Origin of the sequence: Streptomyces sp. SudanB52_2052, assembly GCF_964272415.1 — a bacterium.
Lineage (GTDB): Bacteria > Actinomycetota > Actinomycetes > Streptomycetales > Streptomycetaceae > Streptomyces > Streptomyces olindensis.
Genome location: NZ_OZ186796.1, coordinates 6,537,881 through 6,652,855 on the forward strand (window position 1 = coordinate 6,537,881; position 114,975 = coordinate 6,652,855).

General features: G+C 71.5%; 101 protein-coding genes (2 of these 101 only partly in view). 45 read left to right on the forward strand and 56 right to left on the reverse strand.

From position 1 onward, the window contains the following. On the reverse strand, positions 1-299 hold the beginning of the coding sequence (locus ACSUPV_RS29250; RefSeq protein ID WP_436948871.1) for a globin domain-containing protein. 889 nt of this gene lie to the left of the window's left edge; the window shows 299 of its 1,188 coding nt (coding positions 1-299); its start codon is at positions 297-299; its stop codon lies beyond the left edge, outside the window. Positions 300-594: 295 nt separating this feature from the next. Here ACSUPV_RS29250 and glnA (ACSUPV_RS29255) point away from each other — a divergent pair, with 295 nt between their 5' ends. Together glnA (ACSUPV_RS29255) and ACSUPV_RS29260 are read left to right on the forward strand one after the other, a co-directional pair. Then, on the forward strand, positions 595-1,956 hold the full coding sequence (gene glnA, locus ACSUPV_RS29255; RefSeq protein WP_031113946.1) for a type I glutamate--ammonia ligase: 1,362 nt from the start codon (positions 595-597) through the stop codon (positions 1,954-1,956). A 504-nt stretch (positions 1,957-2,460) separates the two neighbouring features. Further along, positions 2,461-3,621, forward strand: a complete 1,161-nt coding sequence (locus tag ACSUPV_RS29260) for a choice-of-anchor P family protein (protein WP_436948872.1) — start codon at positions 2,461-2,463, stop codon at positions 3,619-3,621. A gap of 406 nt (positions 3,622-4,027) precedes the next feature. On the opposite strand, the gene ACSUPV_RS29265 is transcribed toward ACSUPV_RS29260, so the two are convergent. Further along, the gene (locus ACSUPV_RS29265) at positions 4,028-4,480 is read right to left on the reverse strand and encodes a VOC family protein (protein ID WP_031113950.1); all 453 of its coding nucleotides are present in this window, start codon (positions 4,478-4,480) and stop codon (positions 4,028-4,030) included. Then, a complete protein-coding gene (locus ACSUPV_RS29270) occupies positions 4,459-5,004 on the reverse strand; it encodes a pyridoxamine 5'-phosphate oxidase family protein (RefSeq protein WP_382611312.1) in 546 nt (181 codons plus the stop codon). The genes ACSUPV_RS29265 and ACSUPV_RS29270 overlap by 22 nt, the downstream gene beginning before the upstream one ends. Positions 5,005-5,151: 147 nt before the next feature. Here ACSUPV_RS29270 and ACSUPV_RS29275 point away from each other — a divergent pair, with 147 nt between their 5' ends. Continuing rightward, positions 5,152-8,160 carry a bifunctional [glutamine synthetase] adenylyltransferase/[glutamine synthetase]-adenylyl-L-tyrosine phosphorylase gene (locus tag ACSUPV_RS29275; protein ID WP_436948873.1) on the forward strand — a complete coding sequence of 1,003 codons (3,009 nt, stop codon included), beginning with the start codon at positions 5,152-5,154 and terminating at the stop codon, positions 8,158-8,160. A 10-nt stretch (positions 8,161-8,170) separates the two neighbouring features. Here ACSUPV_RS29275 and ACSUPV_RS29280 read toward each other — a convergent pair whose 3' ends face one another. Next, entirely contained in the window at positions 8,171-8,797 is a 627-nt protein-coding gene (locus ACSUPV_RS29280) for a TetR/AcrR family transcriptional regulator (protein WP_031113955.1), read from the reverse strand. Positions 8,798-8,974: 177 nt separating this feature from the next. Between ACSUPV_RS29280 and ACSUPV_RS29285 the strand changes: the two genes are divergently transcribed. Beyond that, complete coding sequence (locus ACSUPV_RS29285; protein WP_436948874.1) at positions 8,975-10,426, forward strand: APC family permease; 1,452 nt, start codon at positions 8,975-8,977, stop codon at positions 10,424-10,426. A 26-nt stretch (positions 10,427-10,452) separates the two neighbouring features. Next, positions 10,453-12,024 (forward strand): amidohydrolase, encoded by a 1,572-nt coding sequence (locus tag ACSUPV_RS29290; RefSeq protein WP_436948875.1) that lies wholly within the window; start codon positions 10,453-10,455, stop codon positions 12,022-12,024. Between the two features lie 88 nt (positions 12,025-12,112). On the opposite strand, the gene ACSUPV_RS29295 is transcribed toward ACSUPV_RS29290, so the two are convergent. Both ACSUPV_RS29295 and ACSUPV_RS29300 read right to left on the reverse strand, forming a co-directional pair. Continuing rightward, positions 12,113-12,979, reverse strand: a complete 867-nt coding sequence (locus tag ACSUPV_RS29295) for a phosphatase PAP2 family protein (protein WP_037865625.1) — start codon at positions 12,977-12,979, stop codon at positions 12,113-12,115. Positions 12,980-13,148: 169 nt separating this feature from the next. Next, positions 13,149-14,192: a LacI family DNA-binding transcriptional regulator gene (locus tag ACSUPV_RS29300; protein ID WP_031113962.1), complete on the reverse strand. Its 1,044-nt coding sequence runs from the start codon at positions 14,190-14,192 to the stop codon at positions 13,149-13,151. 388 nt (positions 14,193-14,580) lie between these two features. Between ACSUPV_RS29300 and ACSUPV_RS29305 the strand changes: the two genes are divergently transcribed. From ACSUPV_RS29305 to ACSUPV_RS29340, 8 genes are all read left to right on the forward strand, one after another. Beyond that, positions 14,581-15,849, forward strand: a complete 1,269-nt coding sequence (locus ACSUPV_RS29305) for an extracellular solute-binding protein (protein ID WP_037763177.1) — start codon at positions 14,581-14,583, stop codon at positions 15,847-15,849. A gap of 118 nt (positions 15,850-15,967) precedes the next feature. Next, entirely contained in the window at positions 15,968-16,972 is a 1,005-nt protein-coding gene (locus ACSUPV_RS29310) for a carbohydrate ABC transporter permease (RefSeq protein WP_037763180.1), read from the forward strand. 14 nt (positions 16,973-16,986) lie between these two features. After that, positions 16,987-17,895, forward strand: a complete 909-nt coding sequence (locus tag ACSUPV_RS29315; protein ID WP_031113966.1) for a sugar ABC transporter permease — start codon at positions 16,987-16,989, stop codon at positions 17,893-17,895. A 112-nt stretch (positions 17,896-18,007) separates the two neighbouring features. Further along, positions 18,008-19,735 (forward strand): glycoside hydrolase family 13 protein, encoded by a 1,728-nt coding sequence (locus ACSUPV_RS29320; protein ID WP_382611297.1) that lies wholly within the window; start codon positions 18,008-18,010, stop codon positions 19,733-19,735. A gap of 119 nt (positions 19,736-19,854) precedes the next feature. Beyond that, complete coding sequence (locus ACSUPV_RS29325) at positions 19,855-21,228, forward strand: alpha-amylase (RefSeq protein ID WP_436948876.1); 1,374 nt, start codon at positions 19,855-19,857, stop codon at positions 21,226-21,228. Between the two features lie 197 nt (positions 21,229-21,425). Beyond that, positions 21,426-26,822 carry a pullulanase-type alpha-1,6-glucosidase gene (gene pulA / locus ACSUPV_RS29330; RefSeq protein ID WP_436948877.1) on the forward strand — a complete coding sequence of 1,799 codons (5,397 nt, stop codon included), beginning with the start codon at positions 21,426-21,428 and terminating at the stop codon, positions 26,820-26,822. Positions 26,823-26,900: 78 nt separating this feature from the next. After that, a complete protein-coding gene (locus ACSUPV_RS29335) occupies positions 26,901-28,511 on the forward strand; it encodes a SpoIIE family protein phosphatase (protein ID WP_436948878.1) in 1,611 nt (536 codons plus the stop codon). 27 nt (positions 28,512-28,538) lie between these two features. After that, on the forward strand, positions 28,539-28,895 hold the full coding sequence (locus tag ACSUPV_RS29340) for a 5-carboxymethyl-2-hydroxymuconate Delta-isomerase (RefSeq protein ID WP_031113973.1): 357 nt from the start codon (positions 28,539-28,541) through the stop codon (positions 28,893-28,895). 6 nt (positions 28,896-28,901) lie between these two features. On the opposite strand, the gene ACSUPV_RS29345 is transcribed toward ACSUPV_RS29340, so the two are convergent. From ACSUPV_RS29345 to ACSUPV_RS29355, 3 genes are all read right to left on the reverse strand, one after another. Then, positions 28,902-29,591 carry a TetR/AcrR family transcriptional regulator gene (locus tag ACSUPV_RS29345; RefSeq protein WP_359790617.1) on the reverse strand — a complete coding sequence of 230 codons (690 nt, stop codon included), beginning with the start codon at positions 29,589-29,591 and terminating at the stop codon, positions 28,902-28,904. 93 nt (positions 29,592-29,684) lie between these two features. After that, positions 29,685-31,607, reverse strand: coding sequence for a hypothetical protein (locus ACSUPV_RS29350; RefSeq protein ID WP_436948879.1), 1,923 nt, complete (start codon positions 31,605-31,607; stop codon positions 29,685-29,687). A gap of 48 nt (positions 31,608-31,655) precedes the next feature. Continuing rightward, positions 31,656-32,183, reverse strand: coding sequence for a tetratricopeptide repeat protein (locus tag ACSUPV_RS29355; protein ID WP_031113976.1), 528 nt, complete (start codon positions 32,181-32,183; stop codon positions 31,656-31,658). Between the two features lie 147 nt (positions 32,184-32,330). Between ACSUPV_RS29355 and ACSUPV_RS29360 the strand changes: the two genes are divergently transcribed. Continuing rightward, entirely contained in the window at positions 32,331-32,762 is a 432-nt protein-coding gene (locus ACSUPV_RS29360) for a hypothetical protein (RefSeq protein ID WP_031113977.1), read from the forward strand. Positions 32,763-32,831: 69 nt separating this feature from the next. Here ACSUPV_RS29360 and ACSUPV_RS29365 read toward each other — a convergent pair whose 3' ends face one another. The 8 genes from ACSUPV_RS29365 to ACSUPV_RS29400 form a co-directional block, all read right to left on the reverse strand. After that, a complete protein-coding gene (locus ACSUPV_RS29365) occupies positions 32,832-34,367 on the reverse strand; it encodes a DUF1996 domain-containing protein (protein WP_436948880.1) in 1,536 nt (511 codons plus the stop codon). Positions 34,368-34,570: 203 nt separating this feature from the next. Then, entirely contained in the window at positions 34,571-35,224 is a 654-nt protein-coding gene (locus ACSUPV_RS29370; RefSeq protein ID WP_031113980.1) for a response regulator transcription factor, read from the reverse strand. After that, positions 35,215-36,474 (reverse strand): sensor histidine kinase, encoded by a 1,260-nt coding sequence (locus ACSUPV_RS29375; protein ID WP_359790621.1) that lies wholly within the window; start codon positions 36,472-36,474, stop codon positions 35,215-35,217. Before ACSUPV_RS29375 ends, ACSUPV_RS29370 begins: the two co-directional genes overlap by 10 nt. Before the next feature lie 69 nt (positions 36,475-36,543). Next, complete coding sequence (locus ACSUPV_RS29380; protein WP_031113985.1) at positions 36,544-37,560, reverse strand: NAD-dependent epimerase/dehydratase family protein; 1,017 nt, start codon at positions 37,558-37,560, stop codon at positions 36,544-36,546. Positions 37,561-37,629: 69 nt separating this feature from the next. Then, positions 37,630-38,217 (reverse strand): winged helix-turn-helix domain-containing protein, encoded by a 588-nt coding sequence (locus tag ACSUPV_RS29385; RefSeq protein ID WP_037763212.1) that lies wholly within the window; start codon positions 38,215-38,217, stop codon positions 37,630-37,632. A gap of 333 nt (positions 38,218-38,550) precedes the next feature. Further along, positions 38,551-39,582 carry a glutamine synthetase gene (glnII, locus tag ACSUPV_RS29390; protein ID WP_037763218.1) on the reverse strand — a complete coding sequence of 344 codons (1,032 nt, stop codon included), beginning with the start codon at positions 39,580-39,582 and terminating at the stop codon, positions 38,551-38,553. A gap of 356 nt (positions 39,583-39,938) precedes the next feature. Next, positions 39,939-40,622 carry a hypothetical protein gene (locus tag ACSUPV_RS29395; RefSeq protein ID WP_037763221.1) on the reverse strand — a complete coding sequence of 228 codons (684 nt, stop codon included), beginning with the start codon at positions 40,620-40,622 and terminating at the stop codon, positions 39,939-39,941. 121 nt (positions 40,623-40,743) lie between these two features. After that, on the reverse strand, positions 40,744-41,103 hold the full coding sequence (locus tag ACSUPV_RS29400; RefSeq protein WP_031113991.1) for an arsenate reductase family protein: 360 nt from the start codon (positions 41,101-41,103) through the stop codon (positions 40,744-40,746). Between the two features lie 246 nt (positions 41,104-41,349). On the opposite strand from ACSUPV_RS29400, the gene ACSUPV_RS29405 reads away from it, so the two are divergent. Then, complete coding sequence (locus tag ACSUPV_RS29405) at positions 41,350-41,664, forward strand: hypothetical protein (RefSeq protein WP_382611275.1); 315 nt, start codon at positions 41,350-41,352, stop codon at positions 41,662-41,664. Between the two features lie 60 nt (positions 41,665-41,724). On the opposite strand, the gene ACSUPV_RS29410 is transcribed toward ACSUPV_RS29405, so the two are convergent. Next, positions 41,725-42,780 (reverse strand): aldo/keto reductase, encoded by a 1,056-nt coding sequence (locus ACSUPV_RS29410; protein WP_031113994.1) that lies wholly within the window; start codon positions 42,778-42,780, stop codon positions 41,725-41,727. 95 nt (positions 42,781-42,875) lie between these two features. Here ACSUPV_RS29410 and ACSUPV_RS29415 point away from each other — a divergent pair, with 95 nt between their 5' ends. Next, complete coding sequence (locus ACSUPV_RS29415; protein WP_031113995.1) at positions 42,876-43,502, forward strand: TetR/AcrR family transcriptional regulator; 627 nt, start codon at positions 42,876-42,878, stop codon at positions 43,500-43,502. Between the two features lie 168 nt (positions 43,503-43,670). Here the strand turns inward: ACSUPV_RS29415 and ACSUPV_RS29420 are convergent, their stop codons facing one another. The 8 genes from ACSUPV_RS29420 to ACSUPV_RS29455 all read right to left on the reverse strand — a co-directional run bounded on the left by ACSUPV_RS29420 (position 43,671) and on the right by ACSUPV_RS29455 (position 50,511). Next, positions 43,671-44,855, reverse strand: coding sequence for a winged helix DNA-binding domain-containing protein (locus tag ACSUPV_RS29420; RefSeq protein WP_037763320.1), 1,185 nt, complete (start codon positions 44,853-44,855; stop codon positions 43,671-43,673). 88 nt (positions 44,856-44,943) lie between these two features. Next, positions 44,944-46,575 carry an alpha/beta fold hydrolase gene (locus ACSUPV_RS29425; protein ID WP_436948881.1) on the reverse strand — a complete coding sequence of 544 codons (1,632 nt, stop codon included), beginning with the start codon at positions 46,573-46,575 and terminating at the stop codon, positions 44,944-44,946. A gap of 41 nt (positions 46,576-46,616) precedes the next feature. Then, a complete protein-coding gene (gene pspAB / locus ACSUPV_RS29430; RefSeq protein ID WP_031113998.1) occupies positions 46,617-47,201 on the reverse strand; it encodes a PspA-associated protein PspAB in 585 nt (194 codons plus the stop codon). A 7-nt stretch (positions 47,202-47,208) separates the two neighbouring features. Then, positions 47,209-48,126, reverse strand: coding sequence for a zinc metalloprotease HtpX (gene htpX / locus ACSUPV_RS29435; RefSeq protein WP_359795016.1), 918 nt, complete (start codon positions 48,124-48,126; stop codon positions 47,209-47,211). Positions 48,127-48,224: 98 nt separating this feature from the next. Further along, positions 48,225-48,596: a hypothetical protein gene (locus tag ACSUPV_RS29440; RefSeq protein WP_037763240.1), complete on the reverse strand. Its 372-nt coding sequence runs from the start codon at positions 48,594-48,596 to the stop codon at positions 48,225-48,227. Positions 48,597-48,611: 15 nt separating this feature from the next. Then, a complete protein-coding gene (locus ACSUPV_RS29445; RefSeq protein WP_436948882.1) occupies positions 48,612-48,881 on the reverse strand; it encodes a hypothetical protein in 270 nt (89 codons plus the stop codon). A gap of 33 nt (positions 48,882-48,914) precedes the next feature. Then, a complete protein-coding gene (locus tag ACSUPV_RS29450) occupies positions 48,915-49,115 on the reverse strand; it encodes a hypothetical protein (protein ID WP_436948883.1) in 201 nt (66 codons plus the stop codon). 10 nt (positions 49,116-49,125) lie between these two features. Continuing rightward, positions 49,126-50,511 (reverse strand): hypothetical protein, encoded by a 1,386-nt coding sequence (locus tag ACSUPV_RS29455; protein WP_436948884.1) that lies wholly within the window; start codon positions 50,509-50,511, stop codon positions 49,126-49,128. Between the two features lie 177 nt (positions 50,512-50,688). Between ACSUPV_RS29455 and ACSUPV_RS29460 the strand changes: the two genes are divergently transcribed. Then, positions 50,689-51,651 (forward strand): hypothetical protein, encoded by a 963-nt coding sequence (locus tag ACSUPV_RS29460; protein ID WP_436948885.1) that lies wholly within the window; start codon positions 50,689-50,691, stop codon positions 51,649-51,651. 26 nt (positions 51,652-51,677) lie between these two features. Here the strand turns inward: ACSUPV_RS29460 and ACSUPV_RS29465 are convergent, their stop codons facing one another. From ACSUPV_RS29465 to glnA (ACSUPV_RS29480), 4 genes are all read right to left on the reverse strand, one after another. Next, positions 51,678-51,923 (reverse strand): hypothetical protein, encoded by a 246-nt coding sequence (locus tag ACSUPV_RS29465; protein WP_436948886.1) that lies wholly within the window; start codon positions 51,921-51,923, stop codon positions 51,678-51,680. After that, positions 51,923-52,645 (reverse strand): hypothetical protein, encoded by a 723-nt coding sequence (locus ACSUPV_RS29470; RefSeq protein ID WP_436948887.1) that lies wholly within the window; start codon positions 52,643-52,645, stop codon positions 51,923-51,925. The genes ACSUPV_RS29465 and ACSUPV_RS29470 overlap by 1 nt, the downstream gene beginning before the upstream one ends. A gap of 580 nt (positions 52,646-53,225) precedes the next feature. After that, complete coding sequence (locus ACSUPV_RS29475; protein WP_436948888.1) at positions 53,226-54,458, reverse strand: hypothetical protein; 1,233 nt, start codon at positions 54,456-54,458, stop codon at positions 53,226-53,228. Positions 54,459-54,831: 373 nt separating this feature from the next. Continuing rightward, positions 54,832-56,241, reverse strand: a complete 1,410-nt coding sequence (gene glnA, locus ACSUPV_RS29480) for a type I glutamate--ammonia ligase (RefSeq protein ID WP_031114004.1) — start codon at positions 56,239-56,241, stop codon at positions 54,832-54,834. Positions 56,242-56,451: 210 nt separating this feature from the next. Here glnA (ACSUPV_RS29480) and ACSUPV_RS29485 point away from each other — a divergent pair, with 210 nt between their 5' ends. Continuing rightward, positions 56,452-56,919, forward strand: coding sequence for an RDD family protein (locus tag ACSUPV_RS29485; protein ID WP_031114006.1), 468 nt, complete (start codon positions 56,452-56,454; stop codon positions 56,917-56,919). A 92-nt stretch (positions 56,920-57,011) separates the two neighbouring features. On the opposite strand, the gene ACSUPV_RS29490 is transcribed toward ACSUPV_RS29485, so the two are convergent. From ACSUPV_RS29490 to lipB, 4 genes are all read right to left on the reverse strand, one after another. Beyond that, positions 57,012-57,713, reverse strand: coding sequence for a DUF4191 domain-containing protein (locus tag ACSUPV_RS29490; RefSeq protein WP_031114007.1), 702 nt, complete (start codon positions 57,711-57,713; stop codon positions 57,012-57,014). 76 nt (positions 57,714-57,789) lie between these two features. Beyond that, a complete protein-coding gene (locus ACSUPV_RS29495) occupies positions 57,790-58,002 on the reverse strand; it encodes an SCO2195 family GlnR-regulated protein (RefSeq protein ID WP_031114009.1) in 213 nt (70 codons plus the stop codon). 261 nt (positions 58,003-58,263) lie between these two features. After that, on the reverse strand, positions 58,264-59,229 hold the full coding sequence (gene lipA, locus ACSUPV_RS29500) for a lipoyl synthase (protein ID WP_382611260.1): 966 nt from the start codon (positions 59,227-59,229) through the stop codon (positions 58,264-58,266). Positions 59,230-59,324: 95 nt separating this feature from the next. Then, a complete protein-coding gene (gene lipB, locus ACSUPV_RS29505) occupies positions 59,325-60,125 on the reverse strand; it encodes a lipoyl(octanoyl) transferase LipB (RefSeq protein ID WP_031114011.1) in 801 nt (266 codons plus the stop codon). 238 nt (positions 60,126-60,363) lie between these two features. Here lipB and ACSUPV_RS29510 point away from each other — a divergent pair, with 238 nt between their 5' ends. Then, positions 60,364-61,836, forward strand: coding sequence for a regulator (locus tag ACSUPV_RS29510; protein ID WP_382611255.1), 1,473 nt, complete (start codon positions 60,364-60,366; stop codon positions 61,834-61,836). Between the two features lie 17 nt (positions 61,837-61,853). Here ACSUPV_RS29510 and ACSUPV_RS29515 read toward each other — a convergent pair whose 3' ends face one another. Together ACSUPV_RS29515 and ACSUPV_RS29520 are read right to left on the reverse strand one after the other, a co-directional pair. After that, positions 61,854-63,260 carry an NAD(P)/FAD-dependent oxidoreductase gene (locus tag ACSUPV_RS29515; protein WP_359794772.1) on the reverse strand — a complete coding sequence of 469 codons (1,407 nt, stop codon included), beginning with the start codon at positions 63,258-63,260 and terminating at the stop codon, positions 61,854-61,856. Positions 63,261-63,470: 210 nt separating this feature from the next. After that, positions 63,471-64,367, reverse strand: coding sequence for a TIGR01777 family oxidoreductase (locus ACSUPV_RS29520; RefSeq protein WP_031114016.1), 897 nt, complete (start codon positions 64,365-64,367; stop codon positions 63,471-63,473). Positions 64,368-64,439: 72 nt separating this feature from the next. On the opposite strand from ACSUPV_RS29520, the gene ACSUPV_RS29525 reads away from it, so the two are divergent. After that, a complete protein-coding gene (locus ACSUPV_RS29525) occupies positions 64,440-64,928 on the forward strand; it encodes a GNAT family N-acetyltransferase (protein WP_382611250.1) in 489 nt (162 codons plus the stop codon). Positions 64,929-64,944: 16 nt separating this feature from the next. Here ACSUPV_RS29525 and ACSUPV_RS29530 read toward each other — a convergent pair whose 3' ends face one another. After that, positions 64,945-66,129: a MarP family serine protease gene (locus ACSUPV_RS29530; RefSeq protein ID WP_382611247.1), complete on the reverse strand. Its 1,185-nt coding sequence runs from the start codon at positions 66,127-66,129 to the stop codon at positions 64,945-64,947. Between the two features lie 278 nt (positions 66,130-66,407). Between ACSUPV_RS29530 and ACSUPV_RS29535 the strand changes: the two genes are divergently transcribed. Both ACSUPV_RS29535 and ACSUPV_RS29540 read left to right on the forward strand, forming a co-directional pair. After that, positions 66,408-67,241 (forward strand): peptidoglycan recognition protein family protein, encoded by an 834-nt coding sequence (locus ACSUPV_RS29535; RefSeq protein WP_436949956.1) that lies wholly within the window; start codon positions 66,408-66,410, stop codon positions 67,239-67,241. After that, complete coding sequence (locus tag ACSUPV_RS29540) at positions 67,238-67,462, forward strand: hypothetical protein (protein WP_382611244.1); 225 nt, start codon at positions 67,238-67,240, stop codon at positions 67,460-67,462. The genes ACSUPV_RS29535 and ACSUPV_RS29540 overlap by 4 nt, the downstream gene beginning before the upstream one ends. Here the strand turns inward: ACSUPV_RS29540 and ACSUPV_RS29545 are convergent, their stop codons facing one another. The 8 genes from ACSUPV_RS29545 to ACSUPV_RS29580 all read right to left on the reverse strand — a co-directional run bounded on the left by ACSUPV_RS29545 (position 67,463) and on the right by ACSUPV_RS29580 (position 78,338). Beyond that, positions 67,463-67,984: a DUF4240 domain-containing protein gene (locus tag ACSUPV_RS29545; protein ID WP_382611242.1), complete on the reverse strand. Its 522-nt coding sequence runs from the start codon at positions 67,982-67,984 to the stop codon at positions 67,463-67,465. Between the two features lie 53 nt (positions 67,985-68,037). After that, positions 68,038-69,024, reverse strand: coding sequence for a helix-turn-helix transcriptional regulator (locus ACSUPV_RS29550; RefSeq protein ID WP_436948889.1), 987 nt, complete (start codon positions 69,022-69,024; stop codon positions 68,038-68,040). Between the two features lie 59 nt (positions 69,025-69,083). After that, on the reverse strand, positions 69,084-71,786 hold the full coding sequence (gene aceE / locus ACSUPV_RS29555; protein WP_436948890.1) for a pyruvate dehydrogenase (acetyl-transferring), homodimeric type: 2,703 nt from the start codon (positions 71,784-71,786) through the stop codon (positions 69,084-69,086). A gap of 269 nt (positions 71,787-72,055) precedes the next feature. Then, positions 72,056-72,679 carry a GntR family transcriptional regulator gene (locus tag ACSUPV_RS29560; RefSeq protein WP_031114028.1) on the reverse strand — a complete coding sequence of 208 codons (624 nt, stop codon included), beginning with the start codon at positions 72,677-72,679 and terminating at the stop codon, positions 72,056-72,058. Positions 72,680-72,959: 280 nt separating this feature from the next. Continuing rightward, a complete protein-coding gene (gene sucB / locus ACSUPV_RS29565) occupies positions 72,960-74,774 on the reverse strand; it encodes a 2-oxoglutarate dehydrogenase, E2 component, dihydrolipoamide succinyltransferase (protein ID WP_382611230.1) in 1,815 nt (604 codons plus the stop codon). 62 nt (positions 74,775-74,836) lie between these two features. Next, positions 74,837-76,225 (reverse strand): dihydrolipoyl dehydrogenase, encoded by a 1,389-nt coding sequence (gene lpdA, locus ACSUPV_RS29570; RefSeq protein WP_031114029.1) that lies wholly within the window; start codon positions 76,223-76,225, stop codon positions 74,837-74,839. A 272-nt stretch (positions 76,226-76,497) separates the two neighbouring features. Beyond that, positions 76,498-78,024 carry a leucyl aminopeptidase gene (locus ACSUPV_RS29575; protein ID WP_037765888.1) on the reverse strand — a complete coding sequence of 509 codons (1,527 nt, stop codon included), beginning with the start codon at positions 78,022-78,024 and terminating at the stop codon, positions 76,498-76,500. Positions 78,025-78,212: 188 nt separating this feature from the next. Next, positions 78,213-78,338, reverse strand: a complete 126-nt coding sequence (locus ACSUPV_RS29580) for a hypothetical protein (RefSeq protein WP_359794760.1) — start codon at positions 78,336-78,338, stop codon at positions 78,213-78,215. A gap of 54 nt (positions 78,339-78,392) precedes the next feature. On the opposite strand from ACSUPV_RS29580, the gene ACSUPV_RS29585 reads away from it, so the two are divergent. The 5 genes from ACSUPV_RS29585 (at position 78,393) to ACSUPV_RS29605 (ending at position 84,976) form a co-directional block, all read left to right on the forward strand. Continuing rightward, on the forward strand, positions 78,393-80,426 hold the full coding sequence (locus ACSUPV_RS29585) for a hypothetical protein (RefSeq protein WP_359794758.1): 2,034 nt from the start codon (positions 78,393-78,395) through the stop codon (positions 80,424-80,426). A gap of 98 nt (positions 80,427-80,524) precedes the next feature. Further along, positions 80,525-82,048 carry a GT4 family glycosyltransferase PelF gene (gene pelF, locus ACSUPV_RS29590; RefSeq protein WP_436948891.1) on the forward strand — a complete coding sequence of 508 codons (1,524 nt, stop codon included), beginning with the start codon at positions 80,525-80,527 and terminating at the stop codon, positions 82,046-82,048. After that, a complete protein-coding gene (locus tag ACSUPV_RS29595) occupies positions 82,045-83,553 on the forward strand; it encodes a hypothetical protein (RefSeq protein WP_436948892.1) in 1,509 nt (502 codons plus the stop codon). Before pelF ends, ACSUPV_RS29595 begins: the two co-directional genes overlap by 4 nt. Then, on the forward strand, positions 83,550-84,200 hold the full coding sequence (locus ACSUPV_RS29600) for a spherulation-specific family 4 protein (RefSeq protein WP_436948893.1): 651 nt from the start codon (positions 83,550-83,552) through the stop codon (positions 84,198-84,200). The genes ACSUPV_RS29595 and ACSUPV_RS29600 overlap by 4 nt, the downstream gene beginning before the upstream one ends. Further along, the gene (locus tag ACSUPV_RS29605) at positions 84,197-84,976 is read left to right on the forward strand and encodes an endo alpha-1,4 polygalactosaminidase (RefSeq protein ID WP_436948894.1); all 780 of its coding nucleotides are present in this window, start codon (positions 84,197-84,199) and stop codon (positions 84,974-84,976) included. Before ACSUPV_RS29600 ends, ACSUPV_RS29605 begins: the two co-directional genes overlap by 4 nt. Before the next feature lie 52 nt (positions 84,977-85,028). On the opposite strand, the gene ACSUPV_RS29610 is transcribed toward ACSUPV_RS29605, so the two are convergent. Continuing rightward, the gene (locus ACSUPV_RS29610) at positions 85,029-85,811 is read right to left on the reverse strand and encodes an adenosylcobinamide-GDP ribazoletransferase (protein WP_436948895.1); all 783 of its coding nucleotides are present in this window, start codon (positions 85,809-85,811) and stop codon (positions 85,029-85,031) included. A gap of 60 nt (positions 85,812-85,871) precedes the next feature. Between ACSUPV_RS29610 and ACSUPV_RS29615 the strand changes: the two genes are divergently transcribed. Then, complete coding sequence (locus ACSUPV_RS29615; RefSeq protein ID WP_436948896.1) at positions 85,872-86,636, forward strand: hypothetical protein; 765 nt, start codon at positions 85,872-85,874, stop codon at positions 86,634-86,636. Here ACSUPV_RS29615 and ACSUPV_RS29620 read toward each other — a convergent pair. Both ACSUPV_RS29620 and cobT read right to left on the reverse strand, forming a co-directional pair. Further along, positions 86,576-87,274: a hypothetical protein gene (locus ACSUPV_RS29620; RefSeq protein ID WP_436948897.1), complete on the reverse strand. Its 699-nt coding sequence runs from the start codon at positions 87,272-87,274 to the stop codon at positions 86,576-86,578. The two genes, ACSUPV_RS29615 and ACSUPV_RS29620, sit on opposite strands and share 61 nt — an antisense overlap. 143 nt (positions 87,275-87,417) lie before the next feature. Beyond that, on the reverse strand, positions 87,418-88,545 hold the full coding sequence (gene cobT, locus ACSUPV_RS29625; RefSeq protein ID WP_436948898.1) for a nicotinate-nucleotide--dimethylbenzimidazole phosphoribosyltransferase: 1,128 nt from the start codon (positions 88,543-88,545) through the stop codon (positions 87,418-87,420). Between the two features lie 177 nt (positions 88,546-88,722). Between cobT and ACSUPV_RS29630 the strand changes: the two genes are divergently transcribed. Beyond that, a complete protein-coding gene (locus ACSUPV_RS29630; protein WP_436948899.1) occupies positions 88,723-89,769 on the forward strand; it encodes a class I SAM-dependent methyltransferase in 1,047 nt (348 codons plus the stop codon). A gap of 50 nt (positions 89,770-89,819) precedes the next feature. On the opposite strand, the gene ACSUPV_RS29635 is transcribed toward ACSUPV_RS29630, so the two are convergent. Further along, positions 89,820-91,019, reverse strand: a complete 1,200-nt coding sequence (locus ACSUPV_RS29635) for a bifunctional adenosylcobinamide kinase/adenosylcobinamide-phosphate guanylyltransferase (RefSeq protein WP_436948900.1) — start codon at positions 91,017-91,019, stop codon at positions 89,820-89,822. Between the two features lie 192 nt (positions 91,020-91,211). Between ACSUPV_RS29635 and ACSUPV_RS29640 the strand changes: the two genes are divergently transcribed. After that, positions 91,212-91,424: a hypothetical protein gene (locus ACSUPV_RS29640; RefSeq protein ID WP_031115848.1), complete on the forward strand. Its 213-nt coding sequence runs from the start codon at positions 91,212-91,214 to the stop codon at positions 91,422-91,424. Between the two features lie 49 nt (positions 91,425-91,473). Here ACSUPV_RS29640 and ACSUPV_RS29645 read toward each other — a convergent pair whose 3' ends face one another. Then, entirely contained in the window at positions 91,474-92,211 is a 738-nt protein-coding gene (locus ACSUPV_RS29645; protein WP_436948901.1) for a class I SAM-dependent methyltransferase, read from the reverse strand. An 83-nt stretch (positions 92,212-92,294) separates the two neighbouring features. Next, on the reverse strand, positions 92,295-92,894 hold the full coding sequence (locus ACSUPV_RS29650) for a DUF3043 domain-containing protein (protein WP_031115846.1): 600 nt from the start codon (positions 92,892-92,894) through the stop codon (positions 92,295-92,297). A gap of 318 nt (positions 92,895-93,212) precedes the next feature. On the opposite strand from ACSUPV_RS29650, the gene ACSUPV_RS29655 reads away from it, so the two are divergent. The 5 genes from ACSUPV_RS29655 to ACSUPV_RS29675 all read left to right on the forward strand — a co-directional run bounded on the left by ACSUPV_RS29655 (position 93,213) and on the right by ACSUPV_RS29675 (position 99,544). Then, entirely contained in the window at positions 93,213-93,998 is a 786-nt protein-coding gene (locus ACSUPV_RS29655) for a PspA/IM30 family protein (protein ID WP_078650956.1), read from the forward strand. Between the two features lie 23 nt (positions 93,999-94,021). After that, entirely contained in the window at positions 94,022-94,300 is a 279-nt protein-coding gene (pspAA, locus tag ACSUPV_RS29660) for a PspA-associated protein PspAA (RefSeq protein WP_031115844.1), read from the forward strand. A gap of 63 nt (positions 94,301-94,363) precedes the next feature. Then, positions 94,364-95,584, forward strand: coding sequence for a sensor histidine kinase (locus ACSUPV_RS29665; RefSeq protein WP_359790223.1), 1,221 nt, complete (start codon positions 94,364-94,366; stop codon positions 95,582-95,584). Next, the gene (locus tag ACSUPV_RS29670; RefSeq protein ID WP_031115842.1) at positions 95,581-96,264 is read left to right on the forward strand and encodes a response regulator; all 684 of its coding nucleotides are present in this window, start codon (positions 95,581-95,583) and stop codon (positions 96,262-96,264) included. The genes ACSUPV_RS29665 and ACSUPV_RS29670 overlap by 4 nt, the downstream gene beginning before the upstream one ends. A gap of 160 nt (positions 96,265-96,424) precedes the next feature. Beyond that, positions 96,425-99,544, forward strand: a complete 3,120-nt coding sequence (locus tag ACSUPV_RS29675) for an efflux RND transporter permease subunit (RefSeq protein WP_436948902.1) — start codon at positions 96,425-96,427, stop codon at positions 99,542-99,544. A 136-nt stretch (positions 99,545-99,680) separates the two neighbouring features. Here ACSUPV_RS29675 and nadA read toward each other — a convergent pair whose 3' ends face one another. Then, the gene (nadA, locus tag ACSUPV_RS29680) at positions 99,681-100,865 is read right to left on the reverse strand and encodes a quinolinate synthase NadA (RefSeq protein WP_037765896.1); all 1,185 of its coding nucleotides are present in this window, start codon (positions 100,863-100,865) and stop codon (positions 99,681-99,683) included. A gap of 283 nt (positions 100,866-101,148) precedes the next feature. On the opposite strand from nadA, the gene ACSUPV_RS29685 reads away from it, so the two are divergent. Continuing rightward, the gene (locus ACSUPV_RS29685; RefSeq protein WP_010037217.1) at positions 101,149-101,505 is read left to right on the forward strand and encodes a HesB/IscA family protein; all 357 of its coding nucleotides are present in this window, start codon (positions 101,149-101,151) and stop codon (positions 101,503-101,505) included. A 109-nt stretch (positions 101,506-101,614) separates the two neighbouring features. Here ACSUPV_RS29685 and ACSUPV_RS29690 read toward each other — a convergent pair whose 3' ends face one another. After that, complete coding sequence (locus ACSUPV_RS29690; RefSeq protein ID WP_436948903.1) at positions 101,615-103,561, reverse strand: hypothetical protein; 1,947 nt, start codon at positions 103,559-103,561, stop codon at positions 101,615-101,617. A gap of 146 nt (positions 103,562-103,707) precedes the next feature. Further along, positions 103,708-103,917 (reverse strand): hypothetical protein, encoded by a 210-nt coding sequence (locus ACSUPV_RS29695; protein ID WP_031115838.1) that lies wholly within the window; start codon positions 103,915-103,917, stop codon positions 103,708-103,710. A 132-nt stretch (positions 103,918-104,049) separates the two neighbouring features. On the opposite strand from ACSUPV_RS29695, the gene ACSUPV_RS29700 reads away from it, so the two are divergent. Then, positions 104,050-105,024 (forward strand): carbohydrate kinase family protein, encoded by a 975-nt coding sequence (locus ACSUPV_RS29700; RefSeq protein WP_031115837.1) that lies wholly within the window; start codon positions 104,050-104,052, stop codon positions 105,022-105,024. A 64-nt stretch (positions 105,025-105,088) separates the two neighbouring features. Here ACSUPV_RS29700 and ACSUPV_RS29705 read toward each other — a convergent pair whose 3' ends face one another. After that, entirely contained in the window at positions 105,089-106,468 is a 1,380-nt protein-coding gene (locus tag ACSUPV_RS29705) for a cysteine desulfurase/sulfurtransferase TusA family protein (protein ID WP_436948904.1), read from the reverse strand. Positions 106,469-106,732: 264 nt separating this feature from the next. Between ACSUPV_RS29705 and ctaC the strand changes: the two genes are divergently transcribed. From ctaC to ACSUPV_RS29725, 4 genes are all read left to right on the forward strand, one after another. Beyond that, positions 106,733-107,698 carry an aa3-type cytochrome oxidase subunit II gene (gene ctaC, locus ACSUPV_RS29710; protein WP_031115835.1) on the forward strand — a complete coding sequence of 322 codons (966 nt, stop codon included), beginning with the start codon at positions 106,733-106,735 and terminating at the stop codon, positions 107,696-107,698. After that, entirely contained in the window at positions 107,695-109,431 is a 1,737-nt protein-coding gene (ctaD, locus tag ACSUPV_RS29715) for an aa3-type cytochrome oxidase subunit I (protein WP_037765834.1), read from the forward strand. The genes ctaC and ctaD overlap by 4 nt, the downstream gene beginning before the upstream one ends. Next, the gene (locus tag ACSUPV_RS29720; protein ID WP_031115831.1) at positions 109,428-109,826 is read left to right on the forward strand and encodes a cytochrome c oxidase subunit 4; all 399 of its coding nucleotides are present in this window, start codon (positions 109,428-109,430) and stop codon (positions 109,824-109,826) included. The genes ctaD and ACSUPV_RS29720 overlap by 4 nt, the downstream gene beginning before the upstream one ends. Before the next feature lie 131 nt (positions 109,827-109,957). After that, positions 109,958-111,214, forward strand: coding sequence for a L,D-transpeptidase (locus tag ACSUPV_RS29725; protein ID WP_382611181.1), 1,257 nt, complete (start codon positions 109,958-109,960; stop codon positions 111,212-111,214). A 96-nt stretch (positions 111,215-111,310) separates the two neighbouring features. Here the strand turns inward: ACSUPV_RS29725 and ACSUPV_RS29730 are convergent, their stop codons facing one another. Beyond that, positions 111,311-111,712 carry a hypothetical protein gene (locus tag ACSUPV_RS29730; RefSeq protein ID WP_031115829.1) on the reverse strand — a complete coding sequence of 134 codons (402 nt, stop codon included), beginning with the start codon at positions 111,710-111,712 and terminating at the stop codon, positions 111,311-111,313. A 145-nt stretch (positions 111,713-111,857) separates the two neighbouring features. On the opposite strand from ACSUPV_RS29730, the gene ctaE reads away from it, so the two are divergent. The 4 genes from ctaE to qcrB all read left to right on the forward strand — a co-directional run. Beyond that, entirely contained in the window at positions 111,858-112,478 is a 621-nt protein-coding gene (gene ctaE, locus ACSUPV_RS29735; protein ID WP_031115828.1) for an aa3-type cytochrome oxidase subunit III, read from the forward strand. 81 nt (positions 112,479-112,559) lie between these two features. Further along, positions 112,560-113,372, forward strand: coding sequence for a cytochrome bc1 complex diheme cytochrome c subunit (gene qcrC / locus ACSUPV_RS29740; RefSeq protein ID WP_031115827.1), 813 nt, complete (start codon positions 112,560-112,562; stop codon positions 113,370-113,372). Continuing rightward, positions 113,369-114,442, forward strand: coding sequence for a cytochrome bc1 complex Rieske iron-sulfur subunit (gene qcrA, locus ACSUPV_RS29745; RefSeq protein WP_031115826.1), 1,074 nt, complete (start codon positions 113,369-113,371; stop codon positions 114,440-114,442). Before qcrC ends, qcrA begins: the two co-directional genes overlap by 4 nt. Beyond that, positions 114,439-114,975 carry the 5' end (the start) of a cytochrome bc1 complex cytochrome b subunit gene (qcrB, locus tag ACSUPV_RS29750; protein ID WP_037765827.1) on the forward strand. The gene runs 1,086 nt beyond the window's last position, so the window shows 537 of its 1,623 coding nt (coding positions 1-537); its start codon is at positions 114,439-114,441; its stop codon lies off the right edge, out of view. Before qcrA ends, qcrB begins: the two co-directional genes overlap by 4 nt.

Here is a 114,975-nt window from a genome sequence, read left to right on the forward strand (position 1 = left end):
ATGCCGTACTGCTCGGGCGTGACGCCGAGCGAGGCGTGCTTGTGGGCGATGCGGTGCAGCATCGCGTCCGGCCGCTGCTCCGGATGGTCCAGCAGGTGCGTGGCGAAGGCGGCGATGGAACCGGCGAGCGCCTGCCGCTGGGTGCCGGCGGCCTGGTTGCCCCGGTTGAACAGGTCGCGCAGCAGTGCGGGGTGGGCCGCGAACAGCCCGGCGTAGAAGCGCTCGGTGATCGTGCCGAGGGCCGCCCCGACGGCGGGAAGGGTGGCGCGGACGGTGGTGGCGGACTGCTCGGACAGCATCGGGGCTCCTCCATGCTCGACTGCCGCGCACGCTATTTAAAGTTGCATCTGAGATGCAAATTAAGTGGGCGGAGCGACGACGGGGACCGGCCGTTACGGATGTCGGTGCGAGCAGGCACTATGGGCGGAAGAGCAGTTCACCCGCCGTACGTGAGGCGTTCGACCCCGGGCCGGCCGGGCGATCATGGTGCGCAACGCGTACGAAATGGTGGTGTGGTGGGATGCTCAGGTGCCCGACCGCCTCCCGTGGTACGGAAGACAGGCGGCCTGACCAGCAAGGATGGGGAAGCGGAAGATGGACAAGCAGCAGGAGTTCGTGCTCCGGACCTTGGAGGAGCGCGACATCCGGTTCGTACGCCTGTGGTTCACGGACGTGCTGGGCTTCCTCAAGTCCGTCGCCGTGGCCCCGGCCGAACTGGAACAGGCCTTCGACGAGGGCATCGGCTTCGACGGCTCCGCGATCGAGGGCTTCGCCCGGGTCTACGAGTCCGACATGATCGCCAAGCCGGATCCGTCGACCTTCCAGATCCTGCCCTGGCGCGCGGAGGCCCCGGGCACGGCGCGCATGTTCTGCGACATCCTCATGCCGGACGGCTCCCCGTCCTTCGCCGACCCGCGCTACGTGCTCAAGCGCGCCCTGGCCCGCGCGAGCGACCTGGGCTTCACCTTCTACACGCACCCGGAGATCGAGTTCTTCCTGCTGAAGGACCGCCCGCTGGACGGCAGCCGCCCGACGCCCGCCGACAACTCCGGCTACTTCGACCACACCCCGACCAACGTCGGCATGGACTTCCGCCGCCAGGCGATCACGATGCTGGAGTCGATGGGCATCTCGGTCGAGTTCTCCCACCACGAGGGCGCGCCCGGCCAGCAGGAGATCGACCTCCGCTACGCCGACGCGCTCTCCACGGCCGACAACGTCATGACCTTCCGCCTGGTCATGAAGCAGGTGGCGCTGGAGCAGGGCGTGCAGGCGACGTTCATGCCGAAGCCGTTCTCCGAGCACCCGGGCTCCGGCATGCACACGCACCTCTCCCTCTTCGAGGGCGACCGCAACGCCTTCTACGAGTCCGGCTCGGAGTACCAGCTGTCCAAGGTGGGCCGCTCCTTCATCGCGGGCCTGCTGCGGCACGCGGCGGAGATCTCCGCGGTCACCAACCAGTGGGTCAACTCCTACAAGCGCATCTGGGGCGGCGCGGAGCGCACGGCGGGCGCGGGCGGCGAGGCCCCGTCGTACATCTGCTGGGGCCACAACAACCGCTCGGCGCTGGTCCGCGTGCCGATGTACAAGCCCGGCAAGACGGGCTCGGCGCGGGTCGAGGTCCGCTCCCTGGACTCGGGCGCGAACCCGTACCTGGCCTACGCCGTCCTGCTGGCCGCCGGCCTGAAGGGCATCGAGGAGGGCTACGAGCTCCCGCCGGGCGCCGAGGACGACGTCTGGGCGCTCTCCGACGCCGAGCGCCGTGCGATGGGCATCGAGCCGCTCCCGCAGAACCTGGGCGAGGCCCTGACCCTGATGGAGCGCAGCGACCTGGTCGCCGAGACGCTCGGCGAGCACGTCTTCGACTTCTTCCTGCGGAACAAGCGGCAGGAGTGGGAGGAGTACCGGTCCGAGGTGACGGCGTTCGAGCTGCGGAAGAACCTGCCGGCGCTGTAAGCGCAGGTCAGAGCAGGCTTCCTGCTGATTCAGCGGATGGGGCCGACGGTCGCGGACCGTCGGCCCCATGGCGTCTCAATGACCCTGGGCCGCCTCTGGGCCGTCTGGCGCCGGACCGGTGTCCTCGTACCGGCCGTCCACGGCCTTCCGGCCCGTGCGTCGCTGCTCGGCATGGGCCAGTAGGGCACGCGTGCCGGACCGCGCGGCGGACACCGACACGAGCGGCGTGCGGCTCGCTCCTCCATGAGCACGGTCTGACCGGGCAGGTCCCCACTGTCAGGGTGCCGTCGCGGGGAAAGGTGCGTGTAAACGAGTTGCCGGGCCAGAAGTTGCGCGACCGGCAAGCTGCGGGCAACTAAAACCGCTCATTGGAGTGGTTACCCGTCGAATTTCCCCCATCACGGACATTCGTGAGGACATGATCTGCAGGTCGAGGCTGTCGGCAGGCACGCTGTACGAGCACAGCGGCACTGACGGCTCCATTGTCTCTGTAGGGATTCTCAGTTGCACACGAATGTCTTCAGCAGGCCCGTACGCCCTGCCGCTCTCCTGAGCGTCACGGCCCTGGCGATCGGCGTCGCCCTGGCCGCCGGCCCGGCCTCTGCCGTACCTGCGCAAGAAAACTCCGGCTCCACCGGCAAGGCGACCGCCGTCGCGGCGCGCGCGGACCTCAACGTCTCCGTGAAAGGCGTCGGCAACGTTCCGGTGAAGAAGTCGCTCAACAACCTGAGCGCGCCCGGGGACGCGCAGCAGACGCTGCTCACCGCCGAGGTGAACGGCGTGAGCAAGGGACAGCCCACCACCCTGGTCAAGGCCGAGGTCGCGCACTCCAGCGTCAAGGCGGACGCACACCGGTCGGTGGGCAACGTCAAGCTCGTCGGCGTACGGGCGTTCGCAGCCGGCCTGCCCGCCAAGCCGCTGCTGAGCGCCGACCTTCTCACGGCCACGGCCTCCTGCGAGGCGGGCAAGAAACCGACCGCGAAGGCCGCGCTGGCGGACAACGTGACCGTCCTCGGCAAGCCGGTCACCGTCAAGGCTTCCGGCGAGCAGCACGTCGAGGTCGCGGGCGTCGGCACCGTCGACCTCTGGCTGGAGAACGCGACCACGACGGACAGCATGGGCACCGCCACCGCCCTTCGGCTGAAGTACGCGGTGTCGCCCGCCAAGCTGGACGTGGTGAAGACGTCCGGAGAGATCGTGCTCGCCGAGGCCACCTGCACGCTGCCGAACGGCTCTGCCTCCGCAGGGGGTGGCGGCTCCAACGGTGACGGCTCCAACGGTGACGGCTCCAACGGCGGCGGCTCCAACGGTGACGGCTCCAACGGTGACGGCTCCAACGGCGGCGGCTCCAACGGCGGCGGCTCCAACGGTGACGGCTCCAACGGCGGCGGCTCCAACGGTGACGGATCGGGCAGTGGCGTGGGCGAGGGCAGCTCGTCCGACGACCGGTCCTCCGGCGAGTCCGCCGGCTCGAGGGGCGACGAGAACGCCGACTCTGCGGGCAGTCAGGTCAGCACGCAGACCGGCGAGGACGGCGGGAACCTCGCCGAGACCGGCGGCAACTCCGCCACGCCGGTCATCGCCGGTGTGGGCGGGGCTCTCGTTCTCGGCGGCGCCGCGGCCGTGTACATGGTCCGTCGTCGCCGTACCACTCAGAACAACTGACGCGGGATCGGTCCCCGAGCGGCGCTCCCGCTCGGGGACCGGTGCCGGACCTCGTCGAAGCTCATCGCAGCCCGGAACGTGCGGCTGCGATGAGCTTCTTCCTGCGGGAGTGTCCCAGCGCATTCATGGTATGAGCGGCAACGGCGGCTGTTGATGGCCGCAGCGGTGCGTGCTCTGGGGCATGGTGGTGTTCGGGCCGTCGCGCGGGCGGCCGCGGTCAGCGAGACCACGGTCCGCAAAGGTGCAGGTCCTGCCGGCCGACCCACACTGACCGGAATGCCGCCACAGCAACGCAGGGTCCGTTCTCCGTCGCTCACCGACCACTCGCCCTCCAGCCCGATCTCAGGCAAGTTGACGTAGACCATGCCGGCGAGCGTAGGAGGGACCGGCCGGGCCCCCCGGGGGATCAGGCCTCCTGCTGCCGCTTCCCCTTCGCCAGCACCTCGTGCAGCGGCTCCGTCGCCCTTCTCCGGTACTCCTGGATCGACCAGCCGTTGCCGTCCGGGTCCTTGAAGTACATGAAGGTGGCGCCGTCGTCGGGCGCGTACTGGACCGGTTCCGACACCTCCAGACCTCGTTCCAGGAGTTCCGCGCGGGCCGCCTTGATGTCTGCCACGCAGAGTTGCAGGCCCTGGTAGGAGCCGGGTTCGGGTACGGTCTCGCCCTTGGTCATGTCCCAGATGCTGTCACCGAGAGCGATCGAGCAGCCGGAACCCGGAGGCGTCAGCTGGACGATCCGCATCCCGGGCATGACCTCCTGGTCGATGTCGACGTGGAATCCGACCTTGTCCCGGTAGAAGTCGCGGGCCCGGTCGATGTCGCTCACGGGCAGCGGGATCACTTCGAGGGTGAAGTCCATCGCTTGTCCTCCCTGGTGAATCGCCAGCGGGTCTGGCTGAACGGCTCCCCCTTACCGAAGCCGAAAACCGTCACCGGCGCCACCGAGTAGACGACCGCTCGACCCGCGCCGTGGTGGAAATGGCCCTCCCGTACCTCGAAGTGCCAGAAACTGCCGTACTTCACCTCCCACGCGGTGGCCAGTTCCCGTAGCCGCGCCTCGTCCGTCACACGCACCGCCTCGCCCTCGACCACCAGGTCGTAGCCCCGGTTCCAGGTGTTCGTGCCGGTGGTGAGCACGACGTGCGGGTTCTCCGCGAGGTTCCTCGCCTTGCGTTCCTCCGGGCCCGTGCAGAAGTGCAGGGCGCCGTCCGACCAGACCGCGGGCAGGGGAGTGACGTGCGGGCGGCCGTCCGGTCGCACCGTCGAGATCCAGAACAGCTCGGCCGCGGCGAGCCGGGCCCGTGCCTCCTCCCAGTCCGTGGCCGTGGCCGTCTCGTCGCTGTACCGCCGGTCCAGGCGGGTCCGCGGGTGCGTGGTGGTCATGAGTGCCTCCAGGCCTGTGCTCTCCCCAGTGCAGACCCCGTCCGCCCGCCGAACTCATCGGAGCTCCCCCCGGCCGCTGCGGTTAGGCTCAAAGCCGTACGACCTTGATCCGATGCAAACCCGAGAATGAGTGCGAGGGAGGCCCGGATGACGGCGGCCCCGGGGCGCAGGAGCAGTACCTTCACACGGCTGCTGCGGCACGGCTTCACCGACGCCTCCGCCGCCGAGCGGCTCCTGGACAGCGTCGAGCTGGCACCGCTGCGGGACGACCCGGTCCTCCTGGAGGCGCTGGGCGCGACCGCCGACCCCGATCTGGCGCTGCTCGGCCTGGTGCGGCTGCTGGAGGCCCAGCCGCACAACGGCGCCCGCCGGGAACTGCTCGACACCCTGATCGCGGCCAAGCCGCTGCGCGACCGGCTGCTCGGCGTGCTCGGCGCCTCCACCGCCCTCGCCGACCACCTCACCCGCCACCCGGACGACTGGCAGGCCCTCGTGACGTACGAGTCGCGGGACCTGCACCCCGGGGTGGAGGAGTTCGAAGCGGGGCTCGCGGAGGCCACCGACCCGGTCTCCCTGCGCGTCGCCTACCGGCGCTGCCTGCTGTCCATCGCCGCCCGGGACGTGTGCGGCACGACCGGTGTCGCCGAGTCCGCCGCCGAGCTCGCCGACCTCGCCACCGCCACCCTGCGCGCCGCCCTCGCCCTGGCCGAGCACGCCGCGCCGGGGGACGCCGCGCTGTGCCGGCTCGCGGTGATCGCGATGGGCAAGTGCGGCGGCCGCGAGCTGAACTACGTCTCCGACGTGGACGTCATCTTCGTGGGGGAGGCCGTCGAGGGGGCCGACGAGACGAAGGCGATCCGGGCCGCGACCCGGCTGGCCTCGCACATGATGCGGATCTGCTCGGAGACCACCGTCGAGGGCTCCATCTGGCCCGTGGACGCCAACCTGCGGCCCGAGGGCAGGAACGGCCCGCTCGTGCGGACCCTCTCCAGCCACCTCGCCTACTACCAGCGCTGGGCGAAGACCTGGGAGTTCCAGGCGCTGCTCAAGGCCCGCCCGGTGGCCGGCGACCTCGACCTCGGCGAGGAGTACGTCGCCGCCGTCCAGCCCCTGGTGTGGAAGGCCGCCGAGCGGGAGAACTTCGTCCCGGACGTGCAGAAGATGCGCCGCCGGGTCGTGGAGAACATCCCCGCCGCCGAGGTCGACCGCCAGCTGAAGCTGGGCCCGGGCGGCCTGCGGGACGTCGAGTTCGCCGTGCAGCTGCTCCAGCTGGTGCACGGCCGCGCCGACACCTCGCTGCGCAGCGGCACGACGCTCGACGCGCTCAAGGCCCTCGCCGCCGGCGGCTACGTCGGCCGGGCCGACGCCGCGCAGCTCGATGAGGCGTACCGCTTCCTGCGGTCCATGGAGCACCGCATCCAGCTGTTCCGGCTGCGCCGCACCCACCTCGTCCCGGAGGACGAGGCCGAGCTGCGCCGCATCGGCCGCTCCCTCGGCCTGCGCACCGACCCGGTCGCCGACCTGCACCGCGAGTGGCGCCGGCACGCCACCGTCGTACGCCGCCTGCACGAGAAGCTGTTCTACCGGCCGCTGCTCGACGCGGTCGCCCAACTCGCCACCGGCGAGGCCCGGCTGAGCGCCGAGGCGGCCCGGGAGCGGCTGGTCGCCCTCGGCTACGACGACCCGGCCTCCGCGCTGCGCCACCTGGAGGCGCTGGCCTCCGGCGTCACCCGCAAGGCCGCCATCCAGCGCACCCTGCTGCCGGTCATGCTGGGCTGGTTCGCCGACTCGGCCGACCCGGACGCGGGTCTGCTCAACTTCCGCAAGGTGTCGGACGCGCTCGGCAAGACGCCCTGGTATCTGCGGCTGCTGCGGGACGAGGGCGCCGCCGCGCAGAACCTCGCCCGGGTGCTGTCCGCCGGCCGCCTCGCGCCGGACCTGCTGATGCGCGCCCCGGAGGCGGTGGCGCTGCTCGGCGACGGGGACGGCGGCGGGCTGGAACCGAGGTCCCGCGCCCACCTGGAGCAGGAGATACTCGCCGCCGTGAACCGGGCCGACGGAGCCGCCCAGGCGGTCACGGCCGCCCGTGGGGTGCGCCGCCGCGAACTGTTCCGTACGGCCGCCGCCGACATCGTCGGCTCCTACGGCACCGAGGAGCAGCCCGCCGAGGCCGACCAGGGCGCCCTCGTGGACCGGGTCGGGGGAGCGGTGTCGGATTTGACGGCGGCGACCCTGGCCGGCACGCTCCGCGCGGTCGTCCGGGACGGCTGGGGCGACGAGCTGCCCACCCGGTTCGCGATCATCGGCATGGGCCGGTTCGGCGGCCACGAACTGGGCTACGGCTCCGACGCGGACGTGCTGTTCGTGCACGAGCCGCGCGACGGTGTCGACGAGCGGGAGGCCTCCCAGGCGGCCAACAAGGTCGTCTCCGAGATGCGCCGCCTGCTCCAGATCCCCAGTGCCGACCCGCCCCTGCTCATCGACGCCGACCTGCGCCCGGAGGGCAAGTCCGGGCCGCTCGTGCGCACACTCAAGTCGTACGAGGCGTACTACCGCCGGTGGTCCCTGACGTGGGAGTCGCACGCGCTGCTGCGGGCGGAACCCGTCGCCGGGGACGAGGACCTGGGCCGCCGGTTCATCGAGCTGATCGACCCGCTGCGCCACCCGGCGGACGGGCTCGGCGAGGAGGCCGTGCGGGAGATCCGGCGGCTGAAGGCCCGGATGGAGTCCGAGCGGCTGCCGCGCGGGGCCGACCCGAAGCTGCACGCCAAGCTCGGTCCGGGCGGCCTGTCCGACGTGGAGTGGACCGTGCAGTTGCTGCAACTGCGGCACGGCGCCGAGGAACCCGGCCTGCGCACCACCCGCACCCGCGAGGCCCTGGCCGCCGCCCGCGCGGCCGGGCTCATCACGGACGAGGACGCGGCGATCCTGGACGAGGCCTGGGTCCTCGCGACCCGCGTCCGCAACGCGGTGATGCTCGTGCGCGGCCGGGCCGGGGACACGTTCCCCACGGACTCCCGGGAACTGGCCGCCGTGGGACGGTACCTGGGCTACGGCCCGGGTCACGCCGGCGACATGCTCGACGGGTACCGGCGGACGGCCCGCAGGGCGCGGGCCGTGGTGGAGGAGCTGTTCTACGGGGTGGCCGAGCGCTGAGCCGGCGGATCTACGGGGTGGCCGAGCGCTGAGCCCTGGCCCTGAGCTCGCGGGCGTGCGCCAGGAACGCCGTCAGTCCCACCTCGAACGCCCGGTCCGCCCGCCCTTCGCTGGACGCCGACAGGGCCTCGGCCAGCCGCGGGGTCGTCGCGGACGCCGTCAGTTCCCACATGGTCTCGGGCGCCGCGAGGTCGAGGGCCGAGCCGAGGACCAGGTTCTCCAGGGCCGTGAGCAGGGGCATCACCTCGGCCGGCGCGAAGCCCGCGTCGAGCAGCAGGGTCACCGCCCGCTCGTACTGCTCCAGCACCCGCGGCGCCCGCACGGGGGACGTCATCAGCAGTGGGATCGCCTTGGGGTGCGCGGCGAACGCGGCCCGGTAGGAGCGGGCCCAGGCCTCCAGGGCCGCGTCCCAGGGACGCAGATCGAGGGTCGCGGGGTCGATGACCGAGGCCACCCGCTCGCGCAGCAGCTCGACGATGCCGTCCCGGCCGTCCACATGGTGGTACACCGAGCCGGTCTGCGCGCCGAGCCGCTTGGCGACCTGCGGCACGCTGAAGTCGCCACGCTCGTCGACGATGTCCAGTGCCGTCGTGGCGATGCGCTCGCGGTCGAGGAGCGGTGTGCGCGGCCGTCCCATGGTCGGTGGTCCCCCTGAGGTCTTCCCGGATGCCGAGGTAGAGGCTACATTGCCAAAACCGAAAGGCTTTAGATTTACCGGCCCGGCCACCGGCTGCCCGCAGCGGCTCCCCGGTGCTCCGGCGGCGATCCCGCACGCCCGGATTCCCTCTTCATCCGCCGCTCGAAGGGCTTGCCCATGTCCGTCACCACCTCAGGGGAGCGCACCCCGCCCGCCACGGCGACCCTGCGCTCCGGCTCCCTCGGCACGGCCGACATCGCCTTCTTCGTCGTGTCCGCCGCCGCCCCGCTCACCGTCATGGCCGGAGTCGCCCCGCTCGCGATCCTGCTCGGCGGCGTCGGCGCCCCGGTCGGCTACCTGCTGGCCGGCCTCACCCTCGCCGTCTTCGCCGTCGGCTTCACCACCATGAGCCGCCACGTCCGGAGCGGCGGCGCCTTCTACGCGTACATCACCCGCGGCCTCGGCCGCCCCGTCGGCATCGGCGCCGCCCTGCTCGCCCTGGTCGGCTACAACGGCATGGAGACCGGTGTCTACGGCCTCCTCGGCAGCGCCACGCAGGACACCGCACGCGCCCTGTTCGGCGCGGACCTCCCCTGGCTGCCGATCTCGCTGGCGGGCCTGCTGCTCATCGGCTACGGCGGCTACCGCTCGATCGACTTCGGCGCCAAGGTCCTCGGCGTGCTGCTCGTGGCCGAGACCGGCATCCTCGTCCTCCTCGCGGGCGGGGTCCTGCTCAAGGGCGGCGCGCACGGCCTGTCCCTGACCTCCTTCGACCCCGGCAACGTCCTCGTCCCGGGCACCGCGGCCGTCCTCGCCTTCGCCTTCGCCGCGTTCACCGGCTTCGAGTCGACCGTCATCTACCGCCGTGAGGCCCGCGATCCGCAGCGCACGGTGCCCCGCGCGACCTACCTGGCGGTCGGATTCCTCGGCCTGTTCTACGCGTTCATCGTCTGGACCGTCATCCAGGCCTTCGGCGACGCCGGGATCGTCGCGGCCGCCGGGAAGAACCCGGCCGAGCTGTTCTTCGCCGCGATCACCACCTACGTCGGCGGCTGGGCGGCCGACCTGATGCACGTCTTCATCGTCACCAGCGTCCTCGCCTCGCTGCTCGCCTTCCACAACGCGATCAACCGGTACACCCTCGCCCTCGCCGAGGAGGGCGTGCTGCCCAAGGCCCTGGGCCGCATCCACCCGCGGCACGGCTCCCCGTACGTCGCCGGCCTCGCCCAGACGGCCCTCGGCGCGGTCGTCGTCCTCGCCTTCGCCGCGGCCGGCGCCGACCCGTACGGCCAGTTGCTGCTGTGGGTGAACACCCCCGGGATGATCGGTCTGTTCCTGCTCCAGCTGCTCGCCGCGATCGCCGTGCCCTGCTACTTCCGCCGCATACCCCACCGGGAGGGCGTGCTGCGGACGGTGATCGCGCCCGTCACGGCGGCCGTCCTGCTCGCCACGGCCATCGTCCTCGTCGTCGACCACATCGACCTGTTCACCGGGGCGAGCGCGACCGTCAACACCGTCCTGGTCGTCACGGCCCCGGCCGTGTTCGCCGTCGGCCTGGTCCTCGCGTGGTGGCTGCGCGCGCGACGCCCGGACGTCTACGCCGACTTCGCCGCCGAACCCGCCGAATAGCCGCACTTCTCAAGGGAGTTCACCGCATGCCGACCGCCGATCTGGTCCTCACCGGCGCCAAGGTCCGCACCCTCGACCCCGACCGCCCGTACGCCACCTCCGTCGCCGTGCGCGACGGGGTGATCTCGGCGGTCGGCGACGAGACGGACGTGCGCGACTGGCGCGGACCCGGCACCGAGGTCGTCCACCTGGACGGCGCGCACCTGGTGCCCGGCCTCGTGGACGCGCACAGCCACCCCGTGTGGGGCCTGGACATGGCGACCGGCACGGACCTGTCGGCGGTGACGGACCTGGCGGGTCTGCGCGCCGCCCTCGCCGGCGCCGAGCGCACCGACGGCTGGGTCCTCGGCTTCGGCCTCGACCACAACGCCTTCCAGGGCCGCCCCGTCGATCGCGACCTCATCGAGGACGTCCTGCCCGGCACCCCCGCCTTCCTGCGCCTCTACGACGGCCACTCCGCCCTGGCGACCGGCCCGGCCCTCGCGGCGGCGGGGGTGCGGGGCCCCCGGGACTTCGCCCAGCGCTCGGAGGTCGTCTGCGACCCCTCGGGCCGGCCCACCGGGCACCTCGTCGAGCACGCGGCGATGGACCTGGTGGCCGGGGTCGCGCCCCGGCCGTCGTACGCCGCCCGCCGGGCCCGCCTGGTGGAGCTGCTCTCGGCCATGGCCGCGACCGGTCTCACCGGGGCGCACGTCATGGACGCCGGCGACCCGGAGCTGATCGACTCCGTGGCACGCGAGACGGTGCTGCCGCTGCGCCTGCGGTTCGCGCCCTGGTGCATGCCGGGCGCCGACCGGGCCGCCCTGGACGAACTGGTCGCCGCACAGGGCCGGGGCGGACGCCACTGGCGGACCGGCGGGGTCAAGTTCTTCATGGACGGCACCGTCGAGGGCGGCACCGCCTGGCTGGAGCACGCCGACTGCCACGGCCAGGGCACCGAGGCGTTCTGGCCCGACCCGGAGGCGTACGCCGACGCCGTACGGCACCTGCACGCGGCCGGGGTGCGCACGGCCACGCACGCCATCGGGGACGCGGCCGTGCGGCACGTCCTGGACGTGGTGGAAGGGCTCGGGCCCGGCGGGCGCGGGGTTCACCGCATCGAGCACATCGAGACGGTGCCGGACGAGTTGCTGCCGCGCTTCGCGCGGCTGGGCGTGGCGGCGTCCATGCAGCCGCCGCACACCGCGTACACCCGCGCCGACGGCACCGACGAGTGGTCCCGGCGGCTGGGCTCCGGGCGGGCCGGCCGGGCCTGGCGCCTGCGGGACCTGCGGGACGCGGGCGCGGTGGTGGCCCTGGGCTCGGACTGGCCGATCGCGCACTACGACGCCCGCGCCGTGCTCGCCACGGCCCGCGCGCCCCGGGGCGCGGCGGCGGCGCGGGCCGGGCTGACGGGTCTGGAGGCGCTGGAGGGCTGCACCACCCACGCGGCGCTGGCGGCGGGGGAGGCGGACGTGGCCGGGCGGATCACCCCCGGCCACCGGGCCGACCTGACGGCGCTGGGCGTGGATCCGGTGGCCGCCCCGGCGGACGAGGTGACGGAGGCGCCGGTGCGACTGACGGTGACCGGGGGGCACGTCGTGTACCGGGGGGCGTGAGTCACCGGCGTCCGACTCGGCCTCGGGACACGGCAGGCGCCGGGCGGCGGGTCGGCCCCTGGGAGGCGGTCTAGCCCTGGGCCGCGGCTCAGACCCTGGTAGGCAGCAGCGGCCGCCCGGTCCCGCGTGCCCGCGCCGGTACTCGCTGCGGCAGTGCGTACGGCTGCCTGCCGTACCAGAGCGTCGCCACCGCGAACCCGAAGGCCAGGCACAGCATGCCGCCCACCGCGTCGAGCCAGAAGTGGTTGGCCGTGGCGACGATCACCACCAGCGTCAGCGCCGGGTACAGCAGGCCCAGCACCCGCACCCAGGGGATCGTCGCCAGGGCGAAGATCGTCAGGCCGCACCACAAGGACCAGCCGATGTGCATCGACGGCATCGCCGCGTACTGGTTCGACATGTGCTTCAGGTCGCCGGACGCCATCGACCCCCAGGTCTGGTGGACCATGACCGTGTCGATGAAGTCGCCGCCGTTCATCAGCCGCGGCGGCGCCAGCGGATACAGGTAGTAGCCGACCAGGGCGACGGCGGTCGTCGCGAACAGCACCAGCCGCGTGGCCGCGTAGCGGCCGGGATGGCGACGGTACAGCCACACGAGGACACCCAGCGTGACCACGAAGTGGAGCGTCGCGTAGTAGTAGTTCATGCCGACGATGAGCCAAGTCACCGAGTTCACGGCGTGGTTGACCGACACCTCGACGGCGATGCCCAGGTGGTGCTCGGCCTTCCAGATCCAGTCGGCGTTGCGCAGGGCCTCGGCCTTCTGCTCGGGCACGGCGTTGCGGACGAGCGAGTACGTCCAGTAACTCACCGCGATCAGCAGGATCTCGAACCAGAAGCGGGGTCGGCGCGGGGTGCGCAGCCGGCGCAGGGGACCCGGCCCCGTCTCGGCCGCGACGGGGTGCGGAAGGGCCGCTTCCCGGCCTTCCGGCGTCGTCACGGTCGTGTCAGCCATAGGCACAAAGTCTGCCAGAAAAGCCCTGTCCCACCGATCATCCTCCGGTCTGGTCCGAACCGCATGTTCTACGGCGGAACGACCCCGTCCCCTCCTACCGGCGCAGGGCACACGGGCGCGGTTCTCCACCCTGAGGACGAGACGGACGATTCAGGAGTGATCAGATGATTCAGGGACGTCCGCGATCCCCGCGGTCCCCGGGCGCCGAAGCGGTCGAACCGCGCACCACCAGTTCCGGCATGAACACGAACTCGCTGTGCGGCGCGGGCGTCCCGCCGATCTCCTCCAGCAGCGTGCGCACCGCCGCCTGGCCCATCGCCGGGACCGGCTTGCGGATCGTCGTCAGCGGAGGGTCGGTGAAGGCGATCAGCGGGGAGTCGTCGAAGCCGACCACGGAGATGTCCTTCGGGACCTCCAGGCCGCGCTGTCGCGCCGCCCGGATCGCGCCCAGCGCCATCATGTCGCTGGCGCACACCACGGCCGTGCAGTCCCGTTCGATCAGGGCGGTGGCGGCGGCCTGCCCGCCCTCCAGCGTGTAGAGGGAGTGCTGCACCAGCTCCGACTCGACGGCCTCGGCGCCCAGGCCCAACTGGTCCTGCATCGCCCGCACGAACCCCTCGATCTTGCGCTGCACGGGCACGAACCGCTTGGGCCCCAGGGCCAGCCCGATCCGCGTGTGCCCCAGGGACGCCAGGTGCGTGACCGCCAGGGTCATCGCCGCGCGGTCGTCGGGGGAGATGAACGGCGCCTGCACCTTCGGCGAGAAGCCGTCGACCAGTACGTAGGGCACGCCCTGCGCGCGCAGCCGGTCGTAGCGCTGCATGTCGGCGGTGGTGTCCGCGTGCAGCCCGGAGACGTAGATGATGCCGGCGACCCCGCGGTCCACGAGCATCTCGGTCAGCTCGTCCTCGGTCGAGCCGCCCGGGGTCTGGGTGGCCAGCACCGGCGTGTAGCCCTGCCGCGTCAGCGCCTGGCCGATGACCTGGGCCAGGGCCGGGAAGATCGGGTTCTCCAGCTCCGGGGTGATCAGGCCCACCAGGCCCTCGCTGCGCTGCCGCAGCCGCACCGGGCGTTCGTAGCCCAGCACGTCGAGGGCGGCCAGCACGGACTGGCGGGTGGTGGCGGCGACGCCCGGCTTCCCGTTGAGGACGCGGCTGACGGTCGCTTCGCTCACCCCCGCCTGCAAAGCGATGTCCGCAAGCCGTGTGGTCACAGCACTGGACTGTAGCGGCCGGACTTCTGCTTGCACACCGACGGGACGCCGGGTGCGGGCCGGCGCACGGCCCGCTGCGGGTTGCTTGGTCATCGCGGTCCCTTGAAGTCGTGTCGGCGTCCGCTCCGCAACGGATGATTCCCCCGGCGGCAACGGATGGCAAGTGCTTGCAGAGTCTTGCACAACTGTCCGACTCCCTGCCGAACAGCGGTAAATCAAGGCCTCAGGGCGATCGAGGGGAGGTCACGGCGGGATAACCATCCGCACCGCTTGCATCTTTTTGCTGCAAGGTCTTTCGCAAGTCGTTGAGGCGCGGCTAATCTCACCGACGCCCGGCCGCCAACGGCGCAGTCGGCAGCACAACGGGCTTCACCCTCAAGGAGAACTCATGCGGCGTGGCATAGCGGCCACCGCGCTGGTGGCGTCCCTCGCCCTGGCGGCGACGGCGTGCGGCGGAAGCGACAGCGGCGACGAGGCCGGCGGCCCGGTCACCATCACCTGGTGGGACACCTCCAACGCCACCAACGAGGCGCCGACGTACCAGGCCCTGGTCAAGGAGTTCGAGGCCGCCAACAAGGACATCAAGGTCAAGTACGTCAACGTCCCCTTCGACCAGGCGCAGAACAAGTTCGACACCGCCGCCGGTTCCAAGGGCGCCCCCGACGTGCTGCGCTCCGAGGTCGGCTGGACCCCCGCCTTCGCCAAGAAGGGCTTCTTCGCGCCGCTGGACGGCACCGAGGCCCTCGCCGAGCAGGACAAGTTCCAGCCCAGCCTGATCGAGCAGGCCAAATACGAGGGCAAGACCTACGGCGTCCCCTTCACCACGGACACCCTCGCCCTCGTCTACAACAAGGAACTGTTCGAGAAGGCCGGCGTCGAGGCGCCCAAGACCTGGGACGACCTGAAGAAGGCCGCCGCCACCATCAAGGACAAGACCGGCGTCGACGGCTACTGGGGCTCCACCCAGGCCTACTACGCCCAGTCCTTCCTCTACGGCGAGGGCACCGACACCGTCGACGTCGACGCCAAGAAGATCACCGTCACCTCGCCCGAGGCCAAGAAGGCCTACGGCACCTGGCAGAGCCTCTTCTCCGGCAAGGGCCTGCACAAGGCCGACACCACCGCCGACGCCTACGCCCACATCCAGGAGGCGTTCGTCAGCGGCAAGGTCGCCTCGATCATCCAGGGCCCGTGGGAGATCACGAACTTCTACAAGGGCTCGGCCTTCAAGGACAAGAACAACCTCGGCATCGCCACCGTCCCGGCCGGCTCCACCGGCAAGGCGGGCGCCCCGACCGGCGGCCACAACCTCTCGGTGTACGCGGGCTCGGACAAGGCCCACCAGGAGGCCTCGCTGAAGTTCGTGAAGTTCATGACCTCGGCCAAGGCCCAGGAGACCATCGCGCTGAAGAACTCCACGCTGCCCACGCGCGAGGACGCCTACACCGCCGAGGTCAAGGCCGACCCGGGCATCGCCGGCTACCAGGGCGTGCTGTCCTCCGCCCAGCCGCGCCCGGCCCTGCCCGAGTACAGCTCCCTGTGGGGCCCGCTGGACGACGAGCTGATCAAGATCGCGGGCGGCAAGGAGTCCCTGGACAAGGGCCTCGGCAACGCCGAGACCGCCATCGCCAAGCTGGTGCCGGACTACAGCAAGTGACCGCCGCGTGGCCGCCGGATCCCCCGGTCATGGGGGAGGGGATCCGGCGGCCACCGGTCTGCGCCCGCGGCCCGGGCAGCCCTCCTGAACTCCTTGAACTTCCAGAAGGTGTCGAACCATGACAGTCGCCATCGACCGAGCGACCGGCAAGCGGCGCGGTGAGCGGGCACCACGGCCCGGACCGGTGCAGCGGCTGAAGAACGGCTTCCACAAGCACTGGTACGCCTACGCGATGATCGCCCCGGTGGTGATCGTCCTCGGCGTCCTCGTGCTGTACCCACTGGGGTACGGCCTGTACCTCACCCTCACCGACGCCACCAGCCTCAACACCGCCCGCACGATCGGCGTCAACGAGATCGAGGCCACCTACAAGTTCATCGGCCTGGACAACTACGCCGACATCCTGTGGGGCCCGACGTCGTACGACCGCTTCTGGTCGCACTTTCTGTGGACGATCTTCTGGACGGCGGCCTGTGTCACCCTGCACTACGGCATCGGGCTCGGCCTCGCCCTGCTGCTCAACCAGAAGCTGCGCGGCCGCACCCTCTACCGCATGATCCTGGTGCTGCCCTGGGCGGTGCCCACCTTCGTCACTGTCTTCGGCTGGCGGTTCATGCTCGCCGACGGCGGCATCATCAACAGCGGCCTGGAGTTCCTGCACCTGCCGACGCCGTCGTGGCTGGAGGACACCTTCTGGCAGCGGTTCTCCGCGATCATGGTCAACACCTGGTGCGGCGTGCCGTTCATGATGGTCTCGCTCCTCGGTGGCCTGCAGTCGATCGACGCGAGCCTGTACGAGGCCTCCGAGATGGACGGCGCCAACGCCTGGCAGCGCTTCCGGTACGTCACCCTGCCCGGCCTCAGGTCCGTCAGCACCACGGTCGTCCTGCTCGGCGTCATCTGGACCTTCAACCAGTTCGCCATCATCTTCCTGTTGTTCGGCAACACCGCCCCCGACGCGCAGATCCTCGTGACCTGGGCCTACCAGCTGGGCTTCGGACAGCAGCCGCGCGACTACGCGCAGTCCGCCGCCTACGGGATCCTGCTGCTGTCGATCCTGATCGTCTTCACCTCCTTCTACCGCCGCTGGCTGAACCGCAACGAGCAGCAGCTCGCGATCTGAGGCAGGAGTCCGAAATGAGTACGACCACCGTCGAGAACTCCGCCCCGGCGACCGAGCGGCGCCCGGCGAACGCCCCCGCCCGGACGCGCCGGCGCGGTGGGCAGAGCCGCGCGGCCACCCTCGCCTCGCACGCCGTGCTGATCGTCGCGAGCCTGACCGCGCTCTTCCCGGTCGCCTGGCTGTTCTTCCTGTCCCTCGGACCGGACAAGGACGACTACCTCCACCCCGGGCGCATCTGGGGCAAGATGACGTTCGACAATTACGCGTTCGTCCTTCAGGACACCAGCTTCTTCGACTGGCTGAAGAGCACGCTGGTCGTGGTGCTGGGCACGACGCTCATCGGCGTCGTCGTCGCCGCGTCCACCGGCTACGCGGTCTCCCGCATGCGGTTCCCGGGCTACCGGAAGCTGATGTGGGTGCTGCTCGTCACCCAGATGTTCCCCATCGCGGTACTGATCGTGCCGATGTACCAGATCCTCTCGGATCTGCAGCTCATCGACAGCTACCTTGGTCTCATCCTTGTCAACTGCACCACGATCGTGCCGTACTGCGCCTGGCTGATGAAGGGCTATTTCGACACCATCCCGTTCGAGATCGACGAGGCCGGGCGCGTCGACGGGCTGACCCCCTTCGGCACGTTCGCGCGGCTCATCCTGCCGCTCGCCAAGCCGGGACTCGCGGTCGCCGCGTTCTACAGCTTCCTCACGGCCTTCGGTGAGGTCGCGTTCGCCTCGACGTTCCTGCTGAGCGACGACAAGTACACGTTCGCCGTCGGTCTGCAGACGTTCGTCAGCGAGCACGACGCGCAGCGGAACCTGATGGCCGCGACGGCCGTGCTGATCGCGATACCGGCCGCCGTCTTCTTCTACCTCGTGCAGAAGAACCTGGTGACCGGGTTGACCGCAGGCGGCACGAAGGGGTGACCGGTGCCCTCCGGGGCGCCGCCGAACGGCACGTCACAAGCCCGAGGCGGCCGCGGTGCCCATCCGACCCCGCTGTGCCGCGGCCGCCTCGTCACCACGACCCACGTCCCACATGACCACACCTCTGTTACGCATCAAGGACGACATGAGCCAGCACTCAGCTGCACCTGCCCCCACTCCCACGTCCGCCGTGGCCGCCGCCAAGCGCCGCGACTGGTGGCGGGACGCGGTGATCTACCAGGTGTACCCGCGCAGCTTCGCCGACAGCAACGGCGACGGCATGGGCGACCTGGAGGGTGTCCGCACCCGTCTGCCCTACCTGCGCGACCTCGGCGTGGACGCCGTGTGGCTCAGCCCCTTCTACGCCTCGCCGCAGGCCGACGCCGGCTACGACGTCGCCGACTACCGGGCCGTCGACCCCATGTTCGGCAACCTCCTGGACGCCGACGCGCTGATCCGTGACGCCCACCAGCTGGGCCTGAGGATCATCGTCGACCTCGTGCCCAACCACTCCTCGGACCAGCACGAGTGGTTCAAGCGGGCCGTCGCCGAGGGCCCGGGCTCGCCGCTGCGGGACCGCTACCACTTCCGCCCCGGCAAGGGGAAGAACGGCGAGCTCCCGCCCAACGACTGGGAGTCGATCTTCGGCGGCCCGGCCTGGACCCGCGTCCCGGACGGGGAGTGGTACCTGCACCTCTTCGCCCCCGAACAGCCGGACTTCAACTGGGAGCACCCGGCCGTCGGCGACGAGTTCCGCTCCATCCTGCGCTTCTGGCTCGACATGGGCGTCGACGGCTTCCGCATCGATGTCGCACACGGGCTGGTGAAGGCGGAGGGGCTGCCCGACCTTGGATCCCACGACCAGGTGAAGCTGCTGGGCAACGATGTCATGCCGTTCTTCGACCAGGACGGTGTGCACGAGATCTACCGGCAATGGCGGCTGATCCTCGACGAGTATGCGGGCGAGCGCATCTTCGTGGCCGAGGCGTGGACGCCGACCATCGAGCGGACCGCCAACTACGTCCGCCCGGACGAGCTGCACCAGGCCTTCAACTTCCAGTACCTCAGCACCCACTGGGACGCCGAGGAGATGCGTGAGGTCATCGACCGCACCCTGGAGGCCATGCGGCCGGTCGGTGCCCCCGCCACCTGGGTGCTGTCCAACCACGACGTGACCCGGCACGCCACCCGGTTCGCCAACCCGCCCGGTCTCGGCACCCAGATCCGGCTGGCCGGCGACCGGGAGCTGGGCCTGCGCAGGGCCCGGGCCGCGAGCCTGCTGATGCTGGCGCTGCCCGGCTCGGCCTACATCTACCAGGGCGAGGAGCTCGGTCTGCCCGACGTCGTGGACCTGCCCGACGAGGTGCGCCAGGACCCGGCGTACTTCCGGGGCGCGGGCCAGGACGGCTTCCGCGACGGCTGCCGGGTGCCGATCCCCTGGACCCGGACCGGGTCGTCGTACGGCTTCGGCGACGGGGGCAGCTGGCTGCCGCAGCCGGAGGGGTGGGGCGAGCTGAGCGTCGAGGCGCAGACCGGCGTGCCCGGCTCGACGCTGGAGCTGTACCGGGCCGCGCTCGCCGTGCGCCGGGAGCAGCCCGACCTCGGCGCCGGCGACTCCGTGGAGTGGCTGCGAGCGCCCGAGGGCGTGCTCGCCTTCCGGCGCGGGGAGTTCGTGTGCGTCGCGAACACCACCGGGGAGTCGGTGGCGATGCCGGCGTACGGCCGGGTGCTGGTCGCGAGCGGCGAGATCGTCCTGGTCGACGACGAGGCGAAGGTGCCCGGGGACACCACGGTGTGGTGGACCACCGCGACCGGCCCGGTCAGCGCCATCACCGCCTGATTTTCCTTTGAATTTCGTACGGCCCGCTGCCCTTTCGGGCGGCGGGCCTTTACTATCTGCGTCACCGCAAGGTTTCTGAACCTTGCAGCAAGAACCTTCAACGAAGAAGGAAACCCCACATGGCACGCAGACACCTCTCCGCCGCCGTCGTGCTCGCCGCGGCTGCGGTTGTCATGAACCCGACTAGTGCACAGGCCTCCCCACCTGGCACCAAGGACGTCACCGCCGTCCTCTTCGAGTGGAGGTTCGCCTCCGTGGCCCGCGAGTGCACCACCACGCTCGGCCCTGCGGGCTACGGCTACGTCCAGGTCTCCCCGCCCGCCGAGCACATACAGGGCCCGCAGTGGTGGACCTCGTACCAGCCGGTCAGCTACAAGATCGCCGGCCGGCTCGGGGACCGCGCGGCCTTCCAGAACATGGTGAACACCTGCCACGCGGCCGGTGTGAAGGTCGTCGTGGACACCGTCATCAACCACATGTCGGCGGGCAGCGGCACCGGCACCGGCGGCTCGTCGTACACCAAGTACGCCTACCCCGGCCTGTACTCGTCGTTCGACTTCGACGACTGCACGAGCCGGATCAGCAACTACCAGGACCGCTGGAACGTCCAGCGCTGCGAACTGGTCGGTCTCGCCGACCTCGACACCGGCGAGAACTACGTGCGCGGCGCCATCGCCGGGTACATGAACGACCTGCTCTCCCTCGGCGTCGACGGCTTCCGCATCGACGCGGCCAAGCACATGGACGCCGCCGACCTCGCCGACATCAAGTCCCGGCTGAGCAATCCGTCGGTGTACTGGAAGCAGGAGGTCATCCACGGCGCCGGCGAGGCCGTCCAGCCCACCGAGTACACCGGCAACGGCGACGTCCAGGAGTTCCGCTACGCCTACGACCTCAAGCGGGTCTTCACCAACGAGAACCTCGCCTACCTGAAGAACTACGGCGCGGGCTGGGGGTACATGAACAGCGGCGTCTCGGGCGTCTTCGTCGACAACCACGACACCGAGCGCAACGGCTCGACCCTCAGCTACAAGGACGGCGCCACCTACACCCTGGCCAACGTCTTCATGCTGGCCTGGCCCTACGGCGCCCCCGACATCAACTCCGGCTACGAGTTCACCGACCACGACGCCGGGCCTCCCAACGGCGGCCAGGTGAACGCCTGCTGGCAGGACGGCTGGAAGTGCCAGCACAACTGGCCGGAGATCAAGTCCATGGTCGCCTTCCGCAACGCCACCCGCGGCCAGGCGGTCACCAACTGGTGGGACAACGGCGGCGACGCCATCGCCTTCGGCCGGGGCGGCAAGGGCTTCGTGGCCATCAACCACGAGCCGGGTTCGCTGAGCCGTACGTATCAGACGTCGCTGCCTGCGGGGACGTACTGCGATGTGCAGAACAACAGGACCGTGACGGTGAACTCCAGCGGGCAGTTCACGGCCACCCTCGGCTCGAACACGGCTCTGGCGATCTACGCGGGCAAGTCCGGCTGCTAGACGCGGACACGCCCGTGCGCGGTGCGCGCGGCCCCGGACGCCACCTCGTGCGGCGGCCGGGGCCGCTGTGCCGGACCAACTCCACTGGTTGAAAGTTCTTTCCAGTCGTTTCAAGACTCTTGCTGTAAGGGTTTCGGCGGCGATACGGTCGCGCGGGGTCGGACCCGAGAGAGCCGCAAATCGCTAGGAGCCCATCTGTGATACCGAGATGGCCGGTGCCGTCCAGGTGCCGAACCGCCCGTGCCGGACGGGTAGCCGCGGTCACCGCCACCGCGCTGGCCGCCACACTCGTCCAGCCGCTCGCCGCCGGGGCGGCCACCCCGCCGGCACCGCCGTCCGATGCCGCGTTGGCCGCCCAGCCGGCCCGCCACGACGCCACCCGTGAGCAGTTCTACTTCGTCCTGCCGGACCGTTTCGCCAACGGCGACCCCCGCAACGACAAGGGCGGTCTGACCGGTTCGCGCCTCGCCACCGGCTACGACCCCACAGACAAGGGCTTCTACCAGGGCGGCGACCTCAAGGGCCTGACCAAGAGGCTCGACTACATCAAGGGCCTCGGCACCACCGCCCTGTGGATGGCCCCCATCTTCAAGAACCGGCCCGTGCAGGGCACCGGCGCGAACGCGTCGGCCGGCTACCACGGCTACTGGATCACCGACTTCACCCAGGTCGACCCGCACTTCGGCACCAACGAGGACCTCGAAACCCTCATCGACAAGGCCCACGCCAAGGGCATGAAGGTCTTCTTCGACGTCATCACCAACCACACGGCCGATGTCGTCGACTACGAGGAGAAGTCCTACGACTACCTCTCCAAGGGCGCCTTCCCGTACCTGACGAAGGACGGCGTGCCCTTCGACGACGCCGACTACGCGGACGGGCGGCGGGACTTCCCCGAGGTCGACCGTGACTCCTTCCCGCGCACGCCGGTGGTGACCAAGAAGAACAAGGTCCCCTCTTGGCTCAACGACCCGACGATGTATCACAACCGCGGCGACTCCACCTTCGCCGGCGAGAGCTCCACCCACGGCGACTTCTCCGGGCTCGACGACCTGTGGACCGAGCGGCCCGAGGTCGTCAGCGGCATGGAGAAGATCTACCAGCGCTGGGTGCGGGACTTCGACATCGACGGCTTCCGGATCGACACCGTGAAGCACGTCAACATGGAGTTCTGGACTCAGTGGGCCACCGCCCTCGACGCGTACGCGGCGAAGCGCGGCCGGGACGACTTCTTCATGTTCGGCGAGGTCTACTCGGCCGACACGGACGTCACCGCCCCGTACGTCACCGAGGGTCGGCTCGACGCCACTCTCGACTTCCCCTTCCAGGAGGCGGCCCGCCAGTACGCCTCCCAGGGCGGCAGCGCCCAGCGGCTCGCGGGTGTCTTCGGCGACGACTACAAGTACACGACCGGCAAGGCCAACGCCTACGAGCAGGTCACCTTCCTCGGCAACCACGACATGGGCCGCATCGGGTACTTCCTGAAGCAGGACAACCCGAAGGCCTCCGACGCCGAGCTGCTGAAGAAGGACCGGCTCGCCAACGAGCTGATGTTCCTCAGCCGCGGCAACCCCGTCGTCTACTACGGCGACGAGCAGGGTTTCGCCGGCGCGGGCGGTGACAAGGACGCCCGGCAGACCATGTTCGCCTCCCGCACCGCCGACTACCTCGACGACGACCGGATCGGCACCGACCGCACCCACGCCGAGGACGCCTACGACACGAGAGCACCGCTCTACCGGCAGATCAGCGCTCTCGCCCAGCTCCGCAAGGCCAACCCGGCCCTCACCGACGGCGTCCAGCAGCAGCGCTACGCGGCCGACGGCCCGGGCGTCTACGCCTTCTCCCGCACGGACGCGAAGACGGGCACCGAGTACGTCGTCGCCTTCAACAACGCCGCCGACGAGAAGACCGCGACCTTCGCGACCGGCTCGGCCGGCATGACCTTCCGCGGCCTCTACGGCACCGACGCCTCCGCGCGGAGCGACGGCGACAGGAAGCTCACCGTGACGGTCCCGGCCGGCTCGGCGATCGTCCTGAAGGCGGCGGGCAGGCTCCCGAAGCCCGCCACCCAACCGTCCCTGACCCTGAAGGCCCCCGAGGCCGGCGCGACCGGCACCGTCGAGGTCACCGCCGACGTCGACGGGGGACAGCTCAACCGGGTCGTGTTCGCCGCGCAGACCGGCAACGGCAAGTGGCGGGTCCTCGGCTCCGCCGACCATGCCCCCTACAAGGTCACCCACACCATCGGCAAGGACGTGCCGCCCGGCACGGCCCTGCGCTACAAGGCGGTCGTGGTCGACTCGGCCGGCCGCACCGCGAGCGCCCTGGCCGACTCCACCACCGGCACCCCGCCCGTCCAGGAGCCGCCCACCGCGTCCTCCCGCGACTACGCGATCGTCCACTACAAGCGGGCGGACGGGAACTACGCCGACTGGGGCCTGTACGCCTGGGGCGACCTCGCCGAGGGCGAGGCCACCGAGTGGCCCGACAGCCACCCCTTCACCGGCCGTGACGCCTACGGCGCCTTCGCCTGGGTCAAGCTCAAGCCCGGCGCCTCGAACGTCGGTTTCCTCGTCATCGACAAGGACGGCACCAAGGACGTCGCCACCGACCGCACGATCGACGTCACCAAGACCGGCGAGATCTGGATCGAGCAGGGCAAGGAGACCGTCACCACCGAGCGGCCCGCGTACCCGGCGCCCGACAAGAGCAAGGCCGTCCTGCACTACCACCGGGCCGACGGGAACTACGACGGCTGGGGCCTGCACGTCTGGACGGGCGCCGCGAACCCCACCGACTGGTCGAACCCCCTGAAGCCGGTCAAGACTGATTCCTATGGCGCAGTCTTCGAGGTGCCGCTCACCGAGGGTGCCACCAGCCTCAGCTACATCGTCCACAAGGGCGACGAGAAGGACCTGCCCACCGACCAGTCGCTCGACCTCAAGGCGAACGGCCACGAGGTGTGGCTGGTGAGCGGCCAGGAGAAGTACCTGCTCCCGCAGCCCGCGGGCAGTGCCGCCGCCCTCGACCTGACCACCTCCAAGGCGGTCTGGATCGACCGGAACACCGTCGCCTGGAACGGCTCCGACGCCGCCGCCTCCACCCAGCTGCTGTACTCCCGCGACGGCTCGATCAAGGTCGAGGACGGTGCCCTGACCGGTGACGCGAAGTGGCTGCGCCTGTCGAGGAGCGAGCTGACCGACGCCCAGAAGGAGAAGTTCCCGCACCTGAAGGAGTACGACGCCTGGACCGTCGACGCCCGTGACCGCGACCGGGTCCGCGAGGCCCTGCGCGGCCAGGTCGTCGCCACCCAGCGGGCCGCCAACGGAGCCGTGCTCGCGGCGACCGGCGTCCAGCTCGCCGGAGTCCTCGACGACCTGTACTCCGGCGCGACGAAGGCCGACCTCGGACCGACGTTCGCCGAGGGCCGCCCCACCCTGTCCGTGTGGGCACCCACCGCGCAGTCCGTGTCCCTGGAGATCGGCGACACCACCGTGCCGATGCGGCGCGACGACGCCACCGGCGTCTGGTCCGTCACCGGCCCCGCGTCCTGGAAGAACAAGCCCTACCGCTACGTCGTGAAGGTCTGGGCGCCCAGCGTCCGCGAGGTCGTCACCAACAAGGTCACCGACCCCTACGCCGTCGCCCTCACCGCCGACTCCGAGCGCGGCCTCGTCGTCGACCTGGACGACAGGGCCCTCAAGCCCGCCGGCTGGTCGACGTACACCAAGCCCAAGGCCGTACCACTCCGGGACGCCCAGATCCAGGAGCTGCACATCCGGGACTTCTCCGTCGAGGACCGCACGGCGAAGCACCCCGGCACCTACCTCGCCTTCACCGACAAGGCGAGCGACGGCAGCAAGCACCTTCGCGAGCTGGCGAAGGCGGGCACCTCGTACGTGCACCTGCTGCCCGCCTTCGACATCGCCACCATCCCCGAGCGCAGGGCCGACCAGGCCGAGGTCGACTGCGACCTCGCGTCCTACCCCGCCGACTCCCACAAGCAGCAGGAGTGCGTCGGGAAGATCGCCGCCAAGGACGCCTACAACTGGGGCTACGACCCGTACCACTACACGGTCCCCGAGGGCTCCTACGCCACCGACCCGGACGGCACGGCCCGCACGGTCGAGTTCCGCAGGATGGTCAAGGCCCTCAACGACGACGGGCTGCGGGTCGTCATGGACGTCGTCTACAACCACACCGCGGCCAGCGGCCAGGAGAGGACGAGCGTCCTCGACCGGATCGTGCCCGGCTACTACCAGCGGCTCCTCGCCGACGGCTCGGTCGCCAACAGCACCTGCTGCGCCAACACCGCCACCGAGAACGCCATGATGGGCAAGCTCGTCGTCGACTCGGTCGTCACCTGGGCCAGGCAGTACAAGGTCGACGGCTTCCGCTTCGACCTCATGGGCCACCATCCGAAGGCCAACATCCTGGCCGTGCGCAAGGCCCTGGACGAGCTGACCCCCGCCAAGGACGGCGTCGACGGCAAGAAGATCATCCTGTACGGCGAGGGCTGGAACTTCGGCGAGGTCGCCGACGACGCCCGGTTCGTGCAGGCCACGCAGAAGAACATGGCCGGCACCGGCATCGCCACCTTCTCCGACCGGGCCCGTGACGCCGTGCGCGGCGGCGGCCCCTTCGACGAGGACCCCGGCGTCCAGGGCTTCGCGTCCGGCCTGTACAACGAGCCCAACTCCTCCGAGAACAACGGCACTCCCGCCGAGCAGAAGGCCCGTCTGCTGCACTACCAGGACCTGATCAAGGTGGGTCTGTCCGGCAACCTGAGTGCCTTCACCTTCACCGACACCAGCGGCAGGGAGGTCAAGGGCTCCGACGTCGACTACAACGGCTCACCCGCCGGATACGCGGACGCCCCCGGCGACGCCCTCGCCTACGCCGACGCGCACGACAACGAGTCCCTGTTCGACGCGCTCGCCTTCAAGCTGCCCGCTGCGGTGAGCGCCTCCGACCGGGCCCGGATGCAGGTCCTCGCCATGGCGACCGCCACCCTCTCCCAGGGCCCGGCCCTCTCGCAGGCGGGCACCGACCTGCTCCGCTCCAAGTCCCTGGACCGCAACTCCTACGACAGCGGCGACTGGTTCAACGCCGTCCACTGGGACTGCCGGGACGGCAACGGCTTCGGCCGCGGGCTGCCCATGGCGGCCGACAACGCCGACAAGTGGCCCTACGCCAAGCCCCTGCTGAGCGGGATCAGGGTGGGCTGCGAGCAGATCGAGGGGGCTTCGGCCGCCTACCGCGACCTGCTGCGGATCCGCAGCACCGAGAAGGACTTCTCCCTCGGCACGGCCGAGCAGGTGCAGTCCCGGCTCTCCTTCCCGCTGTCCGGCAAGGACGAGACACCCGGCGTGATCACCATGCGCCTCGGCGACCTCGTCGTCGTCTTCAACGCCACCCCGCAGCGGCAGGAGCAGCGCGTGCCCGCACTCGCCGGGGCCGGCTACCGGCTGCACCCGGTGCAGGCGGCGGGGGCGGACCCTACCGTCAAGTCCTCCTCCTACGCGGCGGAATCGGGCACGTTCGCCGTTCCGGGGCGCACGGTCGCCGTCTTCACCCGGGCCGCCGGATAGCCGCACTACGTTGGGTGGGACAGGCCGTGTCCGCGGTCTGCCCCACCCCCCTGTCACGCCCCTGAGGGGCTGTTCGAGATGGACGGCAACGGCACGCAGCAGACCACCGTGCTGGTCGTGGACGACGTCGCGGCCAGCCGGTACGCCATGGGCGCGGTGCTGACCCGGGCCGGCCACCGGGTCGTGCCGGTCGCCAGCGGCGGCGAGGCCCTGGTCGAACTCGACGTCCGGCTGCGGGACGGCACCCTGCCCGACGTGGCCCTCGTCGACGTGGGCCTGCCCGACATGAGCGGCTTCGAACTGTGCCGCCGGCTCCGCGCCCGGCCGCCCATGGCCGCGCTGCCCGTCGTGCACTTCTCCGCCGCCGCGACCTCCCCCGGCGACCGGTGCCGGGGGCTGGACGCGGGCGGGGACGCCTATCTGACCGTGCCCGCCGAGCCGCAGGAGATCCAGGCCGTCGTCCGCGCCGCCGTGCGCGGGGCGCGCCGCACCACGGGCACCGAGACCGCCGTCCACCGGCTGACGCTGCTGTCCGAGGCGATCATCACCGTGCAGGCGGCGCGCTGCCCGCGGGAACTCGCCGCCGCGGCCGCCGACGGCACCGCACGCCTGACCGACTCGCCCGCCGTGGTGTTCGTGACCGGCCCGGACGGGGAGCCGTACCGGGCCGCCGCCCGGGGCCGTCTCGCGCCGGCCGACAGCGAGGCGCACCAGGCGGCGGCCCGGCTCGTCACCCGGCTCGCGGACGGCCGTACCGGCGTGCATACCACCGTCGTCCCCGCGCCGCTGTGGCCGGCCGGGACATTCCGACCGGGCGTCGAGGAGGACGCCCGGCTCACCGTGGCGACGGCCCAGGACGGCCGTACGGCGGTGTGCCTGGCCACGCCCGTACGGCGTACGGCGATCACGGATCCCGCGGACGACGGGCTGCTCGCCCGGCTCGCCCAGGCCAGCGCGCTCGCCGCCGAACCACTGCTGCTCTACCAGGTGGAGCGGCACGTGGCCCTCACCCTCCAGCACAGCTTCCTGCCCCAGCCGCGCAAGCTGCCGCACGTGCCCGGCGTCGACATCGTCGTCCGCTATGTGCCCGCCTCCCGCCAGACCGAGATCGGCGGCGACTTCTACGCCGCCCTGCGCACCGGCGACGGGGTCCTCACCGCGGTCGGGGACGTCGTCGGGCACTCGCTGGACGCGGCCACCGTCATGGTCGAGATCCGGCACGCGCTGCGCGCCTACTGCGTGGACGAGAGCGACCCGGTCGTGCTGGCCGAGCGGCTCGACCGGATGCTCCAGCGCTACCACCCCGACATCACGGCCACCGTGTGCCTGGCCCTGGTCGACCCCGGCAGCGGCCGGGTGCGGATCGCCAACGCCGGGCACATCCCCCCGCTGGTCCTGCGCGAAGGGGGCGGCGCCCAGTACGTCGACGCCTGCGGGCCGCTGCTCGGGCTGGGCCTGGAACGGCCCCCGGCGACCGTGCACCACCTGACCCCCACCGACCGTCTGCTCCTGGTCACCGACGGCCTCATCGAAACCCGCGGCACCCCGCTCGCGACCTCCCTGGAGCAACTCCGCGCGGCCGCCGCCGACGCCCCCACCGGCCTGGACGCCCTCTGCGACGTGCTCCTGGGCTGCTTCGGCCACGACCGCGAGGACGACATCGCCCTGCTGGCCCTGCGACTAGGGTGAGCCCCTGGACCTAGAACAGGAGTGCTGATGCCGCAGATCACCGTCGACTATTCCGCCGACCTCGCGGACGACTTCGACCGGCCCGGGTTCGCGAAGGCGCTGCACGAGGCGACGGTCGAGATCGCGGCCGCCCGGCAGCCCGGGTGCAAGACGCGGTTCCGCCCGACCGAGGACATCGTCGTCGGCCCCGAAACCGAGGGGCACGCCCATGTGCACGTCCACATCGCCCTGCTCCCCGGGCGCACCGACGAGACCAAGGCCCGGCTCACCGAGGCCGCCCTGGAACTGCTGCGGACGCACCTGAAGGCCGCCGAGGGGGTCGTGCTGCACGCCTCCGCCGAGGTGCGCGAACTGGACGCCTCCTACCGGAAGTTCGAGAGCTGAGCGGCCTCAGCTCGCCAGGGCCACCAGCCGGCCGGCCAGGTCCGCGAACGGGCCGTCGGCCGGCTCGTCCTCGACCATGCGGCGCAGCAGGGCCGCCAGCTGCTCGTCGTAGGCGGCGCTGACGGCGACCAGCGCGGCGAAGTCGTTGACGAGCTGCGCCTCCAGCTCGGCACGCGGGATGCGCCGGCCGTCCAGCCAGATCAGCGCCGTCGACTCGGCGAGCGAGATCCAGGAACGGACGACCAGTTCGAGGCGCGCGGGCGGATCGGTCACGCCCAGGTGCGAAAGGATCTGGACATACGCGGCCTGCCGTACGGAGTCGACGAGCGCGTTGGTCGTCGACGAGCCCACGGCCGGGCCGCCGCGCATCAGGGCCGAGAAACCGGGCCCGTGCTCGTCCACGAAATCGAAGTAGCGGCGCATCACGCGCAGCAGCCGGGCCCCCAGCGGACCTTCGTGCGGCTCCACGAACCGGGCCGCGAGATCGTCCGAGGCCCGCTGCAACGCCGCCTCGTACAGGCTGAGTTTGCCGGGGAAGTAGTGGTAGACCAACGGGCGTGAGATGCCCGCGGCCGACGCTATCTCGTCGATGGAGACCTCGTCGGGCGAGCGGCGGCTGAACAGTTCGAGGGCGACGCCGATCAACTGCTGCCGCCGCTCCTCGACTCCCATTCTGCGGCGAACCCCGATAGTCATGCGAACACCTTACCGATCGATTCCGGCCTCGAACGGTCCGGAGTGATCGCGGGTGTTCGCCGGGGTTTCCCGGGCGAGCGCGAGAACCGCCGGTCAGCGCAGCCCGCCGACCGAACGCCCGTCCTCCAGGGTGCCCTTCAGCTCCGCCTGGGCGCCCTGCTCGGCCGGCACGGTCAGCAGACTGCTCTGCGCCGTTCCGTCGACCCCGCCCGTCGCCCGGATCGAGGTCGTCTCCCGGCTGCCGGCGGCCAGCAGATACCAGTCGCCCGCCTCCGACTTCCACAGCACCCCGGCCAGCACGTGCGGGTCACGCGCCCCGCACGCCGCGACGTTCTCGGCCTTCGCCGCCACCGCCCCGTACTTCCCGCCCGGCGTGTGGAACTGCGCCAGCACCCGCGCCCCGCCGCCCCGCCAGGTGTCGGCCCGCGTGCACACCCACGCCGCCGAGCCGCTCGCGTCGGGCAGCGGCTGCTCGTTGAACGCCCAGGCGTTGACGGTCCGCACACCGGCGGAGCGCACCGTGCCCAGCGAGCAGGCGAACGGCTGCCAGACGCGCAGCGCCTCGGCGCCGGAGGCCTCGCCCGGGGAGCCGGGCCGGCCGGCCGTGAGCCGGGCCGGGACGAGTTCGCCGAGGTCGGTCAGCAGCCGGGTCCTGCTGCCGTCGGTCACCTGCAGAACGTTCCACGAGGTGCAGGGGCCGGACCGCAGGGCCGGGCTGGCCAGCGGCGCCGTCACCCCGTCGGTCAGGGCGAGGTCCATCGCGCCGGAGCCCGGCTTCATCAGATCCCGCTCGCCCGCCTTCGTCACCCAAGGGGCCGTCAGATAACGGGCGTTGCCGTCGGCCCGGCTCAGGACGACCGCGCCCGCCTCGGCCCGGCCGGCCCCGTCGACCCGGGCGAAGTCCAGGGCTGCGCCCTGCGTGCCGTCCTTCGGCTCGGCGTACCGGGCGATCCGCAGACCGTCGTAGAGGATCACCACGCGTGCGGCGTCGACCGTCCCCGCGTAGAGCAGCTGGGGCGGTCCCGCCGGGCCGCCGGACGGGGTGCCGGGCGTCACCGAGACCTGGACCGTCTCGCCGGGGCGGGCCCAGACGGCGAGGGCGCGGCGCAGCAGGGCCCTGTCGCCGGTGAGGTCGCCGCGGGCCGGCCACACGGAGAAGTCGGTGCGCGCCGAGCCGCGCCACGCCGTAGGGGGGACCCGGGTCAGCTTCGTCGGGTCCAGGGCGGCCTGGGCCGAAGGGTTCCGCGCGTACGGGGGAGCGGCGGCCCCCTCGGGGCCCCAGCCCTCGCCGGGCAGCCCGAGCAGCGCCCCGCACACCAGCAGGGCCGCACCGGCCGCCAGCGCGGCCTTCAGGTGCTGGCGGCGGCGCATCAGGTCGGTGGGGCGGGCCTGCAGCGAGCAGGGGTCGAACTCGGGGGAGTCGAGCAGCCCGTACTGGGCGGGGATCCCGTCGGCCTCCAGCAGCGCACCCTCCGCGTCGGCGACGCCCGCGGCCGTGAGGACCTCGCGCACGTCGTCGTCCGCCAGCCGCTCGATGCCGCGCAGCGCGTACACGGCCCGGGCCGGGCCGGACAGCGTGGACAACCGCTGGTCCAGGGCGAGTTCGTCGGCGCCGCCCGAGCGCGGGAAGAGCTTCAGGCCCCACACCTGCGGCAGCACCGGCGGCAGCTGGGACCTCTTGGGCCACGCCTTGCGCCTCAGCGGCAGCCCGGCCTCCAGCGCCGTGCGCAGCACCTGGAGACGGACCAGGGCGTAGCCCGGGTCGCCGTCCCGGCCGGTGGACTGGGCCGGGATCACCGGGGCCGGGGTGCGGTTGCGGGGGAGGGCGCGCTGGGTCAGGGCGTGTGCGGTCACCACGCGCCTGCTGCGGCCCAGGCCCGGTGGCAGCACCAGGTAGGCCAGCCGGACGAGCCGCGGGTAGTGCTCGACGAGCGCGGCCTCGGCCTGCTCGACGTCGACGACCGGGCCGGCGGGGGCGCGGGGTGCGGGGCGCTGGGCGACATCCTGTGACTGCACGTTCAGCAGAACGAGCGAATCGCTGGATGGTCACCTGACCGCGGAGCGTCAGGCTCCCGGCCGCTCCTCGGGCTCCACCAGCAGCCGGGCGTAGTTCGCCATCGACCGCTGGTAGCGCGGCAGGTGCGGGGCCAGGGCGCCCAGTGCCAGCGCCAGCCCCTCGCGGTCACGGCCCAGGCTGGACAGACAGAGCGCGAGACAGGCGCGCACGGCGTCGTCCAGCTCGTCGGACGGGGCGTCCAGTTCGGCTTCGAGGAGCTTGACGCCCTCCTCCGCCCGGCCGATGTTCCGCAGCGAGCTGGCCAGCTGGACCTTCGTCCGGCGGGCCTTGTACGGGCTGACGTCCGAGAGCCCCCGGGCCAGCGCCTCCCGGTACAGCGGGACCGCCTTGTCCGAGTGGCCCGTGGAGTCCCAGGCACAGGCCTGCTCGAACGGGCCCAGCGGGCTCCCCTCCGGCAGCTCGGCGACGAGGGCGTCGACATCGGCGCGGAAGCGGGCCTCGTCCTCCGCGGTCTCGGCGTAGTCGTCGAACCGGCCCCACAGGGCGGTGACGCGATCTTCCCAGTCCTGGTTCACCGCCCCACCCTCGCACGGGAGTGCCCACGGAGGCAGCGGAATTTTGAGCAGCTCGGGCCCCGTGGCCGTATCGAAGGCGAGAGCCTGTTGCCAGGGCTCCGTGCGGCATGCGTCCGGACCGTGCCGTGACAAGGACCGGAGGAACAGATGAGGGTGACCCGACCGATGCTCGCGCTGAGCGGCGCGGTGGCGATACTGGCGCTGGCCGGCTGCGGATCCGGCGGCAAGGACGAGGCGGCCGTTCCGGAGGCGGTGACCGGCAGCCTGGAACACATCGCGGCCGAGGCCAAGTGCAAGCCGAACATGCAGACCGACGCCGACACCATCCGCCAGGCCATCTGCAAGAAGGGCAAGGAGAAGTACGTCCTCGCCACCTTCGCCACCGACCGCGGCCAGCGCGAGTGGCTGAACAGCGCCAAGGATTACGGCGGCTACTACCTGGTCGGCCGCAAGTGGGTCGCCGTCGGCCAGGAGAAGACGGTCACGGCGCTGCAGGGCACGCTCGGCGGGACCATGGAAGAGGGCTCCGAGCACATGAACCCCGGTGGCAGCCACAACAGCGGCAACCACCACGGCTGACCGCGCGGAGCCCGGCAAGCGAAAGCCGGCGGTGGGAATTCCCACCGCCGGCTTCCTACTGTGTGAGGACTACTGGCAGTCCTCGCCGTTGTTGATGCACTGGACCATCTCGTTCATCACGTTCTCGTCGAAGAAGTTGATGAAGTCGTTGTGGTCGGTGATCGGCTTGTGCAGCTGCTCCGGGAAGGAGTCCACCGCGAAGGCGTTCTGCACCTGCCCGTTGTTGATCTGCGGCGCCGGGACGTCGTAGACCAGGCGGACCTGGAGCTGGGGGATGGCCTGGAAGCCGTTCGAGCAGCTGCCGTCCGCCTCCACGAAGTCCACGTGGGTGCGGTGGTTGGCGCTGTCGATGTTCTGGCCGTCCCAGCAGCTCTGGAAGTTGGACGTCCGCACCACGCTGCTGCCCTCGGGGCAGAGCGGGTACTTGTCCGTCACCTGACGGTCCTCGAAGCCGGTGCAGCTCCAGGAGGTGTTGGCGTTGTTCAGGCCGTTGGTGAAGGACTTGGCGTCACCGGTGATGATGCGCAGGGCCTTCGGCATCGCGACGACGTCGCTGGTGCGGTTGCCGACGAACTTCAGCTGCGCCTCGGCCGGCTCGACGATCTTGCCGACGTTGCCGTCCTGGCCACCGCCCGGCTGACCCTGGTCGATGTCCTGCGAGCCGTCCTGGATGCGCAGGACCGGCCAGAAGTACGAGGACTTGTCGCCCTGGTTCTGGCAGGACGTCTCGGCGTTCGCCAGGTCCTCGTCGCTCGCGAAGGCGTTGTTGCTCTGGTTGCCGACGTAGTCGTGCTGGTGCTGCGCGCCGTTGGACACGCCGGGCGCCACGATCACGTTGTCGGAGTTGCGGTTCTCGTTCTCGTTGGTGCCGCAGTTCGTGGTGAACGAGCCCGTGGAACCACCGTCGCCGTTCGCGGCGAGGCCGTTGGGCAGGTTGCGGGAGTTCGGCTGGACGTCCTCGATGTTGATGAAGTCCGCCGCCGCGGGGCCGTTGCCGGCCTGGCCGCCGTTGCCGCCCTGGCCCTGGTCCTGGCCGTTGTCCTGGCCCTGGTCCTGACCGCCGTCGTTGTTCTGGCCGCCGTCGTTCTGCCCGTCGTTGTTCTGGCCGCCTCCGGCCTGGCCGTCGTTGGTGTTCGCGTCGGCGGCCATGCCCTTGCACTCGGCGAGCTGCTCGAGGTTGGCCGGGGCCTGTCCGCCCACCCGCCGGATGTTGATCCCGATCCGGTCGAGGGCCGCGACCCGCTTCGACTTCAGCGGGCCGAGGATGGCGTTGTTGACGAAGCCCGAGTCACCGGCCTGGGCCTGGCGCGTGGAGGCGAGCCGGGTGTAGGCCTCGCTGATCTGCTTGTCGAGGTTCGCCAGCTCCTTGTCCACCCCCTGGCGAGCACCGTCCGGCACATCGGTCAGTTTCTGTCCGACGTCGGGGCACTGGATCGTGGCGATCTGCGCGCCCGCGGACTTCGTCTGGTTCGCCGAGTTCTCCTCATGCGCCGAGGCATAGAAGTTTGCCCAGATCAGCCCGCCCCCACCGAGCGCTAGGGCCGCCGATGCGGCTATGGCCTTGGTGGCCAGCGGCGTACGGCGTTTTCTTGTGTTGCGTCCCATGGAACTCCTCTGACTTCCTTTTTCGGGGGCATCGAGGCGCCCGACAGGAGTGAAGCGGCTCCCTTCCATACGGAGCGCGTCCCAGGGGTGTTCAGATGTCTCGGAAATTGATGCCAGATTCGTGAGGGCTCTGTGTCCTCAACAGCCCCTTTGGTACCGGGAGTTGTGGATCACCCACGGTGGGTGAAGCAGCCCGTCCGGTTTCAGCGGCCGTGGTCGAGATACGCGAGAACCGCCAGCACGCGCCGGTTGTCGTCGTCCGAGACCTCAAGGCCCAGTTTGGCGAAGATGTTCGCGGTGTGCTTGGCGATCGCCCGTTCCGTCACGACCAGTTTCCCGGCGATCGCCGCGTTGGACCGGCCCTGCGCCATCAGCTCCAGCACCTCCAGCTCCCGGGGCGTCAGCCGCGCCAGCGGCCGGTCGCCGCCCGACTGCCGGGCCAGCAGCTGCTGGATGACCTGCGGATCCATCGCCGTACCGCCGGCGGCGACCCGCCGTACGGCGTCCACGAACTGCTCGGCGTCGAACACCCGGTCCTTCAGCAGGTACCCGACCGCGCCGCTGCCGTCGGCGAGCAGCTCGCGCGCGTACAGCTGCTCCACGTGCTGGGAGAGCACCAGCACCGGCAGTCCGGGCCGCCTGCGGCGGGCGTCGAGCGCGCACTGCAGGCCCTCGTCGGTGTGCGTGGGCGGCAGGCGGACGTCGACGACCGCGACGTCCGGGTCCAGCTCGGCCAGCGCGGCGGCCAGTTCGGGCCCGGACTCGACGGCCGCCGCGATCTCGAAGCCGTGCGCCTGGAGCAGCCGGACGAGTCCGTCGCGCAGCAGGAACAGATCTTCGGCGAGGACTACGCGCAAGGGATCTCCATGGTGACCATGGTGGGACCGCCCGCGGGACTGCTGACGGCCAGGACGCCGTCGAATGTACCGAGTCGCCGCTCGACCCCGGCCAGTCCGGAACCGGCCCCGATCACCGCGCCGCCCTTGCCGTTGTCGGTGACGGTCGCCCGCAGCATGCCGTCCGTCCGGTGCAGGTCGACCCAGATCCGGTCCGCGCCGGAGTGCTTGACGGCGTTGGTGAGCACCTCGCTCACGGCGAAGTACGCGGCCGACTCCACGGGCGCCTCCGCCCGCCCGGGCAGGTCCACACTCACCTCGGTCGGCACCGGCAGCCGCAGCGCCAGCGCCCGTACGGCGTCGCCCAGCCCGCGTTCGGCGAGCACCGGCGGGTGGATGCCGCGCACCAGCTCGCGCAGCTCGGTCAGGGCCTCCACCGAGGACTTGCGGGCCTGTGCGATCAGCTCCTTGGCCTGGGCGGGGTCCTTGTCGAGCAGCGCCTCGATGGTGCCCAGGTCCATGCCGACGGCCACGAGCCGGGCCTGGGCCCCGTCGTGCAGGTCCCGCTCGATGCGCCGCAGCTCGGCGGCGGAGGCGTCGACCGCGTCCCGTCGCGTCTCGGTCAGCACCCGCACCCGCTCGGCCAGTTCCCCCTGACCGCTGCCGAGCACGGCCCGGGTGAGCCGGAAGTGGGAGTCCAGCAGGCGCGGCGTGAAGAAGTGCGCGAGGAACAGCAGGACCAGGCCCAGGGCCGCCGCGCCGAAGGCGGACGCCTGGCCCGTCACCGGCACGAACCCGTACCAGTACCCGTCGGGGAAGACCCGCCACAGCCCGAGGGCGAGCGCGAACCCCTCCAGCGGGTAGAGCAGCAGCACGGCCGGCAGCAGCGCGGTGACGAACCCCGCGGTCATGTCGACCGGCAGCCACCTCAGGTCCCGCCAGGTCGCCGGGTCGCGCAGCAGCGCGAAGGTGCGGGTCCAGGGGTTGGCGCCGCCGGGCAGCGGCCGGTACGCCGGGGGTATCCGCACCCCGCCCCACTCCGCCGCGAGCACCCGCCGCCAGTTCGCGAACGCCCGCACCCCCGTCAGGACGTACGGCGTCGTCACGAGCCCGACCCCGATCGGGATGAGGGCGATCGAGACCAGGGACAGGCAGAAGCACAGCACCGCCCCCGGCAGACAGACGAGGGCGAGTGCCAGCCCCCGCACCGCGGCGAGCCCCACGCCCCGCCCCTTCGTACGCCCGTTGCCGCTCTTCGTGTCGATGGTCATGGCGTCAGTCTGGCCGAGCACGGGTGCGGGGGCACGGGGCCGGGACACCCGGTCAGGGGGTGGTGCTACCTACACCTCCGCGGACCCGCCGGCCGCGAGCACCTTCGCCTCCACCTCCGGGTCGAGGCCCTTGCGCGTCCGGTCGGGGCGCTGGGGCGCCGTGCCGCCGATGGCCCGCAGCCAGCTCCAGGTGTCGGCCACGGTCTCCTCGACGGGGCGGCAGCGCAGCCCCGCCGCGACCGCCCGGGAGACGTCCGCGCCGTGCAGGGCGTCGTGCAGGTCGCTGCCCGGCGGCACCCACACCGGCAGCTCGGTCCACGGCTCGATGCCCGCCCGGAGGATCACCTCCGGCTCGGTCCACCGGAGTTCGGCCGCCCCGCCGGTGACCCGCACGCAGGCGTCCAGCAACTCGCCCATGGTGGTGTGTCCCTGAGGGCTCATCAGGTTGTACGGCCCGCTGAGCTGCCGCTCCGCCGCGTTCAGCATCCACTCGGCGAGGTCGCGGACGTCCACGTACTGCAGGGGCAGCTCCCGCGGGCCCGGGGCCAGCACCGGGCCGCCGCGCGCCGTCCGGCCCAGCCACCAGGGCAGCCGGCCGACGTTCTCGTACGGGCCGAGGAGCAGCCCGGCCCGCACGAGCACCGACCGGTCCTCGCCGAAGGCGTCCAGGACGGCCAGTTCACCGCCCCGCTTGTCCTGCGGGTACGCGGTCTGCTCCGCGTCGGCCGACGCCCCCTCCACCACGGGCGCGTCCTCGCCGTACCCGGCGGGCGGGGCCCACGCGTACACCGAGCAGCTCGACACGTACACGTACCGGTGGGCGCGGCCCCGCAGCAGCCGCGCCGCGTCCCGCACCGCGTACGGCGCAGCCGACCAGGTGTCGACGACGACGTCCCACTCGCCGGGGTCCTCGGCGAGGGCGGCCAGCCCGTCGGGCGCGGTGCGGTCGCCGCGCAGCGACCGCACGCCCGGCGGCGCCGCGTGCCGCCCCCGGTGGAAGACGGTCACCTCCCAGCCCCGCGCCAGCGCCGCCTCCACGACGGGCCGCCCCGCGAACTCCGTACCACCCAGCATCAGAAGCCTCATACCGCCGACTCTGCCGGGTGGGGCGGCGCGGCGGAACGAGGCTCTGCTGTCAGCAGACGGCGCGCCGGGTCAGGGGCCCGTCGGCGGCACGTACTTGTAGCCGACGCGGCGCACCGTCCGGATCGTGTCGCGGTGCTCGGCGCCCAGCTTGCGGCGCAGCCGGGCGATGTGGACGTCGACCGTGCGGCCGTCGCCCACGTGCCCGTAGCCCCACACCGTGCCGACCAGCTGGTCGCGGGTGTGCACCCGGCCCGGGTGCGCCACCAGGTGGGCGAGCAGCTCGAACTCCAGGTACGTGAGGTCGAGCGGCCGTCCGGCCACCTCGGCGGTGCGCTGCACGGTGTCGACGCGGATCAGCGGCTCGCCGCCCGGCTCGGCCCCGGCCTCGGGGCCGGTCGCCGCGGGCCGGTCCGGCACCGCCACCGGGAACGGCGGCTGCTGGTCGGCCGGGACGAGCACCAGGTAGCCGATCATCGGCGGCTGCCCGGGCAGCGTCGGCAGGGTGTGCGGGGGAGCCGGAAGCCAGGTGGCACCGGGCGGCAGCAGATCCGCCACGGTCACCACCTCGTCCCGGTCGACGGCACGCAGCCGGTGCCGGGGGCCGTGCGGGGCGGGGGAGTCGAGGGTGGCGGTGGACAGGGAACGAGTGGTCGCCATGAGAGGTCAGCTCTTTTCGCGCGAGAGGTTCGTCAGGGACGTACGCCGTTGCGCGCTGGCCGAAGACCGGGGGGTACGGCTTTAGAGGGCCGGCGCGTTCACCGCGCGGCAACACACCCGGTCGAAGTCGTGGTGCTGACGGGAAGGCCAGAAGGGCTCGAGGTCATGGCGACCCGTCGCGGGGAGCTTCTGGAGGCTGGCCATGCCCCCATTGAAGCAGAAGAAGGCCCTCGGCAGGACCCTCCTCTCACTGCTTGGACGCTTCCCCGGCACACACGCGAGGGGCGCCCACCGTTCCCGGTGGGCGCCCCCTTCACGGAGCTGTGGGGTGGATCAGACCTGGCCGGCCTTCTCCAGGGCCGAGCAGCACGTGTCGACGAGCAGGCGGGTCACCACGTACGGGTCGACGTTGGCGTTGGGACGGCGGTCCTCGATGTAGCCCTTGCCGTCCTTCTCGACCTGCCACGGGATACGGACCGAGGCACCGCGGTTGGAGACGCCGTAGGAGAACTTGTCCCACGGGGCGGTCTCGTGCAGACCGGTCAGGCGGTCGTCGATGCCGGCGCCGTAGTTCTTGACGTGGTCGAGCGGCTTGGAGCCCTCACCGAGCGACTCGCACGCGGTGATGATCGCGTCGTAGCCCTCGCGCATCGCCTTGGTGGAGAAGTTGGTGTGCGCGCCGGCGCCGTTCCAGTCGCCCTTGACCGGCTTCGGGTCGAGGGTGGCGGCGATGTCGAAGTCCTCGGCGGTGCGGTAGAGCAGCCAGCGGGCCACCCACAGCTGGTCCGAGACCTCCAGCGGGGACAGCGGGCCGACCTGGAACTCCCACTGGCCCGGCATGACCTCGGCGTTGATGCCGGAGATGCCGAGGCCGGCCTTCAGGCAGTTGTCGAGGTGGGCCTCGACGACGTCACGGCCGAAGATCTCGTCGGCGCCGACGCCGCAGTAGTAGCCGCCCTGCGGGGCCGGGAAGCCGCCCTTGGGGAAGCCGAGCGGGTAGCCGTCCTTGAAGAAGGTGTACTCCTGCTCGATGCCGAAGATCGGCTCCTGCGCCGCGAACTTCTCCGCGACCTCGGCCAGCGCGGCACGGGTGTTGCTGGGGTGCGGGGTGAAGTCGATGTTCAGCACCTCGCACAGGACCAGCACGTCGTCGCCGCCGCGGATCGGGTCCGGGCAGGTGAAGACCGGCTTCAGCACGCAGTCCGAGGCGTGGCCCTCGGCCTGGTTGGTGGAGGACCCGTCGAAGCCCCAGATCGGCAGCGCGTCGAGACCGGCGGGGGAACCCGCGATGATCTTGGTCTTGGAACGCAGTTTGGCCGTCGGCTCGGTGCCGTCGATCCAGATGTACTCAGCCTTGAAGGTCACGGGCCACATCCTTCGGGGGTGTGTCTGGGCGCGTATCGCGGGTGCTGCGGCGCTGCGGCACTGGGGCGCCGCTGTAGTTGCCCGGCAGCTTGTCAACAGGCGATTTCCCGGCCATTGCTCGAATGTGAACCCCGTGTTACCTGGTGGCGCTATGCCACAGGTCACGCTGTGAGGGTGTTTGCCCGCGGTGAGCGGCCGGTCACCGGCTTCCCTCCGTCAAGCCGGTGACCGCCGCCGCGTGGCCCCGACGTGCCGGTCCCGCCGCCCCTGGCCGGGGGCAGCAGGACCGGTGACACGTACGGGGCGGCGGCCGAGGGGTGGGCCGCCCCCTCAGTGACTCACTCGATCGTCCGGCCTCACCCCACCTTCTCGATCACGGCCCGGCGGATCAGGAACTTGCCGGGCTCACGGACCTGTTCGAAGGCCGCGTTGTTGAGCAGCACACAGCTGCCGGAGACCGAAGTGACCTCCACCGTCGTGGACTTGTCGTTGTCCAGGTTGGTGACCTTCAGCTTCGTGCCGACCGGGAACTGGTTGCTGGACGCGGCAGGCGCACCGCCCTCACCGGAGAGCGTGACGGTGGAGCCGTTGCACACCTGCTGTCCGGAGCCCGCGGCGCCACCGCCGGGGTTCTCCGCGGGCTGCGAGGGCTGCACCGACTCCGCCGGCTGCTGCGACTGGGGCGGCGCCGACTGTGCGGGCTGCGACGGCTGCGCGGTCTGGGAGTCCTGAGCCGACTCCCCGACCACGCACCCCGACGCCTCCTGCTTCCGCTTGATCTCCGCGACGACCGCCTCGCGGTTGGCGATCCGCGCCTCGGACTGCGCGTCGGGGTTGGCCCGCTGGTCCGCGATGAACTTCTGGTTGTTGCCGAGGGCGGTGGCCAGCCCCAGGCAGACCGTCGACTCAGCCGAGGACTTGGGGGTCTGCGCGGCGTTCGACGTGCTCGCCATGACGAAGGCCCCGCCTCCCGCCACCGTCGCCGCGCTCACCAGCAGCGCGAGTTTCTTCTTCGTACCGAGCGTTCTCCTGCGCGACATGCGCGCCTCCTGAAGAGGTAGGGGAGCGTACGCCGCTATGTACGAGATACCGAACGAAGTTACTCAGTGGTTACAGGAGTCAGCTGAGTGACCTGTGCCACACGGGCAGGGCGACCGGCTGTCAGCGTGACAGGGCGTCCCGTACGGCCTCGTCGGTGCGGGCCACCACCGCCGTGCCGTCGTCCGCGGTGATGATCGGGCGCTGGATCAGCTTGGGGTGCTCGGCGAGCGCCTTGATCCACCGGTCGCGCGAACCGGCGTCCCGCGGCCACTCCTTGAGGCCGAGCTCCTTGGCGGCGGCTTCCTGGGTGCGGGTGATGTCCCAGGGTTCGAGCCCGAGGCGGGTGAGGACGCCCCGGATCTCGTCCTCGCTCGGCACGTCCTCCAGGTAGCGGCGGACGGTGTAGTCGGCACCCTCGGCGTCGAGCAGCTGTACCGCGCTGCGGCACTTCGAGCAGGCGGGATTGATCCAGATCTCCATGGGGCCACGGTACGCGCCGCGGGGCCGGTGAGCGCCGCAGGGTCTGTTCGATTTTCCGCAGCCCCACCGGCACCTCGGGGACCTGCCGTGACGCGACGCCAATTCCCTTTTCTACCTGGGTGTTTGCCGCGCTCTGCGGCCTCCCCGTTGTCAGTGCCCGGCGGTAAACTGTAAGCAGTGTTCGAGGGTGGCCGCCGGGGGCGTGGACGTCTCCGGCGGCCACCCGACCGCGACAGGAGGATGCCTGTGCCCGCTGCCGCTCTGACGTCGAAGCCGCTGCCCACCCAGTCCACCGCGAAGCGCCCCGTCCTGCTCGACCTGCCGTACGCGCCCGTGGAGAAGCGGCCGTTGCCGCCGGGCCGGCCGCGCGAGTGGTACGTCACGCACAACCGCCGCCTCAAGGCCATGCGCCTCGCCATCGCCCTGCTCGACTCGGGCGTCTACATGCCGAACCAGGCCCGCAACGAGACGATCCGCACTACGGCGGAGCTGATCGGCGTCCATCCGCCGTCGGACACGACGTGCCACATGGTGCGGGCGCTCATGCGGTACGCGCGCTGACCCGGCCGATCACGAGCGCCGGCCGCCCTGTTCCCACGGGGCGTCCGGCGCTTTGTCCTGTCATGCCGCCCGGTCCGGCGCGGCGAACAGGGGCGGGTTCAGGCGGGCGAAGCCCTCCTGGCGCTCGTAGGGGAAGTAGGGGTACGGCGCCGGGCGGTGGCTCGCCGCGTCGAGCCTCGCCATCTGCTCGGGGGTCAGGGACCAGCCGACCGCCCCGAGGTTCTGGCGCAGCTGCCGCTCGTCGCGGGCGCCGATGATGACGGAGGACACGGTCGGCCGCCGAAGCAGCCAGTTGAGGGCGATCTGCGGCACGGCCCGGCCCGTCTCCGCCGCGATCTCATCCAGCGCGTCCACCACGCCGTAGAGGTGCTCCTCGGTGACGGGCGGGCCGTAGTCGGCGGTGCGGTGCAGGCGGCTGTCGGGCGGGAGTGGGGCCCCGCGGCGGATTCTGCCGGTGAGGCGCCCCCAGCCGAGCGGGCTCCAGACGATCGCGCCGAGGCCCTGGTCCAGGGCGAGCGGCATGAGCTCCCACTCGTAGTCGCGGCCGAGGAGGGAGTAGTACACTTGGTGGGCCGCGTAGCGCGGGTGTCCGTTCCTCTCCGCCGCCGCGAGGGACTTCATCACCTGCCAGCCGGAGAAGTTGGAGACGCCGACGTAGCGCACCTTGCCCGCGCGCACGAGGGTGTCGAGGGTCGCCAGCACCTCCTCGACCGGCGTCCCGGCGTCGAAGGCGTGGAGCTGGAACAGGTCGATGTGGTCGGTGCCGAGCCGGCGCAGGGCCTCCTCACAGGCGGTGATCAGCCGGGAGCGGGAGGAGCCCGCGTCGCCCGGTCCGTCGCCCGTGGGCAGGCTCGTCTTGGTGGAGACGAGCACCTGGTCCCGGCGCCCCTTGATCGCCTCTCCCAGCACCTCCTCGGAGGCGCCGCCGGAGTAGACGTCGGCGGTGTCGAACATCGTGATCCCGGCGTCCAGGCAGATGTCCACCAGGCGGCGTGCCTCCCGCGCGTCGGTCGTGCCCCACGCCCCGAAGAGCGGACCGCGGCCGCCGAAGGTGCCGGCTCCGAAGCTCAGCGCGGGGACCATGAGTCCGGACGCGCCCAATCGCCTGTATTCCATCGGGACCCCTTCTGGTCTGACTAACGGGTCTGTGGTTCCGTTAGTGATGACTAAGGTAGCAGGGGGGAAGCTGCTAATGAAACAGGAGTGCCGTTATGACTGACGGGGTCGAGCCGGGGACCGTACGTCCCGGCGGGCGCACGGCGCGGGTGCGGGAGGCGGTGCTGCGGGCGGCCGAGGACGCCCTGACCGAGCAGGGCTTCACCGGGCTGGACCTGGCCGACGTCGCGCGCCGCGCCCAGGTGGGCAAGACGACCGTCTACCGCCGCTGGGGAACGGTGACGGGCCTGGTGGCCGACCTCTTGCAGGACATGGCCGAGCAGTCGGCGCCGCGCACCGAGACCGGTTCGCTGCTCGGCGACCTGACGGCCAACGCCCGGCTCGTCCAGCGGACCCTGACGGATCCCCGCCAAGGCGCGCTGTTCAAGGCGCTGATCGCCGCCGCCACCGGTGACGTGAAGACGGCCGCGGCACTGCACCGCTTCTACGACATCCGCGTCAGGGAGTGGGCCCCCTGCGTCCGGCAGGCCGTCGAACGGGGTGAGGTGCCCGAGGGCACGGACCCGCACGACGTGATCCGGGCCGTCTCCGCTCCGCTCTACTACCACCTGCTCATCAGTGGCGGCCGACTCGACGAGCCCACGGCCGACCGGGCCGCCGAGGCGGCGGCGATGGCGGCCCGGGCGGGGGTGTTCGTACGGGTCGGGGGGAAGCAGGCGTAGTCGGCGGGTCTTTGGCGGGCGGCGGCCTTCAGCGCACCCAGCCCCGTCAGCGCACGCAGCCCCGCACTCAGCGCCGTCAGCGCACTCAGCCCCGAACTCAGCGCCGTCAGCGCACGCAGCCCCGCACTCAGCCCCGTCTGTGCCGAGCCCGTAAGTACCCCCGGCCCGTCAACCCGTCGCCAGTTCCTTCTCCAGCGGTGTGCGGAAGCGCGGGGTGATTCTGGTCGTCCCCAGCCATCCGCTCAGCCGCTCCGCCGCTGTCTCGATCGCCGTGCGGGCCTCCCGGCCGACGCCCTCCTCGTCGAGGATCCGCCAGGTGATCTCCCCGTCGGGCCGCTGGGCCCAGCCGCCGATCACCCGGCCGTTCCACCACACCGTCGGCCCGACGTTGCCGCTGCGGTCGAACAGCTGCGGCCGCAGCTCCGGCGCCAGGTACCAGTCGCGCTGCTGCCATCCCATCGCCGTCGGGTCGAGACCGGGCAGCAGGGCGGCCCAGGGCTCGTCCGGCGCGGACACCGGGTCGACGTCCTCCCCGGCCACGAACCCCGGGCCCTCGTCCAGCGTCACCGGCCGCGCCCCGCACGCCGCCAGGGCCCTGCGGACGTCCGTCACACGCCACCCCGTCCACCACTTGAGGTCGGCCTCCGTCGCCGGACCGCACGCGGCGAGCCACCGCCCCAGCAGCTCCGCCTGCGCCTCGGCGGCGTCCAGCTCGGGATGCTCGGGGGCCACGGCCCAGCGGAACTGGCTGGACGTCCAGGAGCCGAGCGGCCGACCGCGGACGACCTTGCCCTCGACGCCGAGCACCTTCAGCAGCCGGGTCGAGACCGTGTGCAGACCCTCGTAGCTCTTGCCGGCCGCGTAGACGAACTGCTCGCGCAGCCGGGGCTCGTCCTGGGCGAGTTCGGCGGCCGTCGCCTGCCCACGCCGGGCGAGTGCCGCCAGCGTCGACTCCTCGACCTCCTTCAGCCAGGCCGCGTCCGGCGCCCCGCCCGCGGCCATGTCCTTGAGGAGCGCGGCCCGCTCCCGGGCGGCGACCGCCAGCCCGGTCGAGGCGTGCACGACGGCGGTGAGGCCGGTGGGGAAGACGAACACGGTGTGCCGCATGCCGTGCATCCGCACCAGGGAACGGTCCTCGTACAGCGCGCGTCCGGTCTCGTCCACCGTCTTCGCCGGGTCGGCGAGCCGCGCGCCCACGGCCAGGTACACCGTCGCCGGGTCCGTGCCGTGCAGGGCGACGAGCGCGTCGGCGACCTCCTCGGGCGTCCCCGCCCTGGCCTGTCGGGCCAGCCGCTGCCGCAGCGCGAGCCGCGCCCGCCGCTCCGGCACGCCGATGTACCGCTCCGCCCCCATGCCCGCCTCCACTCGCCGCGTCCTCCGACCCGATCACATCATCGCGGACACCACTGACAATCGACCGCGACCGGCCCGCCGCGCTCCCTCAGCCGTACCGCTCCATCAGCCCCGTCACGTACGTCTCCAGCCGCCCGCCCAGCACCTCCGGAGTCAGGTCGGTCCGCCCCAGTTCCCGCCACGGGCCCGCGAGCTTCGCCGCGTCCGAGGCGTAGGCCAGGGCGTCGAGCAGCCGCCAGTACAAGTGGTCGGGGCCCTCGGCCAGGCGCCTGCCGCCCCGCGCCGCGTAGCGCTCCCCGAAGCCGAGGCCGTACTCCGCGCCGTACAGCAGCGCGAGCGCCGTCGAGCAGTGGGCGACGTCCAGGTCGGCGGGGCCCCAGGAGGTCTCCACCCAGTCGACGACACCGCTGATCCGCAGCCCGGCCCCGGTGCCCGTGAACAGCACGTTCCCGGGGTGGAAGTCCCGGTGCAGGAAACAGCCGTCGTACGGCGGAGGGTCGCGGCGGATCACCTCCACGGCCCGTTCCCACAGCGCGCCTTGTGGCGCGGCCACCCGCTCCGGGGACGTCCAGGCCTGGTACGGTCGCGGCCGCTCCTCGGGAACGACCCGGTGGATCCGGGCCAGCTGAGCCGCCAGCAGGTCCACCCGCGCGTCGAGTTCCCCCTCGTCGACCCGGACCCGCCCCGGCAGCACCGACATCAGCAGGGACGGGTGGTCGCAGTGCTCGCCGGTCGCGTCCACGCCGATCAACTCGGCGGCCGGCACACCCTCCTGCCCCGCCAGCAGCGTGAGGATCCCCGCCTCGCGGGCCAGCAGCCCGGGCGCGTGCCGCCGGAAGAAGGGCTGCACGAAGCTCCGCAGCGCCAGCTCGGTGCCGTCGTCGAGGGTGAGCCGCCGCAGCTGCGCGCTCCAGCCGCCCGTCAGGAAAGTGGACGTGGCGACCGTACGGCCCTCGGGGAGCTGTTCGGCCACCCACGCGCGCGTGGCCGTCCAGCCCTGCTCGCCGAGCCCGGTCAGGACGGCGGAGGCGAACTCCCGCCGGTCGTGGGGACGGTCGCGGAACCACAGGCCCAACCGGTGCTCCGCCTCGGGGAGTTGCCAGTGGGTGAACTGGGCGCGCCGGGCCAGCGCCGCCGAGACGGCCTCGGTCACGGCGGGCGGGATGACCTCGTCCGTGCCCGGCACCGCGAGCACCGCCCGCCCCTCGTACGCCCGCAGCACCTCCAGCGCGGGCGCCGCACGCCAGCTCCCGGGCCGGCGGATGATCGCGCTGAACCGCCCGTCGCCGTCGCCGAACGGCACGTCCCACGCCTCGGCCGCGTACACCGCCGGAGCGCACAGCCCCAGGGCCGCCACCCGGTCCCCGTAGTGCCGGACGAGATCGGCCACGGTCTGGCCGCTCATGCTGAACCCGACCAGGACCAGCGGCCCGTCCACGCGCGCGCGTGCGTCGATGACGGACACGGCCTGCTCGAAGCGGCGGCGCAGGCTCGACTCCCGCAGCGCTCCCGTGCTCTCCCCGTGCCCCGAGAAGTCGAAGGCGAGGGCGCGGCAGCCGAGTGCGGCGAACTCCTCCAGCCACGGCACCAGCCGCTCCTTGCTGCCGTTGCCCGCGCCGTGCAGCAGTACGACGGTCGCCCTGGCCGGTTCACCGCCGCCGACCAGCCCGCTGAGGCGTTCACCGTCGACGTGGTGCGTGAAGGGGATCGGCTCGCTCATACGGCCATTCATTCACGCGGCGCGGGCCCGTGAGCGGCCGATCACAAACCCGGTGCTCCCCACACGGGGAACCAGCGGCCCAGGTCCTGCTCGATCGTCAGGTCGTCGGCGAGCGCGGCCCGCGCCTGGAGCTCCAGCGCGTTGTCGCGCCGCTGCGCCTCGCCGGGCAGGGGCGCGAACGGGTAGAACGTGCCGCGCTTGTAGAGGTAGACCAGCGCGAGCCGCCGCCCCGACCGGTCCCGGAAACCGGCCAGTGAGCACAGCAGTTGGGGGCCGAACCCGTTGACCTCCATCTGGCTGTTGACGGCGTGCAGGTCGTTCACGAGCGACACGAGTTGGTCGGGGGCGCGGTGCGAGACCAGCCAGGAGTAGCCGTAGTCGTCCTGGGTCAGCCGCACCGGCGGGCCGTCGCGGTCGGTGTCGGCGTCCAGCAGGGCCTGCACCTCGCGGTGGGTCTGCTCGAAGGCCGCGCCCTCGACGGTGGCGAAGCACACCGCGCCCTGCCCGGTCGGGGTGAAGCCCGCGGCGGCCTCCAGGGTCACGGCCGCCGACGGCAGCGCGAAGAGCCGGTCGAGATCCGCCTCGACCGGCTTGCTCCGGCCGAGCAGGATGTCCAGCAGCCCCATGCTCCGCTCACACTCCTCCGGGTGACGCCGCCTCGCCCAGCTCGGCGGAGATCCGGCCCAGCTGGTCGAGCCGCTCCTGAAGGCTCGGGTGGGTCGAGAAGAGCCGTGCGATGCCGGGCTCGCGGCCCAGCGCCGGCGTGAAGTAGAACGCGTTGAAGGCCTGGGCCGTGCGCAGGTCCTTCGTCGGGATCCGGGCGATGTCGCCGGAGACCTTGGTGAGCGCGGACGCCAGCGCCGAGGGCCGACCGGTGAGCTGGGCCGCCGCCCGGTCCGCGGCCAGTTCCCGGTACCGCGACAGGGCCCGGATCAGCAGGAAGCTGATCGCGTACACGGCGGCCGACACGCCCATCACCGCGGCGAAGACGGCGGCCGTGTTCTGGTCCCTGCGGCCCCCGCCGAACACCTGCGAGTAGAACGCGAACCGGACGATCAGCCCCGCGAGCACACCCAGGAACGAGGCGACGGTGATCACGGCGACGTCCTTGTGCGCCACGTGGGACAACTCGTGCGCGAGGACGCCCTCCAGCTCGGCCGGCTCCAGTCGCCTGAGCAGCCCGGTCGTCACGCAGACCACGGCGTGGTCGGGGTTCCGCCCGGTCGCGAACGCGTTCGGCATGTCCATATCGGAGACGGCCACCACCGGCTTGGGCATGTCCGCGAGGGCGCACATCCGGTCGATCACCGCGTGCAGCTCGGGGAACTCCTCACGCTCCACGACCCGGCCGCGCATGGCGTACAGCGCGATCCGGTCCGAGAACCAGTACTGCGCGCCGAGCAGCGCCGCCGCGACCACCACGACCAGCACCCACGACTTCAGCAGCACGACCAACGCGGCGACGAACCCCACGTACACCAGACCGAGCAGGAACAGCGTGATCCCCATACGGGTGGTCAACCGCCGGTCACTCCGAAAGCGGCTGTGCATCTGCATCACCCCGCAGCTCACGCACTCGTCCCACTGCCAGTGTGCACCCGGGCCCGCCCATGAACGGGTCGTGATCGCCCCCAGGACCGGCAAAGACGTCAGACGCCGTCGGCGACCGCGTAGCCGGGCACCGACGGCCACCGCACGGTCAGCACCACCGACTCCTCCTCCGCGCACCACGAGTGGTCGACTCCGCGCCCCCACACCACGTAGTCACCCTGCTGCTCCAGGAGAACACTGCGCCCGGGGAGTTCGACGCGGAAACGCCCGCTGATCAGGACCAGGAGCGCCGTCCGCTCCTCACCCCGCACCCACCGCGAACGCTCGTCGCCCCGCGGGTGCACCCCCCACTTGATCTCCACGGCCTCACTGTGGCGCGGATCCCCGACGCCCTTGAAATGCCCCAGCAGCCATCCCCGGTCGAGCGCCGCGTCCCGCCCCGCGTTGCCCACGTACACGCTGTCGTCCACGCGGCGGGACACTCCCTAGTACGGCGCCCGGAAGTTGATCCACCCGAGCAGCAGGATCACTGCGGCCACGCAGCCGAGCACCACGGCCGTCGACACCCACGACGAGCGGGACCCGCGCCGGCCGCGCGACCTGTGGTCGGGCTCGGGCCGGAAGGGCACAGGCCCGGGAGGATTGTGCTTCCAGCGCGCGGCGAGCATACGGGCCCGCGCCGAGGGCTCCTTGTGCTCGGCGCTGTCGGCCCATCTGAGGTCGAACTCGCGCTGATTCTCGTCCTGCTCGGACATCCCCGTTCCCTCTCTCGAACAACAGTGTCAGCTTCAATGATCCCGCGACTGTGTCTCGTCTGTGAAGCCGGATTCCTCGGTACCACCGGCTTCGCCACCCAGTTCCCGGCGTACCTCACGCCAGGCCCGGATGATCTGCGGCAGCCTCGCCAGCACCTCGCTGACCTGCGCCAACAGCAGCGTCACGCAGCCGAACGCGGCGAGGATGGCCAGGCTGATGTCGTCCCACTCCATGAGGCGCCCCTCAGCCGAACACGGAACGGCCGGCGATCCAGTCCAGCGCGGCCGTGCCCAGCCGGTCGGGCGCTTCGAGCAGCGCGGCCTCGACCGCCTCGAGGTCGGAGAGCGCTTCGGGCGCGTCGGAGCGGTCCAGTGCCCTGAGGTGCTCCATCGCCGAGGCGACGGCCGCGGGCCAGCCCGGCATGCCGAAGTGGCCGGAGTTCTTGAACACGGCCGAAGCGGCTCGGTGGAGCAGCGCCGCCCGCCAGCCCTGTTCGCGCAGGACCTTCGACGTGAACCAGACCCGGTCGTCGACGTGCCGGACGAACTCCTCGGTGGGCTCGCCGGCTGCCCGCAGGGTGAAGCGCGAACCGCCCGCCCACGGCAGGTCCACGTCGGAGGCGACGGCCTGGAAGGCGAGCAGTGCCTCGGGGCCGTCCTCCCGCGCGGCGAGCAACGCCGTCCTGGCCCTGCGGTACAGATCGACGCTCTGCGCAAAGATCTCCCCGTCGCTCGGTCCTCCGGCGGCGAAGTGGATCTCGTCCAGCGGCCCGTCCCGCCAAGCGTCGGCGACCAGACCGACCGCCGCCGCGCTGACGAGTACCTCCGCGTCGTCCGTGTCGATACCGGAGTGCGCCAACACTCCGGCGAGTTCGCTCACGTCGGCGGCCGGTTTCTCCCCCGTGGTGGCCGGACGGTCGTGCGGCGGGCCCGCGCGCTCCACGACGACCCCGTGCTCCGCCAGGTCCTCGAAGACCGCGTCCGGACCGCAGTCGATGTGCTCGGTCTCGTGCCGCCCCGAGCAGTCCTGCGGACACCCCCACTCCGCGCACAGCTCTGGCTCCTCGCGCGCGGCCTGGTCGATCACGTGATAGGCCAGCCGGTCTGCCACCGCCTCCCTCGCCGAGGTCATCTCCAGCAGCAACCGGAACTCGCCGTCGCGCACCCCGGTGTCCTCGGGATCCACGGAGGCCGGCGGCTCGGGCGGGTCGTCTGTAGCCCAGGCGTACGCCGACTCCAGCGACACCAGGAGCCAGGCGATCCGCAACGGCGCGACGTCCGCGTCCCCGGCGAGCCGGGTCACGGCCTCTGCGGCTTCACGCACGCTCTCGACCCCGGCCACGTACCGCTCCCGTGCCCGCTCCCACGCGGCACCCTCCACCCGGGCCCGCTCGGCGTCCTGCACGAGCGCCACGTCCCGCGATCTCCGCGCCCGCGCCACCAGGCGGGTCAGACAGGGACGGCACCCGAACAGTCCGGACGTCGGCGTCGGACCGAGTGGCACCGGCGCCAGTTCCTCGCCGAACGGCTCGGCACACAGACAGCATTCCAGGGCACCGACCTGACGAGAGGTGGGAACGGTGGGCAGCGCCGCGCGGATCGTGGCGCGGGCGTAGGCGGGGATGTGCATGGTCGGCAACTCCTCGGACGAGGCGCTCCATCGGCGCCTTTTCCATGCTCACCTCGCCGGTCGGCCGCGAGTCACGGTTTGGCGGACGGGACGGCGAACTTGACGAAAGCTGGCTCCGCTCTGGCCTGCGCCTTCTACGGTGTTGGCGAAAGTTGACACCGAGTGGAAGGACTTCAGTTGGCCATTCCCACTGCCACGCCGCAGCCGTCAGGCCCGCACGGCGAGTTGGTCGAGTCCCTGCGGGAACTGCGCCGCGCTGCAGGCGAGTTGAGCTTTCGCAAGATCAGCACGCTCATCCGTGACCGTGACGACCGACTGTCGGCGGCCAGCCACGAGAGCGTGCGGTCGGCGCTCAACGGGAGACGTGTGCCGCGCTGGGAAACCGTCCACGACATCGTGATGGTCCTGGCCGGCCTGTGCAGCCCGCCTCGGGACGCGGAGGCCGAGACGGCCAGGTTCCTGCCGTTGTGGCGTGCGATCCACGAAGGGGAATCGGGCGCCCTGAAGTCGTTCCAGGAGCTCCTCCACGGCGGCTGGGGAGGTGAGGACGGCAGATGGACTCCGGAACTGGTCATGGGCGCGTTGATCAATCCCTTCAACGCCATCGAGATCCATCCGTCGCTCGCCGTTCCGCACAAGCCCCTGGTGTCGGAGGACGACTGGGTCCGGCTGATGGTGAAGCACATCGAGGAGCAGGGAGCCGAACACGCGCTGCGCGTCCTGCTGCACATGCTCAAGGGCGACTACGTGGGGGCGGAGGAGGGCGCGCCGTACGGCTACTCCAACCCCGACCGGGAGGCGATGGAGGCCTTCGCAGCGTTCCGGTACGGCTGTCAGGAGATCCTCCGGCGCCTTCGCCACGAACCCAACCTCCTCGCTGAGTCGATCCTTGCCATGCGCGCCGACGAGACGATGGACCGCGACGACCGGGCCGAGCTGCTGGAGTCCGAGTCGGACATGAGCCTCATGCGCGAAGTGATGATCGTGACTCCCGACACCTGGGGCGAGGTCTCGGAGGAGGCGCAGCACATGGTCTTCGGATACCTGATCAAGTCGATCAGCCCAGTGGGTCCGCTGGGCCTTCCCGACGCCGAGAGGTTCCGGATCGTCTGGCGCGTGCCGGAACCATCGACCGAGTGAGCCGGAACCGGCCTGCGCCCACGGGCTCAAGGCTGATGGCGGCCGCAACTGTTCGGATCAATTCCCGCGTCGCCCTGTCGCAGCCTTCCGGAGGTACGGGCTCCGGAAGCGCTCGAACCAGTATCGCGTCCACCGCTCCATTCCTGCCGTACCTGACGCCAGGCCCGGATGATCTGCGGCAGTCTCGACAACACGTCGCTGATCTGAGCCAGCAGGAGCGAGACGGCTCCGAAGAACGCCAGGATCAGGAGGAGGAGATCATCCCAGGACATCAGTGACTCCTCGTTTCCAGACGCTGGACCGACGCACGACGCCCGGTAAAAGCCTGCGCGTCGAGGCTTTTCGCAGGTAGCACCCTGTCGAGCCACTTCAGGGGGGAGCCAATGCTCTTAAGCGTGGTACGGGCATCGGAGCCGTACACGGCATGTCCGTGGCGGAAGCGCAGTTGCAGGCCGCCGAGAGGCAGTTCGCGGTGAGTCAGATGGTAGGTGCACTGGCGGAGGTACAAGCGATCGCCCGGGTCCCTGGGTTCGTCGCAGGAGCAGTGATGGCGATCGATGCGAAGCGCCGGCCCCCAGACAGGGTCCATGAGCCTTCCCAGGAAGTCGTCGTGTCCGGGTGGGACATCGAGGACCGTGTCCAGCTCGAAGATCCACTCGTCACCCGTGATCCATGAGCGGGTGGAGTAGGCGGTGCTCGACGTGTGGAAGAGCGCGATGCGGCGCAGCAGCGCGGATCCGAGCCAGTCGAGGTCCCGCTCGGCCCTCCACCACTCGTTGTTGAGGTCGGCTTCTTCGTAATCCGTCAGCGTGGCGCTTTGCCACAGTGGTGGGAACCCTGCTTCCTCGTAACGCCGCCACCGTTCGTCGAGCAGTTCTTCCCAGCGTGTGCCGGGAACGCCCCTGAGAACGACGCGGGAGGAACTGCCGCTCAGGGTCAGGTGGAGGTCTGCTCCCTCGATGCCAGCCACGCGGAGACCGATGACCCCGGTCACCTGAACACCTGGCTCCGCACTGGGGAGCAGCCTGTCCAGGGCATGGGCACTGCGCGGGTACAGCGTTCCGTTTCTAAACGTAGTGTGACCGTCGAGCTGCACCAGAGCCGAGTCGGATGCTGGGCGCACATGAGCGATGCCGAGGGGGTGGGGCCACCACTGTCCGCCGGTGCCCAGTTTGGCCATGACTTCTGCTTCGAGGTGCGCCTGAGCCCCGCTGGCGCCCGGGACGGGGCGTCGGTTGTCGCCGCCCTGCATCGCATTCCGAGTCACCTGGAATGGCTCACCGGTGTACATCTGTCGCGTACGGGCCAACTTGGTGAGACGTCCACCCCTGGTCATCGCATGATCCGTCCCCGAACGCCGCCGCCCCTCAGCATTCGACAACTGATCTGCGCGCCCACGACGAGGGCGGCGGCGGACAGTGCCATCCAAAGACAGGTGGGGCTATGGCTCCTTCATCCACAACGACCCTGCAACGGGGCGGCGCAGGACCGGGATCGGCCACCTGACGGCCGTCCCTCAGTTTGCCTGACAGAAGGAATTGCTCACAAGGGGGGTGCCCGAGAGGGGAGACGGCTTACCGGCCGGTCTCGGCGCACGCCGAGTCGCTGTGCGACACGACCCTGATGCGGGCGTCCTCCAGACGGATGCTGGTCTTCTGCTTGGCGGCGGGGTCCCAGAACTCGACCCGGTCACCGGATTGCCCGAAGATCAACACTGGACTGCTGCGGGAAGGCGGCGTTCCGTAATACGGCGCTTCACGGGAGGTCGGCTCCACGCACGCGTACTCGGCGCTGACGCCGAAGTACTCCGGGATGTCACGGCCCGTAGCGGCGAGCGCGCGGTTCTCGGCGCCACTGCTCGCCGCCGTCTGGAGGATCAACAGGCTGAACACCATGCCCATGCCGATGCCCAGGGTCGTCGCGGGCGCCCAGGACAGCCACGGTCCCCGGACTCGCAGGGAGGGAGCCAGGAACCGCATCCACCCCAGGTACGCCACTGGCAGCAGAGCGCTGGCGATGAACACACACAGCACCCAGAGCCCCGCCTGAATGCTGCCCAGCCCGTCACCTCCGGGCGTGGGGCGCACCCCGAAGGGCGACAAGTACGCCCGCTGGACGAGTGCCCCGAGCCAGGGCACCAAGGGAACTGCGAGGGGAACGGCCAGTGGGATGAGCCACGGAAGGGCGCGATGCGTGGGGGTACGCCGCACCGCCAGGAGTGTTCCGCCCAGCAGGTAGCTCCCGGTCAGGACTATGAGCGGAGCGCCGATTCGTGGACTGTCCGCGCCGATCGCGGGCCAGAGCCCGGCGCCGAGCAAGCAGATCACTGTCCCGGTGAAGACAAGGGCCAGGAAGGCCACAGCGTGCCAGCCCCGGGACGCCGACGGTCTGCCGACCTCGTGGATCTCTGGGTCCAGCCGCCGCATCGGCAACGAGTGGTGCCCAAACTCTGCCCGGGCAGCGCGTCGGGTACGTGCCAGACGGCGCGGCCGGGGTTCGTCGAGCTCTGTCGGTACGCGGACCAGCCGGACCGTGCCCGCGTGCGGATCGTGATCGCCGGTCCGGGCGGCCATGTGGAGCGCGTGGCGGATGCGCCGACTCACTGTTCTCCGCCTGCCGCGCAAGTGCCATTCGATCTGCGGCCGGTGAATCCGCTCGACGAGGGTGGCATCGCGGCAGTGGAGGGACAGCTCGGTATTCTGGGCCAGCGTGTCCAAGGTGGAGACCGCCTGTTCGACTGCTGTCTCACGAACTCCGCGGATCCGGACCTCGATCACGCGCAGCGTCCAGTTCGCGTCGATGGTCACAGCGGTCTCCTCGGCCAACGGCTCGCGTATGGGCCAGCCCATTGCCTCGCACACCTGCTGTAGCAGGTCCAACTCTTCAGGACGGTCCAGGACTGCTGCGACGACGTGGACACGGCGATTGAAGGGCAGCCCGGCTGGGCCCACAGGCCCGGGGGCCGGCTGCGAGGTCGAATCCTGGCGGTCCGGGCCCGGTGAGGAACTCGGCGTGATCATGAGTCAATACTGCCGCCACAGCCCGTGAGATTTCTGCAGCGCCTGGTCGAATGCCCGAGGGCCGCTGCCCCATGGTCGGGGTAGCGGCCCTCGTCACGTCATTGGCGTCGAATCGGAGTGTGTTCACAGGCTCACGGCCCAGAACCCTCGACACCGCTTCTTAGACGTCGAAGTACAGCTCGAACTCGTGCGGGTGCGGACGCAGCTGCAGCGGCGCGATCTCGTTCGTGCGCTTGTAGTCGATCCACGTCTCGATCAGGTCCGGCGTGAACACGTCGCCCTGGAGGAGGAACTCGTGGTCGGCCTCGAGGGAGTCGAGGACGGCCGGGAGCGAGGTCGGGACCTGCGGGACGCCCGCGTGCTCCTCGGGAGCCAGCTCGTACAGGTCCTTGTCGATCGGCTCGGCCGGCTCGATCTTGTTCTTGATGCCGTCCAGGCCCGCGAGCAGCAGCGCCGAGAAGGCCAGGTACGGGTTGCCGGAGGAGTCGGGCGCGCGGAACTCGACGCGCTTGGCCTTCGGGTTCGAGCCCGTGATCGGGATACGCATCGCGGCGGAGCGGTTGCGCTGCGAGTAGACCAGGTTGACCGGGGCCTCGAAGCCGGGGACCAGGCGGTGGTACGAGTTCACCGTCGGGTTGGTGAAGGCCAGCAGCGACGGGGCGTGCTTGAGGATGCCGCCGATGTAGTAGCGGGCGGTGTCCGACAGGCCCGCGTAACCGGCCTCGTCGTAGAAGAGCGGGGAGCCGCCCGACCACAGCGACTGGTGGACGTGCATGCCCGAGCCGTTGTCACCGAAGATCGGCTTCGGCATGAAGGTCGCGGTCTTGCCGTTCTTCCACGCCACGTTCTTCACGATGTACTTGAAGAGCTGGAGGTCGTCGGCGGCGGCGAGCAGCGTGTTGAACTTGTAGTTGATCTCGGCCTGGCCGGCGGTGCCCACCTCGTGGTGCTGGCGCTCGACCTTCAGGCCGGCCCGCTCCAGCTCCAGGGAGATCTCGGCACGCAGGTCGGCGAAGTGGTCGACCGGCGGGACCGGGAAGTAGCCGCCCTTGTAGCGGACCTTGTAACCACGGTTGTCCTCCAGGGCGCCGGTGTTCCAGGCACCCGCCTCGGAGTCGATGTGGTAGAAGGACTCGTTCGCGCTGGTCGCGAAGCGGACGGAGTCGAAGACGTAGAACTCGGCCTCGGGACCGAAGTACGCCGTGTCGGCGATCCCGGTGGAGGCGAGGTAGGCCTCGGCCTTCTTCGCCACGTTGCGCGGGTCACGGGAGTACTGCTCGCCCGTGATCGGGTCGTGGATGAAGAAGTTGATGTTCAGCGTCTTGTCACGGCGGAACGGGTCGACCCGGGCGGTCGACAGGTCCGCGCGCAGCGCCATGTCGGACTCGTGAATGGCCTGGAAACCCCGGATCGAGGATCCGTCGAAGGCGAGCTCGTCGTCCGGGTCGAACGCGTCGACAGGCACCGTGAAGTGCTGCATCACGCCCGGGAGGTCGCAGAAGCGGACGTCGATGAACTTGACGTCCTCGTCCGCGATGAACTTCTTGGCCTCGTCGGCGTTCTGGAACATCCAGCTCCTCCTACTCCCGACCGTCCCGCCGGGGTGGTAGTTCGTTCGTGCGGCCAGTGCGGGTGGCACACGCTGACCTCGACCCTAGGGACGGGTGATTTCTCTGGCGTGACCCATTTGTTTCGCACAAGTTAACCGGCTCCCCTCCCACGGTAGCCCGGACACACCCCGCCGTGCCCTGGTCATTTACGGGCGCAGTACCGTGGACGGGTGGACAACAGGCAAGCACTCGGATCGTGGCTCTCCGGGCCCCGCGCGGCCGCGGAAGAGGCCGGTGTCGACTTCGGATACCGGGGCGAGCAGCTCGGTCTGCCCGAGGAGGGGCCCGGCTCGATCGCCCGCCCGGGCCGCCGCCTCGCCGCCCTGGCCGTGGACTGGGGCCTGAGTCTCCTGATCGCATACGGTCTCATCACCCAGAGCTACAACGAGGCCGCGCAGATCTGGGCGCCGCTCATCATGTTCGCGCTGATGGTGCTCACGGTCGGTACGGTCGGCTTCACCCCGGGCAAGCGGCTCCTCGGCCTGCGCGTGCTCGCCCTGGACACCGGCCGCGTCAGCCCGTGGCGCTCCGCCCTGCGCACGGTCCTGCTCTTCCTCGCGATCCCCGCCCTGATCTGGGACCGCGACGGCCGCGGCCTGCACGACCGGCTGGCGGGCACGGTCGAGGTCCGCATCTAGCGGACGTCACGTACCGCGACATACCGCGCACACAGACGACGAAGGGGCGCCGGACCACTCCGGGCGCCCCTTCGTCGTACGGGTGCGGGGGATCAGCGGGCCTTCGGCCCGCCCTTCGGCAGCCGCATGCCCTTCGGCATCGGCCCCTTCGGCAGCGGCATGTTGCTCATCAGGTCGCCGAGGGCGCGCAGCCGGTCGTTGGTGGCGGTGACCTGCGGGCCGGTCAGCACGCGCGGCAGCTTCAGCATGGTCGTGCGCAGCTTCTTCAGCTCGACCTGGCCCTCGCCCGTGCCCACGACCAGATCGTGCACGGGAACGTCCGCGACGATACGGTTCATCTTCTTCTTCTCGGCGGCGAGCAGGGACTTCACCCGGTTCGGGTTGCCCTCGGCGATCAGGACGATGCCGGCCTTGCCGACCGCGCGGTGCACCACGTCCTGGTTGCGGTTCATCGCCACCGCGGGGGTCGTCGTCCAGCCCCGGCCGATGTTGTCGAGCACCGCCGCCGCCGCGCCGGGCTGTCCCTCCATCTGCCCGAAGGCGGCTCGCTCGGCCCGGCGCCCGAACACGATCGCCGTCGCGAGGAAGGCGAGCAGGAGGCCCAGGATGCCGAGATAGATGGGGTGACCGATCAAGAAACCGATCGCGAGGAAGACACCGAAGGTGACGATTCCGACTGCCGCGAGTACAAGACCGATCTTCTTGTCGGCCCTGCGGGTCATCTTGTAGGTCAGGGCGATCTGCTTCAGTCGCCCGGGGTTCGCAGCGTCCGCTGCGGTTTCCTTCCTCGCCATGCCACGAAGTCTACGTGGCCCCACAAGCGCCGACGACGGCAGTGTCCACGGGGCTCGCGGGGGAGGGGCCGGGGGCTCAGGGACGGACGGAGACGGACCGGGAAACGGACTGCTCGAGGACGCGCTGCGCCTCGACCCGGTCCTTGGCGCGGCGGCGGTCCTCCAGCACGGAGGTCCAGGCGTTGCGGCGGGCGGTGCGCTGACCGCTGCTCAGCAGCAGCGACTCGACGGCACGCAGGGCGGTCGTGAAGGACGGAATCGCGGTGGCGCGAACGGGCGCGGCCTGCATGGTTGAGGTCCCCCCTCGGGAGCGGTGTACGTGCTGTGAGTTCAGCGTCACTGATTGGTGTTACCAGGGCGTGACCGACCGGTCAAACACCCATGAAGCCCTGGCGGGGAGCCGAGAAACGCCGACGCGGTCCCGACATGTGCCCTCATCTGCGAGGACGGTCGGGACCGCGGCATATCGGTCGCTACCTGTGGGTAATGTCTTGTGCGGGAATTCACACGCTTGCATCGCCCCTTGGTGGGCAGGGGCGGTGACGGTTCGTCAGACGGCCTGGGCCGCGATGCGCGCGTCCCGCTGTTCCATGGCCATCTGGTAGAGCCGCCCGGCGCGGTACGAGGAGCGCACCAGCGGACCGGACATCACGCCGGAGAAGCCGATCTGCTCGGCCTCCTCCTTCAGCTCCACGAACTCGTGCGGCTTGACCCAGCGCTCCACCGGGTGGTGCCGCACGGAGGGCCGCAGGTACTGCGTGATGGTGACGAGCTCGCAGCCCGCGTCGTGCAGCTGCCTCAGCGCGTCGCTGACCTCCTCGCGGGTCTCGCCCATGCCGAGGATCAGGTTCGACTTCGTGACGAGGCCGTAGTCGCGGGCGGCGGTGATGACCTTCAGGGACCGCTCGTAGCGGAAGCCGGGGCGGATCCGCTTGAAGATCCGCGGGACCGTCTCGACGTTGTGCGCGAAGACCTCGGGGCGCGAGGAGAAGACCTCCTCCAGCTGCTCCGGGACCGCGTTGAAGTCGGGGGCCAGCAGCTCGACCTTGGTGTGCCCGCCTTCGCGGCCCGCGGTCTGCCGGTGGATCTGCCGGACCGTCTCCGCGTACAGCCAGGCGCCGCCGTCCTCCAGGTCGTCGCGGGCGACGCCGGTGATCGTGGCGTAGTTCAGGTCCATCGTGACCACGGACTCGCCCACGCGGCGCGGCTCGTCGCGGTCGAGCGCCTCGGGCTTGCCGGTGTCGATCTGGCAGAAGTCGCAGCGCCGGGTGCACTGGTCGCCGCCGATGAGGAAGGTCGCCTCGCGGTCCTCCCAGCACTCGTAGATGTTCGGGCAGCCGGCTTCCTGGCAGACCGTGTGCAGACCCTCGCTCTTCACGAGGTTCTGCATCTTGGTGTACTCGGGGCCCATTTTCGCCCGGGTCTTGATCCACTCGGGCTTGCGCTCGATGGGGGTCTGGCTGTTGCGGACCTCCAGGCGCAGCATCTTGCGTCCGTCGGGTGCGACTGCGGACACGACCGGCTCCCTAGCGTTTGATTCTTCGGCGCCCTCAAGGGTACGCCCGTGGATTTGAAACCCTCTGTGTGGTGTCAGCCCCTCCCCGCGGGCTTTTATGCCGCCGGTGTCCTCTCGATCTCCCGGGGCTTCAACTCGGCGTTCTCCAGGACCTCCCGCAGGTGGCGTTCCACCACCGGCAGGACCTCCTCGATCGTGACGTCCCGGCCGAGCTCGCCGGCCAGCGACGCGACGCCCGCGTCGCGGATGCCGCACGGGATGATCCGGTCGAACCACTTGTTGTCCGGGTTCACGTTGAGCGCGAAGCCGTGCATGGTGACGCCCTTGGCCACGCGGATGCCGATCGCCGCGATCTTGCGGTCCTCGCGGCGCTGCCCGGCGTTGGAGGGCGCGTACTCCGGGCCGTTCAGGCGGGGGTCGAACTCCTCGTCCTGCAGGCGCGGGTCGAAGTCCAGGGAGAGGCCGCCGAGCGCCGGGCGCTGCTCGACCGGGTCGCCCAGCACCCACACGCCGCTGCGTCCCTCGACCCGGGTGGTCTCCAGGCCGAACTCCGCGCAGGTGCGGATCAGGGCCTCCTCGAGGCGGCGGACGTGGGCCACGACGTCCACGGGGCGCGGGAGCTTCTGGATCGGGTAGCCGACCAGCTGGCCGGGGCCGTGCCAGGTGATCTTGCCGCCGCGGTCCACGTCGATGACCGGCGTGCCGTCGAGGGGCCGCTCGTTGTCCGCCGTGCGCCGTCCGGCCGTGTAGACCGGGGGGTGCTCCAGGAGCAGTACGGTGTCGGGGACCTCGTCGGCGAAGCGCGCCGCGTGCACCCGGCGCTGCTCGTCCCAGGCCTCCTGGTACTCGACGGCCTCGTCACCGAACCCCATGCGGACGAACCGCAACTCACTCACGGCAAGCGCCTCCCTCGGACGGGTGTGTAAGGCACGTATCGCGCCCAAGCCACTGTACGTCCGGCCCGTGCGCGTCAGTCCCGGGGTCAATCCTCACACGATCGGATGAATGTCCGGGGAAATGTGTGATGGCGTGTTTACTCTCCGCTACATTCGCGCCGTTCGGCACGGCATAACGCCTGCTCACAGGCGATCCGCGCACCTCACGAAGGCCGGAAGGCAGGAGACCGCACCGCAGATGACGGAACGACCCGCGCAGCGCACCCCCAACCGACAGCTCGCCGCGCTCATCGCAGAAGCGGGGTTCTCCAATGCGGGACTCGCCCGTCGCGTGGACCAGCTCGGTCTCGAACACGGGCTCGACCTGAGATACGACAAGACCTCCGTCACCCGATGGCTGCGCGGCCAGCAGCCCCGGGGCACCACACCCGCCCTGATCGCCGAGGTCTTCACCCGGCGCCTGGGCCGCCGCCTCACCGCCCAGGACCTCGGCCTCGACGCCTGCGCCCCCGTCTACGCGGGGCTGGAGTTCGCCGCCACCCCCGAGGAGGCCGTCGACATCGTCAGCGGGCTGTGGCGCAAGGACTCCGGCAGCCACGCCGAGCTGCGGAAGATCGCCTTCACCCCGGCCGGGCTCGTCGTGCCCAGCCGGGACTGGCTGATCGGCCGGGCCGACGAGAAGGTCGCCCGGGGCGAGCCGGCCGCCGCCCGCATCCCGGCCCAGGGCCGCCCCGCCCTCCGCCCGCCGGCCGAGCCGGGCGTACCGTCCCTGCCCCGCCAGCGCGGCCAGGCCGAGCGCGGACCGGGCCAGAAGGTCACCGCGGGTGACATCGCCGCCCTGCGCTCGGTCGGCGAGCTGTTCCGCACCCTGGACGACGCCTACGGCGGCGGTCACGCCCGCCAGGCCCTCGTGCGCTACCTGGAGCACGAGTGCGAGCCGATGCTGCGCGGCACCTACGGCGAGCAGACCGGCCGCCGCCTGTTCGCGGCCGCCGCCGACCTGACCCGACTCGCGGGCTGGACGTCGTACGACATCGCCGCCCACGGCCTCGCCCAGCGCTATTTCGTCCAGGCGCTCCGGCTCGCCCAGGCGGCCGGGGACCGGGCGTACGGCGCGTACGTGCTGGTCACCATGAGCCGGCAGGCCGTCTACCTCGGGCACGGGCGGGAGGCCGTGCAGCTCGCCCGCGTCGCCCAGCAGGGCGTCGGCACCTCCGGACCGCCCGTCGTCCAGGCCCTGCTGCACGCCTCCGAGGCGCGCGGGCACGGGGTGCTCGGCGAGGTCCGGGCCTGCACCGCGGCCCTGGTCCGCGCCGAGCGCGCCCTGGAGACGGCCCGGCCCGGGGACGAGGTGCCGCACTGGGCGAAGTTCTTCGACGAGGCCCAGCTCGCCGACGAGTTCGGCCACTGCCACCGCGACCTGCAGCAGTTCCGCGCCGCCGCCCAGCACGCGGAACGCTCACTCCAGCTGCGGGCCCCGTCCTATGCCCGCAGCCGCCTTTTCTGCCGAGTGGTCCTCGCCACCGCCCGCCTGGGCCTCGGCGAACTCGACCAGGCCTGCCAGCTGGCCGCGGAGGCGGCGGGGCAGGCGGCTGAGATGCGCTCGGTGCGGGCGGTGGAGTACGTGAGGGACTTCGAGCGGCGGCTGGAGCCTTACAAGGACGCGGCTCCGGTGCGGACCTACCGCGACAAGGTGGCGGCCCTCGGGTAGAGGCTCCGACGAAACGCCTAGGCGGCCCGGGGCACAGTCGGCACAGGGTCGGCGACATGCATCGACCGTCCCGCCCCCAGATCCGCCAGGATCGCCGCCGACGCCCGATGCCCGGAATGCAGGGCACCCTGCACCGTACTGGTGTCGCGATGATCCCCGCACACGTACAGCCCGGCCAGCAACCGCACCGGCCGCCGCAGATCATGCGGCGGCCGCATCGCGGGCACGGCCTCCGGCGTCTGGTACACGGCCAACGTCTCCCACCGCGCCGTCGACATCCCGTACAGCCGCGCCAGATGCATCCGCACGGCGGTGTCCACACCCCCCGGCGGCCGCCCCAGCACCGTCGAGGACACCAGCGCCCGCCCGGCCGGAGCCCGGGACGGATCGACCCGGCTGACCACCGCCGTGTGCGCGACCGGCCCGCCGAGGTCCGCGTCGAGCAACAGCGACGCCCCCGTCCCCGGCGGCTCGTCGGTGGTGTGGTGCACCACCGTCACCGGATGGAACTCCGGCACGCGCAGCCCGGGCAGCAGTTCCGCCGCGGCCCTGGCGTCCGTGGCCACCAGCACCGCCCGGCACCGGATCTCACCGTGCTCCGCGGTGGTCACCGAGGTCGTCGAGACGGACGTGACGCGCACGCCCGTGTGCACCGTGCCCGCCGGCAGCGTCCGGGCCAGCAGCTCCGGCAGGGCCTCGGCGCCGCCCTCCGGCAGGCACAGCCGGCCGCTCGCGAAGGCCCGCAGCGCGAGGTCCGCGCACCGGCTGGACGTGGTCAGGTCCGGGTCGCACAGCAGGGCGGCGAGCAGCGGGCGCAGGAAGCCGTCGATCGTCCGGGAGGGCAGCCCACGGGCCGCCAGCGCCTCACCGGCGGGCAGCTCCGGGCGGGCCAGCAGCCGCTCGGCCGGTGTGCCCGCCAGCCGCGTCAGGGCGGCGCCGAGGCGGGCCTGGTCGACGGCCGTGCCCAGCGGGGCGCCGGACCGGCTCCGGGGCACGGAGACCTGCCGGCCGGGCACGGCCACCGGCCTCCGGGGCGGCCGGGGTGCGGACGGGGACCGGGGAGCGGTCGCCAGCGCACGTACCGCGTGCAGTGCGCCTCGTGCGCCCCCTGCGCCCGGCTGGACGCCCGCGCGGTGGTGGCGTCCGTCGCCGTGCAGCAGGACACCGGGCGCGAACGGGCGCAGCACCAGCCCGCCCAGACCGGGTGTCAGCCGTAGTTCGGGATACGCCGTGGACAGCAACCGGCCGATCCGGTCGAGCCGGAAGCCGTCGACCTTCTCCGTCGCCATGCGGCCGCCGACGCCGTGGGCGGCCTCCAGGACCATGGTCGTCACTCCTGCGCTGGTCAGCCGGTGCGCGGCCGAGAGTCCGGCGACCCCGGCCCCCACGACGACCACGTCCGCCTGGTACGCGGGCTCAAGCACGTGCCCCTCCTCGAGGTTGCGCGGGCGCTGGAGACGTCATGCCCTCAACAGGCCGCAGGGATACGCGAGTTCTGGTCGAGGGTAGGGCCGTGATCGGTCAGGGGGAGTCGCGCATGAACAGGGCACGGTCGCACGGTGGTCGCATACGGACGCCTTGTGGGCATGAAGTGGCCGCAAGGGGCTTGTGCGCGGGGCGGAACCGGTCCGGCGTCACAGCGCGGCCCGGATCGCTCCCTCGATCTCCGGGAAGGCGAACCGGAACCCCGACTCCAGCAGCCGCGTCGGCAGCACCCGGGCGCTGCCCAGCACGTCCCCGGCCATCTCGCCGAGCACGGTCCGCAGGACGGGCGCGGGCACGGCGAACAGCGTCGGGCGGTGCAGCACGCGCCCCATCGCCGCCGTGATCTCACGGTTCGTCAGCGGGTTCGGGGCGGTGAGGTTGAACGGCCCGGACAGACCGTCGGTGTCGATGAGGTGCCGGATCGCGGCGACCTCGTCGTGCAGCGCGACGAACGACCAGTACTGCCGCCCGTCGCCCAGGCGCCCGCCCAGCCCGGCCTGGAACAGCGGGAACAGCCGCCCCCAGGCGCCGCCCCGGCGGGAGACCACCAGCCCGGTCCGGGTGAACACCGTGCGGACGCCGGCCTCCTGGGCGGGCGACGCGGCCGCCTCCCACTCGACGCACAGCTCCGGCAGGAAGCCCCGACCCGCCGGCGCGCTCTCGTCGACGGCACGGTCCCCGGTCTCGCCGTAGTAGCCGATGGCGCTGCCGTTCACGAAGACCCGCGGCCGGTCCTTCTCGTCCAGCGAGGCGACCGCCCGGGCGAGCGCCGCCGTGCCGTGCACCCGGCCGGCCCGGATCCGCTGCTTGTAGGCCTCCGTCCAGCGGCGGTTGCCGACACCCGCCCCCGCCAGATTGACCACCGCGTGGCACCCGGCCAGCCCGGCCGCGTCCACGTCCCCTCCCTCCGGATCCCAGCGGACCTCGTCCGCCGCCCGGGGCGCCCGGCGCACCAGGCGCACCACCTCGTGCCCGTCCGCGGTCAGGGACCGCACCAGGGCGCTGCCGATGAGACCGGATGCGCCGGTCACCGCGATGCGTCGCATGGCTCAATCTTGCCGGTCGACCGCATAAAAACCCCGTTGGGGGAGGCGGGGGCCCGACGTAGGGTGACCGCCATGCCGACGCTCCGCATACGCCCCGCACGGCCCGACGACGAGGAGGCGCTCGGGCGGCTCGACCGGGACACCTGGTCGCCGCTGCACGCCGTCCAGCCCCGCCCGGAGCCGCCGTACGGCCCCTTCTTCAGCGAGCGGGACCCGGCGGCGGAGTGCCTCGTCGCCGAACTCGACGGTGCCCTCGCCGGCTACCTCCGGCTGGGGACCGCGACGCCGCTCGCGTGCAACGCCCACGTCCGGATGATCCGGGGACTCGCCGTCGCGGAGGAGGCGCGCGGCCAGGGCGTCGGACGGGCCCTGCTGCGGGCGGCCTGCGAGGAGGCCCGGCGGCAGGGGGCACGGCGCCTCACCCTGCGCGTCCTCGCCCACAACGCACCGGCCCGCACGCTCTACGAGTCCGAGGGGTTCGTGGTGGAGGGGACCCTGCCCGAGGAGTTCTTCCTCGACGGCGCCTACGTCGACGACGTGTTCATGGGCCGTTTCCTCTGAACCCGGCGACGGCCCGCTACGACGCCGCCGGCTCGCCGGTGTCCACCGGCGCCGTCGCGTCCGCCGCCCGCTCCGCGTCGGAGGCGACCTCCGCCGCCGTCAGCACGTAGCCCGTCTCGGCGTCCGAGGTGGAGCGCGCGAAGACCACGCCGAACACCCGCCCGTCCGTGGTGAGCAGGGGACCGCCGGAGTTGCCCGGGCGGACCGTAGAGCGGATCGAGTAGATCTCGCGGACGGCCGTCCCGTCGTTGTAGATGTTCTGGCCCGTCGCCCGCACCCGGTTCGCGACCGTCGCCGCCTGGAGGTTGAGGTCGCCGTCCTCCGGGTAGCCCGCTACGACCGCTGAGTCGCCGCGCTCGGCGTCGTCGTCGAAGCGCAGCACGGGCGCCTTCAGGCCCGGCACGTACAGCACGGCCACGTCCTTCTGCGGGTCGAACAGCACCACCCGCGCCTCGTACGTCCGCCCGACCCCGCCGATCTGCACCGTCGGCTCGTCGATGCCCGCCACCACGTGGGCGTTGGTCATCACGTGCTCCCGCGCGTACACGAACCCGCTGCCCTCGCGGCCCTGGGTGCCCGCGACGCCCTCGACCTTCACCGTGCTCAGCTTGGCGGCGTTCGTGGCCGCCGGTGTGACGCTGTCGCCGGAGGGGCGGGCGACCTCGGCCGTCGACTCGTTCTCGAAGGGGTTGAAGACCTGCGGGAAGCCCGCCTGGGTCAGCGCGGACGTGGCCTCCGAGAACCAGGCCGGAGTCGTGTCCGGCATCGTCTGCTGCACGGCGCCGAGCAGCCGCGAGTCCCGGATCGCCGAGGTGATCAACGGCGACGAGGACACGCCCAGGACGCTCGCGGCCACCCACGCCACGATCAGCACCGCCACCGAGTTGGCCACGGCCCCGCCGATCCCGTCCGCCACCCTGAGCGGCCCCCGGTCCAGCTCCCGCCGCAGCCGCAGCGCCAGGCGCCCCGCCAGCTCGTGCCCCACCACCGCCGGGAGCAGCACCGTGAACACCGCCGCCACCGTCGCGCGCGTCGTCCCCGGCTCCACCAGGTCCATCACCCACGGCAGGATCCACACACCGACGACCGCGCCGCCGACGAAGCCCGCCAGCGACACACAGCCGGCCACCAGACCGCGCCGGTACCCGGACGCCGCGTAGGCGAGGACGACCAGCAACAGCAGGATGTCGAGCAGGTCCACGCACGCCGCCTTTCTCTCGGAACCCTTCAGTACGCGGGGGAAGGGCCCGGTGATCAGTCACCCGCGCGCGTGTTGATCAGAACCGGCCACGCACGCGTGCACACGGAAAAACGTCGCGGACCGTGACGATGGTTCCACCGGGTGGCACATCACACATCGCGGACGGACCGGAAGGGATCGACAGTGGGACCATGCGCGTCCTGCGAAGACGGCGGGGCGGGCGCGGCCACCGCGCCGCCCGCACGCCCGGCATAGCCGGACTGCCGCGCGCCGCCCGGGTGGCGCTCGGCTGCCTGCCGGGCTGCGCCGCCGTCGTCGCACTGGTGCTGTGCGCGTACGGCGTCGAGCACGCCGCCGAGACCACCGCCCGCGCCGGCACGACCCGCCCCGCCGCCACGCCCCACACCGCCCCGCGCCCGCACATCGTGCCCCGATCACGGTGGCTGGGGGACGCCGCACGCGAGCAGCCGCGCCCGCGCTACGACGACCGGGTCGTCGCGGTCTTCGTCCACCACACCGACTCGCCCAACGGCTACGACTGCGCCGACGCGCCCCGCGTCATCCGGGACCTCTACACCGGCCAGACCGGCACCCGCGACTGGGACGACATCGGCTACAACTTCGTCGTCGACCGCTGCGGCACCGTCTACGAGGGCCGCGCCGGCGGCGTCGAGCGCGCCGTCACCGGCGCCCACACCCAGGGCTTCAACCACCGCACCACGGGCATCGCCGCCCTCGGCACCTTCACCGCGGGCATGCCCGTGCCGCGGCCCATGATCCGCGCCATCGCAGCCCTGTCCGCCTGGAAGCTCGGCCTGACCGGCACCGACCCGCGGGCGAGCGTCCGCCTGGTCTCCAGCAACGGCCTGAGCCGGTACGCGGCCGGCACCACCGCCGAACTGCCCGCCCTGGCCGGTCACAACGACGGCTACATGACCAGCTGCCCGGGCGCCGCCCTGCACGCCCGCCTGCCCGAGATCCGGCAGCTCGCGGCCCGCCTCCAGGGCCGGCCGGCGGACGCACAGGAGGGCCACAGCGAACGCGCGGTGTCCTCACACCCGGGCCCCCTACGGTCGTCACCACGGACAGCCGACCGGAGGTGGGGATCATGAACAGCAGCGGTACGCAGGACGCGGCGGCGCGCACCCGGGGAGCCACGCGCGGCGGCCCCTGGGCGGTGCTCTGCGCGGTCGCGGCCGTCGTCCTGGGACCGGCGGCCGTCACCGCCTCCGCTCTCGACCAGGCCAACGCTGCACCGATGCACCACGCGGTGAAGGCCGATCAGACGCACGCGTACATCCCGGCCGAGCAGACCCGCCGCCGGGCCGCCTGATCAGCCCCTGAAGCGCTCCCACAGCCGCGGGTAGCGCTCGGCGAGCAGCCGCTCGTCCTCGAAGTCGACCGGGGTGCCCTCCGGCTCCTGGGGCGCCGGCGGGATCTCCAGGTCGGGGGCGACCACGCCGGTGAGCTGCTCGTAGGCCTCGTCGGCCGCGTAGCCGAGTTCCTCGCCGTCGCCGTCGATCTCCTCGTCGAAGTCGCCCAGCAGCTCGGCGAGAGCGTCCGGGTCGTGCACCGCGCCCTCGAAGACCTCCCGGCCCTGGCCGATCAGCCAGCACCGGAAGAAGTCGAAGGCGTCGTCGCTCGCCCCGTCGAGCAGCACCCAGGCGGCGCCCCACAGGTCCCAGCGGTAGGCGCGGTTGTAGCGGGACTCGAAGTGACGGGCGAAGTCCAGGACCGAGTCCGGGTCCAGCTGCGCGAGCCGCTCCACGAGCAGGTCCGCCTGCTCCTCCGGGTCGCCTTCGGCGGCCTCCCGGGTGTCGTCCACCAGCTCCCAGAACTCCGTCTCGTCCATCACGGGTCCAGCATCGGCCCTGGGGCACAGGGGCGCACCCGGAGTGCGCGGGATCGTTATGCGCGGCCCTCGGGGTGGTACAGCCCGGCCAGTCGCAGCGCGTCCCCGGCGAGCCGCTCGCGCAGGCTCTCCGGCGCCAGCACCTCCACCTCCGGACCCAGCGCCGTCAGCTGGGTGTGGGCGACGTCCTCGGACTCCACCGGGAGGACCACCGTCACCCAGCCGTCGTCGTCCGGGGCGTCCGCCTCCGCCAGGGCCTCCCGGGCGGACAGCGAATCGAGGGCGTACGGCAGTCTGCGCACACCGTCGGGGGACAGCCGCACCACGACCCGCGCCCGCAGGATGGACCGCGCGAACTGCTCCGCCCGCTCCTCCCAGAACGCGGGCAGATCGAACTCCGGCTCCCGCTCGAAGCGCTCACCGCCCGGCTCCACCGCCGTGAACCGGTCGATCCGGTACACCCGGAAGGACGCGCCCCCGGCCACCCGCGCGCACAGGTACCAGACGCCCGCCTTCAGCACGAGCCCGTACGGCTCCAGCTCCCGGACGACCTCGTCCTCACCGCGCCGGTAGCGGGCGGTGATCCGCCGGTCGTCCCACACCGCGTCCGCGACCGCCGGCAGCAGCGCGGGCGTCCGCGGCTCCTTGAACCAGTTCGGCGCGTCGAGGTGGAACCGCTGCCCCGCCGTCCTCGACGCGTCCCGCAGGGACGGCAGCAGCGCCGCCGACACCTTCAGCCGGGCCGCCGAGGCCGCGTCCTCCAGCCCCATCTCGCGCAGCGCCCCCGGCACCCCGGACAGGAACAGCGCCTCGGCCTCGCTGCGGTGCAGCCCCGTCAGCCGCGTCCGGTACCCGCCGACCAGCCGGTAGCCCCCGGCCCGCCCGCGGTCCGCGTACACCGGGACGCCCGCCTCCGACAGGGCCTGCGCGTCCCGCGTGACCGTCCGCTCCGACACCTCCAGCTCCCGGGCGAGTTCGGCGGCCGTCATGGCGGGCCGGGACTGGAGCAGCAACACCATCTTGATGAGCCGGGCAGCACGCATGCGCACATCATGCAGCAGGCCCCCGCCGGGGCGGGGGCCTGCCGATCACCGGCCGGTTCTCACAGGCCGTACTTCTCGCGCGCTTCCTTCACGGCCGTCGCCTTGACCTCGCCGCGCCTGGCGAGCTGGGCCAGGGCCGCGACGACGATCGACTCGGCGTCGACCCCGAAGTGGCGGCGGGCCGCCTCACGGGTGTCCGACAGGCCGAAGCCGTCGGCGCCCAGCGAGGACCAGTCCTGCTCGACCCACTGCGCGATCTGGTCCGGGACCTGGCGCATGTAGTCGGAGACCGCCAGCACCGGGCCCTCGGCGCCCTGCAGCGCCTGCCGGACGAACGGCACCCGCTCCTCGCCGCGCAGCAGTGCCTCGTCCGCCTCCAGGGCGTCCCGGCGCAGCTCGCTCCAGGACGTCGCCGACCACACGTCGGCCGCCACGCCCCACTCGTCGGCCAGCAGCCGCTGCGCCTTGAGCGCCCAGTGGATGGCCGTGCCGGAGCCGAGCAGCTGGATCCGCGGGGCGTTCGCCGGCACGGTCACGCCCGCCGACTCCGCCGTGTTGAAGCGGTACAGGCCCTTGACGATGCCCTCGTCGATGCCGTCGACGGACGGCTTCGCGGGCTGCGGCAGCGGCTCGTTGTAGACGGTCAGGTAGTAGAAGACGTCCTGGTCCTCGCCCGGGGCCGCCTCGCCGTACATCCGGCGCAGACCCTCCTTGACGATCGCCGCGACCTCGTAGGCGAACGCCGGGTCGTACGTCAGGGCCGCCGGGTTGGTCGCGGCGATGACGGGGGAGTGGCCGTCGGCGTGCTGCAGGCCCTCACCGGTCAGGGTCGTACGGCCCGCCGTGGCGCCGACGAGGAAGCCGCGGCCGAGCTGGTCGCCGAGCTGCCACATCTGGTCGGCCGTGCGCTGCCAGCCGAACATCGAGTAGAAGATGTAGAACGGGATCATCGTCTCGCCGTGCGTCGCGTACGACGTCGAAGCGGCGATGAAGTCGGCCATCGAACCGGCCTCGGTGATCCCCTCGTTGAGGATCTGGCCGTTCTGGGCCTCCTTGTAGTACATCAGCTGGTCGCGGTCGACCGGCTCGTACGTCTGGCCCTTGGGCGAGTAGATGCCGAGCGACGGGAACAGCGACTCCATACCGAAGGTACGGGCCTCGTCCGGGACGATCGGCACCCAGCGCTTGCCCGTCTCCTTGTCGCGGACCAGGTCCTTGACCAGGCGGACGAACGCCATGGTGGTGGCCACGTTCTGCGAGCCGGAGCCCTTGTCGAAGGAGGCGAACGCCTTCTCCGCCGGGGCGGGCAGCGGGGCGACCGGGTGCACGCGCCGGGCCGGGGCCGGACCGCCGAGGGCGGCACGCCGCTCCTGGAGGTAGCGGACCTCGGGGGAGTCGGCGCCGGGGTGGCCGTAGGGGACCACGCCGTCGACGAAGTCGCTGTCCTTGATCGGCAGGCCGAGCAGGTCGCGCATGTTCTTGAACTCGTCCACCGAGAGCTTCTTCATCTGGTGGTTGGCGTTCTTCGACGCGAAGCCCTCGCCGAGGGTGTGGCCCTTGACCGTCTGGGCCAGGATCACGGTCGGGGCGCCCTTGTGCTCGACGGCCGCCTTGTACGCGGCGAACACCTTGCGGGACTCGTGACCACCGCGCGAGAAGTGGAAGCACTCGATGATCTTGTCGTCGCTCAGCAGCTTCGCCAGCTCCGCCAGCGCCGGGTCGGCGCCGAAGAAGTCCTGGCGGATGTAGGCCGCGTCGCGCGTCTGGTACGTCTGGATCTGCGCGTCCGGTACCTGGCGCAGGCGGCGTACCAGCGCGCCCGTGGTGTCGAGCTGGAACAGCTCGTCCCAGGCCGTGCCCCACAGCGTCTTGATGACGTTCCAGCCGGCGCCGCGGAACTGGGCCTCCAGCTCCTGCACGATCTTGAAGTTGGCGCGGACCGGGCCGTCCAGGCGCTGCAGGTTGCAGTTGATGACGAACGTGAGGTTGTCCAGCTCCTCACGGGCCGCGAGCGCGAGGGCCGCCGTCGACTCGGGCTCGTCCATCTCGCCGTCGCCGAGGAACGCCCACACGTGCGAGGCGGAGGTGTCCTTGATGCCGCGGTTGGTCAGGTAGCGGTTGAAGCGCGCCTGGTAGATGGCGGAGAGCGGGCCCAGACCCATGGAGACGGTCGGGAACTCCCACAGCCAGGGCAGACGGCGCGGGTGCGGGTAGGAGGGCAGGCCGTTGCCGCCCGCCTCGCGGCGGAAGTTGTCGAGCTGCTCCTCGGTCAGCCGGCCGTCGAGGAACGCGCGGGCGTAGATGCCGGGCGAGGCGTGGCCCTGGATGTAGAGCTGGTCGCCGGAGCCGTCGGCCTCTTTGCCTTTGAAGAAGTGGTTGAAGCCGGTCTCGTAGAGCCAGGCGGCGGAGGCGAAGGTGGCGATGTGGCCGCCGACGCCGTACTTGCTGCCCCGGGTCACCATCGCGGCCGCGTTCCAGCGGTTCCACGCGGTGATGCGCTGCTCCATCTCCGCGTCACCGGGCACCTCGGGCTCGGCGGCGGTGGGGATGGTGTTGACGTAGTCGGTCTCGAGGAGCTTCGGCAGCGCGATGCCGGCGCCCTCGGCGCGCTCCAGCGTGCGGCGCATCAGGTACGCGGCACGGTGCGGCCCGGCAGCCTTGGCGACCGCGTCCAGGGAGGCCTGCCATTCGGCGGTCTCCTCCGGGTCCCGGTCCGGGAGCTGGTCGAGCTCGCTCGGCTGGATGGCGTTGGGGTCGGTCATGTCGCCGCCTTCCTCAGTCGAAGGGGGTTCCCTCATCGGTAAGGGTTCGGGGGTGCCCTTGGTCTTTGGCAGGACAGGGCGTGAGGCTTGGGTGGCAAGCCCGTCGGCGACTGTAACTCGCTGATCGATGATCGATCAAAGGGTTGAGGGGCAAAACCTCTTGATCACGAGAAATTAGGCACGGGGTGCCTCCGGCGGTGGCACGCGGTGACGGCTTTCTGCATGGTTTTCGCAGGTCGGAGGCGTTTGAGCGGGGTTGCGCTCGGGTGTCACGCCCGGGGCGCGCAGCCCAGCACGTGCGCCTTCACCAGCTCGGCGATCCGGGGGTCACGGCGCTTGAACGCGGCGACGAGCTCCTCGTGCTCCTCGGCGTACGACTGCTGCTGGGTGCCCAGCCAGCGGATCGACAGGGCCGTGAACACCTCGATGCCGAGGCCCTCCCAGGTGTGCAGCAGGACGGAGTTGCCGGCGGCGCGGACCAGTTCGCGGTGGAAGGCGACAGTGTGGCGGACCTGGGCCGTGCCGTCGGACCTGCGGTCCGCCTCGTAGAGCGCGGTGACGTGGGGTTCGAGCGCCGAGCAGTCCTCCGCCAGCCCCTGTGCCGCCAGCTCCGCCGCGATGGCCTCCAGGCCGGCCCGGACCGGGTAGCTCTCCTCCAGGTCGGCGGCGGTGAGGTTCCGGACGCGGACGCCCTTGTTCGGGGCGGACTCGATGAGCCGCAGGGACTCCAGCTCGCGCAGGGCCTCGCGGACCGGGGTCTGGCTGACCTCCAGCTCCGTGGCGATCCGGCGCTCGACGATCCGCTCGCCCGGCTGCCAGCGGCCGCTGATGATGCCCTCCAGGATGTGCTCGCGGATCTGCTCGCGCAGCGAGTGGATGACGGGCGCGGTCATGAGGGCTCCTCAGTCGGGATTGACGTTTAGACAATACGGCCGGTTCGCTCCGCGGGTGAGACCGACGAGCGTGCTTGCACGCAGGTGAGACATGTTGCACACGGTGTGTGTGGCGCCTGGGAGCTCGGGCTGCTCCGTGCGTGGGCGGCTGCCGGTCGTCCGTGGCTCGTCGCGCCCACGCGGCGGAGCCGCCACATGTCACGGCCCCGCGCCCCTTGGGTACGGCGATGCCCCGCCCGGGAGATCCGGACGGGGCACCGATCAGCCGTGGAGCCGAAGGTCAGAGGCCGAGCTCGACCTCGAACTCGCCTGCCTCCAGGATGGCCTTGACCGCCGTCAGGTAGCGGGCGGCGTCGGCGCCGTCCACCAGGCGGTGGTCGTAGGACAGGGTCAGGTACGTCATGTCACGGACGCCGATGACGGGACCGTCCTCGGTGTCGATGACGGCCGGGCGCTTGACCGTGGCGCCGATGCCGAGGATGGCGACCTGGCCCGGCGGCACGATGATCGTGTCGAAGAGCGCGCCGCGCGACCCGGTGTTGGAGATGGTGAACGTCGCGCCGGACAGCTCGTCCGGGGTGATCTTGTTGGCGCGGACCTTGCCCGCGAGCTCCGCCGTGGCCTTGGCGATGCCGGCCAGGTTGAGGTCGCCGGCGTTCTTGATGACCGGGGTCATCAGGCCCTTCTCGGAGTCCACCGCGATACCGATGTTCTCGGTGTCGAAGTAGGTGATGGTCCCCTCGGCCTCGTTGATCTTGGCGTTGATCGGCGCGTGGGCCTTCAGCGCCTGGGCCGCGGCCTTGACGAAGAACGGCATCGGGGAGAGCTTGACGCCCTCACGGGCCGCGAACGCGTCCTTGGCGCGGGCGCGCAGCTTCATCAGGCGGGTGACGTCGACCTCGACGACCGAGGACAGCTGGGCCTGCTCGTGCAGGGCCTTGACCATGTTGTCGCCGATGACCTTGCGGATCCGCGGCATCTTGATGGTCTGGCCGCGCAGCGGGGACGCCTCCAGCGCCGGCGCCTTCTTCGCGGCGGCCGGAGCGGCGGCGGCCGGAGCCGGGGCAGCGGCGGCGGCCTTCGCGGCCTCGGCGGCGGTGACGACGTCCTGCTTGCGGATGCGGCCGCCGACGCCCGTGCCCTTGACGGTGGACAGGTCGACGCCCTGCTCGGCGGCGAGCTTGCGCACCAGCGGGGTGACGTAGGCACCGTCGTCGGCCGGCTTGGCGGCGGCCGGAGCGGCCGGGGCCTGGGCCGGAGCCGGGGCGGGCACCGGAGCGGCCGGGGCCGGCTCGGGAGCCGGGGTGACCTGCTGCTGCGGGGCCGGGGCCGACGGAGCCTGCGGGGCCGGGGCGGGCTGCGCCGGAGCCGGAGCGGCGGCCGGAGCCGGGGTGGGCTCGGGCTGGGCCGGGGCGGCCGGGGCCTCCTGCGCGGGGGCGGCGGCCGGAGCGGCACCCGCCTCGCCGATGACGGCCAGCTTGGCGCCGACCTCGGCGGTCTCGTCCTCGCCCACCACGATCTCCAGCAGCGTGCCGGAGGCCGGGGCGGGAATCTCGGTGTCGACCTTGTCCGTCGACACCTCCAGCAGCGGCTCGTCGGCCTCGACCGTGTCGCCGACCGACTTCAGCCAGCGGGTGACGGTGCCCTCGGTGACGGACTCGCCGAGCGCGGGCAGGACGACGTCCGTGCCCTGGGCGGAGCCGCCGCCGGCCGCGGCGTCGGCGGTCGGGGCGGGCGCCGGGGCGGCCTGCTCGGTGGAGGGGGCGGCCGCGGCCGGCTCGGGGGCGGGCTCGGCCACCTGCTGGGCCTGCGGGGCCTGCTCGGCGGCCGGGGCCTCCTGGGCCGCGGGGGCGCCGCTGCCGTCGTCGATCAGCGCCAGCTCGGCGCCGACCTCGACGGTCTCGTCCTCGGCGACCTTGATGGAGGACAGCACGCCGGACGCGGGGGAGGGGATCTCGGTGTCGACCTTGTCGGTGGAGACCTCGAGCAGTGGCTCGTCGGCCTCGACGCGCTCACCCTCGGCCTTCAGCCAGCGGGTGACAGTGCCCTCGGTGACGCTCTCGCCGAGCGCCGGAAGGGTTACGGAAACCGCCATGGTTTCGGTTGCTCCTTACGGAAAGTGCGGAAGTCTGTCGTCGCGTTCGTCGACCGAGGGGGTCAGTCGTGCGCGTGGAGGGGCTTGCCGGCCAGGGCCAGGTGGGCCTCGCCGAGCGCCTCGTTCTGCGTCGGGTGGGCGTGGATGAGCTGCGCGACCTCGGCGGGCAGCGCCTCCCAGTTGTAGATCAGCTGGGCTTCGCCGACCTGCTCGCCCATGCGGTCGCCGACCATGTGGACGCCGACGACGGCACCGTCCTTCACCTGAACGAGCTTGATCTCGCCCGCGGTGTTCAGGATCTTGCTCCTGCCGTTGCCCGCGAGGTTGTACTTCAGAGCGACGACCTTGTCCGCACCGTAGATCTCCTTGGCCTTGGCCTCGGTGATGCCGACGGAGGCGACCTCGGGGTGGCAGTACGTCACCCGCGGGACACCGTCGTAGTCGATCGGAACGGTCTTCAGGCCGGCCAGACGCTCCGCCACCAGGATGCCCTCGGCGAAGCCGACGTGCGCGAGCTGGAGGGTCGGGACCAGGTCACCGACGGCGGAGATGGTCGGCACGTTCGTGCGCATGTACTCGTCGACCAGGACGTAGCCGCGGTCCATCGCGACGCCCTGCTCCTCGTAGCCCAGGCCCTGGGAGACCGGGCCGCGGCCGATGGCGACGAGCAGGATCTCGGCCTCGAACTCCTTGCCGTCGGCGAGGGTGACCTTGACGCCGTCCTGGGTGTACTCGGCCTTCTCGAAGAAGGTGCCCAGGTTGAACTTGATGCCGCGCTTGCGGAAGGCGCGCTCGAGCAGCTTGGAGCTGTTCTCGTCCTCGACCGGGACGAGGTGCTTCAGGCCCTCGACGATCGTGACGTCGGTGCCGAAGGACTTCCACGCGGAGGCGAACTCGACGCCGATGACACCGCCGCCCAGGATGATCGCGGACTTCGGCACGCGGTCCAGCACGAGGGCGTGGTCGGAGGAGATGATCCGGTCGCCGTCGATGTCCAGGCCCGGCAGCGACTTCGGCACGGAGCCGGTCGCGAGCAGCACGTGGCGGCCCTGGACCCGTCGGCCGTTCACGTCGACGGACGTGGGGGAGGACAGGCGGCCCTCACCCTCGATGTAGGTCACCTTGCGGGAGGCGACGAGGCCCTGGAGACCCTTGTACAGGCCGGCGACCACGCCGTCCTTGTACTTGTGGACCCCGGCGATGTCGATGCCCTCCAGGGTGGCCTTCACACCGAACTGCTCGCTCTCGCGAGCCTGGTCGGCGATCTCGCCCGCGTGCAGCAGGGCCTTGGTGGGGATGCAACCCCGGTGCAGGCAGGTGCCGCCGACCTTGTCCTTCTCGATCAGGGCGACGTCCAGGCCCAGCTGCGCCCCGCGCAGGGCCGCGGCGTAACCACCGCTGCCACCGCCGAGGATCACTAGGTCGAAAACGGTGCTGGCGTCGTTCGCCACGTCACGTCCTCCATGCATGTGCGCCGTGAGCCGGTCTTCACTGACCGGCAGGCGGCTGGTGTCCGGCCGCTCGTTCTTCGGCCCTTCGGTGGGGCCCTGTCCTGCCGAGCCCCATCTTCGCACTTGTCAGCACACAAGGAGACGCCGGGCTGCTGTGTGAGACGCCCCACGTTCAGATGAGCCGCGCGCGAGGGGCGCGGGGAACTGCGCGAACAGCCCCCACGCCCCCGCACTCGCCACACGACGGACGAGACCGGGCTCTCAGGCGAAGGTCAGCCCAGATCGCCCGCAGCCGTCAGCTCCGCGAGCCGCACCAGCGTCCGCACACCACTGCCCGTGCCGCCCTTCGGCGTGTACCCGAAGGGTCCGCCCTCGTTGTACGCGGGCCCGGCGATGTCGAGGTGCGCCCAGGTGATGCCCTCGCCCACGAACTCGCGCAGGAACAGACCGGCCACCAGCCCGCCGCCCATCCGCTCGCCCATGTTCGCGATGTCGGCCGTCGGCGAGTCCATCCCCTTGCGCAGGTGCTCCGGCAGCGGCATCGGCCACGCCGGCTCCCCGACCTCCTCCGCCGCCTCGTACAGCGCCGTGCGGAAGGAGTCGTCGTTGCCCATGATCCCGAACGTCCGGTTCCCCAGCGCCAGCACCATCGCCCCGGTCAGCGTCGCCACGTCCACGATCGCGTCCGGCTTCTCCTGCGACGCCGCCCACAGGGCGTCCGCCAGCACGAGCCGGCCCTCGGCGTCGGTGTTGAGCACCTCCACCGTCTTGCCGCTGTACATCCGCAGCACGTCACCCGGACGGGTCGCGGAGCCGGACGGCATGTTCTCGGCGAGGGCCAGCCAGCCGGTGACGTTGACCTCCAGGCCGAGGCGCGCGGCGGCGACGACCGCGGCGAACACCGCGGCCGCACCGCTCATGTCGCACTTCATCGTCTCGTTGTGACCGGCCGGCTTCAGCGAGATGCCGCCCGAGTCGTACGTGATGCCCTTGCCGACGAAGGCGAGGTGCTTCTTCGCCTTGGACGAGGTGTACGACAGCTTCACCAGGCGCGGTCCCGCGGCCGAGCCGGCCCCGACGCCGAGGATGCCGCCGTAGCCGCCCTTGGCCAGGGCCTTCTCGTCGAGCACCTGCACCTTGATGCCGTGCTCCTTGGCCGCGGCCTGGGCGATCGCGGCGAACGACTCGGGGTTCAGGTCGTTCGGCGGGGTGTTGACCAGGTCGCGGGCGCGGTTGAGCTCCTCCGACACGGCGACGGCACGCTCGACCGCCGCCTTGTACGCCTTGTCGCGGGGCTTGCCGCCCAGCAGGGCCACCTCGGCGAGGGGGGCCTTGCCGTTCTTCGCCTTGGGGTCCTTGCCGTTCTCCTTGTACGCGTCGAAGGAGTACGCGCCGAGCAGCGCGCCCTCACCGATCGCGCCGGCGTCGGCGGCGTCGGTCAGCGGCAGGGCGAAGGCGGCCTTCTTGGAGCCGGCCAGGGCGCGGGCGGCGACGCCGGCGGCCTTGCGCAGGACCTCGGTGTCGTAGTCGGCGTCCTTCTCCGGGACCGCGCCCAGGCCCACCGCCAGGACGAGCGGTGCCTTGAAGCCGGCCGGCGCGGGCAGCTTCGTCAGCTCGCTCTCGGCACCGGAGGCGCCGAGAGTCTCCAGGACGCCGGCGAGCTTGCCGTCGTACGCCTTGTCCACGGCCTCGGCGCCCGGTGCGACGACCGGCCCCTTGGCACCCTTGGCGACACCGATCACGATCGCGTCGGCCCGCAGACCGGGCGCCGCGGCGGTGCTGAGAGTGAGAGCAGTCACGGTGGTGAAATCTCGCTTCCGATGTGAAGTTGCTGTGGTCGAACGGTGTGGGTCGACCGGGCCCGACAGCCGACCCTGAGGGTCGGTCGGCGACCGACCCTATTCCGACCTCAGGGTCTTGGTCTCACGGGGCCTTCCCCGGTGCGGCGAACACTCGACGACGAGACTACGCGCGCGGCCTGGTTCGCTCATTCCTGCAGGCGTTCACCTGTCGGTGGCGTAGTGGCCATTTCTTGATCCTCTATGTCGGTGAACTGGGTCACACTCATCGGGATCCGGTGAGCGCCCTGCTCGCCGCTTTGCATGATTTCCACGGATCCTCCTCTGTTCGACCGCAAGGGGATTCCGGATCTTCTGGGGGAGGGACCATGGCGCAGCGTGCGCGCAGATGGAGAGAGACCGCCGCCGCGGTGACGGCGGCGGGCCTGATCACGGCGGGGGCGACGGCGCCCGGGGCGGCGGCCGCGGAAGCCCCGCGCATCGACCTGAGGGTGCTGGTGGTGGACAACGGCGACAGCCCCGTCCGGGCCGTCACCGCCCAGCTCAGGAGCACGGGCATCCCGTACACGACCGTCGACCTGAACGACACCGGCCGCCCGAGGATCACCGAGTCGTTCCTGAGCGACACCGTGAACGGCCGGCCCCGCGCCAAGTACCAGGGCGTCGTCCTGCCGAACGAGGCCCCGTTCGGCGCCGGCTCCGCCGAGCAGACCGTCCTGGAGACCTACGAGAAGACGTTCGGCATCCCGCAGGTCGACGCCTACACCTGGGCACACCCGGAGGTCGGCCTCGACTACACGAGCGAGGGCGGCTGGGCGGGCACCCTCGACGGGCGCGAGGCGTCCGTCACCGCGGCCGGGAAGGCCGGCTGGTTCGGCTACCTCGACGGCGCGTTCCGCTTCGAGGACAACGCGCCGGGCGTCCAGGAGAGTTACGGCTATGTCGCCCGGCCGCGCACCGGCTTCACCAGCTACGTCGACATCCCCGTGCCCGGCGGCACCGGCCGCGGCAGCCTCGTCGGCGAGTACGCCCACGACGGCCGCCGCGAACTCGTGGTGACCTTCGCCTACAACGGCAATCAGCAGCAGTTCCGGCTGCTGGCCCGGGGCATCGTCGAGTGGCTGACCCAGGGCGTGCACCTCGGGCAGACCCGCAACTCGTTCGCGGTCCACGTCGACGACGTCTTCGCCCCGGACAGCCGCTGGGACACCGCACGCAACTGCACCCCGGGCGACTTCGACTGCGCGGGCGGCGACGGCGAGGGCACCACACCGATCCGCATGACCGCCGACGACGCCGCCTACGCCGCCCAGTGGCAGCGCGAGCACGGCTTCACCATGGACATGGTCTACAACGCCGGCTCCGGCGAGGAGTGGAAGACCGAGCACGGCGGCACCGACGCCCTCACCGACCGGCTCCTCGCCGACAAGGCGGAGTACCGCTGGGTCAACCACACCTACACGCACCCCTTCCTCGGCTGCGTCCAGGACACCTCCAGCGTGCCGTGGAGCTGCGCGAAGAACGCCGACGGCTCGACGCGGTACATGAGCCGCGCCGAGATCGCCGCGCAGATCCGCGACAACCACGACTGGGCCGTGCGCAAGGGCCTCCCCGTCGACCGCGCCGAACTGGTCACCGGAGAGCACTCGGGCCTGAAGACCCTGCCCCAACAGCCCGCCGACAACCCCCACCTGGCCGGGGCCCTCGCCGACACCGGCGTGAAGTGGATCGCCTCGGACAACTCCCGCGAGCCCGAGCAGCGGGCCGTCGGCAAGGCGCTGACCGTGCCCCGCCACCCGATGAACGTGTACTACAACGTGGGCACGGCGGCCGAGATGGCCGACGAGTACAACTGGGTCTACACCTCGCGCGCCGACGGTGGCAGCGGCGTCTGCGAGGACAACCCCACCTCGACCTGCCTCGACGAGCCGCTCGACCCCGACACGGGCTACGCCGAGCACATCGTCCCGCAGGAGGCCCGCACCGCCCTCGGGCACGTCCTCGCCGGCGACCCCCGGCCGCACTACGCGCACCAGTCCAACCTGGCCGAGGACCGGCTGCTCTACCCGGTCATGGAGAAGGTGCTCGCCGACTACCGGGCGCTGTTCGCCGACGACACCCCGCTGGAGAACCCCCGGCACAGCGCCATCGGCACCGAGGTGCAGCGCCGCGCCGCCTGGCAGACCGCCCTGGTGAACGGCAGCGTGACGGCGTACCGGATCGGCGGCACCGTCACGGTCACGGCACCGTCCGGCACGCAGATCCCGGTGACCGCGCCGGAGGGCACGCAGAAGCAGCAGCTGCTCGGCACGACCGCGTTCGGCACCCCGTACGCGGGAGCCCGCTCGGCCTGGACGACCCCGGCGGCACTCCAGTCGGCTCTCACTCTCAAGTTGCCCTAAGGGGCGCGGGGAACTGCGCGACCAGCCACGACGGACCCGCACTCGGGATCCGGGCAGCAGTTCCCCGCACACCACACGCAGCACAGGGGGAAACACACATGAGGCGCACAGGCCGTCATGTCACCATGCTCACGGAAGGCACCTACCCACACGTCCACGGCGGCGTCAGCACCTGGTGCGACCAGCTCGTCAAGGGCATGCCCGAGGTCGACTTCCACGTCGTCTCGCTCACCGGCAGCGGCCGCGAACCCGTCACCTGGGAGCTGCCGCCCAACGTCTACGCGCACACCTCGGTCCCGACCTGGGGGCCGCGCCCCGGCCGCGGACGGCCCCCGTACGGCAGGGCCCGCCGCCGCTTCACCGAGACCTACGAGCGTTTCCTGCTCTCCTTCCTCGAACCGAACTCGCACGCCGACTTCGGCGAGTCCCTGAACGAGCTGGCCGAACTCGCCCGCGACGGACGCCTGTCGGCCGCCCTGCGCACCGAGTCGGCGCTGCGCTCGCTGATGTGGATCTGGACGATGCCGCACCTGCCGACGGCCGCCGCCCGCCCCACCGTGCACGACGCGCTCACCGCCACCGACCTGCTGGAGCACGCCCTGCGCCCGCTCGGCGTCCGCATACCCGAGGACTCCGTCGCGCACGCCGTCAGCAGCGGCCTCGCGACCCTGCCCGCGCTCGCCGCCCGCCACCTGGACGGCGTGCCGTTCCTGCTCACCGAGCACGGCATCTACCTGCGCGAGCGCTACCTCGGCTACCGCCAGGGCGCCCAGCGCTGGCCCGTGAAGGCCTTCATGCTCGGCTTCTACCGGGAGCTGAACTCCCACGGCTACCGCGCCGCCGACCTCATCACCCCGTGCAACCAGTACAACCGCCGCTGGGAGGAGCGCGGCGGCGCCGACGCCGACAAGATCCGCACGGTCTACAACGGCGTCGACCCGGCCGCCTTCCCGCACGCCGGCCCCGAGCCCGAGGTCCCCACCCTGTCCTGGTGCGGCCGCATCGACCCCATCAAGGACCTGGAGACCCTGATCCGCGCCTACGCCCTGGTGCGCGCCGAGATCCCGGCGACCCGGCTCAGGCTCTTCGGCCCGGTACCGCCCGGCGGCGAGGCCTACCGCACCCGCCTGGAGAAGCTCGCCGCCGAGCTGGGCGTCACCGACGGCCTGACCTTCGAGGGCCGCATCAGCGAGGTCTGGCGGGCCTACGCGGCCGGGCACCTCGTCATGCTGTCGTCGATCTCGGAGGGCTTCCCGTTCTCCATCATCGAGGCCATGTCGTGCGGCCGTACGACGGTGTCGACGGACGTCGGCGGCGTGCGCGAGGCCGTCGGCGACACGGGCCTGGTGGTGCCCCCGCGCGAGCCGGAGAAGATGGCCGCCGCCGCGCTGACCCTGCTCAAGGACGACGAACGGCGCCTGGAACTAGGGCGGTTGTCCCGCCAGCGGGTCATCGACCGGTTCACCCTGCGCCGCTCGGTGGACGCCTTCCGCACCATCTACAAGGAACTCGCGGGCGAGGACGAGGTGTACGAGCCGACGCTGGAGACCGTGGCCGACTGGACCCTGGAACTGCGCGACCCCTGGTACGCATCCGTCGCGACGGACGGAGCGGGCTGGTGAGCGGAAGCGTCTGGCTGCCCCCGGGCTCCCGCCCGGACACCCTCCCCGGCATCCCCAAGCAGCGCACCCCCAGCTGGGCCCGGCCCGACCCGGTCGACGAACTCGCCGACCGCCTGGAGGACTTCATAGCCGCGGCCGTCCACCCCGACGAGATAGCCGCCCTGCTGGAGTCCGACGGCCTCTCCGACGACCAGATACGCGAGCGGTACGGCGTGAAGAACTCCTTCGCGCTCGCCGAGACCCTCTACGAACGCGTCGAACGCCGCTACCCCGAACCCGACGGCCCGGCACCCGACCCCTGGCGGATCGGCCTGCTCGGCTGCCTCCTGCGCGGCGTCGTCTTCGCCCTGCCGGGCCTCGCCTACGTCCTCGGGGCGCCCCTGTTCACCGGCCCGGACGACCTCGGACTCCCCGCGGGCACGGTCCCGCTGCTGGCCGGCGCCCTGTGCGGCTGGGCGTGGAACCAGGGCCTCGCCCACCGGGCGTACGCGTGGCTGGGGCTGGGCGACCGGACGGCCGCCCGGCGCGCCCTGCTGCTCGGGGCCCCGGCGGGCGCGGTGCTCGGATCCCTGGTCGCCCTGGCGTGCGCGGGCGGCGCCGCCCCGGCCGTGGTCGCCTTCGCCGCCGGTCAGTCCTGCTACCTGGCGGCGGCGACCGTCCTGCTGGTGATGGGCCGGGAACGGCACCTGCTCGTCGCCCTCGCGCCGATGGCCATGGGCGCGGTCCTGTCCCTCGTCGACCCGCTCCCCGAGGCCGCGAGCCTGGCGCTGCTGCTGGGCTCCCTGGCGGCCGTGGCGGTGCTGGGGCTGCGTGAGGTGGCGCCCGCCCTGAAGGGGGAGGGCGGCTGGAGCGCGGGCCTCGCCGCGCTGCTCCCGTTCGGCGGGTTCGCCACCGGTCCCGCGCGCCCCCGGCCCGCCGGACCCCGGCTCGCGGATTCGCTGCCCTACGCCCTGTTCGGGCTCGGCACCGGCGTCCTCGTGCTGTACGCGGCGCTCGGCGACGTCCTCGCCGGCGAGGAGCAGGGCGAGGTGGCCGCGCCCGCCGCCGTGGCGCTCACCCTCAGCATGGGGCCCGCCGAATGGCTGCTGTACCGCTTCCGCAGCGACAGCCTCGCCGGACTGCGCGCCAGCGGCACCGCCCGGGACTTCCGGCGGACCACCGTCCTGACCGTCGTCCAGTGCCTCTCCGCCTACCTCGCCGCCCTGCTCGTCCTGAGCCTGGCCGCCTCCGCCCTGTGGCCGCAGGCCCCGCTCCCCGGCGGCGTCCGGCTGGCCGGGCTGCTCCTGCTGGGCGTGGTCCTGTGGACGGGCCTGCTGCTCCAGTCGTTCGGCGCGGTGACCGGCGCGACGGCCGTGTGCTGCGCCGCCGCCCTCGCCCAGACCCTGCTCCTCGTCACCCGCACCGGCGATCCGCACCTGACCGGCGTGATCGTCCACGGCGCGGCGGCCGTCGTGCAGGCCGCCCTGGTGTGCGCCCTGCTGGGGAGGGCAACCGCCCACCGATGAGCACTCTCCTGGTCCCGTACTACGAGCACCCGTCCGCCCGCCCCGCCGAATGGGAGGCGATCGTCGCGGCGGCGCCCCGCCTCTACGGGGTGGTCCTCAACCCGGCCAGCGGCCCCGGCGACCGCCCCGACGCGGCGTTCGCCGAGGTCGCCGGCCGGCTGAGGGCGGCGGGCGTCCGGGTCCTCGGGTACGCCGACACCGACTACGGCCGCCGCGCCGCCGGAGACGTCGTCCGCGACCTCACCCGGCACCGCGACTGGTACGGCACCGACGGCGCCTTCCTCGACCAGGTCCCCGCCGGGGCCGAGGAGTTCGAGCACTACCAGAGGCTGGCCGTCGCGGCCTGGGGCGTCGGCTGCGGCACCCTCGTCCTCAACCACGGCACGGCACCGCACCCCTGCTACGCCCGCATCGCCGACGTCCTCGTCACCTTCGAGGGCACCTGGGCGTCCTACCGCGCCCAGCACCCCCGGCCCTGGCCCGGCGGCCCGGACGTACGGCTGTGCCACCTGGTGTACGACGTGCCGCCCGACGCCGACCCGGAGGGCCTGGCCCGGGCGCGGGGAGCGGCGGTGCACTGCGCGGTGCCCGGAACCGGGGATCATCCGTGGGGCACACTGCCGTACACCCTGGAGAACCCCTCGTGAGACGCCCGCTGTTGCCCGTCGCCCTGCTGCTCCTGCTGCTCGCGGGCTGCACCCAGGGCCCCGACGACAAGCCGGGCCCCCGCTGGCAGCCCCGTCCGGGCACCGCCTGGCAGTGGCAGCTCAGCGGGCGCCTGGACACCTCCGTCGACGTGCCGGTCTACGACATCGACGGCTTCGACCACTCCGCGGACACGGTCGCCCGGCTGCACGACGACGGCCGCAAGGTCATCTGCTACCTGTCCACCGGCGCCTGGGAGGAGTTCCGTCCGGACGCGGAGAAGTTCCCGAAGGCCGTTCTCGGCCGGGGCAACGGCTGGCAGGGCGAGCGCTGGCTCGACATCCGCCGCACCGACGTCCTGGAGCCGCTCATGGCGGCCCGCCTCGACATGTGCCGCGACAAGGGCTTCGACGCGGTGGAGCCGGACAACATGGACGGCTACCGCAACGACACGGGCTTCCCGCTGACCGCCACCGACCAGCTCCGCTACAACCGCCTCATCGCCCGCCTGGCCCACGACCGGGGCCTCGCCGTCGGGCTGAAGAACGACCTGGACCAGATCCCGGAACTGGTCGGCGACTTCGACTTCGCGGTCAACGAGCAGTGCGCCCAGTACGGCGAGTGCGGGGCGTTGCGGCCGTTCGTCGAGGCGGGCAAGGCCGTGTTCCACGTCGAGTACGAGGTGCCCACCGCGCGCTTCTGCGCCGAGTCCCGCGAGCTCAAGCTGAGTTCGCTGCTCAAGAAGTACGAACTGGGCGCGTGGCGGCAGGAGTGCTGAGCCCGAGCCCCGGCAGGTGAGCGACGGGGAGATCGATTCAGCGCGGTGACAGTCAGCCCAGTGACAGAACGACCAGGGCCATCGTCGCGGCCGTCTCCGCGAGCCCCCCGAACACGTCCCCGGTGACCCCGCCGAAGCGGCGCGTGCACCGCCGCAGCAGCGCCTCGGCGGCGGCCAGGGAGAGCAGGGCGGCGAGCGCGGTACGGACCACGTCGTACGGCCCGAGCAGCGCGCCGACCGCTGACGCCACCGCTGTGACGGCGGCCGCGGCACCGAGCGCCGCCCGCACCGGCACCACACCCGCGACAGCCGCCCCCAGCCCCTCCGGCCGCGCCGCCGGCACCCCGGCCCGGGCGGCCAGGGTCAGGGCCAGCCGGGCGAGGGTCGCGGAGACGACGGCGGCGCACGCCCCCCGGGCCCAGGAGACGTCGTAGGCCTGGGCGAGCGCGGCGACCTGCGCGAGCAGGACGAGGACGAGGGTGACGACGCCGAACGGGCCGATGTCCGACTGCTTCATGATCCGCAGCGCGTCCTCGGCGGGCTTCCCGCTGCCCAGCCCGTCGGCGGTGTCCGCGAGCCCGTCCAGATGCAGCCCCCGGGTGAGGACGGCCGGCACGGCGACGCCTGCCACGGCGGCGAGCAGCGGGCCCGCGCCGAGGAACAGCAGCACCAGCCCCAGCGCGGCGGCGGCGGCACCGACCGCCAGTCCGGCCAGTGGAGCGCACAGCATGCCGCCGCGCGCCGCCTCCCGGTCCCACCGGGTCACCCGGACCGGGAACACCGTGAGCGTGCCGAAGGCGAAGCGGACACCGTCGAGGGGCGAGGAACTGGGCACCGGCGCAGGCTACCGGCCGGTCAGGAGAGCGGGGACGCCGGTCGAGGATAAAGTTCACACATGGAGTGGCTGGAGCGAAACATCATCGAACCCGGCAAGCTGCCGCTGCTCCTCGCTCTCGTCTCCTTCGTGCTGACCTTCCTGATCACCCGGATGATCACCCGCCTCATCCGGGCGGGCAGGGGCCCCTTCCGCAACATCAGCGGCAGCGGCGGCGTCCACGTCCACCACGTCGTCCCCGGGGTCGTCCTGACGATCGCCGGCGGCTTCGGCGCGGTGGCGGGCGGGCAGCACGGCTTCGGCTCGGCGCTGGCCGCGGTCATCTTCGGCATCGGCGCGGGCCTCGTCCTCGACGAGTTCGCCCTGGTCCTGCACCTCGCCGACGTGTACTGGAGCCCGGCCGGCCGCCAGAGCGTCGAGATGGTCGTCCTCACCGCCGCCCTCGTCGGCCTGCTCCTGATCGGCTTCTCGCCCCTCGGCGTCAACGACCTGTCCGAGGACCAGCAGCAGAACCGCGCCGCCGTCATCGCGAACATCGTCGTGAACTTCGCGTTCGCCCTCATCGCCCTGTTCAAGGGCAAGGTCCGCCTGGCGGTCCTCGGGGTGATCGTGCCCCTCGTCGCCCTGGTCGCCGCCGTGCGGCTGGCCCGTCCGGGCTCCCCGTGGGCCAAGCGCTTCTACCGGCGCCGCCCCCGCGCCCGGGCCAGGTCGGGCCTGCGCGCCTACCACCACGACCGCCGCTGGGCCGGCCCCCGGCGCGCCTTTCAGGACTGGCTCGGCGGCACGCCCGACCCCGAGCCGGCCCGGACCCTCGAACGCCGCTGACGCGACCGGCCCACCGCGCACAGCGCCAGCACGGCCGCGATCGCCGCGAGGTGCTCCTTGCCCGCGAGGTTCTCCTTCAGCACGACCTCGACCACCATCGCCGCGATCACCGCACCCGCCGTGACCCGGGCCCGGTACCGCAGGCCCAGGAAGACGGCCAGGCCCACCACCGCCGCGGACGGCCCCGTGTCCACCACCCACGCGTCCGAGGCGGGCAGTCCCAGCGGGGCGTCGGGGCCCAGCCGGATGCCCAGACGCGCGTACAGCGTGCCCGCGAGCGTGGCCAGATAGGCGATCGCCAGGGCCCGCTTCCAGCCCAGGCACAGCTCCGCGACGCCGAACACCAGCAGGATCTGCGCCAGCGCGCCCCACACCGGCAGGTCCAGCGCGGGCACGACCAGCGACAGCGGGGTCCGCAGCAGCGCGAGCCACAGCGGATCCCCGGCCCGTACGGTGCCGACGTCCTGCACGAACCCGTAGCCCCAGGCCTGGTGGTGCACGACGTGCAGCACGGCCGTGAGGCACACGGCCGCGACCGCCATCGGCACGGCCCGCCACCGCCGCTCCCGCAGCGGCCCGCGCACCGCGGCGTACAGCGGACCCCATTCGGCGCGGGCCCAGCGGGCGGGCGTGGTCATCCAGGTCGTCCTCGTCCGAGCGTCGGGCAGGTCCGGGGTGTCCGCGACTCGGCCGAGCCGACACCACCTACCAAGACCCACCGGAACGGGACGAAGTTGAGCCGTGCCCGCGTGACCTGGCTCTCCGTGCGCTCCCGCTCGCCCTACTGCTCGGCGTGAGCCTCGGGGCCCACGGCGGCCCCGGGGGCCTCCGGCGCCTCCGGCTCCTCCGGGACCTCCGACTCCTTCGGCTTCTCGGGCAGCTCCGCAGCCAGCGCGGCCGCCGCCTGCACCAGGGGCAGCGCCAGCAGGCCCCCGGCACCCTCCCCGACGGTCACCCCGTGGGTGAGCAGCGGCTCCAGGGCCATCCGGTCCAGCGCCTTGGCCTGCCCGGGCTCACCGCTGTCGTGCGCGGCCAGCCACCAGTCCGGCGCCCGGAACGCGACCCGCTGCGCCACCAGCGCGCACGCGGCCGTCACGACCCCGTCGAGCACCACCGGCATCTTCCGCACCGCGCTCTGCAGCAGGAAGCCCGTCATCGCCGTGAGGTCGGCCCCGCCCACCGTCGCCAGCAGCTGCAACTGGTCCCCGAGCACCGGCCGGGCCCGGCGCAGCGCGTCGCGGATCGCCGCGCACTTGCGCATCCACGCCAGGTCGTCGATGGCCAGCCCGCCGCGCCCGGTGACGACCGACGCGTCGACCCCGCACAGCGCCGCGACCAGCACGCCCGCCGCCGTGGTCCCGCCGACGCTCACATCGCCGAGCACCACCAGGTCCGTCCCCGAGTCGGCCTCCTCGTCGGCCAGCGCGACCCCGGCCCGGAACGCCGCCTCGGCCTCCTCCGGCGTCAGCGCGTCCTCGACGTCGATCCGGCCGCTGCCCCGCCGCACCCGGTGCCGTACGACGTCCTCGGGCAGGGCCTCGGGGTCGCAGTCCAGAGCCATGTCGACGATCCGCACGGGCACGCCCAGCCGCCGCCCGAGCACCGACACCGGCCGGCCGCCCTCCAGCACCTCGCGCACCAACTCCCCGGCGCTGCCCGCGGGTCGGGCCGACACGCCGAGCTCGGCGACGCCGTGGTCCCCGGCGAAGAGCACCACCCGCGGCCGTTCGATCGGCCGCACCGGCACGGCGGACTGCGCCGCCGCCAGCCACTCACCCAGGTCGTCGAGGCGGCCCAGTGCCCCGGGCGGCACGATCTGTCGCTCCCGGCGCGCCTCGGCGTCACGGCGGATCCCACCGTCCGGACGCTCGATCAGATCGGTGAAGTCGTCGAGATTAAGCGAGCTCATTGGCCGAACAGTACCGGCCCCGGTCGAACAGCACGGCGGCACATCGCGACTCCGCGGGGACGACGTCGTTGCACCCAAGATCGGCATCCCATACGTTCCGTTTTGCAGCGGATTGTCGTACGCGGTACCGGATCGCCGTACGTCCGTGCCGCACGTCCTCGCGCCCGGGAGCCGCCCATGACCGCACATCCCGCCCCCTCCGCACTCCCCACCCCCCAAGCGACCGCACGCGTCCACGAACCGCGCCGCGAGGACTGCCCCTGGTGCGGCTCCGCCCGGCTGAGGAACCGGCTGCGCACCGGTGACCTGCGGCAGTACAGGCCGGGCAGCTTCACCGTCGACGAGTGCCAGGACTGCGGCCACACCTTCCAGAACCCCCGCCTCACCGTGGAGGGCCTCGCCCTCTACCACCGGACCGTGCGCGGAGCGCCCAGGGACCGGGTGGCCGACGCCCTGCTCGCGTCACGCAGCAGCCGGCGCCGGCACCGCTCGGCCGCCCGTGCCATGCGGCGGTTCGGGGAACCGGAGAGCTGGCTGGACGTGGGCACGGGCCACGCGCGCTTCCCCGCGACGGCCCGGGAGTTCTTCCCCTACACCGCCTTCGACGGCCTGGACCCGACCCCCCGCGTGGTCCGGGCCCGCACGGCCGACCGCGTCGAGGAAGCCCACGTGGGCCGCCTGACCGACCCGCGCGTCACGACCGCGCTGCGCGCCCGCTACGACGTGGTCAGCATGCTGCACCACCTGGAGGGCACGGCGGACCCCCGGGCGGAACTCCGGGCGGCCCTGTCCGTCCTGCGCCCCGGCGGCCACCTCCTGGTGGAGACCCTGAACCCCAGCAGCGCCTTCGCCGCGCTGCTGGGCCGCTGGTGGCTCGCCTACGACCAGCCCCGCCACCTCCACCTGCTCCCACCGCGGAACCTCAGAGCCGAACTGGAGACGCTCGGCTGCGCGATCGTCGTCCTGGACCACCGCCCGGTCCACGTCCCCCACGACCTCTCGGGCGCCCTGGCCCTGGCCCTCTCCCACACCCTCCCGGCCCCCGACACCCCCTGGCGGGCGATCCCCCCGCCCCTGGCCCAGCAGCATCTGCGCGAGGCCCTGCTGCGAGCCGGCATCCCGCTCGTGGCCGCGGCGACGGTGGCGGACCACGTCCTGGCCCCCCTCGCCCGCCGCACACGCCTCGCGAACACGTACCGCCTGATCGCCCGCAAAGCCGGCTAGCCGGGGCGGCCGGTACCGCTTGGCCGCGGACAGCGGACACCGCGCACCCTTCACCCTCGCAGCACCACCGCCTGCCCCGCCACCACCAGCAGCACGTGCTCGCACTCGTGCGCGAACCCCGCGTTCAACCGCCCGAGTTCGTCCCGGTACCGCCGGCCCGACGCGGTCGACGGCACGATCCCCGACCCCACCTCGTTCGACACGGCGACGACGGTCCGCCGGGTCGCGCGCACGGCCTCCGTCAGCTCCCGCACCCGCTCCCGCAGCACCTTCTCGCCGCGCTCCGCCCACACCGCGTCATCCCACGCCCCGGCCGCGTCCATCGCGTCCGTCAGCCACAACGACAGACAGTCGATGAGCACGGGCGGCCCCTCCGCCTCCAGCAGCGGCACCAGATCGCACGTCTCGACCGTCTGCCACGACCCCGGCCGCCGCTCCCGGTGCGCGGCCACCCGCGCCGACCACTCCGTGTCCCCGTTGCGCGACCCGCCCGTCGCCACGTACAGCACGTCCGGGAAGGCCTCCAGCCTCCGCTCGGCCTCCACCGACTTGCCCGACCGCGCCCCGCCCAGCACCAGCGTCCGCCGCGGCACGTCCGGCACGTCCTCGTACGCCCCCACCTCGAGCGTCGCCCCGTCGGGCACGGCCCGCGCCCCGGCCGCCGCGAGCCGCCGCGCGAGCTCCGGGCCCGGCGGCACGTCGTGGTCCAGATGGACGGCGACCACATCGGTCGTCGGCCCCACCGCCCCGACCGCCCGCAGCTTCGCCAGCGCGTCCGGCCGCCCCGCGACGTCCGCGAGCACCATGTCGTACGGCTCGGCCGGCTCCACCAGACCCGCCGGCGCCCCGCCCGGCGGCAGGTACAGCAGCCGCTGCCCCTCCGGCCCGGTCACCGCGTACCCCGTGCCCGGCGCGTCCAGGGCCACCGCCCGCACCCGGTGCCCCGTGAGCAGCGTCAACTCCCGCCCGTCCGGCACCCGCCCGGGCTGCGGCACCCCGGCCGGCACCTCCACCACGGGCCCGTCGTGCGGATGCGACAACAGCACCTGCCGCACCCCGGCCAGGGAACGGCCCGCCCGGGCCGCCGCGAACGCCGCCCCGGGCGTCAGGTCGAGCAGCAGCGCCCCGTCCAGGAGCAGCGCGGTGGCGGCCCGCGCATCCGGCCCCAGAGCGGCCGCACAGACCGCACAGGGACAGTCGGGTCGGGGAAGTCCCGCGGGTGCACCGGTACCGAGCAGAGTGAGTTCCACGCCCCGATTCTCACCCCTGGGCATGGAACACGCGTGACGGAGACGCCCCTATAGGGGCGCGGGGAACTGCGCGAACACCCCACCACCCGCACCGCCCCACGACCCGCACCCCCCGCAAGGCCCATGACGCCCCACCCGGCGGAGCGCATAGGCTTCCGCTGTGCAGTGTGCTCACACACATGGGAGGCGTACATGGCGGCATGGACGTGGCGGTTCGAGAAGACCGACGGGACGGAGGTCGAGCCCGCGGTGCCGCCGGAGGAGTTCCCCACCCAGGGGGACGCCGAGTCCTGGATCGGGGAGCACTGGAAGGCGCTGAAGGAGGGCGGTGCCGACCAGGTACGGCTGTTCGAGGACGCCACGGAGATCTACGGGCCGATGAGCCTGCACGCGGCCGAGGCGTGAGCCGGGGGCGAGGGCCGACGGCCCTCGCCCACCCCCACGTCCGGGTGGTTCAGCCCCGCACGCCGCACAGGTGCAGCAGCGCCGCCACCCCGCGGTAGGGATCCGTCCGCCCGGCCTTCTCCTCCACCGCGAGCAACGTCTCCACGTCGGCCGGGACCTCGGCGCCGTCCGCGGCCGTGTCCGTGAACACCCGCACCCCGTACCAGGCGTGCAGCGGCGCCCCGATACCGGCGAGCGTCGCCGTGAGGTCCTTCAGCCGGTCGGCCCGTACGTCGAGCCCCAGCCGGACGGGGGTCCCCCCGTTCGAGTCTGTTCGAGAATGGGGGAGGTAGGCGGTCGTGTCGAACGCGGCCAGCGCGCCCGCCCAGTCGCCGGACAGCCCCGGTCGCATCGCGAGCGCGTCCCCGTTGCGCACGAGCAGCGACAGCAGCCCGCCCGGCGCGAGCATCCGGGCCAGGCCCGCCAGCAGCGGGTCGGGCTCCTCGACGTACATGAGGACGCCGTGGCAGAGCACCACGTCGAAACTGCCCGGCAGGAAGTGCACGCCGGTGTCCCGGCCGTCGCCCTCGATGATCCGCATCCGCTCCCGGATGCCCTCCGGTTCCCCGGCGAGGGACTCCCGGGCCACGGCGATCATCTTCGGGTCCTGTTCCAGACCGGTCACCTGGTGCCCGGCCCGGGCCAGCCGCAGCGCCTGCGTGCCCTGGCCCATGCCCACGTCGAGCACCCGCAGCCGCTGCCCGACCGGGAACCGCCCGACTATCTGCTCGTCCAGCTGGCGGGCCACCAGCTCCTGCCGGACGACATCGCGCAGCCCACCCAGCCGGTCCAGCCAGGCGTCCGCCGCACCCCCGGAGAACGGCGTCGCGGTCAGGGCCGCTCTCCGCGCTTGACCTGCGGCTTCGGCAGCCGGAGCCGGCGCATCTGGAGGGAGCGCATCAGGGCGTAGGCGACCGCGCCGCGCCTGTTCTCACCGGCGAAGCGCTCGTTCAGCTGCTTCTTCAGGCGGAAGCCGGTGACGAACGAGTCGAGCACGATGAGCACGATCACCACGAGCCACAGCAGCAGCGCGATGTTCTGCAGCGCCGCCACCCGCACCATGCTCAGCACGAGGATGACGACGGCCATCGGCAGGAAGAACTCCGCGATGTTGAACCGCGAGTCGATGAAGTCGCGCGCGAACCGGCGGACCGGTCCCTTGTCGCGCGCGGGCAGGTACCGCTCGTCGCCGCTCGCGAGCGCCTGGCGCTGGCGCTCCAGCGCGGCACGGCGCTCCTCCCGCTGCCGCTTGGCGGCCTCCTTGCGCGTCATCGACGTGTTGGCCACGCTGCGGCGCTGGGTCTGGGCCTGGCTGCGCTTGGGCGTGGGACGGCCCTTGGGGGCCTCGGGGTGACGGGGCTGACTGGAGTCGGTCACCGGCGCCTTGTCGGCTGCCTGGGCCTTCTCATCCTTCGCACGGCTACGGAACACAAAACCCAAGGGTAAGGGCTTCCCGGGCATGGACCCCAGTCCCGTGGGGAACGATCCGGCAACACCAGTCGTCTGTAAGGGGACAGAGGGGACGTTGTGTACGCACCCGGCCGTTCCCCGGGATGTACGCCTCCGGTAACCCCGGGGACCACCTACTCCCTACGCCGGAGCGGGAGCGCACGCAGTCGTCCTTGGGGATGAGCGCATCCGTCCCCGAACAGTGCGGTAATGGATGCAGGGCCCGTACTGTGGGTTCTGTCGCAGGAGCTGGAGCCGGAGTCGGTCAGAAGGGGGCGCGCGAAGCCCATGAGCGGTGTCATGAAGCGTATGGGGATGATCTTCCGCGCGAAGGCGAACAAGGCCCTTGACCGGGCCGAGGACCCGCGCGAGACCCTCGATTACTCGTACCAGAAGCAGCTGGAGCTGCTCCAGAAGGTCCGCCGCGGCGTCGCCGACGTGGCGACCTCCCGCAAGCGTCTGGAGCTCCAGCTGAACCAGCTGCAGTTGCAGTCCACCAAGCTGGAGGACCAGGGCCGCAAGGCGCTCGCGCTGGGCCGCGAGGACCTGGCCCGGGAAGCGCTCTCCCGCCGGGCCGCGCTCCAGCAGCAGGTGACCGACCTGGAGACCCAGCACGCGACGCTCCAGGGCGAGGAGGAGAAGCTCACCCTCGCGGCCCAGCGCCTCCAGGCCAAGGTCGACGCCTTCCGCACGAAGAAGGAGACGATCAAGGCGACGTACACGGCGGCCCAGGCGCAGACCCGGATCGGCGAGGCCTTCTCCGGCATCTCCGAGGAGATGGGCGACGTCGGCCTGGCGATCCAGCGCGCCGAGGACAAGACGGCCCAGCTCCAGGCCCGCGCCGGCGCGATCGACGAACTGCTCGCCTCCGGTGCCCTGGACGACCCCTCCGGGATGCACAAGGACGACATCCAGGCCGAGCTGGACCGGCTCTCCGGTGGTACGGATGTAGAGCTGGAGCTGCAGCGCATGAAGGCCGAGCTCGCCGGTGGTCCGAGCGGTGGGCAGCAGGCCATCGAAGGTGGCACGAGCCAGCAGCAGTCCCAGCAGCAGCCGCAGGACACCCCGCGCTTCGACAAGCAGTAGGGGCCCACGCCTAGGAGGGCGACATGATCGTACGGATCATGGGGGAGGGGCAGGTGGTGCTGGCCGACGGCCACCTCACCGAGCTGAACAAGCTGGACGACGAGCTCCTGGCGGAAATGGAGAACGGCGACGGCCCCGGCTTCCGCCGCACCCTCCAGGCTCTGCTGGCCAAGGTCCGCGACCTGGGCGAACCCCTCCCGGACGACTCCCTCGAGCCGTCCGAGCTGATCCTGCCGTCCCCCGACGCGACGCTGGAGGAGGTCAGGGAGCTCCTGAGCGACGACGGCCTGATCCCGGGCTGACGAGGCCGTTCGAACGGACGGGGGCTGGGGGCCGAGCCCCCGGCCCGGCTACCGTGAATCCCCGTGAGCACCCTCCAGCGGGCCAGATGTCAGGCCAAGGCGCACCCTCTGGCCGTGGACGCGGTCCTGGCCGCTGCCGTCCTGGCCTGCATGGTCGCCGCCTCCTTCGTGGAACCCCGCCACCCCCACAGCGTCACCTGGTCCCTGCGCACCCCCGACTCCCTCAGCCTCCTCCTCATGGCCCTCGGCGCCTGTGCCCTGGCCTTCCGCCGCCGCGCCCCCATGGCGGTCCTCGCCCTCACCGGCACCCTCTCCGTCGTCGAGTCCATCACCGGCGACCCCCGCGCCCCGGTCGCCATGTCCGCGGTCATCGCCCTGTACACCGTCGCCTCCACCACCGACCGCCCCACCACCTGGCGCGTCGGCCTGCTCACCATGACCGTGCTGACCGGGGCGGCCATGTCCGCCGGGCCGCTGCCCTGGTACGCCCAGGAGAACCTCGCGATCTTCGCCTGGACCGGCATCGGCGCCACCGCAGGTGACGCCGTCCGCAGCCGCCGCGCCTTCGTCCAGGCCATCCGGGAACGCGCCGAGCGCGCCGAACGCACCCGCGAGGAGGAGGCCCGCCGCCGGGTCGCCGAGGAGCGCCTGCGCATCGCCCGCGACCTGCACGACGTCGTCGCCCACCACATCGCCCTGGTCAACGTCCAGGCCGGGGTCGCCGCCCACGTCATGGACAAGCGCCCCGACCAGGCCAAGGAGGCCCTCGCGCACGTGCGCGACGCCAGCCGCTCCGCGCTCAACGAGCTCCGCGCCACGGTCGGCCTGCTCCGCCAGTCCGGCGACCCGGAGGCCCCCACCGAACCCGCCCCCGGCCTGGACCGCCTCGACGAACTCACCGGCACCTTCCGCAGCGCCGGACTGCACGTCGAGGTCGCCCGCGCCGACCAGGACACCACCCTCCCGGCAGCCGTCGACCTGGCCGCCTACCGGATCATCCAGGAGGCCCTGACGAACGTGCAGAAGCACGCCGGGCAGCAGGCCAAGGCCGAGGTCAGCGTCGTACGGGTCGGACCGAACATCGAGATCACCGTGCTCGACGACGGCAGCGGCGAGGACGCGGACCCGGACAGCGGCGGCGGCCACGGCCTGCTCGGCATGCGCGAGCGGGTCACCGCCCTGCGCGGCACCCTCACCACCGGTCCCCGCTACGGAGGCGGCTTCCGCGTCCATGCGATCCTGCCGGTCAAGAACCGCACATCGACCGGGGAGGACCCCGCATGACGATCCGTGTCCTGCTCGCCGACGACCAGGCGCTGCTCCGCAGCGCCTTTCGCGTGCTCGTCGACTCCGAGCCCGACATGGAGGTGGTCGGCGAGGCGTCCGACGGCGCGGAGGCGGTCCGGCTGACGAAGGAGCAGCGCGCCGACGTCGTCCTCATGGACATCCGCATGCCCGGCACGGACGGTCTCGCGGCGACCCGCATGATCAGCGCCGACCCGGAGCTCGCCGACGTCCGCGTGGTCATCCTGACGACGTTCGAGGTCGACGACTACGTCGTGCAGTCGCTGCGCGCCGGCGCCTCCGGTTTCCTCGGCAAGGGCTCCGAGCCCGAGGAACTGTTGAACGCCATCCGGATCGCGGCCGGTGGGCAGGCCCTGCTGTCCCCGGCGGCCACCACGGGGCTGATCGCCCGGTTCCTCGCCCAGGAGGGCCCGGCCGACGGCGACCGGGATCCGGCCCGCGGCGAGCGGCTCGACTCGCTCACCGGACGGGAGCGGGAAGTGCTGGTCCAGGTCGCCGGCGGTCACTCGAACGACGAGATCGCCGAGCGGCTGGAGGTCAGCCCGCTGACGGTGAAGACGCACGTCAACCGGGCCATGGCCAAGCTGGGCGCCCGGGACCGGGCCCAGCTCGTGGTGATCGCGTACGAATCCGGCCTGGTCCGTCCAAGGGTGGAGTGAGTTCCAGCCGGGCGTACTGCGGCGGGAGTATGCGCCGTATAAGGAAATGGACCTGGGGCCTACGAATCGGCCCCCTCCCATGGCTCAGGGTGTAAGGGCGGGCGCTCATCTGTGCGCCCGCTGCCGCTTCTGCCGTTAAACAGAAGAGAGATCCTGACCCATGTCCTGGCTGTCGAGATTCAGCCTCGCGCAACGGGCCCTGATAGGGCTGATGTCGATCATCGCGCTCGTCTTCGGAGCGATCGCGATACCCCAGCTCAAGCAGCAACTGCTGCCCACCATCGAACTGCCCATGGTGTCCGTGCTGGCGCCGTACCAGGGCGCGTCCCCGGACGTGGTCGAGAAGCAGGTCGTCGAACCCATCGAGGACAGCCTCGAAGCCGTCGACGGCATCAGCGGCGTCACCTCCACGGCGAGCGAGGGCAACGCCGTGATCATGGCGTCCTTCGACTACGGCAACGGCACCGAGCAGCTCGTCGCCGACGTCCAGCAGGCCGTCAACCGGGCCCGCGTCCAGCTCCCGGACGACGTGGACCCGCAGATCGTCGCCGGTTCGACGGACGACATGCCGACCGTCGTCCTCGCCGTCACCTCCGACCGGGACCAGCAGGCCCTGGCCGACCAGCTCGACAAGACCGTCGTGCCCGACCTGAAGAGCATCGACGGCGTCGGCCAGGTCACCGTCGACGGCGTCCGGGACCTCCAGGTCACCGTCACGCCCGACGACGCGAAGCTGGCGAAGGCCGGGCTGACCTCGCAGTCCCTCTCCCAGGCGCTCCAGGCCGGCGGCGCGACCGTCCCGGCCGGCTCCTTCGACGAGGGCGGCTCCAACCGCACCGTGCAGGTCGGCGGCGGCTTCACCTCGCTGCAGGAGATCCAGGACCTGATGGTCACGGGTGAGCCCGGCAAGGGCAAGCCGGTGCGCCTCGGCGATGTCGCCACGGTGCGGCAGCAGGAGGCCCCGGCCGACTCCATCACCCGCACCGACGGCAAGCCCAGCCTCGCCGTCGCCGTCACCATGGACCGGGACGGCAGCGCGGTCGCCATCTCCGACGCCGTCCAGGACAAGCTGCCGGACCTGCGCAAGGATCTCGGCTCCGGCGCGACCCTCACGGTCGTCAGCGACCAGGGTCCGGCCGTGTCCAAGTCCATCAAGGGCCTCACCACCGAGGGCGCGCTCGGCCTGCTCTTCGCGGTCCTGGTGATCCTGGTCTTCCTGGCCTCGATCCGCTCCACCCTCGTCACGGCGGTGTCCATCCCGCTGTCCGTGGTCCTCGCCCTGATCGTGCTGTGGACCCGCGACCTGTCGCTGAACGTCCTCACGCTGGGCGCCCTGACCATCGCCATCGGCCGGGTCGTCGACGACTCGATCGTGGTCCTGGAGAACATCAAGCGCCACCTCGGGTACGGCGAGGAGCGCCACTCGGCCATCCTCAACGCGGTGCGCGAGGTCGCGGGCGCGGTGACGTCCTCCACGCTCACCACCGTCGCCGTGTTCCTGCCGATCGGCCTGGTCGGCGGCATGGTCGGCGAGCTGTTCGGCTCGTTCAGCCTCACCGTCACGGCGGCGCTGCTGGCCTCCCTGCTCGTCTCCCTGACGGTCGTGCCGGTCCTGTCGTACTGGTTCCTGCGCCCGCCGAAGGGCACCCCGGAGGACGCGGCCGAGGCGCGCCGCCTCGCGGAGGAGAAGGAGGCCAAGAGCCGCCTGCAGCGCATCTACGTCCCGGTCCTGCGCTTCGCGACCCGTCGCCGCCTCACCAGCGTGGCCATCGCGATCGTCGTCCTGATCGGCACGTTCGGCATGGCACCGCTGCTGAAGACGAACTTCTTCGACCAGGGCGAGGTCGAGGTCCTCACCGTCAAGCAGGAGCTGAAGCCCGGCACCAGCCTGGCGGCCACCGACGCCCAGGCGAAGAAGGTCGAGCGGCTGCTCGCCGACACCGAAGGCGTGAAGGACTACCAGGTCACGGTCGGCTCGTCCGGGTTCATGGCCGCCTTCGGCGGCGGCACGGACACCAACCAGGCCTCCTACCAGGTGATGCTGGAGGACTCGGCGTCGGCCGAGGACGTCCAGGACAGCATCGAGAAGGGCCTCGCCGGGCTCAAGGGCATCGGCACCACCACCGTCGCCGCCGGTGACGGCTTCGGCGCCCAGGACCTGAGCGTCGTGGTGAAGGCCGCCGACGCCGAGGTGCTGCGCACGGCGTCCGAGGAGGTCCGCAAGACGGTCGCCTCCCTCGACGACGTCACGGACGTCACCAGCGATCTGGCGACGAGCGTGCCGCGCATCTCGGTCAAGGCCAACGACAAGGCGGCCGCGGCCGGGTTCAACGACCAGACCCTCGGCGCCGTCGTCGCCCAGGCCGTCCGCGGCACCCCGGCCGCCAAGGCCGTCCTGGACGACACCGAGCGCGACGTCGTCATCCGCTCGGCGAAGCCCGCGCAGACCCTGAAGGAGCTCCGGGAACTGCGGCTGGGAGGTGCGGTGAAGCTCGGCGACATCGCGACCGTGCGGGTGGTCGACGGCCCGGTGTCCATGACCCGCATCGACGGACAGCGCGCCGCCACCATCACGGCGAAGCCGACCGGCGACAACACGGGCGCGGTGAGCACCAAGCTCCAGTCCGAGATCAACGCGCTGAAGCTCCCGGACGGCGCCACGGCGTCGATCGGCGGTGTCTCCGAGGACCAGGACGAGGCGTTCGCCAACCTGGGCCTGGCCATGCTGGCGGCCATCGCGATCGTCTTCATGCTGCTGGTGGGCACCTTCCGGTCCCTGGTCCAGCCGCTGATCCTGCTGGTCTCCATCCCGTTCGCCGCCACCGGCGCGATCGGCCTGCTGGTGGCGACCGGCACCCCGATGGGCGTCCCCGCGATGATCGGCATGCTGATGCTGATCGGCATCGTGGTGACGAACGCGATCGTGCTGATCGACCTGATCAACCAGTACCGCAAGCAGGGCTACGGCGTCGTCGAGGCCGTGGTCGAGGGCGGCCGGCACCGTCTGCGGCCCATCCTCATGACCGCCCTGGCGACGATCTTCGCCCTGCTCCCGATGGCCCTCGGCATCACCGGCGAGGGCGGCTTCATCGCCCAGCCGCTGGCCGTGGTCGTGATCGGCGGCCTGGTGACGTCGACCCTGCTGACCCTGCTGCTGGTGCCGACGCTGTACGCGATGCTCGAACTCCGCAAGGAGCGCCGGGCGAAGAAGCGCGCGGCGAAGAAGGGCCTCCCGGCCCAGCGGACGGACGCGGCGGAGCCGGAGCCCGCGGGCGTGTGACGCCCCCGGCCCGGCGGCGGCCGGGCACCGGACCTCATGGTCGGTGCCCGGCCGCTCCCGTGTCCCGTTCACGCTGCTCCGGGAGACGCCGCCGCGGGCCACACCGCCCTCGGGGTGACGACGGGCGGGGCGATGGCTACGGCAGGGCCAGCATCCGCTCCAGCGCCAGCTTCGCGAACGCCTCCGTCTCCTTGTCCACCTCGATGCGGTTGACGAGGTTGCCCTCGGCCAGCGACTCCAGGGCCCAGACCAGGTGGGGGAGGTCGATGCGGTTCATGGTCGAGCAGAAGCAGACCGTCTTGTCGAGGAAGACGATCTCCTTGCCCTCCGGCGCGAAACGGTTCGCCAGGCGGCGGACCAGGTTCAGCTCCGTGCCGATGGCCCACTTGGAGCCGGCCGGCGCGGCCTCCAGGGCCTTGATGATGTACTCCGTCGAACCGACGTAGTCGGCCGCGGCCACGACCTCGTGCTTGCACTCGGGGTGCACCAGGACGTTCACGCCCGGGATGCGCTCGCGCACGTCGTTGACCGAGTCCAGGCTGAAGCGCCCGTGCACCGAGCAGTGGCCCCGCCACAGGATCATCTTCGCCGCGCGCAGCTCGTCGGCGGTCAGGCCGCCGTTCGGCTTGTGCGGGTTGTAGACGACGCAGTCCTCCAGGGACATGCCCATGTCGCGGACCGCGGTGTTGCGCCCGAGGTGCTGGTCGGGCAGGAAGAGCACCTTCTCGCCCTGCTCGAACGCCCAGTCCAGGGCGCGCTTGGCGTTGGAGGAGGTGCAGATCGTGCCGCCGTGCTTGCCCGTGAACGCCTTGATGTCCGCGGACGAGTTCATGTACGAGACGGGCACGACCTGCTCGGCTATGCCGGCCTCGGTCAGCACGTCCCAGCACTCGGCGACCTGCTCGGCCGTGGCCATGTCGGCCATCGAGCAGCCGGCGGCGAGGTCGGGCAGGACGACCTTCTGGTCGTCGGACGTCAGGATGTCAGCGGACTCCGCCATGAAGTGCACACCGCAGAAGACGATGTACTCGGCCTCCGGACGCGCCGCCGCGTCCCGGGCCAGCTTGAACGAGTCACCGGTCACGTCGGCGAACTGGATGACCTCGTCGCGCTGGTAGTGGTGGCCGAGCACGAAGACCTTGTCCCCGAGCTTCTCCTTCGCCCGGCGAGCACGCTCGACCAGGTCCGGGTCGGACGGCGAGGGCAGGTCGCCGGGACACTCCACGCCGCGCTCGCTCCTCGGGTCGGCCTCACGGCCGAGGAGCAGCAGGGCGAGGGGCGTCGGCTGTACGTCGAGCTCCTGGGTCTGGGCGGTGGTCACGACACGCACCCTTTCTGTTTCCGGCGACTTTTCGTCGATTTGACGCTATCTATCATAACTGCTTCACGTCACTTTGACGATGGCCATAGCGTCTGTGTGACGTGAATCCCGGCGAGCCGCCGTTCATTCCCGGAAGGACGGGGAAAGAGCCGTTTTCCGGTTCCCGGCGCGTGTGCGAGCATGAAAAGGAGCCGAGATCGAGCGCCCGGCCCGGAATGAATCCGCGGCCCCGCCGGTTGCAACCGTCGGCAAGCAGTCTCCGTACAACCCGGGAGAGATGTAGATGTCCGTATCGGACGAGACCAGCACCGTCACCGACGGCATCATCCTGACCGACGCCGCCGCGTCCAAGGTCAAGGCGCTGCTCGACCAGGAAGGCCGCGACGACCTCGCGCTGCGCGTCGCCGTCCAGCCCGGCGGCTGCTCCGGCCTGCGCTACCAGCTCTTCTTCGACGAGCGTTCCCTCGACGGCGACGTGGAGAAGGACTTCGGCGGTGTGAAGGTGGTCACCGACCGCATGAGCGCCCCGTACCTGGGCGGCGCCACGATCGACTTCGTGGACACCATCGAGAAGCAGGGCTTCACGATCGACAACCCGAACGCGACCGGCTCCTGCGCCTGCGGCGACTCCTTCAGCTGAGCCCGCCGCGCCGCCACGGGCGGCAGCGGACATGACGAAGGCGGCGACCCCCTCCGACGGGGCCGCCGCCTTCGCTGTACCGGGCGGCGCTGCCGCGTACCCGGTGGCGCTACCGCGAGGGCGTCGGGGGAGCCGGCAGCCGCGCGCCCTCCCTGGCCAGCGGAACGGCCTTGCCGTCCTCGCCCACGACCTTGCGGTCACCGAGCGGCTCGTCCAGCCGCACGGTCTCCTGGAACTGCTTGGCGATCAAGATGCAGACCTTGTCGGGCCACGGGGTCGACGTCACCGTGACCGTCACCTCGTCGCCCTGCTCGCTCGCCTTCACGTCGTAGTCGGCGCACACCCCGCCCGTGAAGGTCACGGTCAGCTCCGCGCCCTCCGCCCGGTAGCCGTCCACCTTGACGTCGCGCGGCCGGGGCGCCTCCGTCGGCCCGTCACTCGGCCCGCTCGGCGTGGGCGAGGCCAGGTACTTCGGGTCGACCGCCGGGTACGTCACCGTGAACGGGTCCTGCGCGCCCGGCGCCGTCACCTCGAACAGCCACGACGGCACCAGCGCCTGACGGCCGTCCACGACGTGCGCGGCCAGCCCGAACACCGCGTTCTCGACCGTGACGGCGTCCTGCTCCGGAGCGCCGCTCGCCGACGATCCGCAGGGCTGCTCCAGCCGGTCCTTGTGCGGCACGGCGCTGGCGCAGCCGCCTATGCCCATGCGGTGGTCGTTCGGCCGCTCGTTCATCAGCTCCAGCGCCTTCCGGGCGCTGACCACGGGGTACGTGTCCCCCTTCACGGGGACCGCGAGCTGACCGCTGCCGCCGACGACCTCGCCGTCGGAACCGACCGTGACGCCGGTCGTCCAGCCGTGCGTGGGCAGACCGCCGACCTCGGGAGTGGCGTTCACCACCCGCCGGGCACCCATGACCTGGCTCGCGTCCTGCTTCGCGTCATCCTGACCCACCGCCTTCAGCACGGGCGCGGCGGCCTGCTTCGCCACCGCCTCGCTCACCGGGGTGTCGTCGCTCCCCGGAGCGGTGCAGGTGTCCGCGCCCTTGCAGTTGTCGGTGCCCGGCGCGTACCGGCTGAACGTCCAGGTCCCCGGCGCCTGCCGGTTCACCTGCAGACTCGGGCCCGAACCGTCCTGGCCGGCCCCGACCTTCCAGGCCTCGCCCTGGACCACCGGCGTCCCCTCGACCCCGAGGGCCTTCGCCAGCCGGGCCACGTCCTCCTCGGTGACCTCGCCCCGCGCCCGGTACACCGGGGCCTCGCCGGGTCCGCCCGGCAGTGTGCCGTCGACCCGGTAGGTGGCGCCGTAGGGGTTGGGCTCACCGGGGGCGATGCCGTTCCCGCCGCCCTCGGAGTAGCCGTCGAGCGCCAGCGGCGGGGGAGTGTCGTCCCCGCCGGGCGCACCGGACGTCGTCCCGCCGCCCGACCCGCCGGACGCGTTGGCCGCGAGCCAGGCCCCGCCACCGCCGATCAGCAGCACGGCGGCGGCGACGGAGGCGATGATCGCGGGAGTCCGGGGACGCCCGCGTCCGTGCCGGACCAGGTCGTCACGATCGCGGGGGAGGTCACGGTCACCGCCGTGGGCCGGGGCCGGGGCCGGGGCCGGTTCCGGCTCGCCGTCCGGGCCGGAGTCCGCGTCGCCGACGCCGGCGCTTCCCGCGGCGGCTTCGACGTCCGGCGTACGGTCGGACTGCCCGGCTTCCGGGGTCTCACCCGGGGCCGTGCGCCCGGTGCGAGGCTCCTCGGCCGCCGGGGCCTTCTCGCCCTCGCCGTCCCCGGTCGGCTCCGCATCGGACGCCGCCGCGTCGCCCGCGTCGGAAGCGGCCTCCGACTCCCCCGGCTCATCCGCTTCGGCGGCCTCCACAGAATCCACAGGAGCCTCGTCGACCTCCGCAGCCTCCGCGGCCTCGGCAGACTCCGCCGCTCCCGCCGACTCCCCGGCCCGCGCCGAAGCCCCGGCCTCGGCCGAGCCCCGCGCCGTGGCCTCCGAGGCGTCGGCGGTGCCGGCGCCGCCCGGTTCCCTGGCGTCGTCGTTGTCGGGTCGCTCGGTGTTCACCGCATCGCTCCTTCGGCTGCACAGCTGTCCCATGGGACCCGGCCCGGTCGGATTCGGGCCGCTGGTGGGTCGTATCCCGCCTCCCCTTTACGGGGGACAGCGATGGGACGCAGCGGGGGAGCACACGGTTCCCGGGAGTGCGCCTCTCAGTCCCCGTAGTCCGACATGGCGTCGAGCAGCCGGGCCGACGCCGGGGGTACGGTCACGCCGTGGATCAGGGCCGGGGAGACCGGCCGGGAGGCGCCCCGGTCGGGGACAACCCAGTGCGGAGCCATCCGGGCCCCGTCACCCGGCAGCGACGCGAGGTCGCCTTCGACATCGACGGGAGCGGGGGCCTGGACCTCGAGGTTCGTCATAGCGGCACCGTATGCACGGTCGAGCGGGCGGAGAAAGATCTACTATCGGGTAGTTTAGTTGCCTTCAGAGCGGCCCCGCCCACCCGATAGCGTGAAGCGTCAAGGTCCGCCTCCCTCAGGAGAATCCACGCCGTGCGCATCGCAGTCACCGGCTCCATCGCCACCGACCACCTCATGACCTTCCCCGGCCGCTTCGCCGACCAGCTCGTAGCGGACCAGCTGCACACGGTCTCGCTGTCGTTCCTGGTCGACAAGCTCGACGTCCGCCGCGGCGGCGTCGCCGCGAACATCGCGTTCGGCATGGGACAGCTCGGCACCCGGCCGATCCTGGTCGGCGCCGCCGGCGCGGACTTCGACGAGTACCGCGCCTGGCTGGAGCGGCACGGCGTCGACACCGACTCCGTCCGCATCTCCGACACGCTGCACACGGCCCGCTTCGTGTGCACGACCGACGCCGACCACAACCAGATCGGCTCGTTCTACACGGGCGCCATGAGCGAGGCCCGCCTCATCGAGCTGAAGACCGTCGCCGACCGGGTCGGCGGCCTCGACCTGGTCTCCATCGGCGCGGACGACCCGGAGGCCATGCTCCGCCACACCGAGGAGTGCCGCTCCCGGTCCATCCCGTTCGCCGCCGACTTCTCCCAGCAGATCGCCCGCATGGACGGCGAGGAGATCCGCATCCTGCTGGACGGGGCGACGTACCTCTTCTCCAACGAGTACGAGAAGGGCCTCATCGAGTCCAAGACCGGTTGGAGCGACGCGGAGATCCTCTCCCGGGTCGGCCACCGCGTGACCACGCTCGGCGCGCGCGGCGTCCGCATCGAGCGCGCCGGCGAGGACCCGATCGAGGTCGGCACGCCGGACGAGGAGCGCAAGGCCGATCCGACCGGTGTCGGCGACGCCTTCCGCGCCGGGTTCCTCTCGGGCCTGGCCTGGGGCGTCTCCCTGGAGCGCGCCGCGCAGGTCGGGTGCATGCTGGCGACCCTCGTCATCGAGACGGTGGGGACGCAGGAGTACCAGCTGCGGCGCGGGCATTTCATGGAGCGGTTCACCAAGGCGTACGGGGATGAGGCCGCGCAGGAGGTCCAGGCGCATCTGGCCTGATCGGCCGTTTTCGGCTACGGGGGCGTGGGGGCTGTTCGCGCAGTTCCCCGCGCCCCTGAGTTGCTCAGCTCACCCGGCGGATCAAGTACGCCGTTCCCTTGTCCGCCGGCTCCTCACCGACGTACTCCTGGCCCCTCATCTCGCACCACGCCGGAATGTCCAGCCGTGCCGCCTCGTCGTCGGAGAGGACCCGGACCAGCCCGCCCACCGGCACGTCACCGATCACCTTGGCCAGCTCGATGACGGGGATCGGGCACCGCTTGCCCAGGGAGTCCACGACGAGGGCATCGGCCTCCCGCACCACCGCCTCGGAGCCCGGCGCCCCCAGCTTCTCCCGCACCGCGGCCACCGCCCCGGGAAGAACGGTCAGGAACCGTTCCACGTCCTCCTCCGTCACCCCCGCCGGCAGCGAAACCCGTACGTTCCCTTCACTCAGCACGCCCATCGCCCGCAGCACATGGCTCGGCGTCAGCGTGCTGCTCGTGCAGGACGAACCGGACGAGACGGAGAAACCCTCCCGGTCCAGCTCGTGGAGCAGCGCCTCTCCGTCGACATAGAGACAGGAGAAGGTGACCACCCCGGGCAGTCGGCGCACCGGATCGCCGACCACCTCCACGTCGGGCACCAGCTGCGGCACGCGAGCCCGGATCCGCTCCGTCAGCTCCCGCAGCCGCACGGCCTCCGCCGCCGCCTCGGCCCGCACCGCCCGCAACGAGGCCGCCGCCGCCACGATCGCCGGGATGTTCTCGAAACCGGCCGCCCGCCCCGACTCCCGCTCGTCCGCCGGGCCTTGCGGGGCGAACCGCACGCCCTTCCGGACCACGAGCAGCCCGACCCCGGACGGCCCGCCCCACTTGTGGGCGCTCGCCGTCAGCAGCGACCAGTCCCCGTCCACCGGGCCCCACCCCAACGACTGCGCCGCGTCCACCAGCAGCGGCACCCCCGCCGCCCGGCACACCTCGGCCACCTCGGCCACCGGCTGCTCGGTCCCCACCTCGTGGTTGGCCGACTGGAGACAGGCCAGCGCGGTGTCCGCCCGCAGGGCTTCGCCGTAAGCCGACGGCTTCACCCGTCCGGCGCGGTCCACCGGGACCTGTGTGACGGTCCCCCCGGAGGCCTCGAGAAGCTCCGCCGAATGAAGTACGGAGGAGTGTTCGACCGCTGACACGATCAGGTGGCGCCCCACCCGCCTCCGCCCGGCCAGCGCCCCGGCGATCCCCGAGTGCACGGCACGGGTTCCGGACGAGGTGAAGGCCAGCTCGTCCGGCCGGCAGCCCACCGCCTCGGCGGCGGCCTCCCGCGCCGCGTCCAGCAGGACCCGGGCCCGCCGCCCCTCCCTGTACAGGCGCGCGGGATCAGCCCACCCCTCGTCGAGCGAGGCCTGCAGGGCCTGCCGCGCGATCGGATGAAGCGGAGCAGCGGAAGCAGCATCGAAGTAACCCACACAGCAACGCTAGAACGCCGAGCGGGTCAGCGTCCCCAAGGGGCGCGGGGAACTGCGCGAACAACCACAAACCACCCGCAGCCGCCAATTCAGCGAACCCCCCGGGTGAGTAGGCACCCCTCCCCGAGAGCCCCCGGAGGGCGTCGGCTAGGGTTTGGTCCGCATAAACATCCAAACCCCTGCCCGACGCAGGGCGGCGACCGACCAGCGAGAAGGCCAGGCCGCAGCCGATCCGCGCGGGCGAGACTCTCGGGAAGGCGCTACGTGAGTCCCAACGGCTCCGACCGCTCGCCGCGGCGCCCGATGCGGCGGAAGCTGCTGCAGGCACTGACCGCGGGCCTGGTCTTGGCGACAGCCACCGGTTGCTCGTACAACTGGGAAGACTTCCCCCGCCTTGGTATGCCCACCCCGACCACGGAAGAGGCTCCGCGGATCCTCTCCCTGTGGCAGGGGTCCTGGGCGGCTGCGCTCGCCGTCGGCGTGCTGGTGTGGGGTCTGATCCTGTGGAGTGCTTTCTTCCACCGGCGCAGCCGCACCAAGGTCGAGGTTCCTCCGCAGACCCGGTACAACATGCCCATCGAGGCGCTGTACACGGTCGTTCCGCTCATCATCGTCTCGGTGCTGTTCTACTTCACCGCCCGCGACGAGTCCGAGCTGCTCAGCCTCAAGAAGAAGCCCGACGTCACGGTCAACGTGGTCGGCTTCCAGTGGAGCTGGTGCTTCAACTACATCGAGCCGGTCGCCGGTTCCACCGGTGACGCCAAGAAGTCCCCGGACCTCGACGCGATCCCGGACCGGTTCAAGGAGGACTTCCCGGCCAACGCCGGCGGCGTCTACGACTGCGGTACCCCCGGCACCCGGAACCCGCAGACCAACAACCCGGGTCCGACGCTGTGGCTGCCCAAGGGCAAGACGGTCCGCTTCGTGCTGACCTCGCGTGACGTCATCCACTCCTTCTGGGTGGTGCCGTTCCTGATGAAGCAGGACGTCATCCCGGGCCACACCAACGCCTTCGAGGTGACCCCCAACAAGGAGGGCACCTTCCTGGGCAAGTGCGCCGAGCTCTGCGGCGTCGACCACTCTCGGATGCTGTTCAACGTCAAGGTGGTCTCCCCCGAGCGCTACGAGCAGCACCTCAAGGACCTCGTGGACAAGCAGCAGACCGGTTACGTTCCCGCCGGCATCGCGCAGACGAGCCACGAGAAGAACCGGGAGACGAACAACCTGTGAGCATCCTCAACGAACCCCAGGGTGCCGCGGCAGCAGGGTCCCACTACGAGGACGAGTTGCCGGTCCGGCGCCAGAACCGCGGCAGTGTCGTGGTCAAGTGGCTGACGACGACGGACCACAAGACGATCGGCACGCTGTACCTGGTGACGTCGTTCGCGTTCTTCGTCATCGGTGGCGTGATGGCGCTGTTCATGCGCGCCGAGCTCGCCCGGCCTGGTCTGCAGATCATGTCGAACGAGCAGTTCAACCAGGCGTTCACGATGCACGGCACGATCATGCTGCTGATGTTCGCCACCCCGCTGTTCGCGGGCTTCGCGAACTGGATCATGCCGCTGCAGATCGGCGCGCCGGACGTGGCGTTCCCGCGGCTGAACATGTTCGCCTACTGGCTGTACCTGTTCGGCTCGCTCATCGCGGTGGGCGGCTTCCTCACCCCGCAGGGCGCGGCCGACTTCGGCTGGTTCGCCTACAGCCCGCTCTCGGACGCGGTGCGTTCCCCGGGCATCGGCGCCGACATGTGGATCATGGGTCTGGCCTTCTCCGGCTTCGGCACCATCCTCGGCTCGGTCAACTTCATCACCACGATCATCTGCATGCGCGCCCCGGGCATGACGATGTTCCGCATGCCGATCTTCACCTGGAACGTGCTGCTGACCGGTGTGCTGGTCCTGCTGGCCTTCCCGGTGCTGGCCGCGGCCCTGTTCGCGCTGGAGGCGGACCGCAAGTTCGGCGCGCACGTCTTCGACTCCGCCAACGGCGGCGCGTTGCTGTGGCAACACCTCTTCTGGTTCTTCGGCCATCCAGAGGTGTACATCATCGCCCTGCCGTTCTTCGGCATCATCTCCGAGGTCATCCCGGTCTTCTCCCGTAAGCCGATGTTCGGTTACACGGGTCTGATCGGCGCGACCATCGCGATCGCGGGTCTGTCCGTGACGGTGTGGGCGCACCACATGTACGTCACCGGCGGTGTGCTGCTGCCGTTCTTCTCCTTCATGACGTTCCTCATCGCCGTTCCGACCGGTGTGAAGTTCTTCAACTGGATCGGCACGATGTGGAAGGGCTCGCTGTCCTTCGAGACGCCGATGCTCTGGGCGACCGGCTTCCTGATCACCTTCACGTTCGGTGGTCTCACCGGTGTCATCCTGGCCTCGCCGCCGATGGACTTCCACGTCTCCGACTCGTACTTCGTGGTGGCCCACTTCCACTACGTCGTCTTCGGCACCGTGGTCTTCGCGATGTTCTCCGGCTTCCACTTCTGGTGGCCGAAGTGGACCGGCAAGATGCTCGACGAGCGCCTCGGCAAGATCACCTTCTGGACGCTGTTCATCGGCTTCCACGGCACGTTCCTGGTGCAGCACTGGCTGGGCGCCGAGGGCATGCCGCGTCGTTACGCCGACTACCTGGCGGCCGACGGCTTCACCGCGCTGAACACGATCTCGACGATCAGCTCGTTCCTGCTCGGCATGTCGATCCTGCCGTTCTTCTACAACGTCTGGAAGACGGCCAAGTACGGCAAGCCGGTCGGCGTCGACGACCCGTGGGGCTACGGCCGCTCCCTGGAGTGGGCCACCTCCTGCCCGCCGCCGCGGCACAACTTCATCACCATGCCGCGGATCCGCAGTGAATCCCCGGCGTTCGACCTGCACCACCCGGAGATCGCCGCCCTCGACCAGCTCGAGAACGTGGGCCACGGCGACAAGGCTCTGGCTGGCGGCAAGGAGGCCGGCAAGTGAAGATCCAGGGCAAGATGTTCATGTGGCTGAGCGCCTTCGTGCTCGTCATGGCGGTCGTCTATGGCGTGTGGTCGAAGGAGCCGGCCGGTACCACGGCCCTCTTCCTGACCTTCGGCCTGTGCATCATGATCGGCTTCTACCTCGGCTTCACGGCCAAGCGGGTCGACGTGGGTCCTCAGGACAACAAGGAGGCGGACGTCGCGGACGACGCCGGCGAGGTCGGGTTCTTCAGCCCGCACAGCTGGCAGCCGCTCTCCCTGGCGATCGGCGGCGCCCTCGCCTTCCTGTCGATCGCGATCGGCTGGTGGCTGATGTACTTCTCGCTGCCGATCATCCTGATCGGCGTCTGGGGCTGGGTCTTCGAGTACTACCGCGGTGAGAACCGCACCCAGTAACACGAGCCGAGCGCTTCAGGGGCCCGGACACTCCGCGGGGAGCGTCCGGGCCCCTTCCTTTGCCGCAATATGTGTCACTCGTACGAGTCATCCGGCGTGCCGCAGTTGACCAGGCTTCCTAGCGTGGGGTCATGAGTCTCACAGCGATATCCCGCCCCCGCACCGTCGTCAGCTGCACGCTGCTGGTGATAGCCCTCTGCGCGGGCGTCACCGCCTGCGGCTCCGACGGCAACCCCCTCTCCGCCCGCCCCTACGACGCGGCGGACCAGATCTCCTTCAACGCCTCCTCCGAGGGCCGCAAGAAGGCCGACCCGGACAAGCCCCTGGAAGTGGTCTCCGAGGACTCCGACGGGCGCATCACGGACGTCACGGCCTACGACTCCTCCGGACGCCACGTGGCCGGCGAACTCGCCGCCGACGGAGGCCGCTGGCACAGCACCTCACCGCTCGCCGCCAACGCCAGCTACACGGTCCGCGTGAGCACCGAGGACGAGGACGGGGCGCCCGGCCGCAAGGTCCTCACCTTCGACACGGGCAAGCCCACCACGAAAAAGCACCTGGACGTCACCTTCGGCCCCAAGAAGGGCACCTACGGTGTCGGCCAGCCCATCACGGCCGAGCTGAGCCGGCCGGTCAAGGACCGGGCCCAGCGGGCCGTCGTCGAACGCGCCCTCAAGGTCTCCTCCACGCCCGCCACGGACGGCGCCTGGCACTGGGTGGACGACAAGAAGCTCCACTACCGCCCGAAGGACTACTGGCCCGCGCAGGCCACCATCCAGGTCCGCAGCAACCTGCAGGGCATCAAGATCGGCGACCGCATGTGGGGCGGCAAGGCCAAGCCGCTGACCATCACCACGGCCGACAAGGTCATCGCCGTCACGGACGCCGCCGCCCACCAGATGACCGTCTACAAGAACGACGAGATCGTCCGCCAGATACCCGTCACCACCGGCATGCCCGGCTACGACACCCGCAACGGCGTCAAGGTCGTCCTGGCCAAGGAGGGCACCGTCCGCATGACCAGCGCCAGCATCGGCGCCTCGGACTTCTACGACCTGATCGTGCACCACTCGGTCCGCGTCACCCACAGCGGCGAGTACGTCCACGCCGCCCCCTGGTCCGTCGGCTCCCAGGGCTACGCCAACGTCAGCCACGGCTGCACCGGGATGAGCACCGAGAACGCCGCGTGGTTCTACGAGAACATCCGCGAGGGCGACATCGTGAAGGTCATCAACTCCGCCGGCGACACGATGGCCCCCTTCGGCAACGGCTACGGCGACTGGAACCTCGACTGGTCGAAGTGGCGCACCGGCAGCGCCCTCCTGGCCGGCACCCCCGAGGGCCCCACCCCGGCGGACAGGGCCCGGCTGAGGCCGCAGAGCGTCTAGACGCCCTCAGGGGCTCGTCCCTCAGGGGCGCGGGGAACCGCGCGACCAGCCCCCACACACCCGCAGGCGCCGAACAACACCCGGAACCCCAGGCCCTTAGGCGTTCAAAGCCGCCCTCTCCCGCAACAGCGAAGCCAGCGCCGCAGCGAACTCCACCGGCTCCACCGGCAACGTCACCGCTGCCTCCGCACGGCTCCACGTCGCCAGCCACGCGTCCTGCGGCCGCCCGATCAGCAGCAGCACCGGAGGACAGTCGAAGATCTCGTCCTTGATCTGCCGGCAGACCCCCATGCCCCCCATGGGCACGGCCTCCCCGTCCAGCACGCAGACGTCGATCCCGCCCCGGTCCAGCTCCTTGATCACCGCCGCCGGGGTCGCGCACTCCACGAACTCCACCACCGGGACGTCCGGAGCCGGCCGTCGGCCGGTCGCGAGCCGCACCTGCTCGCGGGTGTTGGAGTCGTCGCTGTAGACCAGCACCGTGGCGGTCGGCTGCATTGTTCCTCCGTGACGTCAGCGTCGTAAGGACAGGCCCGTTGGGCCGGATGCTACTCCCTTGAACACCACGTCAACAGCGGTACGACCGGCTTGGACACTCCGAACGGCACCCCCCGGAGTGAGGGCGGGATAAGCGACCGACATAATGTCGGTCGTGGCGACAGCAACGACAGTAGAAACCGGGCACGCGCACCCGTCGGTCAACCGGCCGAACCTCACCAGCGTCGGAACCATCATCTGGTTGAGTTCCGAGCTGATGTTCTTCGCGGCCCTCTTCGCGATGTACTTCACCCTGCGATCGGTGACCGGTCCTGACTTCTGGCATGAGAAGGCCGATGCCCTGAACTTCCCGTTCTCGGCGACGAACACCACGATCCTGGTGCTCTCCTCCCTCACCTGCCAGCTCGGCGTCTTCGCCGCCGAGCGCGGTGACGTGAAGAAGCTCCGGATGTGGTTCATCGTCACCTTCATCATGGGTGCGATCTTCATCGGCGGTCAGGTCTTCGAGTACACCGAGCTGGTCAAGCACGAGGGCCTGTCGCTCTCGTCCGACCCGTACGGCTCGGTCTTCTACCTGACCACCGGCTTCCACGGCCTGCACGTGACGGGCGGACTCATCGCCTTCCTGCTGGTCCTGGGCCGGACCTACGCGGCCCGGAGGTTCACCCACGAGCAGGCGACCGCCGCGATCGTCGTGTCCTACTACTGGCACTTCGTCGATGTCGTCTGGATCGGCCTCTTCGCCACGATCTACATGATCAAGTAGCAGGGCCAGCATCCGCGCGTGCTCGACGAAGCGCGCATCCCAGAAGCATCGACGCAGAAGATCCTGACACCGGGGTAATCCGTGAAAAAGCTCTCCGCACGACGACGCCATCCGATGGCGGCGCTCGTCGTCCTACTCCTCGCGCTGTGCTTCAGCGGGGGGCTGTACGCCGTGTTCGCGCCCACGAGCAAGGCAGAGGCCGACACAACCGCCCAGTCCCTCGCCATCGAGGAGGGCAAGAAGCTCTACTCGGTCGGCTGCGCCAGTTGCCACGGCACCGGCGGTCAGGGCACCACCGACGGGCCGAGCCTGGTGGGCGTGGGCGCCGCGTCCGTCGACTTCCAGGTGGGCACGGGCCGTATGCCGGCCGCCACCTCGCAGGGCCCGCAGGTCCCGAAGAAGAAGAACATCTACACCCAGGCCGAGATCGACCAGCTCGCGGCGTACATCGCCTCGCTGGGTGCCGGTCCGTCCATCCCGACGAAGGACCAGTACAGCCCCGAGGGCGCGGACATCGCCAAGGGCGGTGAGCTGTTCCGCACCAACTGCGCGCAGTGCCACAACTTCACGGGCAAGGGTGGCGCCCTGACGCACGGCAAGTACGCCCCCACCCTGGAGGGCGTCTCCGAGAAGCACATCTACGAGGCCATGCAGACCGGCCCGCAGAACATGCCGTCCTTCCCCGACACCACGCTGTCGGAGAAGAACAAGAAGGACATCATCGCGTACCTCGACGCGGTCAACAGCGAGAAGACCGAGAGCCCCGGCGGCCTCGAGCTGGGCGGTCTCGGACCGGTCAGTGAAGGCCTGTTCGGCTGGGTCTTCGGTCTCGGCGGGCTGATCGCCGTCGCCGTGTGGGTCGCCGCCCGGACCGCAAAGGCCAAGAAGTCATGAGTAGCCAAGACATTCCAGAAGAGAACCTGCCTGCCGAGCAGTCCGCAGGGCATGACGAGCACGGGCACGGCGCGGTGAGCGTCGCGGACGAGAAGCACCCGTTCGCCGACCCGGGCCTGCCGCCCCACGAGCACCGGATCCAGGACATCGACGAGCGGGCCGCCAAGCGGTCCGAGCGCTCGGTCGCCCTGATGTTCACGGTGTCGATGCTGGCGACCATCGGCTTCATCGCCGCGTTCGTGGCGATCCCGGTCGACAAGTCGGTCTACATCTTCCCGCTCGGCCACATCAGCGCCCTGAACTTCGCGCTGGGCATGACGCTCGGCATCGCGCTGTTCTGCATCGGCGCGGGCGCCGTCCACTGGTCGCGCACCCTGATGTCGGACGTGGAGATCGCCGACGAGCGGCACCCGATCGAGGCGGAGCCCGAGGTCCGCGAGAAGGTCTTCGCGGACTTCAAGCAGGGCGCCAAGGAGTCGGCGCTCGGCCGTCGCAAGCTGATCCGCAACACCATGCTCGGCGCGCTCACGCTGGTGCCGCTCTCCGGCGTCGTGCTGTTGCGCGACCTCGGCCCGCTGCCCGGCACCAAGCTCCGCCACACGCTGTGGTCCAAGGGCAAGCTGCTCGTGAACATGAACACGAACCAGCCGCTGCGTCCCTCGGACGTCGCGGTCGGTTCGCTGACCTTCGCCAAGCCCGAGGGCCTGGAGGAGCACGACCACGACTTCCAGAACGAGATCGCCAAGGCCGCCCTGATGATCGTCCGGATCCAGCCGGAGAACATCAAGGACAAGCGCGAGCTCGAGTGGTCGCACGAGGGCATCGTCGCGTACTCGAAGATCTGCACCCACGTCGGCTGCCCGATCTCCCTGTACGAGCAGCAGACGCACCACGTGCTCTGCCCCTGCCACCAGTCCACCTTCGACCTCTCCGACGGTGCCCGAGTGATCTTCGGCCCCGCCGGTCACGCCCTGCCGCAGCTCCGCATCGGCGTGAACGACGAGGGCTACCTCGAGGCGCTCGGCGACTTCGAAGAGCCCGTCGGCCCTGCTTTCTGGGAGCGCGGATGAGCACTGCACAGACACGCCGCAAGGCCCCCGCGGGTGAGCGGGTGGCCGACTGGGCCGACGGCCGCCTCGGGATCTACTCCCTGGCCAAGGCCAACATGCGCAAGATCTTCCCGGACCACTGGTCCTTCATGCTGGGTGAGATCTGCCTCTACAGCTTCATCATCATCATCCTGACGGGTGTGTACCTGACGCTGTTCTTCCACCCGTCGATGAACGAGGTGGAGTACCACGGCAGTTACGTCCCGCTCCAGGGGCAGCTGATGTCGGAGGCGTTCGCCTCCACGCTGGACATCAGCTTCGACGTCCGCGGCGGTCTGCTCATCCGGCAGATCCACCACTGGGCGGCGATCATCTTCCTCGCCGGCATGTTCGTGCACATGATGCGCGTCTTCTTCACCGGCGCGTTCCGCAAGCCGCGCGAGATCAACTGGCTGTTCGGCTTCCTGCTGTTCGTCCTGGGCATGTTCACCGGTTTCACCGGCTACTCGCTCCCGGACGACCTGCTCTCCGGCACCGGTGTCCGCTTCACGCAG

Excerpts from the sequence above, each read along its gene's own strand:
- glnA (WP_031113946.1), top strand. The coding sequence starts at position 595 with ATGGACAAGCAGCAGGAGTTCGTGCTCCGGACCTTGGAGGAGCGCGAC.
- ACSUPV_RS29265 (WP_031113950.1), bottom strand. The coding sequence starts at position 4,480 with ATGGACTTCACCCTCGAAGTGATCCCGCTGCCCGTGAGCGACATCGAC.
- ACSUPV_RS29270 (WP_382611312.1), bottom strand. The coding sequence starts at position 5,004 with ATGACCACCACGCACCCGCGGACCCGCCTGGACCGGCGGTACAGCGAC.
- ACSUPV_RS29275 (WP_436948873.1), top strand. The coding sequence starts at position 5,152 with ATGACGGCGGCCCCGGGGCGCAGGAGCAGTACCTTCACACGGCTGCTG.
- ACSUPV_RS29280 (WP_031113955.1), bottom strand. The coding sequence starts at position 8,797 with ATGGGACGGCCGCGCACACCGCTCCTCGACCGCGAGCGCATCGCCACG.
- ACSUPV_RS29285 (WP_436948874.1), top strand. The coding sequence starts at position 8,975 with ATGTCCGTCACCACCTCAGGGGAGCGCACCCCGCCCGCCACGGCGACC.
- ACSUPV_RS29290 (WP_436948875.1), top strand. The coding sequence starts at position 10,453 with ATGCCGACCGCCGATCTGGTCCTCACCGGCGCCAAGGTCCGCACCCTC.
- ACSUPV_RS29295 (WP_037865625.1), bottom strand. The coding sequence starts at position 12,979 with ATGGCTGACACGACCGTGACGACGCCGGAAGGCCGGGAAGCGGCCCTT.
- ACSUPV_RS29305 (WP_037763177.1), top strand. The coding sequence starts at position 14,581 with ATGCGGCGTGGCATAGCGGCCACCGCGCTGGTGGCGTCCCTCGCCCTG.
- ACSUPV_RS29310 (WP_037763180.1), top strand. The coding sequence starts at position 15,968 with ATGACAGTCGCCATCGACCGAGCGACCGGCAAGCGGCGCGGTGAGCGG.
- ACSUPV_RS29315 (WP_031113966.1), top strand. The coding sequence starts at position 16,987 with ATGAGTACGACCACCGTCGAGAACTCCGCCCCGGCGACCGAGCGGCGC.
- ACSUPV_RS29320 (WP_382611297.1), top strand. The coding sequence starts at position 18,008 with ATGACCACACCTCTGTTACGCATCAAGGACGACATGAGCCAGCACTCA.
- ACSUPV_RS29325 (WP_436948876.1), top strand. The coding sequence starts at position 19,855 with ATGGCACGCAGACACCTCTCCGCCGCCGTCGTGCTCGCCGCGGCTGCG.
- ACSUPV_RS29335 (WP_436948878.1), top strand. The coding sequence starts at position 26,901 with ATGGACGGCAACGGCACGCAGCAGACCACCGTGCTGGTCGTGGACGAC.
- ACSUPV_RS29340 (WP_031113973.1), top strand. The coding sequence starts at position 28,539 with ATGCCGCAGATCACCGTCGACTATTCCGCCGACCTCGCGGACGACTTC.
- ACSUPV_RS29345 (WP_359790617.1), bottom strand. The coding sequence starts at position 29,591 with ATGACTATCGGGGTTCGCCGCAGAATGGGAGTCGAGGAGCGGCGGCAG.
- ACSUPV_RS29360 (WP_031113977.1), top strand. The coding sequence starts at position 32,331 with ATGAGGGTGACCCGACCGATGCTCGCGCTGAGCGGCGCGGTGGCGATA.
- ACSUPV_RS29365 (WP_436948880.1), bottom strand. The coding sequence starts at position 34,367 with ATGGGACGCAACACAAGAAAACGCCGTACGCCGCTGGCCACCAAGGCC.
- ACSUPV_RS29375 (WP_359790621.1), bottom strand. The coding sequence starts at position 36,474 with ATGACCATCGACACGAAGAGCGGCAACGGGCGTACGAAGGGGCGGGGC.
- ACSUPV_RS29380 (WP_031113985.1), bottom strand. The coding sequence starts at position 37,560 with ATGAGGCTTCTGATGCTGGGTGGTACGGAGTTCGCGGGGCGGCCCGTC.
- ACSUPV_RS29385 (WP_037763212.1), bottom strand. The coding sequence starts at position 38,217 with ATGGCGACCACTCGTTCCCTGTCCACCGCCACCCTCGACTCCCCCGCC.
- ACSUPV_RS29395 (WP_037763221.1), bottom strand. The coding sequence starts at position 40,622 with ATGTCGCGCAGGAGAACGCTCGGTACGAAGAAGAAACTCGCGCTGCTG.
- ACSUPV_RS29400 (WP_031113991.1), bottom strand. The coding sequence starts at position 41,103 with ATGGAGATCTGGATCAATCCCGCCTGCTCGAAGTGCCGCAGCGCGGTA.
- ACSUPV_RS29410 (WP_031113994.1), bottom strand. The coding sequence starts at position 42,780 with ATGGAATACAGGCGATTGGGCGCGTCCGGACTCATGGTCCCCGCGCTG.
- ACSUPV_RS29415 (WP_031113995.1), top strand. The coding sequence starts at position 42,876 with ATGACTGACGGGGTCGAGCCGGGGACCGTACGTCCCGGCGGGCGCACG.
- ACSUPV_RS29420 (WP_037763320.1), bottom strand. The coding sequence starts at position 44,855 with ATGGGGGCGGAGCGGTACATCGGCGTGCCGGAGCGGCGGGCGCGGCTC.
- ACSUPV_RS29425 (WP_436948881.1), bottom strand. The coding sequence starts at position 46,575 with ATGAGCGAGCCGATCCCCTTCACGCACCACGTCGACGGTGAACGCCTC.
- pspAB (WP_031113998.1), bottom strand. The coding sequence starts at position 47,201 with ATGGGGCTGCTGGACATCCTGCTCGGCCGGAGCAAGCCGGTCGAGGCG.
- htpX (WP_359795016.1), bottom strand. The coding sequence starts at position 48,126 with ATGCACAGCCGCTTTCGGAGTGACCGGCGGTTGACCACCCGTATGGGG.
- ACSUPV_RS29445 (WP_436948882.1), bottom strand. The coding sequence starts at position 48,881 with ATGTCCGAGCAGGACGAGAATCAGCGCGAGTTCGACCTCAGATGGGCC.
- ACSUPV_RS29450 (WP_436948883.1), bottom strand. The coding sequence starts at position 49,115 with ATGGAGTGGGACGACATCAGCCTGGCCATCCTCGCCGCGTTCGGCTGC.
- ACSUPV_RS29455 (WP_436948884.1), bottom strand. The coding sequence starts at position 50,511 with ATGCACATCCCCGCCTACGCCCGCGCCACGATCCGCGCGGCGCTGCCC.
- ACSUPV_RS29465 (WP_436948886.1), bottom strand. The coding sequence starts at position 51,923 with ATGTCCTGGGATGATCTCCTCCTCCTGATCCTGGCGTTCTTCGGAGCC.
- glnA (WP_031114004.1), bottom strand. The coding sequence starts at position 56,241 with ATGTTCCAGAACGCCGACGAGGCCAAGAAGTTCATCGCGGACGAGGAC.
- ACSUPV_RS29490 (WP_031114007.1), bottom strand. The coding sequence starts at position 57,713 with ATGGCGAGGAAGGAAACCGCAGCGGACGCTGCGAACCCCGGGCGACTG.
- ACSUPV_RS29495 (WP_031114009.1), bottom strand. The coding sequence starts at position 58,002 with ATGCAGGCCGCGCCCGTTCGCGCCACCGCGATTCCGTCCTTCACGACC.
- ACSUPV_RS29510 (WP_382611255.1), top strand. The coding sequence starts at position 60,364 with ATGACGGAACGACCCGCGCAGCGCACCCCCAACCGACAGCTCGCCGCG.
- ACSUPV_RS29520 (WP_031114016.1), bottom strand. The coding sequence starts at position 64,367 with ATGCGACGCATCGCGGTGACCGGCGCATCCGGTCTCATCGGCAGCGCC.
- ACSUPV_RS29525 (WP_382611250.1), top strand. The coding sequence starts at position 64,440 with ATGCCGACGCTCCGCATACGCCCCGCACGGCCCGACGACGAGGAGGCG.
- ACSUPV_RS29540 (WP_382611244.1), top strand. The coding sequence starts at position 67,238 with ATGAACAGCAGCGGTACGCAGGACGCGGCGGCGCGCACCCGGGGAGCC.
- ACSUPV_RS29550 (WP_436948889.1), bottom strand. The coding sequence starts at position 69,024 with ATGCGTGCTGCCCGGCTCATCAAGATGGTGTTGCTGCTCCAGTCCCGG.
- aceE (WP_436948890.1), bottom strand. The coding sequence starts at position 71,786 with ATGACCGACCCCAACGCCATCCAGCCGAGCGAGCTCGACCAGCTCCCG.
- ACSUPV_RS29560 (WP_031114028.1), bottom strand. The coding sequence starts at position 72,679 with ATGACCGCGCCCGTCATCCACTCGCTGCGCGAGCAGATCCGCGAGCAC.
- sucB (WP_382611230.1), bottom strand. The coding sequence starts at position 74,774 with ATGGCGGTTTCCGTAACCCTTCCGGCGCTCGGCGAGAGCGTCACCGAG.
- ACSUPV_RS29585 (WP_359794758.1), top strand. The coding sequence starts at position 78,393 with ATGGCGCAGCGTGCGCGCAGATGGAGAGAGACCGCCGCCGCGGTGACG.
- pelF (WP_436948891.1), top strand. The coding sequence starts at position 80,525 with ATGAGGCGCACAGGCCGTCATGTCACCATGCTCACGGAAGGCACCTAC.
- ACSUPV_RS29600 (WP_436948893.1), top strand. The coding sequence starts at position 83,550 with ATGAGCACTCTCCTGGTCCCGTACTACGAGCACCCGTCCGCCCGCCCC.
- ACSUPV_RS29615 (WP_436948896.1), top strand. The coding sequence starts at position 85,872 with ATGGAGTGGCTGGAGCGAAACATCATCGAACCCGGCAAGCTGCCGCTG.
- ACSUPV_RS29620 (WP_436948897.1), bottom strand. The coding sequence starts at position 87,274 with ATGACCACGCCCGCCCGCTGGGCCCGCGCCGAATGGGGTCCGCTGTAC.
- cobT (WP_436948898.1), bottom strand. The coding sequence starts at position 88,545 with ATGAGCTCGCTTAATCTCGACGACTTCACCGATCTGATCGAGCGTCCG.
- ACSUPV_RS29630 (WP_436948899.1), top strand. The coding sequence starts at position 88,723 with ATGACCGCACATCCCGCCCCCTCCGCACTCCCCACCCCCCAAGCGACC.
- ACSUPV_RS29640 (WP_031115848.1), top strand. The coding sequence starts at position 91,212 with ATGGCGGCATGGACGTGGCGGTTCGAGAAGACCGACGGGACGGAGGTC.
- ACSUPV_RS29655 (WP_078650956.1), top strand. The coding sequence starts at position 93,213 with ATGAAGCGTATGGGGATGATCTTCCGCGCGAAGGCGAACAAGGCCCTT.
- pspAA (WP_031115844.1), top strand. The coding sequence starts at position 94,022 with ATGATCGTACGGATCATGGGGGAGGGGCAGGTGGTGCTGGCCGACGGC.
- ACSUPV_RS29670 (WP_031115842.1), top strand. The coding sequence starts at position 95,581 with ATGACGATCCGTGTCCTGCTCGCCGACGACCAGGCGCTGCTCCGCAGC.
- ACSUPV_RS29675 (WP_436948902.1), top strand. The coding sequence starts at position 96,425 with ATGTCCTGGCTGTCGAGATTCAGCCTCGCGCAACGGGCCCTGATAGGG.
- ACSUPV_RS29685 (WP_010037217.1), top strand. The coding sequence starts at position 101,149 with ATGTCCGTATCGGACGAGACCAGCACCGTCACCGACGGCATCATCCTG.
- ACSUPV_RS29695 (WP_031115838.1), bottom strand. The coding sequence starts at position 103,917 with ATGACGAACCTCGAGGTCCAGGCCCCCGCTCCCGTCGATGTCGAAGGC.
- ACSUPV_RS29725 (WP_382611181.1), top strand. The coding sequence starts at position 109,958 with ATGAGTCTCACAGCGATATCCCGCCCCCGCACCGTCGTCAGCTGCACG.
- ACSUPV_RS29730 (WP_031115829.1), bottom strand. The coding sequence starts at position 111,712 with ATGCAGCCGACCGCCACGGTGCTGGTCTACAGCGACGACTCCAACACC.
- ctaE (WP_031115828.1), top strand. The coding sequence starts at position 111,858 with ATGTCGGTCGTGGCGACAGCAACGACAGTAGAAACCGGGCACGCGCAC.
- qcrA (WP_031115826.1), top strand. The coding sequence starts at position 113,369 with ATGAGTAGCCAAGACATTCCAGAAGAGAACCTGCCTGCCGAGCAGTCC.